The sequence below is a fragment of the Lactococcus formosensis genome (genome assembly GCF_018403745.1).
GTDB classification, from domain to species: domain Bacteria; phylum Bacillota; class Bacilli; order Lactobacillales; family Streptococcaceae; genus Lactococcus; species Lactococcus formosensis.
On the sequence record NZ_BOVP01000008.1, the window covers coordinates 1 to 83,847 of the forward strand.

Here is an 83,847-nt window from a genome sequence, read left to right on the forward strand (position 1 = left end):
GAGATGTGCTCTCTCGCGACAACTATTATATTCTATCAAACTCACTCCCTTCTGTCAAGAATAAACTGTCCTTTTTTGCAAAAAAAATTATCTTTGTTCGGTTTATGCCCTATTTAATGGGCTTTATAGCCTTCCTATTTTTTTGAAATTGACAGTTAATTAAGATAAAACTATAGATATGTAAATAAAAAAATGGCCAAATGACCATTTTTTTTATTTACATATCTACGTTATGATAAACTTTTTGAACATCATCGTCGTCTTCTAAAGCATCCACTAAACCTTCAAAAGTTTCCAAATCTTCACCAGAGAGCTCAACCTCGCTCTGTGCAATCATTTCGAGTTCAGTTGTCGTAAATTCTGTAATCCCTTTTTCTTTGAGAGCAGCAATTGCTTTGTGTAAATCTGTCGGTTCCGTATAAACAATAATTTGTCCTTCTTCCGCAGAAACATCTCGTACATCGATTTCTTGTTCTATCAAATATTCAAAAATCTCATCAGCATCATCACCAGCAAAGACAATCACACCGGTATTATCGAACATATAACCTACAGATCCTTCAGCACCAATATTACCCCCATTTTTATGGAAAATTGTGCGGATATTAGAAATTGTACGGTTTACATTTGAAGTCAACGTCTCACAGATAATCATCGAACCGTTCGGGCCGAATCCTTCATAACGTCCAGAAACGAAAGCTTCTTCTGCTCCACCTTTAGCTTTGTCAATCGCTTTATCAATAACATGCTTTGGAACTTGTGCTTGTTTCGCACGTTCAATAACAAACTTGAGCGCTGTATTCGACTCTGGATCTGGCTCCCCTTGCTTTGCGGCTACATATATTTCAACACCAAATTTTGCATAAACTTTTGATGTAGCTCCGTCTTTAGCTGATTTTTTTGCGGCGATATTGGCCCATTTGCGTCCCATGGGACACCTCCTATTTTCAATTTATTCTTAAATATTATATCACAAAATCAATGGTTTGCGCCCATGGTTCTGTTCTTTAAAATTATCATTTCCTAATTGATAAATATCATCTGACTTTTGCGTAAGTAAATCCCATGACTCTTTTCCAATACGAGTCACAAGCTTATCCTTAACTTTAGCTAGATGAAGTTGCCCCTGCTTGGTAAATCCTAAAACATGAATATTTTGAGGCAGCTGAAAATCACGTGGAATATCCAATAAAATATAGGTTAAAAGCCTCCTCACACGTGCTCTAGTATATCTTTTCGTATGTACTTCCTCTACTAATTCGTCAAAAGTTGTTACTTTCTTAACCGCCGTATTTATCCGACTTTCCAACTCTGGGTTCATTTGAAAAATAGTGCTTAAATCTTGGGAAATTATCTTATATTTAAGCAAAGTGAAATAATTATCCCAAGAAACTCTGGGTTGATGATAGAGTTGCTTCAAATTTTCAGGCACAAAATTAAAAATATCTTGTTGGTCGATATTTGCTCTGATAGCTGTTGCTGAGGCAATTTCACCAGATAAGCTACGAGAATGAAAATCGTTACTACGCTGAATGGCTTGTAGTCTTATATCTTTGCCCGCACTGGCTTTGGCATAAGCAAGAGCAAGGACATGGTTAGGTGTATTTCCATCAAAATGTAAGCCTGAGAATTTCTGCCACATCAACTGAGTTTTTTCGGGATAACTCAATGCATCAGGTAAATCTTTAATGAAGTTCTCCATTTCGGTTGACTTCTCTTCATAAAGATTCACGATTTTTTGATAATCATGGGCAGACTCCGAACCAAAAACAAGTTCACCAATCCCCATTTTATCAAGAATATCCACTGCTGCCTGTGCGAAAAAATCAGCAGCTTGGACAGCTCCCATGACAGGTAGCTCAACTACGATATCTGCACCATTTTTTAGAGCCATTTCCGCTCTTGTCCATTTATCAAAAAGAGCTGGTTCCCCCCTCTGCATAAAATTACCAGACATGGCAACGATTTTTATACCATCGCCTGCCTGATCTAATAAATATTTATGTCCATTGTGAAAAGGGTTGAACTCAGCAACTATTCCTATTATTTTTTGCATACAAAGAACCAACGTAAGCTTTCTTCTTCAGGTTTTTCATCTTCAAAATCAGCATATACTTCTACTTTAGAAAATTTTTGAAGTCTTGTCAAATATTCCTTTATTGGATAGGTTCTCTCTTGATGTACTTCATCTTTACGCACAAATTTTCCATCGGAATCTTTAACAAAGAAAGTCAATTCATGGACGACTGAATGAGGGTAATCCCCTACAAAAGAATCCCAAAGAAAAGCAAAATCTTCGTCGTTTTCGTGATAAGAGTACCCTGGAAAGACCGAATCCACTTGATGCGTTGAATGGACATCAAAGATAAAAACACCTTCCGTATTTAAAGAATTATAAACGCCATCAAAAACGCGTTGGACTTCAGAAGCATTCGACATATAGCAGAGCGAATCCGAATAGCAAGTCACGGCATCAAATGTGGTTTCTCCCGACAATTCACGCATGTCTCCTGCAGCAAAAGTAATCTTTTCCCCCATCTGACGTGCCCGTTTATCCGCAATGGTCAGCATTTCCTCTGACAAATCAACACCGGTCACCTCGTAACCCGCTTGACTAAATCTTATCGAGAGAATCCCTGTACCACATGCCAGTTCCATAATATTTTGGGCTTTTGCTGGGAAATGTCTTTGACTAAAATCAAACCACAGGTCATAGAGCTCTTCATCCATTACAGAGTCATAGACCCGAGCAAATTCCTCATAAGAAGCCGTCATTTATTCAGAAATCCATTCATTAATATCAACAAGTGGTGCATCTGACCAAAGCTTCTCTAAGTTAAAACGCAAGCGTGAATCATGGTCAAAAACATTGACAATCACGTCACCTAAGTCAACTAAAACCCATCCTGTACGTGCATCTCCTTCAATATGACCTGCTGCTTGAACACCAAGCTTATCTGCTTCTTCAGCGACATTATCAACAATCGCATCAATCTGACGTGTATTCATTGCTTCAAGGACGACAAAATAGTCCGCAACGCCTGATACGGCAGCAACATCAAGAGCTACAATATCCAATGCTTTTTTATCATCGGCTGCTTTTACAACTGTTTCGAGTAATTGTTTTGAATTCATTTTATTCCTATTTTCTATTTTATTATTATTTTTTAAGATATTTTATAAATGCATTATATGTTTCGATACTTTGGGGATAAATCTTAACGCGAAGCTCTGCCAGATAGTCAATAAGGCGCATCGTCTCAAAAGCAACAGCCATATTAAGAGAACAATCTGCGATAGCTCGCGCTTCGATAACGCCTGGGAAATCACGCCCTTCTTCAATATAATCTGCAACATAAAGTACTTTAGCTAAGTCAGACATCTCAGGACTTCCTACAGTATGAACCTCGATTGCATGTAGGATTTCGGTATCTTTCAAACCTAAATCTTCTTGCATTTTATAGATGCCCACTGGACCATGCCAAATATTATTGCCCCAGTTTTTCAAGTCATCACCTAGATTATACTTGTCAATCAATTCTAAAAAAACAGGATCAGACATTTCTTTCGCGTAATCATGTAAAAGAGCAGCAAGACTCGCTTTATGCGCATTTACATGGTATTTTTCAGCAAGTATAATTGCTGCTTTTTCCACTCCTAAAATATGTTGGAAACGTTTTTCAGACATTTGAGCTTTTATCTTCACAAGCAGCTCTTCTCTTGACAAGTTTACTTCTGGATAAAAATCAAACATAAAGGCCTTCTTTCTTAATATAGGCAAGTACTTTTGGTGCTAGCAAGAAATTAGGAACAAGGCCTCGGCTAAATTGTTCACGTATCATATTGCCAGAAATATCCATTCCCGGGACATCAACCCACAAAATAGGATAACTTGTCCCCGCGCGGAAACGTGGGCGACGTACGCCGACCAGCTGTACTAATTCTAAAAGTTGCTCAATATTTTTCCAGCTTGGTAAACTATTGATTAAGTCTCCACCAATGATAAAGTAAAAATCCATATCAGGATGTTCCTCCTTGAGGACTTTTAGTGTTTCATATATACCTTCATTTGCTTGGCAGCGGCATTTATTCAATACAAGACCTTCTTTTCCATCCAATGCCAGTTCCAGCATACGTGTAACATGCCCGTCTGTGTTATGTTCTGGAAGAAAAACTACTTGCTCCAAATTCAGCTGCTGACGCACTTGATCAGCTATTGTTAAATGTGCAATGTGTACAGGATTGAAACTTCCCCAAAAAAGGCCGATGGCACGGCGAACACGAGCATTTTCCTCTTGTAGATCCACCTTAGTAAAAGGTGTTAGAAGTTCAAGCGACATAACTTATACCTTTTTTACATCTTCTGAAATTTTACGATTTTCTTTACGGTCACTAACCTTAAATACTACAACATTTCGTCCGATAATTTGGACCACATTAAGCCCCATTTCGTCAATCATCGCTGCGACATCTTTCGCTGTTTCATCTGAATTTTGTAAGATATTGACCTTAATTAATTCACGTGCATCTGCAGCGTGGCGAATACTTGTAAGGATTTCGTTAGACAATCCAGATTTTCCGATTTGGACAATGGGGCGAATATTTACTGCGAGACTTCGTAAGTAACGCTTTTGTTTTCCAGTTAATTCCATTTTATTTCTCTTTTCTAATAATTATCCAGCTTCCACGTCATATTAGGGGCAATAAGCCCCTTAACTTTATAAGCTGTTTCACCTTCGACAACATCGTTGACCATGGCTATTTTTTTCAGTTCCGGCAGTTTATATGCCATCGCATATGGCAAGTCCAACTCAAAGGCGACAAAGAGCTCATGCAATTTTTCTAAGATTGCTGTGCGTAACCATTGGACACCTTCAGCTGACTTAATCGAAAGTTGGACAGCTGGTGCCAAAGTTGGCACAAAATCCTTAGCCATATCCATTTTATTATAGACATTTAATACAGGAATCCCTTGAATATCCATTTCTGCCATCAGTTTCTGGACTGTTTTTTCATGGACTTCATGATGGGGATTGCTCGCATCAATAACATGAATCAGTAAATCAACATGGGTTGACTCTTCCAAAGTCGACTTGAATGCCTTAATCAGTTCCGTCGGCAAATCTTGTATAAAACCAACGGTATCTGTGAGACTGACTGTAAAATCCTCTTTTATTTTCACCAACTTTGTTGTAGCATCCAGTGTAGCAAAAAGCTCATCTTTTTCATATTGCGTTTTTTCAGTTAAAGCATTCATCACACTTGATTTTCCTGCATTGGTATAACCAATCAATCCGATTTTAAAGATTGAACTCTCTTTGCGTTTTTTTCGAATCGTTTCACGTGTTTTTTCAACTTTTTTGAGTTGTTTTTCAATATTCTCAATACGTGTTCGAATATAGCGACGATCGGTTTCAAGTTTACTTTCACCAGGACCTTTGGAACCGATGCCTCCTCCTTGACGGCTGAGCATGATACCTTGCCCAACCAAACGTGGCAACAAATAGCTAAGTTGTGCCTGCTCGACTTGAAGCATCCCTTCATGAGAACGTGCACGTAATGCAAAGATATCCAAAATCAGTTGCATTCGATCAATAACTTTGACTCCTAAAGCTTCTTCCAGATTGATATTTTGGCGTGGTGTCAAGCGGTCATTAAAGATGACTGTGTCTATTTCTCCAACTTCTATCGCCCAACGCATCTGCTCAAGCTTACCAGTTCCAATCAAAAACTTAGTGTCATATTTGTCTCGCTTTTGCGTAAAAGCGTCAATCACAATACCACCTGCTGTTTTTGTTAATTCAGCAAGTTCAAGCATTGAACTCTCAAAGTTTTCGCTGTTTTCAAAGGTTTCGACACCAGCGAGTAAAACTCGTTCTTGTTTTTCTTCTAGATTTATCATACTTATACCAACGCCTTACGAAGGACCACATCTACACCCTCTGGTACCCATGCCGCAACAACACCACGTTCCGCAACACGAATCCATCCTAATCCTGAGAAGACGATGTCTGATTTTTCTTTGACAGAAAATTCTTTACGGATGAGTTTTGGAAAGTCCGAAAGATTTTTCGCACGTGGTGGTTGAAGTAAACCACCCGCATGTTTTTCATAAAACTCAGTAGCACCCTCTAATTTTGTACGATGAATATCTAATTCATTGTCACAAAAAACAGTAAGTCCTTGTTTTTCACCTTGAATATAATCAAAACGCGCAAGACCGCCTAGAAATAATGTTTGTCCAGCATTAAGTTGGTAAGTTTTAGGCTTGATTTCTTTTTTAGGCGAAACGAGTTTCAGGTCTTTCGCTTCAAGATAGTGTGCCATTTGTCCACGATGAATAATCCCTGGTGTATCAATAAGCAAGCTATCATCATCAAGAGGAATCTCAATCTTATCTAAAGTCGTTCCTGGAAAACGACTAGTGGTAATCACATTGTCATCCCCTGTGACAAGTTTGATAATAGCATTGATTAATGTAGATTTACCCACATTCGTTACACCAACTATGTAGACATCACGACCTTTGCGCATCTTCTCAATTTTTTCCATGAGTTCTCGAACATCATCTTGATTTTTAGCTGAGGTGACAAGAACATCAAGGGGACGAAGACCCGCTTTCTTTGATTGCTCCTTGAGCCAAGCGCTCATTTTACCAACTTTCAAAGAATGTGGCAAAATATCTTTCTTGTTGGCTACCAAGAGAAGATCATTGTTTCCTGTGAAACGGTGCAAACTTGGAATTAGAGAGCCATTAAAATCAAAGATGTCAACAACATTCACGATTAAGGCATCATGCTCACCGATTTCACTCAAAAGGCGTAAAAAATCATCGTCTGTCAAACTGACATCAGCGATTTCATTATAATGGCGGAGGCGGAAGCAACGTTGACAGTACAACGCGTCATCTTCTCCTCTTTTCGCTAGCGCTCCTGCAGGCAGGAAACCTAAAGCATTTTTATCTTCTGTTTGAATCAATGCACCACAGCCAATGCAATGCAATTCTTCCATAATATTTTCAGTTTCAGTCATAGGCCTATTATAACATATTTCATACAATAACCATTTGTCCTTTTATTCGAGACTTAAGCTTATTAGGAAAGGCCATTTTAAAATGATATAAAATAAAAAAACGTAAGTTCCCTTACGCTTTTTTATTAACGATAATCTGGTTTTTCTTTGTGATTATTATATACGTTCGCAATACGTTCTGCTGCTCCTGGCTCAACCATCTCTAAAGCGTTTGAAATTTCGTTAAAGGCGCCATCATAGTTGCGTGCACGATCAAAGAGTTGTAAGCTTCGAGCGATGGCTCCAGCAATACGTTCATCACTTGCTTTATAACGATTAGCATATTGCATCAACTGTTCTGCCAGAACGGCATGATCTACTAAATCATCTGTTGCATCCTTCAAGGCTTCCATATCTTGAGTAGATGTGTCAAGTTGATGATTCACTACATCAATATTAATACGTACTTTACCTAACTCTTTAAAGAGGGCTTCTAATCGCTCACTTGTCGCAAAGAAGAGATCTAAATAATCTTTCGGTAATCCTGGAAGGTTACGTTTTTCCACATAACGCTTGATGATGCGTAGCTCTGAGTCAAAGCGATCAGCAGCTTCTTGTGCAACTTTTTCTTGCTCACGTAAATTAGCAAGTCCTTCACTAATGCTGATTTGATTTTTTTCGATATCTTCCAAAGCTTCAATGATTGAATTTACATTTCCACCTAAGGCAGAGTAAGGTTTTTGTTTTTCTTTAACTGCTTCAAGTACACTGTCAACTTCTCCTTCGAGGATATCAAGGTGTTCAGAGTAGCTACGTACAGCTGCTTTTTCATTGTCGGAAAGCAAATATGACTGCATCGTATGGTCGATTTCTAACAAGAGATTTTTGTTGTTTGCACGTGTGTGTTCAATATAGCTTCGGAGAATATTGACGCGTTTTTCTACACTACGGCGTGCTTTATATTCACGCTCAAAAATATCATAAATACCATTAATACGATCATTAATTGAAGAAATACGGGCTTCCGTTGCTTCAAGTTCAAAACTGTCAAGAAGGGCTTTAGCTTCTTCCAAATCATCTTGGATGGCTTTCATTTCATTCTCAAGGTTAACACTTGCAGGAAGTACGTAATCCTCTTCTTCGAACTTATGAACTGTTTCTTCTAACTCTTCGATTTGTTTTGGCAATTCTTTATCGACAACAACAAGCAAGTCTGGGATTTGTTCCGTAATCGCACGCAAAGCAATCGTATGTTCTTCCGCAGTTTCCAACACTTCTGCTGCCTCAATCGGATCCCCTGTTGAGTTAAGCGTAACAAACTGTGAAAATTCCGTTTCTATATTTGCCAAGTGACGGTTAATTTCGTCAATAACTGTACCATATTTTTCTTGGTTGTCAGTGATTTCATCACGGAGTGTTTCATAAAGATCAAGAGATTCTTGAATTTTTGTTGAATTGCGTTTTTCTTGTTCGACCAACTCTGCAACACCTGCACGAATCGCTTCGACTTCAGATTCCATGACTTCGATTTGTGCTTCGCTATCATCGGCAGACTCACGGGCACGGAAAAAATGGAAGGAGTCATTCAATTGCTCAGCTTCAAAAATATGGTTTTCTAAATCAGCAAATGAATCTGATGACAAATCAATCCATTTTTGGTTCCACTCACGGAAAATGGTCTGTGACTGTCCAACGAGATGCATCTTCTTGACGGCATCTAATTCTTCTTGCACAGGTAAATCAAAAAGCAGCTCTTTGCGCTCTTCCAACTCAAGAATACGATTTTCTGTTTTCTTACGCATTACCATTGAAAATACATAGAATCCAACGACAATCACTATGAGAACGCCCAAAAGAATAATTATTGTACTTGACATCTTCTCTCCAAAACTTTAGGTAATTTTATCTTTTTATTTAAACTTATTTTTAAATACAAAGTTTCACTCTTTATTATAGCACATTATATTTGATTTTACATCACTTTTCTACATTTTTTAGATTACATACACTATAAGTTTAAAACCATGAAAAAGAAGCCCTTCACACAAATAGTCATAAAAAAAACAGCTCTATGAACTGTTTTTTTATAATTAAGCAAGACCTGCTGCTTCAGCAACTTCTGCCGCGAAGTTGTTTTCTGCTTTCTCGATACCTTCACCAACTTCGTAACGTGTAAATGCTACAACTTTAGCACCTTTAGACTCAAGGAAAGCTTCTACTGTTTTACTGTCATCCATAACGTAGAGTTGACCAAGAAGTGTATAAGCTTGGTCGACTTTAGTGTTATCGATGATGAATTTCGCAACTTTACCTGGGATGATTTTGCCCAAGATTGCTTCAGGTTTACCTTCAGCCAAAAGTTCTTCCTTCATTTCGGCTTCAGCATTTGCAAGAACTTCTTCAGTCAATTGGCTACGTGAGCCATATGCAAGGTGTGGAAGCATTGGTTTATTTACCAATTTACGGCTTTCGTTATCTTCATCGATTGTGTGGTTTAATTTAGCTAACTCATCATGAACAAACTCAGCATCCAATTCTTTGTAAGAAAGAACAGTTGGGTTCATTGCAGCGATATGCATCGCAACAGCTTTCGCAAGCTCAGCATCTCCACCTTCAACAACTGTAACTACACCAATACGACCTTGATTGTGTTGGTAAACACCAAATGTTTGATCGTCTGTTTTTTCGATAAGTTGGAAACGACGGAATGAAATTTTTTCACCAATTGTTGCTGTAGCTTGTGTGTAAGAATCTTCAAGGCTGATACCTTCTGCAGTTGTCAAAGCCAAAGCTTCTTCATTAGTTGCAGGTTTTTTCTCTGCAATAAGTTCAGCTGTTTCTTTAACGATAGCAACGAATTGTTCATTTTTAGCAACGAAGTCTGTTTCTGAGTTCAATTCGATAAGTGCTGCAGTATTACCACTTACGGCGATACCTGTCAAACCTTCAGCGGCGATACGGTCAGCTTTTTTCTCAGCTTTCGCAATACCTTTTTCACGAAGGAGCTCAGCGGCTGCTTCCATATTTCCATCAGTTTCAACGAGTGCACGTTTGGCATCCATGATACCTGCACCAGTTTTTTCACGCAATTCTTTTACTTGAGCTGCTGTTACTGCCATTGTATAATTCTCCTATTATTATATTTTATAAAAAAACAGGGAGGCGTAGGGCCTCGCCTGTATTATTCATTACAAATTATTTGCCTTCAACGATTTCAGCAAGTTCTTCAAGTGATTCTTCTGAAGCAGCAGTATCTTTAACCGCAAGTTCAGCTTCTACTGAATCTTCGCCTTGACGACCTTCGATGATAGCGTCAGCCATTTTAGCAGTAATCAATTTAACTGCACGGATAGCATCATCGTTTGCTGGGATAATAACGTCGATTGGATCTGGGTCAGCGTTTGTATCAACCATAGCTACAACTGGAATTCCCAATTTTTGAGCTTCTTGGATAGCGATTTGTTCATTGTGTGGATCAACAACGTACATCACATCTGGGATGCGAGGCATGTCAGCGATACCACCGATGAATTTTTCAAGACGTTCGCGTTCTTTGTTCAAAAGTACAACTTCTTTCTTAGGTAAAACTTCGAAAGTTCCGTCTTCTTCCATTTTGTTGATTGATTTAAGGCGTGCCACACGTTTTTGGATAGTATTCCAGTTAGTGAGCATACCACCAAGCCAACGGTGGTTTACATAGTATTGACCAGCACGAAGTGCTTCTTCTTTAACAGCTTCTGAAGCTTGTTTTTTAGTACCAACAAAAAGTACTACAGCACCTTCAGATGAAGCGTTACGTACATAGTTGTAAGCATCGTCAACAAGTTTAACTGTTTTTTGAAGGTCGATAACGTGGATACCATTACGTTCTGTGAAGATGTATGGTTTCATTTTTGGGTTCCAACGACGAGTTTGGTGACCGAAGTGAACACCAGCTTCAAGAAGTTGTTTCATTGAAATAACTGACATATTAATGTCTCCTTTTAAAATAGTTTTTTCCTCTTTCGACTGTCAGCCAATGCCGCTACAACGTGTGCACTACGACACCGTCAAGTCAAAATGTGAAATTATTGCCCATAGACAACACTACTATTATACACTAAACATCCCCTTATTGCAAGAGCTTGTTGCACCATTTTATTGGCTTCTCTACTTTCGCAAATTGCGAGAGATTTAGTTTCCTGAAAACGCTCATTTATGATAAAATAATTATACGAATATTAAATGTTAAAGGAGCCAAGATATGCGTGAAAAAATTCTTGTTGGTGGTTACACTAAGCGTGAATCAAAGGGGATTTACAGTTTTGACTTAGATATTTCAAAGGAAGAACTTTCTAATCTAACAGAAGTTGCTCATGTTCAAAATGCAACTTATTTTGCTTTGGATAAAACAAAACAACATCTTTACACTTGTGCCGCAGATGAAAACGGTGGCGGTATCGCTGCACTCAGCTATAAGAGAGGAAAGACTGAGCTCCTCAATTATGTTACTAGCGTTGGCGCACCGCTTTGCTATGTGGCTGTCGATAATAAGCGTGGCTTTGTTTACGGAGCAAATTATCACTTAGGGGAAATCCGAGTCTATAAAATTCAAAAAGATGGTTCACTTGCCTTAACAGATACTGTAAAGCATGAAGGTGATGGTTCAAAGATCAACCCTGGACAAGAACGCCCACATGTTCATTATGCAGATCTTACACCCGACGGACGGTTGGTTACATGTGATTTGGGTACAGATGAGATTACAGTTTACGATGTGGTTGGCGAAGAGGGCAAGCTTTCTCTCGTAAGTCTCTACCGTATGCCTGCAGGTACTGGGGTACGTCATCTCACTTTCCATCCTAATGGTAAAATCGCTTACGCTATTGGTGAGTTTTCTTCTACTGTAACTGTCCTTAGCTACAATGAAGAAAAAGGCCGCTTTGCTGCACTTGAAACAATTAGTACTCTCCCCGTAGATTTTGAAGGCACAAAGAGCGCAGCTGCTCTCCGTCTTTCTTCCGATGGTGCTTTTCTCTATGCTTCAAACCGCGGTCATAATTCGATCGCCATCTACAGTGTTAGCCCCTTAGGAACAAAAATAACTCTAGAAGATATTGTAAAAACTGAAGGTGAAACACCTCGAGACTTCAATTTCAATAGCACAGAAGATTTTATTATCGTGGCACACCAAGATAGCGATAATATCAGTCTTTTCCGCCGCAATAGGAAAACAGGAATGCTCACACTTAAGCAAAAAGACTTTTATAGCCCTGAGGGCACATGTATTTTACCAACACTTTAATGAAAACCGCCACTCAGGCGGTTTTCTTATCATTAAAATGCGAATAGTATTTCATCAAAAAAGTTTGTGTGATTTTACACAATATTATTTGACAGCACTTTCAAAGTTTGTTAGAATGATAACGTGATAAATTTCACAAAGGAGAAATTTAAATATGTCAAGCAAGAATACGAAAAAAGAACTAACAGCCGATGATAAAGTTGCGCTTGCGAAAAAAGCAGAGCAATATACAGACGGTCTTGTCAAAAAAGCACATCAAGCTGCTTTACAATTTGAAGGCTACACACAAGTGCAAGTAGATAAAATTGTCGCAGCAATGGCTTTAGCAGCAAGTGAACATTCCCTTGAACTCGCGCACGAAGCCCATAATGAAACAGGCCGAGGCATAGTTGAGGATAAGGATACTAAAAATCGCTTTGCTTCAGAATCTGTTTATAACTCAATTAAAAATGACAAAACAGTAGGAGTAATTAGCGAGAACAAAGTTGCTGGTTCAGTAGAAATTGCAGCCCCTTTAGGTGTGCTTGCAGGAATCGTACCAACTACCAACCCTACTTCTACAACAATTTTCAAATCACTCTTAACAGCAAAAACACGAAATGCTATCGTTTTCGCCTTTCACCCTCAAGCTCAAAATTGTTCCTCTCATGCTGCGCGTATTGTCTACGAAGCTGCCTTGAAAGCTGGGGCGCCCGAAAACTTTATCCAATGGGTCGAAGATCCAAGCCTGTACAACACTACTGCACTTATCCAAAACCACGGCATTGCTTCTATCCTAGCTACAGGTGGACCAGGTATGGTTAATGCAGCGCTCAAATCGGGCAATCCTTCACTAGGAGTGGGCGCAGGTAATGGTGCCGTCTTCGTTGATGCTACCGCGAATGTGGATCGTGCAGTTGAAGACCTCCTACTTTCTAAACGGTTTGATAATGGCATGATTTGCGCTACCGAAAACTCTGCCGTAGTTGCTGCAGAAATTTACGATGAATTCCTCGAAAAACTTCAAGCTCACGGTGCTTACAATGTTCCAAAGGAAGATTATCCAGCCATTGAAAAATTTGTTTTCGTTGAGCGTGCCGGTGAAGGCTTCGGAGTAACTGGTCCGGTTGCCGGTCGCCCTGGCCCATGGATTGCTGAACAAGCAGGGGTAAAAGTACCTGAAGGTAAAGATGTCCTTCTCTTTGAATTGGATGAAAAAAACATTGGTGAAGCTCTCTCTTCTGAAAAGCTTAGCCCGCTTTTGTCAATCTACAAATCTACCTCTCGTGAAAATGGTACTACAATCGTTCAAAAACTCTTAGCTTATCAAGGTGCTGGACATAACGCGGCTATCCAGATAGGTGCACAAGACGATCCGTTCGTGAAAGAATATGCTGATGCTATTGGTGCCGCACGTATCTTAGTTAATCAACCAGATTCTATTGGTGGCGTTGGTGACATCTATACTGATGCAATGCGTCCATCACTGACTTTAGGAACTGGTTCATGGGGGAAAAATTCAATCTCACACAATTTGAGTACATATGATCTATTGAATATTAAAACAGTGGCACGTCGTCGTAATCGCCCTCAATGGGTTCGTCTGCCAAAAGAAATTTACTACGAAAACAACTCTATCTCTTATCTACAGGAAATGCCCAATATCGAACGTGCCTTTGTCGTTACAGACCACGGTATGTTACAATTCGGATTTGTCGATCACATGCTTGAGCAATTGGCTGTCCGTGAAACGCAAGTGCAAACTTCAATATATGGTTCTGTAAAACCTGATCCAACGCTTTCACAAGCCATTGAGATTGCACGACAAATGGCAGATTTCAAACCTGATACAGTTATCGCACTCGGCGGTGGTTCTCCGCTTGATGCAGCAAAAATTGGCCGCTTGATTTATGAATACTCTGTCCGTGGAGAGGTTGACCTCGATGATGACGTTGCATTAAAAGCTCTCTTTGAGCAATTGGCGCAAAAATTCATCGATATTCGTAAACGTATCGTCAAATTCCCGCATCAAGATCAAACGCAATTGGTATGTATCCCGACCACTTCTGGTACAGGTTCTGAAGTAACACCCTTTGCTGTTATCACTGATGATGAAACCCATGTTAAATATCCTTTAGCTGATTATCAACTTACACCTCAAGTAGCTATTGTTGACCCTGAGTTTGTTATGACCGTGCCAAAACGTACTGTGGCTTGGTCAGGTATTGATGCCCTCAGTCACGCGCTCGAATCCTATGTTTCAGTCATGGCTTCGGATTATACTAAACCATTATCCCTTCGTGCCATTAAGTTAATTTTTGATAATTTGACAACCTCATACCACTATGATCCGTCTCAACCTTCCAAAGAAGGACAAGTCGCACGCGCAAACATGCATAATGCAGCAACCTTAGCTGGTATGGCCTTTGCTAATGCATTTCTCGGTATTAATCACTCCCTAGCCCACAAAGTGGGTGGTGAGTTTGAATTACCACATGGTTTAGCTATCGCTATCGCTATGCCTCACGTCATTAAATTTAACGCTGTAACAGGAAACGTTAAACGTACACCATACCCACGTTATGAGATTTACCGTGCCCAAGAAGATTACGCTGAAATTGCGCGTTATATTGGTCTTACAGGTAAAGATGATGCGGAACTCGTAGACAAACTTATTAAGGAAATTAAAAAATTGACGGACAGCATCGATATCGACGTCACTCTATCAGGAAATGGTGTTGATAAAAACCACTTGGAGCGTGAACTCGATAAGCTTGCAAACCTTGTTTATGATGATCAATGCACACCTGGCAATCCCCGCCAACCAAGTATTTCTGAGCTTAAAACACTCTTACAAGATCAATATTAAGCATAAAAAAAGCTGTAAATTACAGCTTTTTTTATTTTTCGAGATAATCTATTGCATCTTGAATCGTCTTTACAGGTACGATTTTCATATCTGAATTCAACTTTTTAGCTGCCGCAAGCGCATCCGTGTAGTTATTTGTTGTACCAGAAGCCTTTGTCTGTTCTTCCGTTTCATCTGGGCAAAGGAAAATTTTTGCACCCGCATTACTTGCTGTAGCAACTTTTTTATCGACGCCACCTATTTGCCCGATGCTGCCATCCTCATTGATAGTTCCAGTACCTGCAATTTCGCGTCCTTGACGTAAATCTTTGCCTGTAATTTGGCTATATATTTCCAAGGTAAACATCATACCAGCACTCGGTCCGCCAATACTTCCGGCATCAATTTTAACTTCAGGGTCTGTCACAACTTGTGTGTGGTCTACTAAACCAATACCAATCCCCGTCTTACCATTACTCAGCTTAATATACTTCCCTGTGGCTTCATGATTACTGCCATCTACGCGTGTATAATTGATAGTAACGCTACCCCCAACTTTTTGTTGAGACACATAGTCAATCATTTCAGTTGAAGATTTGAAAGTACGACCATTAACTGCTGTTATCGTATCCGAAAGTTGTAAGTCATTTTTAAATGTCGAATCCTCAGTAATGCTCAAAACATAAACACCTTGATACTTCATCTCATAAGGCTTCCCTGCCAACTTAAAGGCCTGATAAATAGCCGTGTTTTGCGCTGTCTGCATATAGAACTGATTAACCAAATCAAATTGCCGGTTGGTCATCCCGCCTGTCATCTCTTCACTACTCACAACAGTAGCAAAAGAGTTCGACTTGGAATAAAGCATACTTGCTGCATTGGCGCGAACCATTTCAACTGTCGTTAAATAAAAGTTGCCTTTATGCTCATCTTTTTTCCCTGCGACATCAACCATTTGGTTAACTGGAATCGTTCCTCCTGGTTGCTCGATATAGTAAGGTAAGGGGAAGAACAACCCCACTATAACAAGAAGCGGTAGCGCGACGGCAAAGAATAGCTTTAGTTTTTTATGCTTTTTTATTTTTTCATTTTTCATGTGCTTTTTTCTCATTCAGTGCTTCAATAACATTTGCAGGTAACCATTGGCTTAGATCTTGACCAAAATGATAAAGTTCACGCATCCGGGTAGAACTAATATTTTCGAGTTCTGGTTTTGCAGTCAGTAAGATGGTTTCCATCCCCGTCATTTCACGGTTAAAGTAAATCATATTTTTCTCATAGTCTAAATCAGCCGCATTGCGAACTGAGCGTACAAGTGCCGTCACTTCTAATCGCTTCGCAATATTTACTGTTAAATCATTCGCATGTGCAATCACTTCCACATTAGTTAATTGTAAATCTGTTAAGGCTGTTTCGATTAGGGCTACACGCTCTTCTAAACTAAACAAAGGATTTTTAGCTTCATTTTTGAAAATGCCAATATAAAGCTTATCAAAAAGCTTGCTGGCACGTTCAACGATATCAAGATGACCTTTTGTGACTGGGTCAAAAGTGCCCGTAAATAAACCGATTTTATTTTTCATAGATGGTTACCTTTGAAATTCCATATACTTTTTCTTTACTCATAGACAACTGACCAATATGTTCTGGAAGATCTACGTCCTTGTCCGTTTCACAAACAACGATGACATCATCTGCCAACAAGTCTTTTTCCTGCATTTGTTCTAGATTAGCAACAATGCTTTCTTTCGCATAAGGTGGATCTAACAAAACTAAGTTGAACTGTCCCGAAAGATGAGCTAAAGCACGCTCTGCTGGCATTTTAAGAAGTTGAAATTTTTTCTCTTCCTTGGTCATCTTAATATTTTCTGCAATCACCAGCTGCGCTGAACGGTCTTTCTCAACCATCACAGCATTGTCCATCCCACGTGAGACAGCTTCGATAGCAAGTGAGCCTGAACCTGAGAACAAATCCAAGACCCGACCGCCTTCAAAATATGGACCTATCATATTAAAAATCGCGCCCTTGACTTTGTCCGTCGTCGGACGTGTTGTTTTACCTGCTAATGTCTTGAGTGGTCTACCACCATAATTTCCTGCTACAACTCTCATTGCTCTATTATAGCACACTGTGCCTTCTTCGCCCATAAGCATAAAAAAGTCACAGTTCAATGAACTGTGGCTTTTGTTTTTATCTCATTTTTGATTAAAGACGTGCGTTCAATTCGGCACTCAATTCTTCAAATCCTGGTTTACCAAGAAGCGCAAACATGTTACGTTTGTAAGCTTCAACACCTGGTTGGTCAAACGGATTGATACCGTTCAAGTAACCAGAGATTGCGATTGCAAGTTCAAAGAAGTAGATAGTGTAACCTAAAGTGAATTCATCTTGCTCAGGCAAAGTAACGATCATGTTTGGTACGTCACCATCTGTGTGGGCAAGGAGAACACCGTCAGCTGCTTTTTTGTTGACGAAGTCAACATCTTTACCTTGCAAGTAGCCAAGACCATCAAGGTCAGCTTCAAGCTCAGGGATGTTAATATTTTTGCGTGGTTTTTCAACACGGATAGCTGTTTCAAATACAGAACGTGTACCTTCTTGGATAAATTGACCCAATGAGTGCAAATCTGTTGAGAAGTTTGCTGATGTTGGGTAAATACCTTTTTGGTCTTTACCTTCAGATTCGCCAGCCAATTGTTTCCACCATTCTGAGAAGTATTGCAATGATGGCTCATAGTTAATCAAGATTTCTGAAAGTTTGCCTTTGCGGTAAAGGATATTACGAAGTGCTGCATAGGCATAAGCATCATTTTCACGTACATCTGTAGCTGTATATTCTTTACGCGCTGCGTTAGCACCTTCCATAAGGGCTGTGATATCAGCACCTGATGCTGCGATAGGCAAGAGCCCAACAGCCGTCAAAACTGAGAAACGTCCGCCAACTGAGTCTGGAACAACAAAAGTATCCCAGTTGTTTGCATCAGCATTAACTTTAACCGCACCTTTTTCTTTATCTGTTGTTGCATAGATACGTTTATTTGCTTCTTCACGGCCATATTTTTTAACCAAAAGTTCTTCAAAGACACGGAAAGCAATTGCTGGTTCAGTTGTTGTCCCTGATTTAGAAATAACATTAACAGAGAAATCTTTATCTGCAACATATTCTACCAAGTCTGAGAGGTAGCTTGAAGAAATTGAATTTCCTGCATAAAGAATTTGTGGTGCTTTACGTTCTTCTTTTGATTGAAGATTAACAAAGCTATTGTTCAAGAAATCAATTGCAGCGCGGGCACCAAGGTATGAACCACCGATACCGATAACAATAAGAACTTCTGAATCAGATTGAATTTTACTTGCTGCTTTTTGGATACGAGCAAACTCTTCTTTATCATAGTCTTCTGGAAGATCTAACCAACCGATGAAGTCAGAACCCGCACCAGTTCCTTCACGAAGAAGTTTATCTGCGCCGTCAACTTGCCATTGAATTTCGTCAAGTTCTTTATCAGCCACAAATGGTTTCAATTTAGAATAGTCAAATTTAATATGTGCCATCTTATATCTCTCCTTAGAGTTTTTTTCTTTGTTTATTTTATCACTTTTTCACAGCTTTAACAAGAAATGAAAATTTAAGATATTGTAAAGCTATCTATACCAAAAAGAAAAAGTTCCCACAATTAGGAACTTTTCCATGACTCATCGACTATTTTTGTAACTCTTCAATACGGGCTTGAGTGCTCTCAAACTTCTCTTGATAGTCTGCTAGTTTAGCACGTTCTTTATCTACAACTTCTGCTTTGGCATTTGCCACAAATTTTTCATTAGAAAGCTTACGGTTAACCATATCAAGTTCTTTTTGCCATTTGTCTAATTCTTTATTAAGACGAGCGATTTCTTCCTCAATATTAATCAATCCTGCTAATGGAAGGTAGATTTCTGCACCAGTAACTACTGCTGACATGGCTTGTTCTGGCGCTGTTACATCCGCTGCAATAGTTAACTCGCTTGGGTTAGTGAAGCGTTTAATATAAGGTGCCACCTTGTTCAGGAAGGCTTCTTTGTCTGATTTGATCATCATTGGCACGGCCTTTGATAAAGGTGTATTCACTTCTGCACGGATATTACGTACAGCGGTAATGATTTCAATGAGCATGGCAACTCCATCACCTGCTTCTGCATCATCAAATTCCGGACGTACTTCTGGATATTCAGATACCACAATAGATTTGCCTTCAGCTGTTGGAAGTTTTTCAAAGATTTCTTCTGTGAAGAAAGGCATGATTGGGTGCAAGAGACGGAGAACTTGATCAAGGACATGCACAAGCACTGAACGTGTAATGTCTTTTTCTGCTTCATCATCGCCAAACATTACTTCCTTGGTCAACTCAAGATACCAGTTAGCAAACTCATCCCAAATGAAGTTATACAGAATATGACCTGCAACACCAAACTCAAATTTATCCATTTGTTCAGTAACGCGTGCAACTGTATCATTCAAACGTGTGAGAATCCAGCGATCGGTAACATTACCTGCTGTTTTCGCTGCCACTTGGTCAAGATGAGCAGAAATTTCTTCTGATGTGATATCTCCTGCATTCATCAAGATATAGCGTGAAACATTCCATATCTTATTGATGAAATTCCAAGCTGCATCCATTTTGTCGTAGCTGAAACGCACATCTTGCCCTGGAGCTGAACCATTGGACAAGAACCAACGCAAGGCATCGGCACCATATTTTTCAATCACATCCATTGGGTCAATACCATTCCCCAAAGATTTGGACATCTTGCGTCCCTCTTCATCACGAATCAATCCATGGATAAGCACATTATTAAATGGGGCTTTTCCTGTAAATTCAAGGGATTGGAAAATCATACGTGAAACCCAGAAGAAGATAATGTCATAGCCCGTAACCAAGGTCGATGTAGGGAAGTAACGTTGGAAGTCTTCTGCCTTTTCATCCGGCCAGCCCATAGTTGAGAAAGGCCATAAGGCTGAGGAGAACCAAGTGTCAAGTACGTCCTCATCTTGTACCCATCCTTCACCTTCTGGTGCTTCTTCGCCGACATACATTTCGCCAGCTTCGTTGTACCATGCAGGAATTTGATGTCCCCACCAGAGTTGGCGTGAAATAACCCAGTCGTGTACGTTTTCCATCCATTGGAGGAATGTGTCGTTAAAACGTGGAGGATAAAACTCAACCGCATCTTCTGTTTTTTGATTTGCGATTGCATTTTTAGCCAACTCTTCCATCTTAACGAACCATTGTGTCGATAAGCGAGGCTCAACCATTACACCTGTACGCTCTGAGTGCCCAACAGAGTGCATCATCTTCTCAACTTTAACTAAGTTGCCGAGCTCATCCAATTTTTGAATGATGGCTTCGCGGGCTTCAAAGCGATCCATACCATTAAACTCGCCTGTGAGCTCGTTCATTGTACCATCAGCATTCATTACATTAACTTGTGGCAAGTTATGACGTTGACCAACCAAGAAGTCGTTAGGATCATGGGCAGGGGTAATTTTAACCACACCTGTCCCTTTTTCCATATCTGCGTGCTCGTCACCAACAATAGGAATTTCTTTGTTAATGATAGGGAGAATAACACTTTGACCAATGTATTTGGCATAACGTTCATCTGCTGGGTTAACAGCAACAGCGGTGTCTCCAAAGAAAGTTTCTGGACGTGTTGTCGCTACTTCAAGTGCACCTGAACCATCCGCCAAAGGATAAGTTATGTGATAGAAGGCACCTTCGACATCCTTATGGATAACTTCAATATCAGAGAGCGCAGTCATGGCCTTTGGATCCCAGTTAATGATAAACTCACCACGGTAAATCCAGCCCTTTTTGTAAAGTTGAACAAAAACTTTACGGACTGCAGCAGACAAACCTTCGTCTAGAGTAAAACGTTCACGGTTATAATCAACAGAGATACCCATTTTACCCCATTGTTCTTTGATAGTTGAAGCATATTCGTCTTTCCATTCCCAAACCTTGTCTAAGAATTTCTCACGGCCTAAATCATAACGGGAGATACCATCTTCAGCTAAACGCGCTTCCACTTTGGCTTGCGTTGCAATACCTGCGTGATCCATACCTGGCAACCATAGAGTATCAAAACCTTGCATACGTTTTTGACGGATGATAATATCTTGCAAGGTTGTGTCCCAAGCATGTCCCAAGTGGAGCTTACCGGTTACGTTTGGTGGCGGAATAACGATACTGTAGGGTTTTGCTTTTTTGTCACCTGAAGGTGCAAAAACACCTTGTTCGAGCCATTTTTCATAGCGTCCTGCTTCGACTTCAGCAGGGTTAAATTTTGTTGATAATTCTTCTGTCATTTATTTTTCCTTTCGGTATGAAAACAGTTAATAATGTCGAGGGAGAAGTTCAAGAGTATGTCAATAAAAAAATACCGCACCTAAACATCCAAAATAGGACGCTCACGCGCGGTACCACCTAAATTCCTGCTTTTAAAAGCAGACACTTAATTTTATTTAACTGACTTCAATGCAACCTTCACAAGCTTCATCTGAAATCTCACAGCGACCGATTTCTCTCTTAAAGATTAGGCTTGTTACTCCTCATTTAGTGTTTTTATTCTATCAGATTTGTCAGTTTTTTGCAAGGTCGCTCAGCGTTCTTTGATTATTTCTAAGAAATGCTCTAAACCTTCTATTTTTTGCATTTGTCGATTACAGTTCACACTATCAACACAGATATATGTTCCGTTCTTAGTATAGGTACCATCAGAACCTCTTTTAGTGGTGGCTAAAAATTGTGTCACTTGGCTTGTTTTTTGACAAATCGCACAAATATTTTTTATACTTCCTGATGTCGTTCCATAAAAACCCCGTCCGTCACTTGTCACGATATACTTGCGCTGACTGGAAATCTCATTCCAAGCAAAATAGGTGAGTTCTTTCATATCCCAGGATGCTTGCGCTGGAACTTTAAGCTTTTTGACCTTCTTAAAAATCTTTTTAATTTGGCTTTCAGATGGCAAGACAAAAGCTTCAACTAAATCTTTCAAGTAAAGCAATTCGCGTTCTGCTTGCTCCTTGGTTATTTTACTGTCCACAAGTTTCTCTAAAAAGAGACCGACTTCTTTTGCTTTCGAGAGCTCTTCTATTTCAGCTACAGTTTGAGCATAAACTGCTTCTACTGTGGCTTTATCATTAACCGAATGGTAGACATTGATGAGATCAAAGGTAAGATATTTTATTCTGTTGTATTCGTATGCTTTCATTTTTTCTCCTTAACTATCCGCTAAGTGAGAATATTGTTAACTTAGCGGTAAACTTATACGAGAGCAGTTACTCGCACTTGTTTACCAACCATAGGATTTAATTTCATAAAACCCTCCTTACTACTTAAAAAGTTTTGGTACCTAAGTCTGGTACGTCGTGGAAATCTTTACCTGCTTTATAGTTTTCAAATTTCCCTTGAATAAATTGATAGGCATCGAGACGACTTTCATAACGAATAGCTGCTTCTTTTGCTTCAATTTTTTTATCTTCATGCGCAATTTTTTCTGCGGCTTTCATTGCAATTTCTGAAAGTTGAACCTGTTGGTCCACCCACTCACTAAAATCTTTTAAAAATTTTTCTTTATATTCCATTTTTATTCTCTTTTTGGTTTGATTAAATGATAACTGTTCTCAATCATCTGTTTCGCTTGTTTCTCTGAAACGTCACCACCAAAATGAATGTCATTCCAGTGTGTTTTATTCATGTGCCAGGCTGGGCGTATTGAGTCAAAAGATTCACGCAGTTCCTCATTGACTGAAGGTAAACCTTTGACAGCCAAAACAAGCTCGCCTTCACGCTCCGAGATGTAGACAAAAGATTTTTTATTTTTTAGATGCTTCACTACAATCGTCGCTGGCCCTTTTTCCATCTTTGCAAAAGGTGTATCTGCAAAAGTTGGACCAAGCGCTAAGCAAAACGCTAGCCAGTTTTCTTTATTCATCTCATTCTCCTAAAAGGAGTTGATAAGCGAAGCGATCTCCTTCGTAGAAAACCATACCGCGCTTTTCAAAGCCCTCACGTTCAAAGACTGCCTGCATCACTGCATTAGCTGGATGCGTATCCACGCGAAAGTCCTTATATCCGCGTGCTTGCATCAGAGTAAAGATGTTTGAAAAAAGATATTTTGTCAGACCCAGACCACGGTATTGGTCAGACAGTGCTAAACAATGGACAGTGACATAGTCTAAGCTATCATTTAACCACTTGCCATTATAAATTTTCGTATATTGCGTATCTTCGCCAGTAATGATCGCACAAAAGCCTGCAACTTTTTCATCTACAATCAAAACATAACCGACATCTTCCTGAATGAAATTTTCAATATCACTTTGTGCAGGATACTCAGCTTGCCATTGATCACTCCCGGATTTGCCCAGAAATTCTCGCGCTTGAGCAATAATCGGCATAATGGTTATAACATCCGCTTTGGTTGCCTTTCTTAAATAAATCATGCTTTTCCTCTCCGCTCAAACTAAACGCCCTATTTTATTTTCTTTTTCTACGTGGCTTGTCGTATCCTTGCTTGGTTTTTTCTGCACGAAAAGGTGCTGCTAAAGGTTGGGCAAGTTTACGCATTTTTACTACCGCTTCAGTACGTGCTGTATGTGGGAACATATCGACAGATTGGATATATTCGATGCTGTAAAATTGCGAAAGGATTACTAAGTCTTTTGCTAAAGTCGAAACATTACAAGACACATAAACCAGTTTTTCTGGTGTATAAGTGGTGATTGTTTCCAACAAAGCATCATCCAATCCTGTACGCGGTGGATCAACGATAAGGGCTGTGGCTCTATGGCCTGACTTATACCAGTTAGGAATGATACGTTCTGCTTTACCTACTTCATAGTGGCAGTTTTTAAAGCCAAGACGTTTTGCATTGGCTTTAGCATCTGCGATAGATTCTGGCGTAATATCCATTCCGTGGACCGACTTAACTTTCTTAGCCACACCAAAACCGATAGTGCCGACACCGCAGTAGGCATCAATAACACGGTCGTCTTTTTTCGGATTCAACGCGCGTACGGCTTCACCATAGAGCACATTAGCTTGTTCTGAATTGAGTTGATAAAAAGCACGTGGTGACAACTCAAAGTCATAATCCAAAACGCCTTCGGTAATCGTTTCTTTTTCCGCAAAAAGCATCTGTGTACGGTCACCATAAATTTCGCTGGTTTTCTTCGGATGGAAGTTGGCTGATACAGAAACAATCTCTTGGAACTCTTCCGTCAAGTCAGATAAAATATTATCCATCTTCACCAAGTCTTTGCGTTGACGTTTTGAGAGCTCTTCACGTGGTGCAGGCCAAACCTGCCCATCTAAACTGATACGTGCGGATGTCACGAAAATAATTTGGACTTCACCTGTTTTTTGACTGCGTCGCGCAACGATGGTGCGAATCCCCATGACTTTACGCTCATCATACACAGGCAAATTGTATTTTTCAATCAAGCGACAAATACGATTAGCGATATTTTGGATGACTTCGTCTTGCACCAAACAATTTTCTAAATTCACCAAGTGATGTGTGCCTTCTTTGTATAAGCCAGCAATAACATCGCCATTGTTTAGACGGCGCACTTGAAATTGCAACTTATTACGGTAACGCAAAGGATTTTCCATACCAAGTGTTGGTAGAAGTTCGTACTTCTTCCAACCTGTTGGACGGTATTTTTCGAGAGATTGGCGGAGCAAATCACGCTTAAACTCTAATTGTTGCGGATAAGCAAGGTGCATGATATGCGAACCGCTAAGCTCATGGTAAACACGATCTTCGGGTTTGACACGGTATTTTGACTTTTTATTTATCTTGACAACTTTTGCGCGTGAAAAATTACGGGCATTTTCTGTAATCTCTGCCAAAATTTCTTCTGTAGGCAGTGCATAAGGCACAAATACTAAGCGGCCATGGTAAGAGGCGATTCCTTCGCCATTGATACCCATACGCTCAATATTGAGTGGGATTTTTTGTCCAATTTTCAGATTAATCATATCCCAATTTTAACATAATTTCCCTATAATTGGACCACTAAAATCCAAGGATTCTCCTATTTATAAAGAAAAAATACCAGCGTACACACTGGAATTTTTTCTATTCATGTAATTCTATCGGTAATTCATCAGGATCATAGAAGAAAACCATCTTCTTATTGGTAATCTCATCCACGCGCAATTCTTCAACTTTAACCCCTTGATCCGATAAGTAAGCCATATCTGCTTCAATATTATCGGTCTGTATTGCCAAATGACGTAAGCCTTTCGCCTCTGGATACGAGACCCGCTCAGGAGCATCCATTTTGATAAAAAGTTCTATTTCGGTACTGTCATTCATTTGGAGATCGATTTTCACATCCCCTTTATCCAGACGATGGCTTTCTCTGATTACTGGAAATCCCAGAATATCTACATAAAAGTGTCGTGATTCTTCGTAATCACTCCCTATAATAGCAATATGGTGTATACTCTTAAAATTTGGTGTGTACATGTTTCTCTCTCTTATCTTCTCAACCTCAAGCCTTAATCTCATCTTCTTCCAAGATACAAACATCGTCTCCTTGGGCTTTGAGATTGCGTACATGATCTTCACCCCAAGAACATAGGCTATCCAAAATATTATTCAAGCTTTCACCATACGGGCTAAGTGAATACTCTACTTTTGGCGGCACTTGATTGTAAACGGTGCGGACAATGATATTATCCAGCTCTAATTCACGTAATTGTTGTGTAAGCATTTTTTGACTGATCCCTGGAATACTTCGTTTAAGTTCACCTGGGCGGCGTGGTTGGTGTCTCAGATTACACAAAATGATAGATTTCCACTTCCCACCAATAACGTCCATTGTGGCCTCCACACCTATATTATAAGTTTTTTCCAAAAAAAATCTCCTCTCTAAACCCTTTATTTCAAGCAAAACTTACTTTTTTGTATGTATATGACAAAAAAGTAGGTACTATTCAACAAGTTATTTTTATTATATACTATTTTTTGTCAAAAGAAAACCTAAGGAGAAAAGACAATGAAACTTAACAATACAACACATATCCCCGAATTAGGATTAGGCGTTTTCCAAATCTCAAATGAGGAAACTGCCGAAGTCGTAAAAAATGGAATCATCAACGGCTATCGTTTGATCGATACTGCCCAAATTTATGGTAACGAAGAAGGCACAGGACAAGGGATTAAGACTGGCCTTGAAGACACAAATCTTACACGCGAAGATCTCTTCATCACATCAAAACTATGGGGCAGCAACCTTTCTTATGAGGAAACCATTCAAAGCTTTGAAACAAGTTTAGAAAAATTGGGCTTGGATTACCTTGATCTTTATCTTATCCACTGGCCAGGTACTGATTATGGGTTTGAAGCTTCTTGGAAAGCTATGGAAGACCTCTATAAAGATGGACGTATCAAGGCTATCGGTGTAAGTAACTTCCAAAAACATCACTTAGAGCGTCTCTTTACCTATGCACAAATTGTCCCTGCAGTAAATCAAATCGAGCTCCACCCTAAACTTGCTCAAAAAGAACTGCGTCACTTTTTAGAAGCACATGATATTAAAGTACAAGCTTGGTCGCCATTGATGCAAGGACAACTGTTAGACAATGAAACAATTAAAACAATTGCTCAAAAGTACAATAAATCAACAGCACAAGTTATACTTCGTTGGCATTTAGAACAAGGCATCTTGGTTAACGTGAAATCTGTCAAAACAGAACGTATGCGTGCCAACCGTGATGTATTTGATTTCTCTCTGGATCAAGATGACATGAAACTCTTAGATGGTCTTGACGAAAACTTACGTGTAGGACCAGATCCAGAAACATTTAACTTTTAAAAAATAGGAACCCTTATGAAAAAAATTTCACCAAGCCTGACCTTATTGGCTTTAGCCATCAATGCCTTTGCCATAGGCTCAACAGAATTCATCAGTGTTGGTCTTATGCCGATGATTGTGAACACTTTTAATATCAATTTATCTCAAGCAGGCCTCACCGTTTCTTTATACGCTTTAGGCGTAACTCTTGGAGCACCTCTCCTTACGATTGTTACAGGCACATGGAATCGTCGCTCATTAATGTTAGCTATTATGCTTCTCTTTATTAGCGGAAATCTCTTATCCGCTTTTGCTCCAACTTTCCTCCTGCTCTTAGTTGGACGTATTCTAGCAGCGTTAGCACATGGTATCTTTATGTCGGTGTCAACACTTATTGCCGCAAATGTTGTTCGCCCTGAAAAACGTGCTTCTGCTATTGCCTTAATGTTTACTGGGCTTACTGTAGCAACGGTTATTGGCGTTCCTTTAGGAACTTTCATCGGGCAACATTCAACCTGGCATATATCCTTTATCTTTATTGCCGTAATTGGATTGATTGGATTATTAGCGAGCATCTTTTTAATTCCAACAAATCTCCCTATTCCAGGTAAAGTAAACTTAAGTGGCTTTGCAAGAATTTTCCGCAATAAATATATTATGACCTCTTTCTTCATTACTGCTTTTGGTTATGGAGGCACGTTTGCTGCTTATACTTACTTAGCGCCTTTATTAGAAGATACCTTTAATTTCAGCTCAAGTACTGTTGTTGTCGTTCTGGTCGCTTACGGTATAATGGTAGCAATCGGTAATACTATCGGTGGACATTACTCAAATAAAAAGATTTTACCTGTATTACTCAAAATGTTTGGTGCTTTGACTGTAAGTTTGCTTATTCTTTTTGTTGCAGCATCAATGGCATCTCAGTGGCTGGGGTTGCTCGCAACGCTTTTACTCGGTTTATTTGCCTTCATGAACGTCCCTGGTTTACAACTTTATGTCGTGCAGTTGGCTGAAAAATTCACTCCTCAAGATATTACTCTTGTTTCAGCTTTTAATATTTCAGCTTTTAACATCGGTATTACTCTCGGTTCATTTGCCGGTGGCGAGGTAGCGAAAGCAAGTAGTGTTATCTATACACCACTTGCAGGGATTGTTATTGTCCTCCTTGCTATGCTTCTCATTATTGGGGCTCAAAAACAATCCATCGGAATCAGATCTCTCCAAGATTAAAATAAAAAAGCTCCTAGTCTTCTTCTAGAGCTTTTTTATTAAAACTGAAAAAATCTATTTCCCCTTCATCTTGTACTCTGCTATAATAAAGTTATGATAAAAATCAAGGAAATCACAAAACTCAAAAAGCTTTATAAAGTTACGCTGACAGAGTCTTTTTCATATAAGGAATGGGAAGAGGCTAGAGATAAAATCTACGTCTGTGAGGATACAATTGTAAAATATATGCTAACACGAGATAAGGTCCTTCCTACAGATGAACTGGAGCAATTATTAGCTTTTGACAATTTTGCACAAGGTAAATCCTTAGCCCTTTACTTTATTTCCTTCAAAGCTAGGACATCGTCAGAAGTCAAGAAATATCTCTATGACCATAATATTCAGTCGGCTCAAGTAGAAGATATCATTGATAACCTTACTAAAAACGGTCTCCTTAATGACCAAGCTTATATTGAAAGTTATATTCAAGGAAAAGTTCGTACAGCAAGTGCTGGACCTTATCAGATCAAACAAAAACTCCATCTGAAGGGACTAGATTTGCAACTTATTGATGAAGGGATAACCCAAGTTTTCAATGAAGAAAAACAAATTGATGTGGCTGTCACTCTTGCGGAAAAAATAGTCCGGCAAAAAGCAAGCCGCCTCACTCTTCAACAGCTCAAACAAAAAGTCACACAAAGCCTCACTGCTAAGGGATTTTCTTACGCCATTAGTACCATCGCTCTTGAAAGTTTAGAACTTGAAGCGGATGAAGAAAATGAGTTAGAACTCCTTTACACTGAACTCGACAAAAGCGCGCGTAAATACAGTAGAAAATACGAAGGCTATGAGCTTAAGCAACGCATCACCCAAGCCTTAGCCCGTAAAGGTTTTGACTTTAGTGATATTTCTCGCGCAATTCGAGACTATGATTTTGAAGAGGAATAAATCAACTTTCTGTATTAAAAGCATTTCCCATTTTCCACCTCAAAATTGTGTTATGATATAATAAAAGCAAGACTGGAAAGCATATGACACAATCTCTCATCACACGTATCAACTCTTATTACGATAACCTCAGTAAATCTGATCAAGCCATTTCAAATTACTTGATTGAAAATATGGACAGCGCCGCGCGCTTATCCATTCAAGAATTCGCAAAGAACACTAAAGTATCTACTGCAACTATTTCGCGGTTTGCTAAAAAAATCGGCTTTGATTCTTTTCAAGATTTAAAGTTAGCTATCCACAGTACCGAAAAATTTAAATCCGATAACTTTTTCAGCGAACTCTCGCCAGAAGATAGCTATAAAGATATCCTTGCCAAAAATTTTACAAGTAATATTTCTTCTCTCAATGCAACATTGCAGCTGATAGAGAGTGATACTTTGGATAAGGTTATGAATATCCTCTTATCCACCAAAACTTGTGGTTTTTTTGGTCTGGGTGGCTCTAATGCCGTTGCTTTAATTGCTTACCATAAATTTTTGCGTATGCCACTACAAACGGTATATCATCAGGATTTTCACTATCAACAAATGTTAGCCTCCAAACTGACAGAAAAAGACTGTGCTTTCGTTATTTCGCATACCGGTAAAAACAAAGATACGCTGAAAATAGTTGATATTCTGAAGAACAATCACGTTCCTGTGATTGCTATCACCTCATTTGCGAACTCAGCCTTGGTGAAAAAAAGTGATTTGGCACTTATTTCAATATCTGAGGAAATATCTTTTCGACCCGAAGCTGTTGCTTCAACCGTCTCCCAAATTAGCCTTCTAGATGCCATTTTTTTGATGTATGGCATGAAAGCTCAAGATTCGATTGAAGATACTTTGGAAAACATTCGAGAAGTTATCAGCCAAACCCGTTTAAATTAAAATATAAAGTTAATGATAAAGGAGGAGCAAAATGGCATTTACTGAAACAAAAGGACGCTATGCAAGCTATGGAACTGTATCCAGCATTCCTGGTGAAATCATTGACAGTTTTTGGTTCATCATTGACAATCAGCTAAAAGGCGTTATCCCGCTTGAGCCTCTTATCAATTTTGAATTGCTCAACCAAAAAGGACTACTTTCCGTGAAATTTTCACAGCCTCACAATCCTTTAACTGTTACGGTTGATTTCCAATACCCTTTTAATACTTCTTGGCCACGTCATTTCCATGCTGTTGATAATAACGGTAAGGAAACTATCATCTCTTCACAAGAACGTTAAATAAAAGTCTCCAGATAAAATTCTGGAGACTTTTTAAATTTCGTAATAGACAATTTCTGGAGGGACACCAAACCTGATTGGTAAAAAAGTTAGCCCGATACCGGCATTGACAAAAAGTTTTGTGCCGTTGCCTAACGAGTATAAGCCGGAATCATAAGTCTTCGATCCATCATTACGTAAGCGCAAACTACCAAGGCGAATTTGCCCTCCGTGGCTATGACCTGCAATAACTAAATTATATTTTTCAGGAAACTCCACTTGCAAAATCGTATCTGGCTCATGAATCATTAAAATTGAAAAATCGGCTTGCTCAGGAACCATACTAAAATTTGGTTGTCCTTCGCGTAAATCATCAAGTCCCGTTAAGGATACAGCCCCTGACGTAAGCGATTGATTGGTAAGTACAGTAAAACCAGCTTCCCTTAGAAAAGTTTTTATATAGTTCGCATTTCCTTCATCTGAAAAATCATGATTACCCAAAATCGCAAATTTTCCCAAAGGAGCTTTAAGTTCTACTAAAATTTCTTTTACCTTATCGATATCATGCGCTTGTGCCCAATCGACTTTATCAAATAAGTCGCCTGTGAACAAGATCAAATCAGGTTGTGTTTTTTTTATGTGTTTTGAAAATTTTAAAAAACGGCGTGGGTGGGTATGCCAATTAAAATGTGTATCCGTAAAGTGTGCAACTCTCAGCCCGGCTGTGTTTGAAATTGTCACTTGTCGCACACGCATAAAATGTGGTTCAACGAAAATCCCATAAGCCAAAAGGCAAAAAAGTAAAATTATAATCCATGTCATTGCTTTATTTTACCACATTCATTTTTTTTATTCTTCATAAGAATTCCACAAAATAAAAGTAGGGTATATTTCCCTAGCTTTTTATTTACGGTATCCTAACAGATATTTGAGCAACTCCATCAGCTGTAGGCAACCCTGCTTTCCAATAAGTATCCCAGTTTAATCCAACAGGAAGTTGAGATGTACCAGTAATTGTAAAATCAGATGAATCAATATTGCCGTTCAACCATTTAGCTGTCAGTCCTACCCAGTTATTGTCTGTATCATTCCATAACGTCATTCCTTTTTCACTAGTTTGTACGTCTAAAAATTGTGCATTAACGCTGTCTCCTCTAATACGGGCAGAACCTCCGACATTCGCAATCAAGTGATTTCCCCAACTTGTAGCAACATAATTTTTATCAAAGTCTGGCGCGTAAGCTGTTCCAACTAAGCTTCCGTTCACATAAAAGCCTACAGCCTTAGAAGCTTCATAATATGCTATTTCAATCTTCGTCCACTGATTGAGTACGGCAGGCGGTCCATAAGAGGTATAAATATGAGAGCTTCCATTAATATTTTCGCTCATATAAACAGGCTTTCCTGCAGCTGATCCCGCATGGAAACTAGATTCCTTATCTACCTGAACCCCAAAGCTTATCGCATGCTCACCTGTACCATTAAGCGTGAATTTCGCCTGATATCCTGTTCCTGCTCCTGCTAATTTAACATTTCCAGATATAAAAGCTGTTTTAGGACCATTTAAAGGAAGATTCAATGCTGGAGAGCTTCCGTCTTTAGGTAAGGCATACCAAGAAATCCCTTCATATTTCCAACCCCGAGATACTAAAACTTTCTTTTCATAAGTATCCATTGTAGAATGATGGGCACCAATACCTGCAGCAGGATTATAGAGACGATAAACTGGTTTATCTCTATTCGTTGCAGAGTAAAAAGCAATCCCTTCTGCTCGCCAACCATGTTTACTCGTCAGCACTTTTACTTCATAGCTGTCTTTGGTATACAAATGTTCTCCAGATTTAGGATTATATACACGGAAAACAGTATCACCCGATACAGGGGCCGCCCATGCAATCCCTTCATATTTCCAATCTTTTGATAGTTTAGGAAGTCTATTCTTTTCATTTACATCTGCAGTATGCAAATGTTCCATATTACGGGTATTGTAAAGCCGATAAATTGGCTGACTCTGAGGACTATCCGCCATCACACTATCCTTGTTTATCCCCCCCAGAAAGAGAAACAAAGATAAGACGAACCACATCCCTAAAACTATTTTGAAATACTTCCTCACTTTTCTCTTCTACTCCTTAAATTTTTTTCATTCCTATATAAAGCTTAACATAAAGAACTGAGCAAGTAAAATATTCTTGGAAGAACAAAAAAACACCCGAAGGTGCTTAATTATTTCTTAGTTTTCGTCAGAAGCTACGAATGGCAAGAGAGCCATAACACGTGCGCGTTTGATAGCTGTAACCACTTTACGTTGGTTTTTAGCTGAAGTACCAGTTACGCGACGTGGCAAGATTTTACCACGTTCTGAGATAAAACGTTTCAAGAGTTCAGTGTCTTTGTAATCAACAACTTCGATTTTGTTAGCTGCGATAAAGTCAACTTTTTTACGGCGTTTGAAGCCACCACGTTTTTGAAAAGCCATAGTGTGTTTCTCCTTATATTATTGTAAGATGTTGTTGAGTAGAAAAGTCAATACGGATACCGCTTTTATACTCAACGAATAGGGCTCAGATAGACTGCCTTGTACAGCTGCCTTACTTATTAGAATGGAAGATCATCATCTGAGATTTCCATTGGTGAGCCACCAAACGGATCTGCATCACGACCAAAATCAGGTGTTGAATTGCCTGCTGAGCTGTTAGAGCCAGCAAAAGGACGGTTTTGTGATTGTTGTTGCTGTGGTGCAGAATATGAACCAGAGCCACCTTCACGTGCAGCACGACTTTCAAGCATTTGGAAGTTATCAGCCAATACCTCGGTCACGTAAACACGTTGACCTTCTTTGTTCTCATAATTTCGTACTTGAATACTACCTGTTACACCAATCAAGGCACCTTTTTTAGCCCAATTTGCCAAATTTTCAGCAGATTGGCGCCAGATGACACAGTTAATGAAATCAGCTTCACGCTCGCCTTGCGCGTTTTTAAAACGACGGTTAACAGCAATCGTAAATGTAGCAACCGCAGTATTTTGCGGTGTGTATCGCAGTTCAGGGTCACGCACAACGCGTCCAACCAAAACAACATTATTAATCATGATGTTTCTCCTTTAAATTTGTCCAGCTAAACTAGAATTAAGCTTCTACTTTAGTGATCATATGACGAAGAATATCGCCGTTAATCTTAGCAAGACGGTCAAATTCGCTCAAAGCTTCTGAATCAGTAGCAGCTTCAAGAGTTACGATGTGGTAGATACCTTCGCGGAAGTCTTGAATTTCGTAAGCGAGTTTGCGTGTTTCCCAGTCTTTAGACTCAAGATTAGCAGCACCGTTGTCAGTCAAGATACTATCGAAACGTTCAACGAGGGCTTTCTTTGCTTCTTCTTCAATGTTTGGACGAATAATATAAAGAATTTCGTATTTTGTCATTGATTTTTCCTCCTTTTGGACTAATGACACAGGTTGGAGCCTGTGTAAGTTATGAGTTTTACTCACAAGTATATATTCTATCAGATTTAACTACTTTTTGCAAGTTGATTTATCTTGCTTTGTGGTTTTATAAAATAAAAAATAACCCTCTGACTCTGCAGAAGATTTCTCAATGTTTTTATTTACTAAGCTACTACGTCAAGCACATTAGCTGGAATGTAGCGATACTCACCTTCTTTCGATTGATAATAGCCAAGCTTCTTCACTATAAAGTGTAACTTACAACGACTATCAAAGCGCTGATATAAGTGGGAAATCTCCCCTTGCTGGCTACGAGTTACGCATACAATTTTTTCTCCCGCGTAAGTTGGAGATACATATTTTGGGGTAAACGTCATAGAAAACCACCTCCAGATATAGTTGAGATGAAAACGCAATCATCTCTTCTTACATTATAATTCTTTTTAAGCTCTAAAACAAATGTCTAGATTTTCTTAAGGACGATACAAATCATTAAAAACTCTGTGTTTTTAAACATGGAATTGCATAATTATTCATCTCAGCTAGGCTCCTCCTTGACATCCCTCCTAAATTAATCTAAAATATTCATAAATACTTAATAAACGATAGAGGTCGCAACCAATAATAAGCTAAGCAGAGCTAGAGCATGCTGAGAAGTTTAGCCCAGGAGCGGTTGCCGAAAGAAAAGTTATGCTCACTAACTTTTCTTGGTTTAACAGGAAACACCTGTTAAACTGTCGTGATCTAATCCTAGACACGATGCGCTATTCGGATGAAAGATCTTTCTGACGTTTAGCAATCTCTAAGGGATTGCTTTTTGTATTAATATTTATAAATTTAGGAGAGAAGTAATGGATAATACTTCAAATAATGAGGGAACGCCATCCACGCAAGTTAAACGTGGTCTCAAACACCGTCACTTAACAATGATTGCTTTAGGAGGAACGATTGGTACCGGGTTATTTGTTGCATCAGGTGCAACAATTTCTCAAGCTGGACCTCTGGGCGCCTTAGTAGCCTATATCGCTATTGGCCTCATGGTTTTCTTCCTTATGACGTCTTTAGGTGAAATGGCATCTTATCTTCCAGTGTCTGGCTCTTTTGCATCATTTGCCGACCGTTATGTGGATAAAGCTTTTGGTTTCGCGATGGGTTGGAATTATTGGTTTAACTCAGCAATTACTGTGGCGGTTGAGGCTGCTACAGTTGGTGTCATTATGCAATTTTGGTTGCCCCATGTGCCTACATGGATATGGTCAACTATCGTAATTGCGCTTATCCTCTTGGTTAATCTTATTTCAGCTAAGGCTTATGGTGAAGCAGAATTTTGGATGGCGACAATTAAAGTCATCGCTGTTATCGCCTTTATCGTGATTGGTCTCGCAACAATTTTTGGAATTATGAGTTATAAGCCAGATGTGGCACGCAATCTTTCTGCTGGAGGAAATCATGGTTTTGTCGGTGGTATTGGAGGTATGATTGCTGTCTTCATGATTGCAGGCTTCTCTTTCCAAGGTACTGAAATCGTTGGTATTGCAGCCGGTGAATCAGAAAATCCTGAGAAAAATGTTCCCTCAGCGATTAAACAAGTCTTTTGGCGGATTATTATTTTCTATTTCCTCTCAATATTCGTAATCGGTGCCTTGGTTTACTATAAAGACCCAAGTCTTCTCCGTGCAGCAACACAAAGTGATATTACTGTTTCTCCATTTACCTTGGTATTTGAACGTGCTGGCTTAGCTGCTGCTGCATCCGTTATGAATGCGGTCATCTTAACCTCTGTTATTTCATCTGCCAATTCTTGGTTATATGCTGCTTCTCGCATGCTTTTTGGTATGGCAAAAGAGGGGCATGCACCGAAAATCTTCGCTAAAACAAATACAAGCAACGGTGTACCAATTTATGCAATTTTAGCGACTGTTGCCATTGGGCTATTGGCCTTCTTGACAAGTATCTTTGGTACTGAGATTTATTTCTACTTGGTTGCTGCTTCCGGTTTGTCTGGTTTCTTGGCTTGGATTGGAATTGCTATCTGTCATTTCCGCTTCCGCCGTGCTTTTATTAAACAAGGTCATAAACTTTCTGAGTTAGGCTACCATGCCAAATGGTTCCCTATTGGGCCAATCATCGCTCTTATTCTTTCAATCATTATCGTTATCGGGCAAATTACTACCGTAACGATGAATGCGCAAAGCATCATTACGACCTATCTTGCTTTACCTCTCTTCTTGATTTTATATTTCTCTTACAAAATCGTGAAGAAAACAAAACTCATTCCTCTTGAAGAAGTTGATTTAAGCCGTGATATTGATTAAAAAAAAAAACGCCATGAGGCGTTTTTTTAATCGTTTATTACTTTCACTTTTTCTCCAAAAAATTCTTTTGCTTTACTTACAAGAACTTCTTTTTCTTCAGATTCTGGCTCAGATTCGGTATCTTTTGTAACATGTTGTCCTCCTTTTTTGAGGCTTAAAACATACTCTTGACGTAAAGCTTGCCAATCTTGCTCTGCTAAAGCAATAATCTCTGGAGAAAATCCCAATATTGATGACATTAAATTACCAAAAGTTAATTGTAAGTTTTCATTTTCTGTAACGCGCTTTGCTAAATTACCATGAGGAAAAGTAACCACCACAAAATTACTTGAGGCAGCGACAGGTGCTGTATTATTGATTATGGCGCGATCTGAAGGCTTGGTAAAGCTGGAAACTATCTCCGGCCATGCACCAAAAACTGCTTGACGAGCTTCGTTGGTCGCTTCCTTTAGAGCTTTAAAAACTAAATCTTGGTTTACAGTATACTTTTCGGTCACTGCTTTCGTTTTTACTTGTTGCTTGATTTGAACTTCTTGACTGACGGTAGATACTACAGTCTGACTTCCTGTTTCTGCCAGCTTAGCTTTTAGCGCTGCAACTTCTGCTTTTAATGCCTGAAGTTCATCATTTAAACTTTCTGGAACTTCTTTAGCTTCAGCAGAAGGATAAGCCCCTGTATCTACAAGACGCATCGTCATCACATCTGCAGCAATTTTGCTCTGTGTTGTCTCTTTAATAATTTTCAAGGACTCAATTGCAATATTAATCCATTGGTAAAGACGTGGACGTGGGATTTCATTGTTTTCCTTTAAAAGTAAATCGCGGAAATAAGTCAAGAGATCTTCCGTGAAGCGCAACATATTTTTTCCTTCAAGAAAGATTTTCTCTAAGGCATCAAGTGCTGTTGGACCATCTGAAGCTGCCAATGCTGAAACATAAGAGATCAACGCTTCATTAGCAATAGAACCTGTCACCAAGAGAGCATCTTTCTCCGCAAGCTGGCCATCAGAAAAGCTTAAGGCTTGATCCAATAAACTCAGCGCATCACGCATTCCCCCCTCAGCCGATTTTGCAATAACATCAAGTGCCGCATCTTCAAACTCAATCTTCTCGTCAGCTAAAACTTCTGCTAAATGCTGACGAATATCATGCGTTGTAATGGCTTTAAAAGCGAACCTCTGTACACGACTGATAATCGTTGCGGGAATTTTTTGAAGCTCGGTTGTTGCTAAAACAAAGACAACATTATCAGTAGGTTCTTCCAAGGTTTTCAATAAAGCGTTGAATGCTCCCGTTGAAAGCATATGAACCTCATCGATAATATAAACCTTATAAGTTGCGCGACTAGCTGCATAGGTTGATTTATCTCGAATCTCACGAATTTCGTCAACTCCGTTATTTGAAGCAGCATCAAGTTCAATCACATCTTCAAGGCTACCTTGGGTGATAGCCTGACAAATATCACAAGTGTTGCAGGGCTCACCCTCTTTCTGATTAGGACAGTTAATTGCTTTGGCAAAAATTTTTGCCGCGGAAGTTTTTCCTGTCCCACGTGGACCACTAAAAAGATAAGCGTGGGAAATCTGCCCATTAACAATAGCATTCTTTAAGGTTGTAGCCACCACTTCCTGGCCAACCATCTCATCAAATCTTTGACTACGGTATTTTCTATATAAAGCTTGGTAAGCCATTTTTCATTCCTTCTAATAAAGGTCTGGCTCTGCGCCAAGACCGAGCTCTTCATTGATTCGGAAAAGAACATCACGTGCCAGTATGGACTGATCAATATCGGTAGCATTATAATTTTTCATTGCCTTATAAAGAGCCCATACGCGAGCACGGATGACTGTTGCCTTATCAGCTTCAGCGGCAGAGAAAAATATCTTTCTTTGCTTCTCATCAAATATTTCCCATGCGATAGTCAAATCACAAGCAGGATCACCAACTAAGGAAGAGACTGTCTCAGCCACTCCCGAAAATTTATCAGACATTGTCCACACGGTGTCCAAGTTCAAACTTCCATGTAAAACAACTGCAGGCTTTGTCCATGGATTTTTTGAAGCTTTATCCCAGTATAAGCGCAGCCCTTCTATAGGTGCAATTCTTTTCATTTGATCCAACAGTGTCAAAAATTCAGCTTCAATGATCGGCAACATTAAGGGTGGTTCTTCCGCTCCCGTTGCTTCTAATTGGTGCAACTGATACACAAAATTCCCCAAGTCTTGAGCAAATGCTTTAGGCTGAGCCAAAGCATTAAAACCTACAGGTATTGCCTCACGAGTAGCAAATTTATCTGCTATAAAGTTATTTACTGTTTCTTTCATTGTTTACCTCACTCAAAAAAATTTCCAATCCGTCATGTCTGATAAAATCTGGCAGAATTCTTCGAGATATTTTTGATCGACATCATCATAAAAGGAAGTTTCTGAAGCATCCAAATCTAAAACTCCTTTTAATTCACCGTCTTTAATAATCGGTACTACAATTTCTGACAGTGCTCGGCTGTCACAAGAAATATAGTTTTTATGTTCTTTAACATTGTCAACAATCAATGTTTGGCGTTTTTCTGCGGCTTCTCCACATACGCCTGCGCCTAATTTTATTTCGACACAAGAAACACCGCCTTGAAAAGGGCCCAAAATAAGTTGTTCGCCATTGTACAAATAAAATCCTACAAAGACTTGATTAGGTAAGAAGTCATTGAGAAGGGCTGATGCGTTGGAGAGATTTGACAATGTATAGTTTTGTGCTGAAAGTAAACCTTTCAGTTGTAGATTAAGGAGTTCATATCCTTCAATTTTTTCGCTTTTATTCATCTTATAATTATAAACTTAACCCGCAATAGAGTCAATACATGGGGTTAAATTCTCTTTTATTTTCTTTTTGAAATCTCTTTTCCTTTGATTTTCTCTAACTTTTTTATCTAAACATTGTCCTCTATAGGCTTTTGTGTCATAATAAAAATATGACTTTAGAAAAAATTCGTAAAGAAATTGACGCACTCGATGATCACATGATTGACCTATTAATAAGACGCATGACCTTAGTTGAAGAGGTCATCATCGCTAAGGCAGAAGAAAATAGAGATGTCTATGACTCTGGCCGAGAAGCATTTATCCTCGAAAAGATAAAAAAAAGGACCGAGGATCCACAATATACGTCCGCTGTCCAAGCTATCTATAAAGAAATCATGAAACATTCCCGAGAATATCAAGAAAAAAATCGCATTAAATAGCGATTTTTCCTTTCATACTTGAACGCAAGGCCATATATTCTAATTGTGGCAAATCCAAGAGAATAACTTTGCTGCTTTTGATTAAATCCGAGGAAAGCAGTGCATTCAAAAAACCTTTAATTTCTGTCGTTCCTAATTCAAGACACTCTACAAAAATGATATGTTGAGGGGCTTTCATTTGGGCAAGCAACGCCTTAAAATCTTCTTGTTGTAGTGCTGATTCTGGGTCTTGGCGATTAACGACAGTCAAATCTTCCTTCGCAGACAAATATTTGGAAGCAAAGTCCTCAAACAATACACCATCAGAAGCTGATTCCTGCGGTCCAGATACTGCATAGGCTCCTCTCTCCAACATCGCAAGTTTGGCAACCTGTCCATAGTCTATTTTATCTATAATATTTTTTAAATCTTCTTTTATATCCATATCTCTAGTTTAGTCTTTTTAGTATAAAAATTCAAAAAAAGCATCTCAAGGATGCTTCTCGCTTTTAATAAAGTTCTAAATAGTTATCGATTTCCCATTGACTGACAAATTGTGCATAACTCGCCCATTCGATTTTCTTAGCTTCAACAAAGTTAACCAAAACATGTTCACCCAAAGCAGCTGTCACTACTTCATCTTCACGTAATGCTTTCACAGCATTGTGCAAAGTCGAAGGCAAGTCTGTAATACCATGCGCTTTACGCTCACTTTCGGTCATTACATAAATATTCGCTTCAACAGCTTCTGGCGCGGCAATTTTATTTTCAATCCCATCAAGCCCTGATGCAAGGAGAACAGCCATTGTCAAGTAAGGATTGGCTGACGGATCCACTGAGCGAAGTTCCACGCGTGTAGACATTCCACGAGATGCTGGTACGCGAATCAGCGGTGAGCGGTTACGTCCGGCCCAGGCAATGTAAACAGGAGCTTCATATCCAGGTACCAAACGCTTGTAACTGTTGACTGTTGGATTAGTAATAGCTGTGTAGTTATAAGCATGTTGGAGCAAGCCACCAATAAAGTAGTTGGCAGCTTCCGAAAGTCCCATGTCACCCGCTTCATCGTAGAAGGCATTTCGGCCATCTTCTGTAAAGAGCGACATATTACAGTGCATACCAGAACCATTGATACCAAACTTAGGTTTAGCCATAAAGGTTGCGTGTAAACCATGTTTACGTGCGATTGTTTTCACTACAAGTTTAAAGATTTGAATATTATCGCAAGCTTTCAATGCATCTGTATACTTGAAGTCAATCTCATGTTGCCCAACGGCTACTTCATGGTGACTTGCTTCTACTTCAAAACCAAGATCGGTAAGGACATTAACGATTTCGCGACGTGTATTCCCCGCCAAATCAGTTGGTGCAAGATCAAAATATCCACCTTTATCGTTTACTTCCAAGGTTGGTTCTTGATTTTCATCAAGCTTGAAGAGGAAAAACTCAGGCTCTGGACCAAGATTGAATTTTTTGAAGCCTAATTTTTCCATATTTTTCAGATTACGTTTTAATACGCCACGTGGATCTCCTGGGAAAGGTTGACCTTCTGCCGTATACACGTCACAGATTACGCCAGCTACTTTTCCGTATTCGTCTCCCCAAGGGAAGATAATCCATGTGTCCCAATCGGGATAGAGATACATATCTGATTCATTGATACGGACAAAACCTTCAATTGAACTGCCATCAAACATCATCTTGTTGTCAAAAAGTTTGTCTAACTGTTCATCAGTTGCTGGAACTTCTACGTTTTTAAGCGTTCCTAAAATGTCGGTAAACATCAGGCGTAAGAACTTGATATTTTTTTCTTTGACATCACGACGGATGTTTGCTGCTGTGATTCCCATAATACGGCTCCTTTTAAGAATAAACGATGCTTCAATATCTTATATGTAAGTTTTTCTTACATACGCGGCTGATTAAAATGAGTTAATGTTGGATGTCCGAAACGTCCTTGCTGGGCAAATTCACGTTCTAAGGCAAGGTGTACTTCACTAATAGAGAGATTTTTCATTGCTTTCTTCTTCCTTTGAGCATAGATACGCTTAATGTCAGCTATATTATTACCCTCTGAAAGTAAATCAGCAATATCAAAAACAATCTCAATATCGTTAAGAGAATACATCCGGCGATTACCTTCATTACGTTCTGGAAAAAGTAATCCTTGTTCCTCATAATAGCGAATTTGTCTTGCACTCAATCCTGTTAGTTTCATAACAGTACCAATAGGTAGCACTGCTAGGGAGTGTCTCAATTCACGTTCTTTCACCCGTCATCTCCTCAACTTCAACTCTATGGCCATATTATAAACCTAGTTTCATTTCTTGTCAAAGGTTTATGTCACATTATATAACATTAATTGCTGTTATTTTCTAAAATTTTTAAACAGCCTTCTTTTACCAAGCGGTAAGTTTCTTCGAAATCCCCCGTATACCAAGGGTCAGGAACTGATTTATTCAAGAGCATTTTTATTTTATTTTTTTGATCTGCAGGAGCCATTTTTTCTAAATTTTCTTTATTTGATGCATCCATTGCAATAATTTTATCAAAATATTGAAAATCCTCTTGTGAAATCTGTTGACTTCCTTTAGCCGAATCAAATGCAATGCCATGTGCAGTTAAAAGAGAGCGTGTCCCTGGATGGATTGGATTGCCATGTTCCCAACTCGATGTGGCTCTACTTTCCACTTCGAAACTTTTCCCCTCTTTTTCAGCTAAATCCTTCATGACAAACTCAGCCATGGGGCTCCGACAAATATTACCTAAGCAGACGAATACTATTTTTTCCATATCTTCATTATAGCATAGCTATGAGCATAAAAATTACTATATAAGGTAAATTTATTTGAACATGGCCTGAAAGAAAAATAAAAAATACTCCATATAGAGTATTTTTATTTTTCTTGATAAGGATAACCTAGATGTTCATAGGCTTTAGGCGTCGCTTTACGCCCTTGTTTCGTTCTAATGATAAAGCCCTTTTGAATCAGATAAGGTTCATACATATCTTCAACAGTCTCTTGGTCTTCTGCTATATTAACAGCTAATGTCCCTAAACCTACAGGTCCTCCATTATACATTTCAATCATTGTACGTAGAATTTTTTGGTCAATATAGTCAAGACCCGCATTGTCAACATCCAAAATCTGAAGTGCTTTATCTGTGATTTCTTTATCCACACGACCATCACCCATAATTTGCGCAAAATCTCGAACACGCTTCAGTAAGCGATTGGCGATACGCGGTGTACCTCGGCTCCGTAATGCAATCTCAAGTGCACCTTGGTCCACAATCTCTACTTCAAATATATCTGCTGTACGCTTAACAATTTCCTCCAAGTCCCGCTCAGTATAATATTCCATGTGGGCTGAAATTCCAAATCTCGCACGTAGTGGATTTGAAAGCATTCCAGCACGTGTTGTTGCGCCCACTAAAGTAAAGGGCGGCAAGTCCAAGTGCACCGAGCGACTACCATCGCCAGACCCCAGCATGATATCGATATAGAAGTCCTCCATAGCTGAATAAAGAACCTCTTCTACTTGCATAGGCATGCGATGGATTTCATCAATGAAAAGAACATCTCCTGGCTCAAGTTCATTCAAGATAGCAACCAAATCTCCCGGCTTTTCAATTGCTGGACCAGACGTTTGTTTGATGTTTACCCCTAGCTCATTCGAAATAACAAAGGCCATGGTTGTTTTCCCCAAACCAGGAGGACCAAAAAGAAGCACGTGATCCAGCACTTCTTCACGTAGCCTTGCTGCTTTGATAAATATTTCAAGTTGTTCTTTAACCTTGTCTTGACCGATGTATTGATTGAAAAATTGAGGTCGTAAAGACTTTTCAACCATCATTTCATCTTCAAGTGGTGTTGCAGATAAGTTTTCGTTCATTATCTTTATTATAACAAAAATCCGTAGCGTACGGATTTTATTTCATCATTAATTTGAGGGCAGCTTTGATATACTCTTCACTTGTCAATCCAGTTTCAACTTCAAGTTTCTTCTGAATTTTCTTAAGTTCAGTTGCTTTATAGCCTAGGGCTTGCAAAGCTTCAATCGCTTCAATAAGGGCTAGATTTTCATTTTTAGCAGTGGTTTTGACCATTTCAGCTGAAGCTGTAGCATCAAACTTACCAGCTAGATCCAGAACCATCTGCATCGCTGTTTTTTTGCCGACACCTGGGAATTTTGTCAAGTACTTGATATCACTATTGTCAATCGCATGCACAAGACCCACGTTATCATCGGCAGCAATGATTGCTAAGGCAGATTTTGGCCCAATGCCTGATACGCTAATCAAACGTAAAAACAAAGCTTTCTCTGCATCATCCATAAAGCCGTATAAGCTATGTGCATCTTCCCGAATAACTTGATGCACATATATTGTAATCCCTTGATTCATCATATGAGACCAAGCATAGGGGTTTGCCACATTGATGAGATAACCAATATTTGCGACATCAACAACGATATACGTTGGCGTAATTTTAACTAGCTTGCCTTGAAAGTATTCGTACATTATTCCTCATCGCCTTCTGTGTTAATAAAGTCTTGGATAATAAAGCGTGGACGTGCTTTAACTTCAAGGAAAATTTTACCGATATACTCACCAATAATCCCGAGAGCTAAAAGCTGAATCCCACCTAGCCCAATAATGGCAACCATAATTGAAGCCCATCCAGTTGTTGGGAAACCTCCGATGAAATGACGTACTACAACATAAATCCCAGCTACAAAAGCAAGAAGGAACATTATCAATCCAGTCCAAAAAATAAAACGCATCGGTGTTGCTGAAGTGGAAGTGATACCATCAATCGCAAAACTCACCATCTTTTTGAGGGGATACTTGCTTTCCCCTGCAAAGCGTTCCCCACGTTTATAGTAAACATTGGTTGATTTATATCCCACAAGAGGGACCATTCCACGTAAAAAGAGATTTACTTCCTCATACTCAGCCAAACCATTTAAGGCGCGACTGCTCATCAGGCGAAAGTCTGCCGAATTGGGCACAGATTCACTGCCTAATTTCTTCATCAAACCATAAAAAGCCATTGCTGTACGACGTTTAAAGGCCGTATCAGTATCACGATTATCACGTACACCATAAACTACTTCGTAGCCCTTTTCATACTCCTCAAGCATCGCATCAATAGCATTGATATCATCCTGCAAGTCTGCATCCATCGAAATAACAGCATCTGCTAAGTCTTTAACTTGCATCAAACCTGCCAAAAGTGCATTTTGGTGACCTCTGTTACGTGAGAGATTGATACCACTAAACATAGGATTAGCCGCATGTTTTTCTTGAATTTTTTCCCAAGTGCTGTCTCGCGAACCATCATTAACATAAACTACACGGCTTTTTTCATCAATCTTGCCAGCTTTTTTCAAAGCTGCATATTTCTCTTCAAGGCGGCGAGATGTTTCATCAAGTACCAATTCTTCGTTGTAACAAGGGACTACCATGTATAAAGTTGTCATTTTTCTTCTTTTCCTATTTTTTAATTTATATTCTTCCAACTTGCGGCTTTGGAGAGATGAGTTTCTTGACGTCGTCGGAACATTTTTTCTAAATCTCCACCATTAAAATGGACAATCGTCGGACGTCCATGCGCACAAGAGTAAGGATTCTCACAAGTAGCAAGTTCTTTGACTAATGCTCGCGCTGATTCTGCATCAAGGGGATGATTTGCCTTAATTGAGCTCTTACAAGCTACCATTGTCGCCAAGTCGTGTCGATATTTTTTGACCGAGAACTCTTTTGTCAAAAGGATTTCATCAATCATCTCATAAACTGTTTCTTCTAAGTCATTTTCTTGAAGCCAAGTGGGATGTTCTCTCAGAATAAGTTGATTTTCTCCATATTCTTCAAGGAACACCCCCGCCTCTTCCAAAATCGATTTTCGATCTAAAAGCATCAAAAAATCATTCTTTGGAAGACTAAAAATGTATGGAGCCAGCAAAATCTGTTGATCCATGCTGACTTCACCGATTTTATCACGCCAATATTCATATTTTATGCGTTCTTGAGCTGCATGCTGATCGATAATATATAGACCATCCTGCGCTTGACAAAGCAGGTAAGTAGCATGCAGTTGCGCCAGATATTCCAGGTCAGGAAAGGGCTGATTTTCTTCTACTATCTTTGAGCTTCCAATCGGTTGCTTTTCTTCAACCACAACTTCTTCGAAAATAGAGGCTGTGCGGAGTTCTTCTGAAGGTACAACATTCTCCTGAGGTATACTGTACTCCTCATGCACCTGAATTTTATCAACAAAGAAATCCTGACTTACCTTATCATAATAAAGGTTTGTTGATTTGCTCCCACTTGTAACTTCTGGTTGTTCCTCTACTTTCGCGCGCCGGGAATTTAGATTTTCCAATGCATCAGGAATTAAAGTTTGCTCCACAAAAACACTTTGAATTGCCTCCGTAATCAAGCGCATCAGTTCACGCTCTTTTGATAAGCGTACTTCTTGTTTCGTCGGGTGCACATTAACATCGGCTAATTGCGGATCAATCTTAATGGAAAGCACAGCAATAGGGAAACGCCCTACCATCAATCGGTTTCCATAACCTTCGAGGATTGCACGGTTCAACAAGAAATTTTTGATAAAGCGTCCATTTATCATCAAAGTGATGTAATTACGGTTTGCACGTGTTAGCTCAGGTAGACTCACATATCCCGAAAGCGTAAAATCTAAATCTTCCGCTTCTACTTTTAACATTTTTTTAGCAGTCGGAAGGCCATACACACTTGCAATAACTTGCCGTAGGTCACCATTCCCCGCCGTCTTCATCAGCTCCCTACCTTCATTAATCAGTGTAAAAGAAATCTCAGGGTGAGCCATACTTTGACGATTAATGACATCCGTGATATGGCTAAGTTCCGCTTGCAAAGAGCGAATATATTTTAAGCGTGCCGGCGTATTGTAGAAAAGGTTTTGTACAGTAACTTTCGTTCCTTCTCTTTGGGCAATTGCTTCTAATGTGTCCACTTTTCCACCATGACTAATCAAACGCGTGCCTGACTCTTCATCTGTCACACTCGTCTCAATAGAAAATTCACTAACTGAAGCAATCGAAGGCATCGCTTCACCCCGAAAGCCGAGAGTACGGATTTTAAACAAATCCGCTTTGTTTCTTATTTTACTGGTTGCATGCCGCTTCAAAGACTTAGCAACATCTTCTTTTTCAATCCCCGTTCCATTGTCAATCACTTCAATGAGTCGTAAGCCACTCTCTTGAATTTTTACAACGATTCGTGTCGCACCAGCATCAATTGAGTTTTCTACTAATTCTTTTACAACGCTAGCAGGCCGTTCTACCACTTCACCAGCTGCTATCTGATTAGCAAGTGATTCATCAAGTTCGATTATTTTTCCCACTTATTCAGACCTCCGCATCAAGCGACTGTTTCTCTTTTTCATAGTCAGTACTTATTATAGCATATTTTCAAGAGACAAATTTGAAAGCTGAAGAGCTTCTTGACAACAAAGAGAACCTCTCCTGAAATACACCGGAGAGGCCTCTCATATTATCACTTCATCAATCTATTTTAATACTGAAGCTGATCCATGTTACTAAATATAGCTGCACCAAGAATCATAAAGAAAAGTAAAAGCAGTACGATGACTATTGCGCCAATGATAAAAGCAACTAGACCTGCACGATTCCAGCCATCCATAACCTTACGGAACTCTTCTTCATCACGGTAGTGATTGTCTGGATTTTGTAGGGCCCAACGTTCCCCATTGATACCGAAAACAATAGCCCATACAATACCAAAAATCCAGCCAAGCCAGGGAATGAACACCAGTAAACTGAGTAAACCTAAATAAGAACGATTAGCTATACCAAAGAAGACAGGCATAGCCATTGCACCCCAGTTCCATTTTGGATTTATTCCTGATTTGACACGGTTATCTGCCAAAAATGGCTCGTCTGCATAATTATGTTGAGAAACTTTAGGTTCTTCTGTTACCTCTTTTTCAGAAATAAAATCATCATTTATTTCTGAAAAAGGTACTTCAGTCTTTTCTTCCGTTGTAGCTTCTATGACTTCCACTGGCGTATCTTCAGGGCTCTCTGTTTCGGCCACTACAAGAGTTTCTTCTGTTACTTCAGGAGCAATGTCAGCTGCCCCTTCTTCCATATTTTCAACTTCGGGGATTTCCGGTGTTTCTACGATTTTATCTTTATCTTCCGCCATAGACTCTCCTTTTAACACTTCTTTATTTATTCACTTTATTCTAACAATTTTACTATTAAAAACCAAATCTTATAGTCTATCTTTAAGCTCCCACAAAAAGTTTAAAGCTTCACGCGCCGTCATATTATCGACATTCGTTTCTTTTAACATTTCAATCAGCTCTTGATGATTGTCTTCAAATGCAAAAAGACTCAATTGTTCTTTTTCAACTTCAGGTGCCTTACTCATCACCGGCTTATTCTCCAATTTTTGCAGAATAATGTCAGCACGTTCAAGTAATTTTGAGGGCAGTCCTGCAATTTTAGCAACATGAATACCATAGGATTTATCTGCTGGACCTTCCGTAATCTTATGCAAGAAGGTCACATCACCCCCCTTCTCTAAAGTAGCAACGTGTACATTTTCTAGCTCTTCAAGACTGTCTGACAACTCCGTTAACTCATGGTAATGCGTCGCAAAGAGCGTCTTAGCATGGATATTATCATGTATATACTCAATAATCGACTGCGCCAGAGCCATTCCATCATAAGTTGCAGTGCCTCGTCCAAGTTCATCAAAAATAATTAAAGAATGCGACGTAGCATGTTGGATAGCATGATTGGCTTCCATCATCTCAACCATGAAGGTCGACTCACCTGAGATTAAATTATCACTTGCACCAATGCGTGTAAAAATCGCATCAAATATTGGAAGTTCAGCTACCTCAGCTGGTACGAAAGAGCCCAACTGTGCCATAATGACAATCATCGCAAATTGACGCATGTAGGTTGATTTACCAGACATATTTGGCCCTGTGATGAGTTGAATTGCAGTTTGATCTGGTAAATTAATGTCATTTGGTACGTATTCTTGAGCTCCGAGAACACTCTCAACCACAGGATGACGCCCTTTTATAATGTTGACCTTACGCTCAGGAGTAAAAATTGGACGGATATACTGGTATTTTTCAGCAACGGTCGCTAGGCTTTGCAAACAATCAATACTGGCAATTGCTTTTGCTAATTTCTGCAAGCGCGAGATATACTGTTCAGTCTCTGTACGTACTTGCGCAAAAAGATCGTATTCTAAAACACTCGATTTTTCACGCGCTTCAAGCATAATTTCTTCAATTTCAGCCAACTCTTTTGAACCAAAACGTTCAGAATTTTTCAACGTTGCCTTACGATAAAAGTGGTCAGGAACACTGCCAAGCTGACTCTGCGTAATATGGAAATAATAACCGTCTTTGCGGTTAAAATCAATTCTTAATGTCGGGATTCCTGTATTGACTTTTTCTTTCGCTTCCAACTCTGCTATCCATGAGGTACCGTTTGTTAAAGCTTCCCGATATTTATCCAGTTGCTCATTATAACCTGTCTTAATGACTCCTCCTTCAGTAATGACACGCTGGGCTGATTCATCAATTGCTTGGCGTATTAAGCTGATAAGTTCCGGAATTTCATCAAGTTGAGAGATTAAAGGGTCCAGAGCCGCATTGTTCATGGTCAGTAAAACATTTTTAATGCCTGGGACATTAGACAAGGAATTTTCTAACTGTAAATAATCAACGGGAAGAACTTTACCGAAGGACACACGAGAAGCCAGGCGTTCAAGGTCATAAACTCCCTTTAGAGCCTCAATCAAATCTGCACGTTCAAAGAAATTATCCACAAAGAGTTGCACAATATCCGCACGTTTCTTGATTTCACTGGAAGAAATCAACGGACGGTCTACCCAGCTACGGAGTAAACGTGTGCCCATAGCTGTTTTGGTTTCATCAAGCAACCAATAGAGCGTCCCATGTTTTTTTCCTTCTCGCTTATTGGCGGTTAACTCTAGAGAAGACTTCGTTGCAAAGTCCATTTGCAGAAAATCTTTTATTTCATAATGTTCCACTTCCTGCAAGTGACTCAAATCCCTTAATTGGGTGCGATTAACATAGGCTAGGAGTTTTGAAGCTACTTGATTCTCCAAGGAAGAAAGTGTTGATGAAATATCTTCATAATCATATTGTTCTGAAACCATCACATTCAGCTGTTTTTCAAAAACATGTCTATCATCGTCTGATAGCTCATATCCAACAACAATTTCACGTGCTTTTAGGGATGATATCTCACTGAGTGCTGATGAAAAATCAGATAACTGCGTTGCTTTGAATTCGCCTGTCGATAGATCCATATAAGCCAAAGCAAATGTCGCAGCGGATTGATCTAGAGCCACTAAAAAGTTATTCTCCGTTGTTAGGCCCACATCTACAGCTGTACCTGGTGTGATAACTTGAGTGACAGCACGTTTGACGATACCAACAGCTGTTTTAGGATCTTCCATTTGCTCTGCCACAGCAACTTTATGGCCCAGACTTACAAGTTGTTCGATATATTGCTCTGCTGAATGGTGAGGAACACCTGCCATCGGAATCGGATTTTCTGCATTCTTATTGCGCGAAGTCAGAGATAATTCTAAAATTTGGGCTGCATTCACTGCATCTTCATAAAAAAGCTCGTAAAAATCTCCCATGCGAAAGAGCAAAAAAGCATCTGGATAATCAGCTTTGATATCAAGATATTGCTGCATTCCTGGTGAAATTTTTTCAGACATATAATTCTTCTTTCTTTTGAAAATTCTTTGCTTCTATTATAACATACAAAAAGCCAGCTCAACCTTGTAGGTAAAACAAAAAGGACACAAGATCCTTTTCCTATCATCCTTCATGTCCTAAGGCTTCATTAACTTTACTTTCTATCTCACCTGTCACATAGTTCAAAAGAGCATCAACAGGCTGCATTTTTAAAAGATAGTCTTCAACTAAGGGGTCATTTTTTAGAGACTTGTGTATGCTTTGTGCTGCATTGGATGTCTCTTTAAAGGCCTGTATCTTGCCTATTTTTTGATAGAGAACAGCCTCTTTCTGAAGCTCCTTCATTTTACTTTGTTGCTCAAACACTTCTTTTTCTTTTTGTAAGGCATCTTCTGCTTTTTGAAAGGCCTTAACATAATCCAAATCAAGAATATGAGCTATCAATTTTTCTTTACTTGCATTATAAGGCATCTTCAATCTCCAAGGCTAAACTTTCTGCTGTCGCTTCATCCCTGCAGATGAGCAATAAGGTATCTGCACCAGCCAAAGTCCCTAAAATTTCTGGTCGTTGCTCATCATCAAAGGCATTCGCCAAAAGATCTGCCTCTCCTAAGTGTGTATGTACAACTACGTTAACACTAGCTACATCAACTTTCAGTACAAAGTTAGTCAAGTATTGTTGTAACAAAGATTGTGAAGGAGAATTAAGCTCTGTCAAAAAAACATAAAAGCTCTTGCCATCTTCACGTTTTTTGATAATATGCAACTCACGAATATCACGTGACAAACTCGCCTGAGTAATCTTTACCCCTCTAGATTCTAGGACACTCTGAAGTTCTTCCTGTGTCGCAATCTTATTTTCAGAGATAATTTGCTTAATTAAATTTAATCGTTCTTCTCTTTTCATAGTCTCATTATAGCATAAAAATAACAAACAAAATACAGGAATGAAGGCGCATTTATCATTATCTCAACTTATTATTTATACATATTTTCCCTCTTGGGATAAAAATATATGCACCCATCCTCATAAGACCAATGGATAAAGAGACCTCTTCCTTGCTTCAACCATTCCATCTTCTAATCCAAAATGTATAAAAATACAAAATATATCTTTTATTATTTTTTCAGTCCGTAAATTCAACACATCGCACAAAAAAACATCTATGAAAAATAATGCTCTTTATCCTATGAGTTATTTGGCTCACTTCACTCATAAAGCTTAAAATTTAACACAATAAGCACTATACTTTTTTATTTCTATTATGGTATAATTATTCCATGAATGAAAAACTATTAGCAGCAAAATCTTTGTTCGCCGTACTCGATGGTGCGCTTGAACTCGAACAAATCGAAAATTTGCTTGAAAAACCAAAATCATCAGAAATGGGCGACATCGCATTTCCAGCTTTCAGTTTAGCCAAGACTTTGCGCAAAGCCCCACAAATCATCGCTGGTGAAATCGCTGAGAACATTGATGCTACTGGCTTTGATAAAGTAGTTGCTACTGGTCCTTACGTGAATTTCTTCCTTGACAAAAAAGCTGTTGCCACAGCAGTTATCAATGAAGTTATCACTGAAAAAGAAGACTATGGCGACCAAAATATCGGTCATGGTGCTAATGTTCCTATTGACATGTCGGCGCCAAACATCGCCAAGCCTTTTTCTATTGGTCATTTGCGCTCAACAGTCATTGGGGACTCTCTTTCGAAGATTTATGAGAAGATTGGTTACAACACGATCAAAATCAATCACTTGGGAGATTGGGGTAAACAGTTTGGTCTCTTGATCACTGCTTATAAAAAATATGGGGATGAAGCAACAATCACTGCTAACCCAATCGATGAGTTATTGAAGCTCTATGTGCAAATCAATGCCGAAGCTAAAGAAGATCCAGCGGTAGACGAAGAAGGTCGTGCTTGGTTCCTTAAGATGGAACAAGGTGACGAGGAAGCCCTTCGCATCTGGAAATGGTTCTCTGATGTCAGCTTGATTGAATTTAACCGTATTTACGGTAAATTAGGTATTGAGTTTGATCACTTTACAGGTGAATCTTTCTACTCTGATAAGATGGATGCCGTTGTTGAAGACTTAGAATCAAAAGGCTTAATGCACGAATCTAAAGGTGCGATGGTTGTCGACCTCGAAAAGTATAACCTCAATCCTGCTTTGATTAAGAAAACTGATGGTGCAACCTTGTACATCACACGTGACTTGGCAACAGCAATGTACCGTAAAGCAACTTTTGATTTTGTAAAATCACTTTATGTTGTTGGTGGCGAGCAACAAAACCACTTCAAACAATTAAAAGCAGTACTCAAGGAAGCCGGTTATGACTGGTCAGATAACATGACACACGTGTCCTTTGGTATGGTTACGCAAGGCGGGAAAAAATTCTCAACACGTAAAGGTCACGTTGTTAAACTAGAGACAACACTTGACGAAGCGGTAGAACGTGCTCTGAAGCAAATCAACGAGAAAAATCCTGACTTGCCAAACAAAGAGCGTGTCGCACAACAAGTTGGTGTTGGTGCCGTGAAGTTCTACGACTTAAAAACAGACCGTAACAATGGTTATGACTTCAACCTTGAAGAGATGGTCTCATTTGAAGGTGAGACTGGCCCATACGTACAATATGCGTATGCACGTATCCGTTCAATCTTACGTAAAGCAAACTATGTACCGCAACCAGTCAATGTTGAAGAAACACCAGCTGAAGCTTGGGAAATTGTGAAGTTACTCCAAGACTTTGGTAACATTGTTAAACGCGCTGCCGATAAGTATGAGCCTTCTATCATTGCGAAATACTCAATTTCCTTGGCACAAGCTTTTAACAAATATTATGCACATGTACGTATCCTTGAGGACAACGAAGGGCTTCAAGCACGTTTAGCGCTTGCTAATGCAACTTCTCTTGTCTTAAAAGAAGCATTGCGTCTGCTTGGTGTGGAAGCACCAGAGGAAATGTAAGTTTTCAAAGTTACAAAAATAATTTTAAAAATGAGCTGAGGATAGTATCAAAATCCTTTGGCTCATTTTTTTCATAGATGTTAGTGCAAAAAAATTAACCTCCTACAGATGATTGTCATTGAAATGTAAAACATTGAGCTGATTTATTCTTTTTTGATAAAATTAAGCTGGGATTTTTCATAAATACTCAAAAAAATAATCACAAGGAAGTAAGGATGTCTGCAAGTAATCTGGATAAGAACTTTGAGCTCATACCGTCACCTAAAAAACCGAAGGCTAAAGGTTATTGCAAAGGTTCATCGGAGAATCTACAATGAGAAATAAAGCTATGAAAGCTATCAACTGTCAAAATTGTGGGGCTTCTGACTTTATAAACTTAAACGGTAAAACTATTTGCGCCTACTGCCATACTGAATACAGAATATCAAACTCTAAATATCGTCATCGAAAATTTTTCTCGATAACAATAAGTCTTTTTGCTATTGTTATCCTATCATTATTAAAATACGTACAACCGTTCTATCTGCAGCAAGCAAAAGAACCCGCTTCCCCTAGTACTGAAATACAAAACGAAAAATACGAAAATACTCAAAAGAGCGACGAGCTGCCATCAATTCCTCCTCCAGAACAAAAATATAGCTTTGCAGACAAAAAGAAGTTTGCTCACGACAATATTACCAAACTTCAAGGGTGGAATTTGGAAAAATTTAATCAAATCCAAGTCGCCCAAACCCATCTTTCAGAAAACAACAAGCATTTGACATACAGTGAGGGAGATCTTTTTACAACTGTCATCCAGAATGTGGGGAGTCAGCCTACTCATCTCAAAGAAGATATTGATGGCTATTTTAACCCTATTCACGTGGCAACTTGGAGTACAGGAGAGTTACTTGCAGAAGGCTATGTCTCAATCATCATCGTTTACGACGATACTACGAATAATATCATCAGTAAACATTTATCAGGTTCACTCTATGAATAGATAGAAAACGAAGATATAAATAAAATCCACTACAATTTTGTGTGGATTTTATTTATATCTTCTATTTATTCGGTCTCACGCCTTCTGGCCACCAAAGTTTAATCAGCGCTTGGGTACCATCATTTTCATATCCTTCTCCTGCTAAACGATCATAAAGTTTTTTCGCTCCTGCTGTGGCAGGAAGTTCAATCCCCATTTTTTCAGCCTCAACTAAAGCAATTCCTAAATCTTTAATAAAATGTTTAACGAAGAAGCCCGCACTAAAGTCCTCACGTAAAATACGTGGTGCATAATTGGTCATTGACCAAGTAGCAGCCGATCCGCCGCCCACTGTTTGAAGGACTTTTTCTACATCTAAACCAGCTTTATCTGCATAAACCATTAGTTCTGTCATTGCAGTCATCGTTCCCGCAATTGCGATTTGATTCGCCATTTTGGTATGTTGGCCCGCTCCTGCTGCACCTTGACGTGTAATTGTTTTACCTATAGTTTCAAAGTAAGGCAAGAGATGTGCATAGGCTTCTTCCTCACCACCTACCATGATCGTTAAGCTGGCATTCTTCGCCCCAATGTCACCTCCCGATACTGGAGCATCTAAAGCCGAAGCTCCCGCTTCTTTTGCAGCCTGATAGATCTCTTGTGCCAAAGCAGGCTCTGATGTTGTCATATCTACTAGAAACGTACCTTGTACATCTGCCTTAAATACACCTTTTTCGCCGAAATAAATTTCGCGAACATCTTTGGGATAGCCTACAATAGAAAAAACAATATCCGTTACTTCTGCAATTTCTTGCGGTGTCGCGCAGTAAGTTGCTCCACGCGCTACTAAAGAATCAGTTTTTGCTTTTGTTCTATTATAAACATACAGCTCATTGCCTGCATCAAGTAAATGACCTGCCATTGCTGCGCCCATTACTCCTGTACCGATAAATCCGATTTTTGCCATGATTTCTCCTTTATTTGTTCAATCTTCTTTGCCTTGCTACTGTTCGACGTAAGACTTTTATCTTTTGATTACGGTAATCTTCTAACTTATAGCTTTTCAGCAATTTTTCAATCCCAATACGCGTTAAGCCAACTTCCTCTCCTATATTTGCTAATGCGCGGAGGGGGTTTTCATCTATACGCTCCTGTAGTTCTTCTTTTGTCAATCTTCTTGCCATATATTCACCTCTTAAATAAAAAAATCCCGCCTAAGCGAGATTGTAACTAGTTATGGGGGAGAGGGGATTTGAACCCCCACGCCCTTACGAGCACATGCACCTGAAGCATGCGTGTCTGCCATTCCACCACTCCCCCAGCACTACCTATAATACCAGTTTCAATAGTGTTTTGCAAGAAATAGCTTACGCGCCTGTATGCCCTAAAAAGATGGCTAAAATCAGGACTGCAAGTACCAACATTGTAATAATGACGTACATCTTATCGCCCTCTTTTGTGAAGGCAAAAATAGAAGCAACCACACGAAGTACAGGTGTTAAGATTAAAAGAAACAGACCAGTCATAAGCCAAGCGAAGGGTTTAAAAGCGACAAGCCCCTCTGCAATTTCCGACAAGCCTCGAGGATAAGTCGTCCCTAGGTAACCAGAATGCCCCGTGAAAACAAACATCATTAAACCAATAATGATGATTGCCGAACTAATAAATACACCTGTCCTTAAAATTTTTCCTATTCTGAGTTCAATTTCAAGTAATTTTTCTTTTTCTTCTGTCATAAGCCAAGTCCTTTAAGTATCATTTGTAAAGCCATAAGACCAATTACAGGAATAAATATCAAACGAATCGTCCGAGCAGGTAAATGTGGCATAATACGTGAGCCAATGGCTGCCCCCGCTACAATCCCTATCGCTAAAGGGCCTGCTAAGGACGGATTAACATAACCGTTAAAGAAATAAACTGTCGCTGACGCTGCTGCAGTTACGCCAATCATGAGGTTTGAGGTTGCGGTTGACGGTTTTAGTGGCATTTTCATCGTTGTATCCATGGCCAAAACCTTAAACGCCCCCGAACCGATACCTAAAAGCCCAGAAGCTATACCCGCCCCAAACATAATCGTTGCACCAGCTGGAACTTTTTCCACTTGATAATCAACTTCTTTTCCTGTTTGTTTATCAAAGTAAGATGAATTAAGCTTCATCTTTTCTGCCCACTTGTCTGAGGTAACGTTTTGTAAGACTTTTTCACCTTGGTGTAGCTTGCGCCACATATTGTAGGCTTGAAAAATTAATAAACAAGCAAAAAGAATATTTAATACCGCAGCATTAAATAATCCAGCTAAAAATGCTCCTAGTAAGCCACCAATCGTAGTAAATATTTCCAAGAACATGGCAACACGAACATTGACTAGATCATCTTTTAAATAGGAAATGGCGGCACCTGAACTTGTTGCAATAACAGCGACAATACTTGCACCGATTGCATACTTTATATCCACACCAAAAAAAGAGGTAATAATCGGAGTGATAATAATTCCACCACCAAGACCTAAAATGCTTCCTACAATACCGGCAACAACGCCAAGTACAAGCATAGAGAGTGTAAAAGTTAATAAAGACATATCCCTATTCTATCACTTTCATGCGAAAGAATCTCAGTTCAAAGGTGCAAAGATAATTTTGTGATATAATTTTCTTAGTAGTAAATTTTTCTAATACAAGGAAATCATTATGAATCGTAAAGAGCTTGAAGAAAGACTTCAAAAAGAATTAAACTTACCTTTTTATCGTGCTAAAATTGCTGAGCGTAACTACACAGAAGCTGAGTATCAGGATATGAAGACCCAATTAAACAAAGACTATCTAGACTATGTCGATACCTATATCGACTATGCTGAGAATGATGTTTGATAATTAATAGAAAGAAGATATTTATGAGTAAACAAGTACTTTTTACCATGTTTGGTGCAACTGGTGACCTCGCAAAACGAAAACTTTATCCCGCCCTTTTCCAACTTTATAAAAAAGGTGAGATTGCTGAAAATTTTGCAGTGATTGGTACTGCTCGTCGTCCATGGACCGATGAGTATTATCGCCAAATTGTCATCGAATCTTTGTCCGGTTTAAGTAGTAACCAAAAAGAGCTCGACGCATTCTCAAGCCACTTCTACTATCAAAGCCATGATGTAAATGATAGCAGTCACTATCATGCCCTCAAAGAGCTCGGAGATCAGCTCCGAGAAAAGTACGATACTGCCTGCAACCAAGTTTTCTATCTGGCTATGGCACCACAATTTTTCTCAATCATTGCTAACCACCTCAAATCAGAAAAGATTCTGACAGGTAAAGGTTTTGAACGCGTCATTATCGAAAAACCTTTCGGAAGTGATTTAGAAACAGCTAAAGAACTGAATACTGCACTTAAAGATGTCTTTTCGGAAGATCAAACCTTCCGTATCGACCACTATCTCGGAAAAGAAATGATTCAATCCGTTTCAGCTATTCGTTTTGCTAACCAGATGTTTGAATCAATCTGGGACAAAGATCACATCGATAATGTACAGATTACATTTGCTGAAAGTATTGGTGTTGAAGATCGCGGTGGTTATTACGAAACGAGCGGCGCGCTTAAGGATATGATTCAAAATCATGTGCTTCAGGTTTTGGCTTTACTGGCTATGGAAAAGCCTCAAACTTTTACACAAGAAAATATTTTGAAAGAAAAGGTCAAAGCTCTCCACAGCATTCGCAAATATTCCAAACAAGAAGCTCTTGAAGCCTTCATCCCTGGACAATATATTGAAGGTAAAATTGACGGTAAAGAATTTGCGGCATATCGTTCTGAGCCTTCTGTAGCGCCAGATTCTAATACAGAAACTTTTGCTGCTGGGAAATTCCTTATTGATAATGACCGTTGGGACGGCGTACCTTTCTACGTACGTAGTGGAAAACGCCTGACAGAAAAAGGCACACGTATCAATATTGTCTTCAAACAAGATCCTAACAATATTTTTGATACAGCTCTTGGGGAAAACATTCTTACAATTTATATCCAGCCTACTGAAGGTTTCTCGCTTACAATCAACGGTAAAGAAGTCGGCCAGGGCTTCAATATCGCCCCTATCAAATTGGGGTACCGTCATGATGCAGCAATTTTAGGAAATTCTCCTGAAGCTTATGAAAAACTCTTGCTTGATGTCCTGCATGGTGATGGTACCAACTTCTCCCACTGGGAAGAAGTTTCCCGATCTTGGGAACTCATTGACGTCATCCGTCAAGCATGGGATGAAGCCCATCTAGATCTTCCGAAATACCCTGCAGCAAGCATGGGACCACAGGAGGCATTTGATCTTCTCGACAAAGATGGAAAACATTGGATCTGGCAACCCGACCAATGGTATAAAGAGCGTGGTTTAATGTAAATAAAAAAGAAACTTCATTGAGGTTTCTTTTTTTCCACACATTTATTCACAGTTTTCCACATTTTTGTGAATAAGGTGTGCAAAACTGTGGAAAACTTGGGATAAGTAGAAAGATATAGTGGAAAACCTCTGGAAAAGACTGATAAAATAACTCTGCATCAGCAGAGTTACAATCTCGTATTCCATTTTGGATAACCGTATTTTCGAATCAACTTTTTCCACACACGACGCTCACGCCAACGGTTAAACTTGGTACTCCAACCGTCAGACTCCACCAATTGTTTCACGAGAATACTGCGAACACCTGCACGATGAGCTGCTCGAATATCTGTCATTAATTGATCCCCAACCATAATGACATGGTCTGGTTGTTCCCCAAGTTTAACTAAGGCTTTATTTATCCCCCAAGCAAAAGGTTTCATCGCACGTGAAACAAAGTCAACATCAAATTTAGCAACTGCACGTTTGACGCGGTCATGTTTGTTGTTAGACACCACAATAACCTTTATACCATTTGTACGCATAGTTTGTAGCCACTGGTGCAATTCGGGCGTGCCGTCAGGATTATTCCAAGCGATAAGTGTATTGTCTAAGTCCACCATAATTCCCCGGATATCTCGCCTTTTCAAGTTTTCCACATCCAAGTTATACACAGCTTCTAAAAGATAGTCTGGTTTATAATTCACAAGTTTCATAAAAACATTATATCAGATACAACCTCATTTACCTAATTGATAAATAAAAAAAACTGTCTAATGACAGTTTTTTATTTAAATTTATCGAAAAAACCTTTTTTCTGCTCTGAAACATTTTGTCCGCTAGCTTTTGCAAACTCACGCAAAGCATCACGTTGGGCATCATTCAGCTTTTCAGGTGTTACAATATTAATCACAACGTGTTGGTCCCCCTGACCATTGCCACGTAGTTTAGGGGCCCCTTTACCCTTAAGACGGAAGTTGGTTCCTGTTTGTGTACCAGCAGGAATCTTCAACTTCACATTACCATGAACGGTTGGTACTTCAATCTCATCACCTAATGCTGCTTGAACAAAGTTCAATGGCATTTTGTAATAAATTTCACTGCCATCACGTTCAAATTTATCACTCGCAGCTACTTGGAAGCGTACATAGAGATCACCGTAAGGACCTCCGTTTTCCCCAGCATCACCTTGGCCTTGAAGACGCATTTGTTGACCTGATTCTACACCAGCTGGTACTTTTACCTTAACAGTATGAGCCAATTTTTCGTGACCTGTACCATGACATGTTGGACAAGGAGATTTGATTTCTTTACCTGTACCATGACAAACATCACAGACGACATTAGTTGACATACGACCTAACGGGGTATCGCGAATAACTTGGGTTTGACCTCGTCCATGACATTTATGACATGTTTCAGCATGAGTACCAGGCTTAGCGCCTGAACCCGCACAAGTATGACAGAGCTCTTCACGATGGTACTTGATTTCTTTTTCAACACCGAAAATCGCCTCTTCAAATGTCAAATTGATACGATATTGTAGATCATCCCCTTGACGTGGTGCATTCGGATCAGCTTGTCCCCCACCGCCGCCAAAGAAGCTTGAGAAAATATCTTCAAAACCACCAAAGCCGCCTGCACCTTGGAATCCGTCAAAGCCAGAGAAACCACCTTGACCGCCACCAAAGCCACCATTAGCACCTGCGGCACCATATTGATCGTAGCTGGCGCGTTTTTGTTCATCACTTAAAGTTTCATAAGCTTCTTGAACTTCTTTGTACTTGTCTTCTGCACCCGGATCTTTATTAATATCTGGATGATACTTTTTAGACATCTTTCGATAAGCTTTTTTAATTTCGTCTTGGCTGGCATTTTTATCCACACCTAGGCGTTCGTAAAATTCTGTGTTATTCATATGATTTAAACCTTCTTGACATGGAATTTTTTAGAGACTTACTTGGTTTTTCAACCACTTACTCTCTAAAAGTAGACTATATTCACTTCTACCATAATCTATTTTAGCATTTTTTATGACTTTTGGCAAAAAAATTAGCACTCTAATATAAAGAGTGCTAAAATATTGAGATAAAAAATACAAACCGCAGTTTGTATTTAAATGTCATTTAATTATGGACGAATGAAACTTACACCAGCTGTTGAACATTCACGTGTTGTTCCCCAACCGCCGTTGAAGTTTCCTTCAATAACTGTCATTTTTGAACCAGATACAGAAAGAACAACTGCAACGTGTCCTACGCCGCCTGCGCCTTGATTACCTGGTGGGAATACAGCAATTGTACCTGCTGCAGGTCCACTGTTGGCATAAGCCACCCAGTCGCCAGCATTTCCCATGTATGTTGGCATGTTACCACCAAAGTAGTCCCAGACAAATGCAGTACATTGACCAGCTGGATAAGGGTTAGTACCACTGTGTCCTGGATTTACTGGTTCTACTGGTTTAACTGGACCTGGATCCGGAATTGGATCTGGATCTGGTTTAGAAGAATTACCATTGCCGCCTGTATTATTTCCAGTCGATGGTGTAGAAGAATTGCTATTATTAGCAGCTGGAGCTGTATTAGAAGCTACAGGTGCTGCTGCTACAGCTTTTTCCTGTTGAGCTACTACAGACTTCGCTGCTGCCGCTTTTTCTGCTGCTGCTGCTTTTTCTGCTGCTTTTTGAGCTGCTGCTTTTTGGCTTAATAAATCTTGCTTTTTACCTTCTGCAGTAGTTACTGTAGCCTGGTAGTCTAACTGAGCAACTTTGAGAGCAGCTTCTTGTGTCGCCAACTCATTAGCTTGCGCATCTAACTCTTGTTGGAGTTTTGTTGCTTCAGCATATTTCTTTTGGTTATCAGCTAACTTCGTTTGAATAGCTTTTTGATCAGCTTGTTGTTGCTCAATCATTGACTTGTTAGCGCCAGCAACAGTTGCCATTGCTGTCATTTTTTGAATCGCATCTGTTAAAGATTTTGAGTCCAGTACAGCAGACATATAGTTTGTTGCTGAACCATCGGTTTGTGCACTACGTGCTTGAGCTTCAAGAGCAGTATTGCGTTCCTTGATACTCTCACTCAACTTTTGAATCTGTTGTGATTGTTCTTTTTGTTGAGCCATCAACTCATTAACTTTTTTAGTCATTGATGTTTGCTTTGATTTTAAAGTGCTTACTTGTGATTGAATTGAATCAACTTGTGCTTGCGCTTTAGCAGCTTCACTTTTTGCATTAGCGATTTTTGAATCTTGTTGTGCAATTTTTGAATCTGTTGAATCAGCCTTTACGGCAGCAAAAGGTGCGCCAGCCGTAAGCACGACTGTCGAAAGCATCAATGCTGTAATAAGTTTTTTCTTCATAAAATTTTAAATTTGCCTCCCTAGGTTAGTTCGGTGAATATAGTATATTGTATCATGTGCCTACACCCATTTTGTAACAAATCAATTACAGTTACGTTTAAGTTTGTTGCCGCAGGTTTCTGTTTTTTATCAATGCACAAAAAAACAAGCAATATTTCGATTACTTGTTTTAAATTATTTCTTAGGGACGGATGAAACTTACACCTGCAGCTGAAACTTCACGAGTTGTGCGAATACCGAGGCCTCCACCATTAGGACCTGAGAAGTTTGTTTCTGAGACAGTAAGTTTATTACCATTAACAGCTGTGACTACGGCAACGTGTCCTACGCCACCAGCACCTTGGTTTCCTGGAGGGAATACAGCAATCGTACCAACTGCTGGTCCACTATTAGCATAGACTACCCAGTCACCTGCGTTACCGGCATAAGTAGGGATACTTCCACCAAAGTAGTCCCAAACACCCCAAGTACATTGTCCCCATGGATAAGGGTTGCTCAAGCTTGATCCTGGAGTACTTGTTGAACCTGAACCGCCAGATACATTATTATTGTTAGAATTATTTGATCCTGTATCTGGGACGTTATTTGTATTTGAGTTTGAACTTGAGCCAGTATTCGTATTTGTTGTAGTATTGTTATTTGATACTGGTTTACTTTCTTCTACAGCTGGTGTCGATACTGCTGGTGCAGTGGCCGCTGGAGTTGTCTCAACTGGGGCAGTAACAACTGGTACTGTTTCTGTACTTGCAGCTGTTTTATTTTCGCTCTTAGTTGCTGCTGCTTGTTCTGCTTGGGCTTTCTGAGCGGCTTGGGCAGCTTGCTCTGCTTTAGCTTGTTGAGCTTCTACTGCTGCTGCTTGTTTAGCTGCTGCTTCTTGGGCAGCGACAGCTGCTGCTTTTTGGTCAATCAAACTTTGTTTTTTGCTTTCAGAGTTAGCAATTGTCGTTTGGTAATTCAATTGAGCAACTTTGAGGGCGGCTTCTTGGCTTGCCAACTCGTTACTTTGTGCTTCTAACTCTTGTTGAAGTTTTGTAGCTTTAGCGTATTTTGCTTCATTATCTTTCAACTTAGCTTGAATAGCTTTTTCATCTTCTTGTTGTTTTTCAAGCATGGCTTTGTTGGCACCAGAAACGGTTGCCATCGCTGTCATTTTTTGAATTGCATCAGTCAAAGATTTTGAATCCAAGATAGTAGACATATAGTCTGTCGCTGAACCATTTGTTTGAGCGCTGCGTGCTTGTGCTTCAAGTGCTGTATTACGTTCTTTGATGTCTTTGTGCAAGCGAGCAATCTCTGCAGATTGTTCTTTTTGCTCCTTCATCAATTTATTTACTTCATTTGCTGTTGAAGTTTTTTTAGATTGTAAGCTATCTACTTGTGATTGAATCGCATCTACTTTTGCTTGTGCTTCTGCAGAAGAACTCTTAGCAGCGCTGATTGCTGCATCTTGTTTTGCGATTTGATCGTCTGTGCTGTCGGCTTTTACCGATCCAAGGCTTGCCCCCGATGATAAAATGACCGTCGACAACATTAGTGCTGTGATAAGTTTCTTTTTCATAGTTTTCTTTTCTTCCCGTTTTCTATAATTTATAAATATAACGCCAAGATAGTCCCAAGTATAACACTCTTTTATAACTTAATCAAGACGATTTAATTTCTTTAGAAATACTTTTTTTACCTTTTGATTACAAAAAGATGTTCACCGGAGGCGATACATCTTTTCTAAAGGCCATTGTAGTAGGAGTGCAAAGACAATATTTAGGGCTAATGTTGGTGCAAGCTGTCTCACAATAAATGAGACAAAATTAACATTGACAACACCAACCAAGTTAACTATAAGCGTACTTAAAATTTGGAATGCAAAAACAATGATAATCACTGTAAATAGACGTGTCCAGCGGTTAGTAAAAACGACAGACTGGATTTGATAGACAAAAAGTGCAATAAGGGGTAAGATCAAACTTGCAATACCAAATATTCCTAAAAAATAACTGTCATATATAATTCCCAAAAGAACACCCACGATAAGGACATAGCTATGACGATGCTGCGTCACAGTATACACCATAAAAATGAGCAGCAGATGACTTACAGGCATGATATTTCCACCAGACAAAGCCGTGAAAAAATGCGTCAATTGTCCATCAAGCAAAAGAAGGAAAAAAAGAAATAAGGGGCTAAAAAATTGGAAGCTAAAACGACTCATATTTAGTTTCCTCCAATCATGCCTTGAATTGCAAAGACAAACCGGATATCATACAGATTGCTAGCAGGTTTCACATATACCTTACGATTCAATCCTTGATCTGTTTCTTTAACTTCAATGACTGTTCCAATCAAGAGACCCCGAGGTGAATCTCCTCCAAGACCACTAGTGACAACTTGGCTGCCCTTTTCGATATTTCCTTCCCCTACTAAAGAAGTGACAACATAAGCATCTTGATCATCATCATAGCTTGTAAGAAGAGCATTCACTGGATCACTTGGACTGCCAAGGCGAACGGGGATTTTCGCATCAATACCTTTATCAGAACTCAATAAGGAAACCTTAGAAGAGTTTTCATTTACCTGACTTACACGTCCAATAACCCCTCCATTAGCCATCACAAGTTGGCGATTTTTGATGCCTTGTTTGCTACCGCTATCAATCACGAGCGTATCTGACCAGCTGGCTGGATTACGTGTAATTACATTGGCAGAAATACTCTTATAGTCTGTTAATGTTTCCTGAAGTTTCAACGCTTCTTTTAATTCTTTATTTTCGACTTCTAAACTCTCTTGGTTATTTTTTGAATTACTTAAGTCCGCCACCTTTGTTTTCAGCGACTGATTTTGTTTGTATGTATCAAAAAGATTGCCCACTTGATTGGCTTTGTCTTGAACAAAGCGGATTGGTGCACCAATGATTCTATCTATGGTTCCTGTACCATCATTAATAATTTGTGTCATCGTTGATGGATTTTTATTATTTTTAAAATTATCAGCCGAGATGAAGATTGCTGTAAATGCTGAAATAACAATAATTAAGGCGATAATAATCATTTTACTAAGATTGAATTTTTTCACTGTTCATATTTCCCTTCGCAAGAGCTTTGTTTAGCCTCTTTATTTTATCAAAATTGTCAACTTTTTGATAGAATATAATTAAATTTTCTTCTATAAATTATATCGGAGGGCCATAAATATGACACAAAAAGAAATTCCAGTCTTCGGTGAAAAAATTGCCGGAGTCGACTACCAATACCGCTATGGAGTCTATGGTATTGTTTCACGTGAAAACAAGAGCCAAATCTGTCTTGTGCAAGCACCAAACGGGGCCTTTTTTCTCCCTGGTGGAGAAATTGAAGCAGATGAAAATCATGCTCGCGCTTTAGAAAGAGAACTTCTGGAAGAGTTAGGTGCGACTGCGACTTTAGGACGTTATTTCGGACAGGCCGACGAATATTTTTATAGCTCACATCGGGATAAATATTTTTGCAATCCTGCTTATATCTACGAGACTCTGGAAGCTCATTTTGATCAGGCTCCTCTTGAGGATTTCAATAAAATTTTCTGGTTTGACGTTCCGACTGCTTTGGTTAAACTCAAGCGTGGTTCTCATAAGTGGGGCGTAGAACAATGGCTTAAGAACTAATAAAAAGAAGGAGCACGCTCCTTCTTTTTATTTTTCTATAAGTTTAACCCCACCTTGTCCTGCAACAATAACTTTTTTGACCATATTATTAAACAGTCCATGCTCGACAACTCCCACTGTTAAATCCAGCTCTTCAGCCAGCTTTTCTGGCTCAGTAATCTTCTCGATATGCAAATCAATAATATAATGTTGCATATCCGTTATGAGCTTGTCTTGGGCATTCATCCGCCATGTTGGTGCATAACCAGCCGCTGCAAATTTTCGGAACAACTGCTCCGAGCCGTAAGGGATAACTTCGACAGGAACTTTAAAACTGCCAAGATTTTCTGAAAGTTTACTTTCATCAACAATCCAAATATAATCTTTAGAATATGTTGCAACGATTTTTTCCATCAGCAAGGCCGCACCACCACCTTTAATACCATTAAGGGCTGTATCAATTTCATCTGCACCGTCTACCGTCAAATCAACATAATCCACTTCATCAATTGACTTTAAAGGGATATTAAGACTTGCAGCTTGCTGACTGGTTACATTTGACGTCGTTACTCCAACAATATCTAAACCTTCTTCTTTAACACGGCGCCCCAATTCTTCCACAAAGAAAGCTGCCGTCGAGCCTGTTCCCAAACCAACAATCATACCAGACTTCACGTACTCAGCTGCTTTTATACCTACTTGTTTTTTTAAATTTTCCATTTTAAAATCCCTTCAAATACTCTTCTCAATCATTATAACAAAAAAGCGAAAATATCTCGCATTTTATTTGAATATCTAAGTTTTTCTTAAACCTTTCAAAACCGCTTCTTTTTCAAATTGGATACTTATACTTTTTACAGAAACTACTTCTTCCATAGCTACTCCTTGAGTTTTAAAATTTCCTCTTCTGTGAGTGGGCGATATGTTCCCAAGGCTAATGCTTTATCCAGTGTTAAACTTCCCATACGCAGTCGTTTGAGATAAGTTACCTTCATACCTACAGCCTCGAACATTCGCTTAACCTGATGAAATTTACCTTCATGAATAATAAGGCGGATTTCACTTTTATTCTCCTCAGATTTTTCAATAAAAAGTTGACCTGGTTTGACGTTTTCTCCAGATTTTAAGGTTAAACCTGCTGCAAACTCGTGAACAGTCTCTTGTGTAACCTTGCCTTGGATTTGAGCAAAGTACTCTTTTTCCACATGTTTCTTAGGGCTCAGGAGATTATGACTCAGTGGTCCATCATTTGTCAGTAAAAGAAGGCCCTCTGTATCTTTATCCAAGCGCCCTACTGGGAAAAGATCTTCTCGAAAATCTTGAGTCTTTAATAATTCGACAACTGTTTTGTCCTTATTATCTTTCGTCGCCGAAACAACACCAGCAGGTTTATTAAGGAGGTAATAATAAAACTCTTGGTAAACTAGGGGGCGCCCATCATAGTTTACACCGTCTTTACCTGGCTCAACATGTAGTTTGCCATCTCTCACCTTCTGATCATTCACTGTCACTTTTCCTGTCTTAAGAATCACCTTAACCTCTTTACGTGATCCGAGCCCGGCTTCCGCCAAATATTTATCCAATCTCATACTCTTATTTTACTAGAATTTTGCTTAATATGGATAATATAAACCTTTAGCAGGAGTTGACGAATCTTTATTTTTATCACGACTTGTTATATAATAGGGCATACTGAAATTAGTAATTAGGATAAAAATATGATAACAAAAGAATTTGATACTATAGCAGCCATTTCCACACCTTTAGGTGAAGGTGCAATTGCTATCGTCCGATTGTCTGGTAGCGATGCTGTCTCAATCGCTAAAAAAGTCTTTCAAGGGAAAGATCTCGATAAAGTTGCTTCACACACCATCAACTATGGTCATATCTTTGACAAGGACCGTCTTGTTGATGAAGTTATGCTCTCTGTTATGAAAGCTCCAAAAACCTTTACGCGTGAAGATCTTGTGGAAATTAATACACATGGCGGAATTGCTGTCACCCAAGAGATTTTACAACTCCTGCTACGCTCTGGCGCACGTCTCGCTGAACCGGGGGAATTTACTAAACGTGCATTTTTAAATGGGCGTATTGACTTAGCGCAAGCTGAATCCGTAATGGATTTGATTCGCGCTAAAACAGATCAAGCAGCTAATATTGCTGTAAAACAGCTTGATGGAAGCCTCTCTAACTTGATTAACAACATTCGTCAAGAAATTTTAGAATCACTCGCGCAAGTTGAAGTCAATATTGATTATCCCGAATATGATGACGTTGAAACGATGACAAGTCAAATGCTTCTGGAAAAAACTGCCCATTTTGAGCAGCTTCTGGAAACACTTCTTGCCACAGCTAAACGCGGTAAGATTCTCCGTGAAGGTTTGAGAACAGCAATTATTGGCCGGCCAAATGTTGGTAAATCAAGTTTGCTCAATCAACTTTTACGTGAGGAAAAAGCCATTGTTACCGACATAGCGGGAACAACACGTGATGTTATCACAGAGTTTGCCAATATTGGTGGTGTGCCCCTTGAGTTAATTGATACTGCTGGCATACGAGAAACTGAGGATGTCGTCGAAAAGATTGGTGTTGAGCGTAGTCAAAAAGCCCTAGAAGAAGCCGACTTGGTCTTGCTTGTGCTTGATGCTTCGTCACCTTTAACTCCCAAAGATGTGGAATTGTTGGAAATGTCATCTGCAACAAATCGTATTGTCTTACTAAATAAAACCGATCTACCAGAACAAATTGAGCTTGAAAAACTCCCTGAAGATTTTATCAGAATTTCTGCCTTAAAAAATGAAAATCTTGATGCTGTCGAAAAACAAATACGTGCTCTCTTTTTCTCTGGGGAAATTGAAGCAAAAGATGCAACAACTCTTTCTAATGCACGACATATTGGCCTGGTCGAACAAGCTTTAGATGCTTTGAAAGAAGCAAACCGAGGTTTGGCGATGGGACTTCCTGTGGATCTCATTCAAGTGGATGTCACGCGCTGTTGGCAATTGCTTGGCGAAATAACTGGGGAAGCTGCACCAGATGAACTGATTACCCAGCTTTTCAGCCAGTTCTGCTTAGGGAAATAAAAAACATAAACGGAAGATACTCCGCTTATGTTTTTTATTTACTGCCAGCCCATGAATAGAGCCAGAAGAATAGATGCTGATCCGATAAATGAAAGAAAACACAAGGCAAAACCAAAAGTGAAGACACTTGTGCCATCGCCTTCATAAGATCTTCTTGTCCGCCTTCCTTTATAGGCAAACATACTGCTTAAGGAAAGCAGAGTGAAAATAAGCTGTAAGGGAAGAAACCGCCATTCAACAGAAAAGTTCAGCAAAGAAAGTCCACCCCCTAGAAATGCTAAGAGAAGTCCCATTTTATCATCCTTTCTTGAATTCATAATTGAAACGTTAATCAAAACCACTGTCAACATCCAAGTCTGCAAGCATCATCTGATATTCTGGGCGGTCAGGTGTTTTAAAAACTTCCTGAGCTTCTTGACGCGCCACTTCTAAAATATTGTAGTCATTCACTATATCAGCTGCTAGAAATTCTGGTAAACCTGATTGACGTACGCCAAATATTTCTCCGGATCCGCGCATCTTCAGGTCTTCTTCAGCTAAACGGAAACCATTCTGCGTTTGACACATTATCTTCATCCGGTTTTTACCTGATTCTGTCTTGGGATTGGCAACGAGAATCGTATAGGACTTCTTACTCCCCCGTCCTACACGGCCTCTTAACTGATGCAACTGAGAGAGACCAAAACGATCCGCATCCATAATCACCATAATCGTTGCATTTGGCACATCCACACCAACTTCAATAACCGTTGTGGAAACCAGAACCGACAAATCCCCTGCTTTAAAGGTCTGCATGATCTGGTCTTTTTCTTCATTTTTCATTTTCCCGTGCAGTAAACCTATGCCTGTTTCTTCGCCAAAGTATTGATTTAGTTCTTCATAAAGAGCTACAGCATTCTTTAAATCTAAAGCTTCTGATTCTTCAATAAGTGGTGAAATAAAATAGACTTGTGCCTGCTGCTCCAGTTCTTCTTTTATCCATTTCAAGACCTCTGGAAGTTGCTCGTGTTTTACCCATCTGGTCGTAATCGGTTGCCGCCCTTTAGGTAATTCGTCGATAATGGAGACATCCATATCACCAAAAGCTGTGATCGCCAAGGTCCGAGGAATTGGTGTCGCAGTCATCATAAGTACATCAGGATTTTGCCCCTTTTCGCGTAAGACTTTCCGTTGGTTAACCCCAAAGCGATGTTGTTCATCGGTAATGACCAGCCCCAAATCATAAAAATCAACCCCTTCCTGAATCAAAGCGTGCGTTCCCACAACCATTTGGGACTGACCATTTGCTAAACTTTCTAGTATCCCTCTTCGCTCCGCAACTTTTAATCCCGAAACAAGAAGACTAATTTTTAGTTCAGGAAAAAGATTTTGTAAGTTCGCAAAATGTTGTCGCGCTAAAATTTCAGTCGGAACCATTATAGCAGCTTGAAGCCCAGATAAGACTGCTGCATACATTGCTAAACTGGCAACGACTGTTTTACCTGAACCGACATCACCTTGTAAAAGACGGTTCATATGGTAAGCTGAAGACATATCTGCTAAAATTTCGTCTAAGGATTTTTGTTGGGCTCCTGTCAGTTCAAAAGGAAGATTTTTAATTTTTTCTTCCATCAACCGCTGGTCAAAAATAACCCTTCGTCCAAAGCGTTGTGCTTTCTCTTTATGTTTCAAAGCCTGCAACTTCAGTTGAAAGTAAAAGAGTTCTTCAAACTTCACGCGCCTTAAAGCTTGCTTGTGCATCTCCATATCATCTGGAAAATGCATGGCACGTACCGCTTCCTGCCGGGGCATCAAGCGGTACTTTTTCAATAAATAATCTGGCAGATTCTCCTTTAATTCCGATAAAAGCCCACTCTCAAAAGCCATTTGAATTGTTTTCACCAAGCTGGATTGCTTCATCCCTGCGGTAAGATGATACACGGGGGAGAAGCCATCTTCTGCTTGGGTTAATATTTTCATCCCCAGAAGTTGTTGTTTTTTTTGTTCCCATTTGCCATAGATTGCGACCTCTTTTCCAACCTCAATCTTATCCGCTAAATAAGGTTGATTAAAAAAGCTCACAGCAACTACAGCTTCACCTTGTTTGAGTTTAAAAGTGAGCCTGTTACGTTTAAAACCATAATATTGGACATTGGCAGGTGTTACCACTTCGCCAATAACTGTTGCTTTTTCTCCATCTACTAATTCAAAAATGGAACGTCCAGCAAAATCTTCATAACGGAAAGGAAAATAAAGCAATAAATCCTGTATTGTGGAAATGCCAAGCTTTTGATAATTTTCAAAAGATTTAGGTCCGACACCTTTCAGGTATTGTATACTGTCTGTTAGTTTCATAAGTTCATTATAGCAGAAAAGCCGTTTCACTGCCTTTTCCTTTCTTTATTCTAAAAAAAAGACCAAGCGGTCTTTTTTTACTTATGCTTTCTTAACGACAGAACCTTTCAATCCAATAGCTCCAAATCCGTCAATTTTCGAATCAATATAGTGTTCATTTTTTCCAAATTCATTGATACGGATATTTTTCACTTTCGTACCTTTTTTAATGGGTTTTGGCATTCCTTTGACGGGAAGATCTTGAATGATAATCACAGCATCTCCATCAGCTAAAGGTTGTCCGACACTATCAATCACAACAAATTTGTCTGCTTCTAGATCTGCTTGTGTAAATTCGTTACCACATTCTGAGCAGCCAAATGTTGTATCTGAGAGTTCATAAGTATATTCACTTGAACAAGTTGGGCATTTAGGTGTGTCCATTTTTTCTCCAATTCATTTTTATTATTTTTAATTATCAATAATCTGCATGAACTCTAGATTCAATCCATCTTTTGAGAATATCAAAAGACTTAAATGCAGGGATAAAAAAAACAGAGGAGCTAAGCTTCTCTGTTTCTAACGTTAAATAACAGAATTATTTAGCGATTTTAGCGAAGTATTCAAGTGTACGAACGAGGTTAGATGTGTAAGACATTTCGTTATCGTACCAAGCAACTGTTTTAACCAATTGAACGCCGTCAGCTGTAGTAACTTCAGTTTGAGTAGCGTCAAAGAGTGAAGAGTTAGAGATACCTACGATATCAGATGAAACGATTTCATCTTCGTTGTAACCGTAGGATTCGTTAGATGCTGCTTTCATAGCTGCATTTACTTCTTCAACAGTAACTTCTTTATCAAGAACTGATACAAGTTCTGTCAATGAACCAGTTGGAACTGGTACACGTTGTGCGTGACCTTGAAGTTTACCATTCAATTCTGGCAATACAAGACCGATAGCTTTAGCAGCACCTGTTGAGTTAGGTACGATGTTTTCAGCTGCAGCACGTGCACGACGGAAGTCACCACCACGGTGTGGGCCATCAAGAGTCATTTGGTCACCAGTGTAACCGTGGATAGTTGTCATTGTACCAACTTTAAGACCGAAGTTTTTGTTCAAAGCATCAGCCATTGGTGCGAGACAGTTAGTAGTACATGATGCACCAGAGATAACTGTTTCTTCACCAGTCAAGATTTCGTGGTTAGTGTTGAAAACGATAGTTTTAACATCGTTTCCGCCAGGTGCTGTGATAACAACTTTTTTAGCACCGTTAGCGTGCAAGTGTTGTTCAGCTTTTTCTTTAGTTGCGAAGAAACCAGTTGCTTCAAGAACGATTTCTGCACCATCTTCAGCCCAGTTGATGTTAGCTGGGTTAGCTTCTGCAGTAACTTTTACGAATTTACCGTTAACTTCGAAACCACCATCTTTAACTTCAACTTCACCGTCGAAACGACCTTGAGTTGTGTCATATTTCAACAAGTGTGCAAGCATTGCTGGATCTGTAAGGTCGTTGATTGCTACTACTTCAACACCTTCAACGTTTTGAATACGACGGAAAGCAAGACGACCGATACGTCCGAAACCGTTAATACCAACTTTAACTACCATGAGTAAGTCTCCTTATAGGTTTAAAATTTTGTTTATAGAGAAAATCTCTATCACTAAGTTAATCATTTAACTTACTCTTACATTTTAACACTTTTTTGAGATTTTGCAAACATAAAAGCCGGAAAATAGGCACAACCGTGGGAACGGAGAGGAAAACGTTTACATTTGTCTACTTCATAATATTTCTAATAAAAAAATAACAGTATTATCACTGTTATTTTTTTCCGAAAAGTTTCGCAAAGAAACCTTTTTCTGATTCAGCTTTCATCTCAAGTAAAAACTGATTATTGTCACTCAAAGATTTTTCCATCAATTCTTGCTGACGATTGATTTGCTTATCTTTTTCTGCAATCTGTGCATCCTTAGCCATCAATTGTTGGTTGAGACGGTCAATTTCTGCATTCTTATCTTTCATCAGATTTGAAACCAACTCAAAAACAGCTGTGTCCGTTGGCGATGTTGAAAGTTCTTGTGTCGCATCTTTATCATCAACAACTTCCGCCTGCGCTGTCACAACTTTGCCATAAAGACGTTCAAGTTCATGAATACCGCCTTCATTAATTACAGTAACATTTTTTTCATTTTTCTCTACATATTGCTCGTCTAGCTGCTTGATACGTTTATTCATCGCTTGGCGAGTCACACCAAAAAGTTCTGCAAGTTCACTTACTGTTTTCGTTTCCATATCTACCATAATACCACATTTTTAGCTATTTATACAGCTTTTTCTGAATGCTAAATTGTTTTGTAATAAATGATAAAAATATTATAATTCTATTATAAAACTTTTTATAAATTGAAGAAAAATAGGGCAGAGGATTTATGGATTATAAGAAAACTAATATAAAAAAGATTAAAGAGTATTATAAAACGAGTATTTCAGAGGGTTTAAGTAAAGAACAGGTTACTCTTCATCGGAAAAAATACGGCAGTAATGTTTTTCAAGAAGTTAAAGAGAAAAGTATCTTTGAAAAACTTTTGAAACATCTACTTGAGGTAATAAATCTCGTTTTAATCATTGTTTCGGTTCCAGCTTTTTACTTATCGATAGATACAGGAAATTTTACAAAGCCAATCGTCATTCTATTAATCGTTATTATCAATATCATCGTCGCCCATATGCAAGAAGAGCGTGCTGAAACAGCTCTATCCGCCCTCAAAAAATTATCAGCGCCGAATTCTATTGTTATACGTGAAGGAAGGTTAAATACCATTCCTTCTGAAGAATTGGTTGTGGGCGATTTACTTCAGCTAAGTGCTGGTGAACAGGTTGGTGCTGATGTTCGCCTTCTTTCAGCAAATAGCTTGCAGGTTGATGAATCCTCACTAACAGGGGAATCTGAACCAATAGAAAAAGATGCTTCACGTGAAATCCACGAAGATGTGCCTTTGGGAGACCAAGTGAACATGGTTTTCTCGGGAACAAATGTGCTTAATGGTACAGCTAAGGGGATTGTTGTGGCTACAGGAATGAAAAGTCAGATGGGACAAATTGCCCAACTTTTAGAAGACCAGATTAAAGGGAAAACACCTTTACAAAAACGTATTGATTCTCTCGCGAAGCGCCTTGCTGCGATTGCTTTTGGTGCAGGTGCGATTATCTTTATCGTTAACGTATTACACGGTGGTATTCCTTTTAGTGAGAACATGATGACGGCTGTTATTCTTGGTATTGCAGCTGTTCCTGAAACTCTACCTGTCATTGTCACTTTATCACTCGTTTATGGTGTAGAGAACATGGCATATAAAAAAGCCATTATTCGTAATATCCCTGCTGTTGAAACTCTCGGGAATGCTTCTGTCATAGCTTCTGATAAAACGGGAACACTTACTCAAAACCAGATGACTATTCAACGACTTTGGGTACAGGGAGAAAATATTTGGCATAAAGACCAACTTTCAGATAAAGAAAAAGATTTAATTTACATGTTCGGTTTAGTTTCCAATGCAACAGCCGTAGAAGACGAGGGGAATTGGGTCACACACGGCGATCCAACAGAGACAGCCATCATCAACTTCCTTATCGCACATAATTCTTATCAACCTGATAAAAATCCCCCGCGGCTCTTAGAACTTCCTTTTGATTCGACCAGAAAAAAAATGACGGTTGTTGTACCTAACGAAAGCGGGGGCTACCTCGTTATTACAAAAGGGGCCTTTGATCGGCTTGTCCCGGCTCACTTTAGCGAAGCACATAATATTCACGACTCCTTTGCAGAAAATGCCTTGCGTGTCCTCGCTCTCGCCTACAAAGTAATCGATGAAATTCCAGAAAATCATCAATTACTGGAAGAAGACCAAACATTCTTAGGAATTATTGGAATGATTGATCCTCCAAGACCTGAAAGTAAACACGCTGTGGCTGAAGCTCGAACTGCTGGAATTATTCCTGTAATGATTACAGGGGATCACGCCTTAACTGCTAAAGCTATCGCCCAGGAACTTGATATTTATCGTGAAGGAGACTTAGTCGTAGACGGCATTACGTTGGCAAACATGACCGATGAGGAGCTCAAGGAAAAGATTGAAAAAATTTCAGTCTATGCACGTGTCTCGCCTGAAGACAAGCTCCGGATTGTGAAAGCATGGCAGGATAAAAAACATATTGTTGCCATGACTGGGGACGGCGTCAATGATGCTCCCTCACTACGCGCAGCAGATGTCGGAACCGCAATGGGAATCGCCGGAACAGAAGTAGCCAAAAATGCCTCTGACATCATCTTAGCCGACGATAACTTTGCGACCATTGTTAGTGCAATTGCTGAAGGGCGTCGGGTTTACATTAATATTAAAAGAACTATTTATTATCTTCTTTCTGCCAATGTTGCTGAAATACTCATTATGTTATTTGGGGCTATTATTGGTTGGGGTCTGCCACTTACAGGTATGCAGCTTCTCTATATCAATGTTCTCGCAGATGGTATTCCTGGATTTGGCTTAAGCCGAGAAACCTCTGATAAGTATATTATGAAAAAACCACCGATCGATGTAAACGAAAGTCTCTTCTCTAGAGGTGTTTCACAACGTATTCTCACATCCTCTACAACCTTTATCATTATTTCTCTTATCGGCTTCTATATTGGAAGATTTGTAGAGATAGAGGGAACTACTCCAAGTATGCAAGTCGGACAATCCATGACATTTCTCGTTCTTGCCCTTGCTTCAACCTATCATATCTTTAATGCACGAAGTAATGATTCCATATTTAAAGATGGTTTGTATTCAAATAAAACAATCTTCTGGACAACAATCATATCTTTAATTATAACCTTTGTGTTCACACTCACACCATTACGATTATTCATTGATGTTGTGCCTCTAACAGCGACACACTGGTTTATCGCAATCCTCCTCTCACTCTTGATTTTTGTCGTAATAGAACTTGAAAAGTTATTGATCAAGAAAACCAACAAAACATTCCTTGCCTAAATTTATTACCCCACTTTTACTTTTTGTGAAGGTGGTTTTTACATTTAAGCAAAAAAAAAGATCTAAGAATACTTAGATCTTTTATTCTATGCCGAAGGCCTACGTTTTTTCAGCTTTTATAATTATCAATTCATTATTTTAGCTATTATTAAGCCTTTTAAATTTTATGTACCTTATAGGTTTATTCAAAATTGGATACAAATCAGGTAACAACTTATAATAAATTAAAACCATTATATGTTTCAAAGCCAAGAAGATATACGGCTAAATCCATTGAAATATCTTTACTATTAGAAATTTCATTCAACTCCTTCATCACTGTATCTTCAGGAGTAGACACTTCTTCATTTTCCATAGTAACTTTGTGTATAATATCTGGTAAAATCATACACAATTTATAAAAAGCATCTGGCTCACCTGTAACAAGCTCATAAAACTTATCCATAGAAACTCTGCGAATAAGTTTATGCCCCATTTTTTGACCATCAACTTTAGGTTCCCATTTTATATTTTGAGACCTTTTAGCAATCACTTCCACCAAGAGAGTAGCACTATCGTCATCCCCCAAAATCTGATTTTGCATTTTTATAAAAGTATTTCTTGCAGAAGATGAATTCATTGTATTATGTTTATTTTTCATTTCAACATAAACTGTATGGACAATGTTACCATCAACAGATATACCTGCATCATCTTTAAAGATTACATCCCATCCCTCCTTAGGAACAGTACACCCATTAAAATAACTAAAAATATTTTGATGAAAATATCCTATTGCATTATTATTTGATTTATCACGTTGGCGAAAAATCTCGTTATCAATAATACCCGGCCAAGTTGTATGATAAACATTTTTATCAAATATCAACTTGACTGGATCTATGATATTTTTATTCATTCGCTTTAAATCAAAAGACTTTAAATTATTCCCATACTTTTTTATAGTCTGTTTTACATGGTTGGTTAAATCTTCTTCAGAAATAAAATCTAAATTATACATTGTTAATCCTCAAATTGGTTTAAATAGTCAACTACTGCCTTACCTACATACTCAGCAAGATTAACAGGTACAGCATTACCTATTTGTTTATAAATTGCACCTGTTCCTCCAGAGAAATTCCATTCGTCAGGAAAACTTTGAATTCTTGCATACTCTCTTGTAGTAAAAGGTCTTGTATCATCGGGATGAGCCCGTTCAGTTTGCTTTTGGCTTGGTGAAGTAGTTAATGTCAGACTTGGTTCATCCCAGCTTAGACGTCTAGCCATTCCTCTTTTGCCACCTCCAGAAAACCAACTTGCACCCATATAATCTTTTGCAACTTGCTCTGGCAAGTCTACCCAAGAGCCTCCTGGTGGTACAAGCTTCATTACCTGTTTTTTCTTTTCTGAATATTCCGTTCCTGCACTCTCAGGAACATCCTTTAAAACATCACGTAATACTGGCTTATATTCTTGAGCCTTGGGATAAGCAAATGGCTTCTTTTCCTTATCTATAAGATCCTGCCTTATCCCAATAATCACGATACGCTCCCTCTTCTGAGCAACATCATAGTTCCAGGCGTTTAAAACATTCCAGCAAACTTTGTAACCATTAGACTCGAATACCTCTATCATAGTTTCTAGTGTCCGTCCTTCATCATGGTTAACAAGTCCTTTAACATTTTCAGCAATAAATATTTTAGGTTTTAATTCTGAAAGAATCTTACTATATGGATAAAACAATGTTCCACGTGTATCTGCTAAACCCTCTCTTTTTCCAGCATAACTGAATGATTGGCAAGGATACCCTCCACTTAAAATATCTACCTCAGTATCATCAATATATTGTTGAATTCCTTGGTCAGCCACTAAAGAAATATCGTTTTCAATAACATTCCATTCAGGACGATTGTCTCTCAAAGTTTGAGCTGCATTTTTATCTAACTCCAACGCTCCTACTGAAGTCAATCCTGCCTTTTCTAATCCTAAAGCTAAGCCACCAGCCCCAGCAAAAGTTTCTAGTACCTTATATTTTTTCTTTGGAGTAACAGATTTTACATCTCTAAAGTTTTCTAACTTATAGTCAAATCTATTAATCTTTTTAATTTTTATTTTATCTGACATTTTGTAACCTTTTCTTATATATCTATGTTGAAAAAGAATAGAACTATATGCTAAATTCCTATTCTTTTTTATATTTGAATCTATCTTCACTTTTGAAATTATACTGAGAGTAAAATAGTAATAGTTATTTCAAGTTCATTAGATATTACATGAACCTCATTTTATACTATCCTAAATTCCAATAAAAGTATGACTAAAATCCGTGTAGATGAAGAACTTGTTCTGAAATCGGAGACGGATTCTAACTAACAACATTATTTTTGTTGTTAGTTTTTATTTTCAAGATTTTCTTCAATAACTCTTTTTATTTCTTTTTGCTGGTATAAATCGTCATTAATTTTTATTTTTTCAGCATTCTCTGGTTTATCGTAATATTCTTGTTCTAGAGCAGCAATAATTTCTGGAGCTTTATTCCCAAAAATCTGTAACAATAACTTTCTTGTTTCTTCTTTTGGTAATCCTGGTTTAATTAGCTTTACAGTTGCTCTTGCTACAGTTGCTGCCCATGGACTAACTTTTACTTCTTTTTCTTCTCTCCCTAAGAGATAATCTGTAGTTACATCAAAGTAATCTGCTAGTTCAATAAGTCTTTGCCCACTTGGGTCTTTACTTTTATAATTATATAGAGTATTAGTGGGATAATCTAAGTCTTTTTCAATTTGTTTAAAAGAAACACCCTTATCTTTAGCGAGTTCTTGTAGTTTCTGATAAAAGTTCATAAAATTACACACCTTCTACTTGACATTTACTAATCAAAAGATTAATATTAATTTATAGATTAATAATTAATCTTTTGATTATTTATAAAATCTATCTTCCCATATTATAGCATAAAGGAGGTTTCACTGAATAAAAAATCTCTTTCCACGACCAAGGAGAAAGAGACTTATAAAAATAACTAAAACAATTATAACAAATTCTAGAAGGGACTTAAAGTCATGCAAGAAACTAAAGTTGAATTAGATGACCTAAGAAAAGGTCTTGGGATTATCGCAAACGTAATGTTACTCGGTAGACTTCTACCAACGGATTGTGAGGAAGTAACAAGTGAACAAATGGTCGTGAATTACAAGGACCTTTGTGAAATGACTGAAACTTATACTCAAAAGCTTATTGATGATACAGATGAAATTGAAGTTAATTGGCGAGCAGACAATGTTGATGCACAACAATATAGAAAAATTCAGTCTATAAGTAAAGTAGGATGAACTATAAAGAATTAGCTGTTAAGCTTAATCGGCCTTATAATACCATTCGTAAATGGAGAGGAGAAATTGAAAAAATCTCTGGTCATAATTTTAAGCGCATTAAAGTTAAGAATGGCAGGGCGAGAAAAAATCGGACAACCTATGATTTTTCAAAAGACGACTTACAGGACTTCTTAGAACTTGAAAAATTATTGTCAGACGGTAAAAGCAAAGAATATGCTATTTCTGAAATATGGGGTAATCTTGCTGAAGAAAAACGTGCCGAACAAGACGATAGATTATCAAGATTAACACGTAATTTCAACATTGCAAAAGGAAAAATTAAGAATTTGGAAGATAAAAACCAAATCTTACAGAGAAATATTACTACTCTGCATAATCAAGTAATGGCTCTAACGGAACGAGTTGAAGCACTCGAAAATAAAGGCTTAAAAAATATATTCAAAAAACAATAATGGAGGTGCTAAAATGGCACAAATCACAATCAATGTAAATAAAATCGCAGACGACATCGTCAAACAAATTCAAAAAGCTCAAGAACTATATGTAAATGCAGACCCAGTAGAACGTACAAAATGGAATCCAGATAAAAAAGTAAATGAACCAAATGGTTGGAGAACTGAAGTTCAAATTATGGAACCAGGTTCCGACTTCTTACGTCAAACTTTCTTTATTAATTCAACTGAAAAGCCAAAAGTTGCCATGAATGACAAAGTTTCTGTTGAGATTACAAACCACGGGGCAATTACAGACCGTAAAGGTATTATGCTTTGGTACAATGGAACACTTAGAAAGCTAGGCTAATTCTTGTCAGTGGGCGACATCTTAGACAAAAGGGAGCGTTGCCCTAAAGGCATTAAGCTCCCTTTTGTCGTTAAGAGATAAGGCGACCACGACCGACGAGGATTTGACTAGAAAAATGAGAAAAAGAAAGTATGTTTTACAAAAAGTATACTGTGCAAGTGCAATAATAAAATGTACTTTGTAATATTACGGGTACTCGAAAACTCCGTCCTAGAGTACCCGAAGGGATTGCGAAGCTAAAAAGAAAAATTAATGTAATATTGCACAGGGTATAATTTTGTGCAAAATGAAAATCCATGAAAATGAATATTATGAATTGAATAGACAATTAAGAAAGGAGGTTATTATGTGGCACAGGCGAGAAGATTTAGAACTTATAATATAACTTTGAATTATGATTATGAAGTTCATGACGAAAAAGGAAATGTAACATCAGACATGACCCCAAAACAATGGAAAGACAAAATAGACAATACTATTAAGCAAAATATTTCTGATAAAGATTGGTGTGCTTATGCTTTTCATGATAAAGATATATTAGCAGATGGTCTACCTAAACCCTTACACGTTCACATTCTTGTAAGTTTTGAAAACGGAAAAACCCAAACAGCTGTGATGAAAATATTCAATGTTTCACGACCTGATAATTGCAAACATACAAATACAATAGCTGGTTCCGCTCGATATTTAAGTCATAGAACAGAACAAGCTATGATAGATGGTAAGTATCCTTATGAAGTATCTGCAGTAAATACTATTAATTGTAATTATCTTGAATTGATAAAAGGCAAAGAAAAAGTAAATGTGCAAAAAAACATAGATGAATTTGTAGCCGATATTTCCGAACAAATTATGAATGGGGAGTTATATTTACCTAAAATTCGAGACTTATTTTTTAAAGAATTTGATCGAGCTTTAGCTGATAAGCTTTATAAAAGATACCGTAGAGAATTTGAAAAAGACTTCCAAGAATACTTACAGCATAAAGGCGAAGAATATAAGGTTAATGGGAGAAATTTATCAACAGTATATATTTGGGGAGTAAGTGAAGGTGGAAAAAGCCACTTGGCTAAAAGAATGGGATTATTACTCACGGATAGATTACACTTGATACCTGCTTCTGGTAAAAATAAAACCTTCGACCCCTCAGGCTTATATCAAGGAGAGGAAGTTTCTATATTTAATGAAATTTCTGGTAAAGAGTTCAATAATAAAGAATTTCTAGGACTTGCAGACCCTAAAAATTATAGTCCGATTAACTCACGTGGTAAGGATAAGCATTGGCTGGCAAGGTATCTCTTCTTAACGAGTACGGATAGTAGAGAAACATTTATTAATAATCTAATGCCAAAATTTGAACAGACAGAGAGCTTTGAGAATAGGCAGATAAAAAGACATGAGATAGCACGACGTGTCCCTTATGAAATACGTTGCGTTTCCCTAGGATATATGAGAACTCAGTTTTATTTAGGGATATACGATAGCAAAAATCAAGAGATGTTTTCTATAGGTTCTGTGATTTGTGAAAAAATAGATGATGATGACACAATGAAAAAAGCTGCATTAGAAATTTTACAAAAATTTGGATTGAAGAAAAAAGAAATCGAGGACAAAAATGAATAAAGAAAAATTTGATAAAAACAAAGTTTTAACCCTTGCGGATTGTTTATTTATTAAGAATGGGTGGGTATCTATGCCTTTAGAAATAGCAGAGAATATTGCGGATGAGGCTATAAATAAAGGGTATATTCATGTCTGGCAACATTTAGAATTAAATAAAGAAGTTTTCGGAAACTGGCTAGATGATACATGCGGTGGAAATGCTGGAAAAATTCAAGTTATTGACGCTTTTGACTTTTTAGAAAAAATGGCTAAATTTTCTAAAGAGAAAACTTGGGGGAAATGTGAAAATCAAGTCGTGAAGAGTAAAAACGGCGATATAAAAGCTATCTTATAGTAAAGTGGAAAGGGAAAACACATGAATATTATTACAAAAGATGAGATTATCGAACAAACAGGAATGACAAAATCAGTTGCTTCTCGTATTATTAGAGAGGGTAAACAAATCATGGTAAAAAAAGGATATCCTTTTTACGACAACAAAAGGTTAAACTTTTGTCCTGTAACAGTAGTAAATGAGATGCTTGGTTTAGATTTAAAAGGAAGTGATTATAATGCCCTTAAGAGTGTATCCTAGAGGTAAAAAATGGTATTACAACCTTAAAGATAAAGGAAAATATATAACTGGAAAAGGTGGTTTTGTTACTAAACAAGAGGCAGAAATAGCTGGAAAAAAAGCAGAACTTGATTTCCTTAAAGGAAGAAAATTTGATAATTCTTCTACCCTCTATGATTTATATATGGTATGGTATAATTTAGAAATTTTACCATCAAATAAATCTGATCAGACAAAAAAGAAGTATCTACAATTCTCCAAAAAAATTGAAACATTCTTTAACGATATGATTGCTAGTAAAATAAAACATAGCCAATATCAAAAAATAATGAATGAGATAGGATTAGGCATAGGTCAAGATTACTTATCAAGATTAAATTCTTGTATTAGAGAGACTATTCAACTTGCAAAACGAGATGACTTAAATATAAACGACTTTACAAAGGGAATCAAACTACATGCAAAAATAGAACCTAAAAAGATAGAAGAAAAGTATATCAGTAGTTTAGAAGACTATCAACAAATTATAAAATATCTGAAAAGTATACTAGACTATCCAGAAAGTATAATGCCCTACTTAATATTTATCTTGTTCAAAACTGGTCTGCGTGTTGGTGAAGCATTAGCTCTAACTTGGGAAGACATAGATTTTAAACAAAACCTAATTAAAACCCATAAGAGAATTGATAGTGCTAGGCATACGGATGCAGGTAAACCTAAAACTCCTTATTCTGTTCGTGAAATTCCAGTAAGTCGAGATGTAATTGATATTCTAAAAGAGCTTTTACAACAGCAAAAGAACTATCATATAGTTCAACTCTCACAAGGTCTCATATTCTTTGATAGAAGGCACGGTTTACCAACAAATAATGGTATTAACAAGGCACTAAAGAAATACCTCAATGAATTAAATATAAGCCCCTCAATAGTAGCTACTGGATGTCGTCATACCTATGCATGTGTGCTACTGGCAAAAAAAGTAGATATTGCGGTTGTTGCAAAAAACATGGGGCATAAAAATATACAGCGTATTATAGATACTTATGGTCATGTTCTTAAAGAATTGCATGAAGAAGAGAATGAACAAATAAGAAAAGTGCTTCAAGATTTCTAACTCATGGATACAAATCGGATACAAAAGCAAAAAAAAACAGCTACCTATAAGGAACAAGCTGTTTTTTGATATGCCGAAGGCCGGGGTCGAACCGGCACTCCCGTGAAGGAACCAGATTTTGAGTCTGGCGCGTCTGCCTATTCCGCCACTTCGGCAACAGACTATTTTCTCAAATAAATATTTGAACTGGGGTAGCTGGATTCGAACCAACGCATGAGGGAGTCAAAGTCCCTTGCCTTACCGCTTGGCTATACCCCATTAAAAGGGCGGATGACGGGAATCGAACCCGCGAGTGCCAGCGCCACAAGCTGGTGTGTTAACCACTTCACCACATCCGCCATAATACAAACACGGGCAGCAGGAATTGAACCCACACCAAAGGTTTTGGAGACCTTTGTACTACCTTTATACTATGCCCGTAAAACTATGGAAGGGGAGGGATTCGAACCCCCGAACCCGAAGGAGCGGATTTACAGTCCGCCGCGTTTAGCCTCTTCGCTACCCTTCCGATATTTAATTGTCATTGAATATATTATAACATATTCAATGGGAGTTAACGGGATCGAACCGCTGACCCTCTGCTTGTAAGGCAGATGCTCTCCCAGCTGAGCTAAACTCCCAAT

At 38.7% G+C, this 83,847-nt stretch carries 88 protein-coding genes, 7 tRNA genes, 1 riboswitch and 1 other annotated feature; of the genes, 23 read left to right on the top strand and 72 right to left on the bottom strand.

Annotation, left to right across the window (positions count from 1 at the left end; translation table 11 throughout):
* Window positions 1–217: 217 nt before the first annotated feature.
* The 12 genes from KJS37_RS08725 to rpsB all read right to left on the bottom strand — a co-directional run bounded on the left by KJS37_RS08725 (window position 218) and on the right by rpsB (window position 10,980).
* On the bottom strand, window positions 218–931 hold the full coding sequence (locus tag KJS37_RS08725) for a YebC/PmpR family DNA-binding transcriptional regulator (protein ID WP_017369493.1): 714 nt from the start codon (window positions 929–931) through the stop codon (window positions 218–220).
* A gap of 39 nt (window positions 932–970) precedes the next feature.
* Window positions 971–2,056 carry a nucleotidyltransferase gene (locus KJS37_RS08730; RefSeq protein ID WP_213496922.1) on the bottom strand — a complete coding sequence of 362 codons (1,086 nt, stop codon included), beginning with the start codon at window positions 2,054–2,056 and terminating at the stop codon, window positions 971–973.
* Entirely contained in the window at window positions 2,044–2,775 is a 732-nt protein-coding gene (locus KJS37_RS08735) for a class I SAM-dependent DNA methyltransferase (RefSeq protein WP_213496924.1), read from the bottom strand. Before KJS37_RS08735 ends, KJS37_RS08730 begins: the two co-directional genes overlap by 13 nt.
* Window positions 2,776–3,135 (bottom strand): ribosome silencing factor, encoded by a 360-nt coding sequence (gene rsfS / locus KJS37_RS08740; protein ID WP_003133173.1) that lies wholly within the window; start codon window positions 3,133–3,135, stop codon window positions 2,776–2,778.
* 25 nt (window positions 3,136–3,160) lie between these two features.
* On the bottom strand, window positions 3,161–3,754 hold the full coding sequence (yqeK, locus tag KJS37_RS08745) for a bis(5'-nucleosyl)-tetraphosphatase (symmetrical) YqeK (protein WP_213496926.1): 594 nt from the start codon (window positions 3,752–3,754) through the stop codon (window positions 3,161–3,163).
* Window positions 3,747–4,340 carry a nicotinate-nicotinamide nucleotide adenylyltransferase gene (locus KJS37_RS08750; RefSeq protein WP_213496928.1) on the bottom strand — a complete coding sequence of 198 codons (594 nt, stop codon included), beginning with the start codon at window positions 4,338–4,340 and terminating at the stop codon, window positions 3,747–3,749. Before KJS37_RS08750 ends, yqeK begins: the two co-directional genes overlap by 8 nt.
* A 3-nt stretch (window positions 4,341–4,343) precedes the next feature.
* Entirely contained in the window at window positions 4,344–4,652 is a 309-nt protein-coding gene (gene yhbY / locus KJS37_RS08755) for a ribosome assembly RNA-binding protein YhbY (RefSeq protein ID WP_017369498.1), read from the bottom strand.
* Window positions 4,653–4,666: 14 nt separating this feature from the next.
* Window positions 4,667–5,902 (bottom strand): GTPase HflX, encoded by a 1,236-nt coding sequence (gene hflX / locus KJS37_RS08760; RefSeq protein WP_165714021.1) that lies wholly within the window; start codon window positions 5,900–5,902, stop codon window positions 4,667–4,669.
* A 2-nt stretch (window positions 5,903–5,904) separates the two neighbouring features.
* Entirely contained in the window at window positions 5,905–7,011 is a 1,107-nt protein-coding gene (yqeH, locus tag KJS37_RS08765; RefSeq protein WP_213497015.1) for a ribosome biogenesis GTPase YqeH, read from the bottom strand.
* A 146-nt stretch (window positions 7,012–7,157) separates the two neighbouring features.
* Window positions 7,158–8,888, bottom strand: a complete 1,731-nt coding sequence (ezrA, locus tag KJS37_RS08770; protein ID WP_017369501.1) for a septation ring formation regulator EzrA — start codon at window positions 8,886–8,888, stop codon at window positions 7,158–7,160.
* A 213-nt stretch (window positions 8,889–9,101) separates the two neighbouring features.
* Window positions 9,102–10,130: a translation elongation factor Ts gene (gene tsf / locus KJS37_RS08775; protein WP_017369502.1), complete on the bottom strand. Its 1,029-nt coding sequence runs from the start codon at window positions 10,128–10,130 to the stop codon at window positions 9,102–9,104.
* Window positions 10,131–10,206: 76 nt separating this feature from the next.
* Window positions 10,207–10,980 (bottom strand): 30S ribosomal protein S2, encoded by a 774-nt coding sequence (gene rpsB, locus KJS37_RS08780; RefSeq protein WP_003133158.1) that lies wholly within the window; start codon window positions 10,978–10,980, stop codon window positions 10,207–10,209.
* 274 nt (window positions 10,981–11,254) lie between these two features.
* Between rpsB and KJS37_RS08785 the strand changes: the two genes are divergently transcribed.
* Both KJS37_RS08785 and adhE read left to right on the top strand, forming a co-directional pair.
* The gene (locus KJS37_RS08785) at window positions 11,255–12,295 is read left to right on the top strand and encodes a lactonase family protein (protein WP_213496930.1); all 1,041 of its coding nucleotides are present in this window, start codon (window positions 11,255–11,257) and stop codon (window positions 12,293–12,295) included.
* Window positions 12,296–12,449: 154 nt separating this feature from the next.
* Complete coding sequence (adhE, locus tag KJS37_RS08790; protein ID WP_213496932.1) at window positions 12,450–15,143, top strand: bifunctional acetaldehyde-CoA/alcohol dehydrogenase; 2,694 nt, start codon at window positions 12,450–12,452, stop codon at window positions 15,141–15,143.
* Window positions 15,144–15,174: 31 nt separating this feature from the next.
* Here adhE and KJS37_RS08795 read toward each other — a convergent pair whose 3' ends face one another.
* From KJS37_RS08795 to KJS37_RS08850, 12 genes are all read right to left on the bottom strand, one after another.
* On the bottom strand, window positions 15,175–16,218 hold the full coding sequence (locus tag KJS37_RS08795) for a SepM family pheromone-processing serine protease (protein ID WP_213496934.1): 1,044 nt from the start codon (window positions 16,216–16,218) through the stop codon (window positions 15,175–15,177).
* On the bottom strand, window positions 16,208–16,705 hold the full coding sequence (gene coaD, locus KJS37_RS08800; RefSeq protein ID WP_165714786.1) for a pantetheine-phosphate adenylyltransferase: 498 nt from the start codon (window positions 16,703–16,705) through the stop codon (window positions 16,208–16,210). The genes KJS37_RS08795 and coaD overlap by 11 nt, the downstream gene beginning before the upstream one ends.
* The gene (gene rsmD / locus KJS37_RS08805) at window positions 16,695–17,234 is read right to left on the bottom strand and encodes a 16S rRNA (guanine(966)-N(2))-methyltransferase RsmD (protein ID WP_213496936.1); all 540 of its coding nucleotides are present in this window, start codon (window positions 17,232–17,234) and stop codon (window positions 16,695–16,697) included. The genes coaD and rsmD overlap by 11 nt, the downstream gene beginning before the upstream one ends.
* A 94-nt stretch (window positions 17,235–17,328) precedes the next feature.
* On the bottom strand, window positions 17,329–18,675 hold the full coding sequence (locus KJS37_RS08810; RefSeq protein WP_003133148.1) for a glucose-6-phosphate isomerase: 1,347 nt from the start codon (window positions 18,673–18,675) through the stop codon (window positions 17,329–17,331).
* A gap of 148 nt (window positions 18,676–18,823) precedes the next feature.
* Window positions 18,824–21,466, bottom strand: coding sequence for a valine--tRNA ligase (locus tag KJS37_RS08815; RefSeq protein WP_213496938.1), 2,643 nt, complete (start codon window positions 21,464–21,466; stop codon window positions 18,824–18,826).
* Window positions 21,467–21,557: 91 nt separating this feature from the next.
* Window positions 21,558–21,726: a binding site (T-box leader), on the bottom strand.
* Between the two features lie 33 nt (window positions 21,727–21,759).
* The gene (locus tag KJS37_RS08820) at window positions 21,760–22,374 is read right to left on the bottom strand and encodes a FusB/FusC family EF-G-binding protein (RefSeq protein ID WP_213496940.1); all 615 of its coding nucleotides are present in this window, start codon (window positions 22,372–22,374) and stop codon (window positions 21,760–21,762) included.
* Window positions 22,375–22,498: 124 nt separating this feature from the next.
* Window positions 22,499–22,747: a DUF1912 family protein gene (locus tag KJS37_RS08825; protein ID WP_003133144.1), complete on the bottom strand. Its 249-nt coding sequence runs from the start codon at window positions 22,745–22,747 to the stop codon at window positions 22,499–22,501.
* A gap of 2 nt (window positions 22,748–22,749) precedes the next feature.
* Window positions 22,750–23,097: an MmcQ/YjbR family DNA-binding protein gene (locus KJS37_RS08830; protein ID WP_165712276.1), complete on the bottom strand. Its 348-nt coding sequence runs from the start codon at window positions 23,095–23,097 to the stop codon at window positions 22,750–22,752.
* Between the two features lies 1 nt (window position 23,098).
* Complete coding sequence (locus KJS37_RS08835) at window positions 23,099–23,608, bottom strand: GNAT family N-acetyltransferase (protein WP_213496942.1); 510 nt, start codon at window positions 23,606–23,608, stop codon at window positions 23,099–23,101.
* A gap of 34 nt (window positions 23,609–23,642) precedes the next feature.
* Window positions 23,643–25,148, bottom strand: coding sequence for a 23S rRNA (uracil(1939)-C(5))-methyltransferase RlmD (gene rlmD, locus KJS37_RS08840; RefSeq protein ID WP_213496944.1), 1,506 nt, complete (start codon window positions 25,146–25,148; stop codon window positions 23,643–23,645).
* A 100-nt stretch (window positions 25,149–25,248) separates the two neighbouring features.
* Window positions 25,249–25,641 (bottom strand): SMU1112c/YaeR family gloxylase I-like metalloprotein, encoded by a 393-nt coding sequence (gloA2, locus tag KJS37_RS08845; protein WP_165714008.1) that lies wholly within the window; start codon window positions 25,639–25,641, stop codon window positions 25,249–25,251.
* A gap of 25 nt (window positions 25,642–25,666) precedes the next feature.
* Window positions 25,667–26,032, bottom strand: a complete 366-nt coding sequence (locus KJS37_RS08850) for a winged helix-turn-helix transcriptional regulator (RefSeq protein WP_096368950.1) — start codon at window positions 26,030–26,032, stop codon at window positions 25,667–25,669.
* A gap of 141 nt (window positions 26,033–26,173) precedes the next feature.
* On the opposite strand from KJS37_RS08850, the gene KJS37_RS08855 reads away from it, so the two are divergent.
* From KJS37_RS08855 to KJS37_RS08875, 5 genes are all read left to right on the top strand, one after another.
* Window positions 26,174–26,992 carry an aldo/keto reductase gene (locus KJS37_RS08855; protein WP_213496946.1) on the top strand — a complete coding sequence of 273 codons (819 nt, stop codon included), beginning with the start codon at window positions 26,174–26,176 and terminating at the stop codon, window positions 26,990–26,992.
* A gap of 15 nt (window positions 26,993–27,007) precedes the next feature.
* Window positions 27,008–28,201: an MFS transporter gene (locus tag KJS37_RS08860; protein ID WP_213496948.1), complete on the top strand. Its 1,194-nt coding sequence runs from the start codon at window positions 27,008–27,010 to the stop codon at window positions 28,199–28,201.
* 93 nt (window positions 28,202–28,294) lie between these two features.
* Window positions 28,295–29,128 carry a recombination regulator RecX gene (gene recX / locus KJS37_RS08865; protein WP_213496950.1) on the top strand — a complete coding sequence of 278 codons (834 nt, stop codon included), beginning with the start codon at window positions 28,295–28,297 and terminating at the stop codon, window positions 29,126–29,128.
* 83 nt (window positions 29,129–29,211) lie between these two features.
* Window positions 29,212–30,060, top strand: coding sequence for a MurR/RpiR family transcriptional regulator (locus KJS37_RS08870; protein WP_017369518.1), 849 nt, complete (start codon window positions 29,212–29,214; stop codon window positions 30,058–30,060).
* Window positions 30,061–30,091: 31 nt separating this feature from the next.
* Window positions 30,092–30,400 carry a DUF960 domain-containing protein gene (locus KJS37_RS08875; RefSeq protein ID WP_096368946.1) on the top strand — a complete coding sequence of 103 codons (309 nt, stop codon included), beginning with the start codon at window positions 30,092–30,094 and terminating at the stop codon, window positions 30,398–30,400.
* A gap of 33 nt (window positions 30,401–30,433) precedes the next feature.
* Here the strand turns inward: KJS37_RS08875 and KJS37_RS08880 are convergent, their stop codons facing one another.
* From KJS37_RS08880 to KJS37_RS08905, 6 genes are all read right to left on the bottom strand, one after another.
* Window positions 30,434–31,201: a metallophosphoesterase gene (locus KJS37_RS08880; protein ID WP_213496953.1), complete on the bottom strand. Its 768-nt coding sequence runs from the start codon at window positions 31,199–31,201 to the stop codon at window positions 30,434–30,436.
* An 85-nt stretch (window positions 31,202–31,286) separates the two neighbouring features.
* Complete coding sequence (locus KJS37_RS08885) at window positions 31,287–32,495, bottom strand: hypothetical protein (RefSeq protein WP_213496955.1); 1,209 nt, start codon at window positions 32,493–32,495, stop codon at window positions 31,287–31,289.
* Window positions 32,496–32,612: 117 nt separating this feature from the next.
* Entirely contained in the window at window positions 32,613–32,858 is a 246-nt protein-coding gene (rpsR, locus tag KJS37_RS08890; RefSeq protein ID WP_003133134.1) for a 30S ribosomal protein S18, read from the bottom strand.
* Between the two features lie 119 nt (window positions 32,859–32,977).
* Window positions 32,978–33,472, bottom strand: coding sequence for a single-stranded DNA-binding protein (ssb, locus tag KJS37_RS08895; RefSeq protein ID WP_017369521.1), 495 nt, complete (start codon window positions 33,470–33,472; stop codon window positions 32,978–32,980).
* 37 nt (window positions 33,473–33,509) lie between these two features.
* On the bottom strand, window positions 33,510–33,803 hold the full coding sequence (rpsF, locus tag KJS37_RS08900; RefSeq protein WP_003133129.1) for a 30S ribosomal protein S6: 294 nt from the start codon (window positions 33,801–33,803) through the stop codon (window positions 33,510–33,512).
* Between the two features lie 185 nt (window positions 33,804–33,988).
* On the bottom strand, window positions 33,989–34,201 hold the full coding sequence (locus KJS37_RS08905; RefSeq protein WP_016171080.1) for a hypothetical protein: 213 nt from the start codon (window positions 34,199–34,201) through the stop codon (window positions 33,989–33,991).
* 221 nt (window positions 34,202–34,422) lie between these two features.
* Window positions 34,423–34,599, top strand: a riboswitch (Lysine riboswitch).
* Between the two features lie 76 nt (window positions 34,600–34,675).
* Between KJS37_RS08905 and KJS37_RS08910 the strand changes: the two genes are divergently transcribed.
* Window positions 34,676–36,139 carry an amino acid permease gene (locus KJS37_RS08910; protein WP_096368944.1) on the top strand — a complete coding sequence of 488 codons (1,464 nt, stop codon included), beginning with the start codon at window positions 34,676–34,678 and terminating at the stop codon, window positions 36,137–36,139.
* Window positions 36,140–36,165: 26 nt separating this feature from the next.
* Here KJS37_RS08910 and dnaX read toward each other — a convergent pair whose 3' ends face one another.
* Genes dnaX through msrC form a run of 3 tightly spaced genes read right to left on the bottom strand, consistent with a single transcriptional unit; the run spans window position 36,166 to window position 38,955 of the window.
* A complete protein-coding gene (dnaX, locus tag KJS37_RS08915; RefSeq protein ID WP_213496957.1) occupies window positions 36,166–37,830 on the bottom strand; it encodes a DNA polymerase III subunit gamma/tau in 1,665 nt (554 codons plus the stop codon).
* Window positions 37,831–37,842: 12 nt separating this feature from the next.
* A complete protein-coding gene (locus tag KJS37_RS08920) occupies window positions 37,843–38,463 on the bottom strand; it encodes a protein kinase family protein (RefSeq protein WP_213496959.1) in 621 nt (206 codons plus the stop codon).
* Between the two features lie 12 nt (window positions 38,464–38,475).
* Complete coding sequence (msrC, locus tag KJS37_RS08925) at window positions 38,476–38,955, bottom strand: free L-methionine (R)-S-oxide reductase MsrC (protein ID WP_096368941.1); 480 nt, start codon at window positions 38,953–38,955, stop codon at window positions 38,476–38,478.
* A gap of 149 nt (window positions 38,956–39,104) precedes the next feature.
* Here msrC and KJS37_RS08930 point away from each other — a divergent pair, with 149 nt between their 5' ends.
* Entirely contained in the window at window positions 39,105–39,374 is a 270-nt protein-coding gene (locus KJS37_RS08930) for a chorismate mutase (protein ID WP_213496961.1), read from the top strand.
* Here KJS37_RS08930 and KJS37_RS08935 read toward each other — a convergent pair.
* From KJS37_RS08935 to argR, 12 genes are all read right to left on the bottom strand, one after another.
* Window positions 39,367–39,798, bottom strand: a complete 432-nt coding sequence (locus KJS37_RS08935) for a hypothetical protein (protein WP_213496963.1) — start codon at window positions 39,796–39,798, stop codon at window positions 39,367–39,369. The genes KJS37_RS08930 and KJS37_RS08935 overlap by 8 nt on opposite strands.
* Window positions 39,799–39,862: 64 nt before the next feature.
* Window positions 39,863–41,203: a type I glutamate--ammonia ligase gene (glnA, locus tag KJS37_RS08940; RefSeq protein WP_017369528.1), complete on the bottom strand. Its 1,341-nt coding sequence runs from the start codon at window positions 41,201–41,203 to the stop codon at window positions 39,863–39,865.
* A 56-nt stretch (window positions 41,204–41,259) separates the two neighbouring features.
* A complete protein-coding gene (locus tag KJS37_RS08945) occupies window positions 41,260–41,625 on the bottom strand; it encodes a MerR family transcriptional regulator (RefSeq protein WP_213496965.1) in 366 nt (121 codons plus the stop codon).
* A gap of 86 nt (window positions 41,626–41,711) precedes the next feature.
* A complete protein-coding gene (locus tag KJS37_RS08950) occupies window positions 41,712–42,146 on the bottom strand; it encodes a low molecular weight protein-tyrosine-phosphatase (protein ID WP_017369530.1) in 435 nt (144 codons plus the stop codon).
* A gap of 104 nt (window positions 42,147–42,250) precedes the next feature.
* Window positions 42,251–43,249 (bottom strand): Holliday junction branch migration DNA helicase RuvB, encoded by a 999-nt coding sequence (gene ruvB, locus KJS37_RS08955; RefSeq protein WP_017369531.1) that lies wholly within the window; start codon window positions 43,247–43,249, stop codon window positions 42,251–42,253.
* A gap of 37 nt (window positions 43,250–43,286) precedes the next feature.
* On the bottom strand, window positions 43,287–43,877 hold the full coding sequence (gene ruvA / locus KJS37_RS08960; RefSeq protein WP_213496967.1) for a Holliday junction branch migration protein RuvA: 591 nt from the start codon (window positions 43,875–43,877) through the stop codon (window positions 43,287–43,289).
* Entirely contained in the window at window positions 43,877–44,839 is a 963-nt protein-coding gene (locus tag KJS37_RS08965) for a glycosyltransferase family 2 protein (protein ID WP_213496969.1), read from the bottom strand. The genes ruvA and KJS37_RS08965 overlap by 1 nt, the downstream gene beginning before the upstream one ends.
* A 20-nt stretch (window positions 44,840–44,859) precedes the next feature.
* Window positions 44,860–46,746: a DNA mismatch repair endonuclease MutL gene (mutL, locus tag KJS37_RS08970; protein ID WP_213496971.1), complete on the bottom strand. Its 1,887-nt coding sequence runs from the start codon at window positions 46,744–46,746 to the stop codon at window positions 44,860–44,862.
* A 170-nt stretch (window positions 46,747–46,916) separates the two neighbouring features.
* On the bottom strand, window positions 46,917–47,570 hold the full coding sequence (locus KJS37_RS08975) for a hypothetical protein (RefSeq protein ID WP_213496973.1): 654 nt from the start codon (window positions 47,568–47,570) through the stop codon (window positions 46,917–46,919).
* A 69-nt stretch (window positions 47,571–47,639) separates the two neighbouring features.
* Entirely contained in the window at window positions 47,640–50,147 is a 2,508-nt protein-coding gene (mutS, locus tag KJS37_RS08980) for a DNA mismatch repair protein MutS (RefSeq protein ID WP_213496975.1), read from the bottom strand.
* 103 nt (window positions 50,148–50,250) lie between these two features.
* Window positions 50,251–50,598 (bottom strand): YlbF family regulator, encoded by a 348-nt coding sequence (locus tag KJS37_RS08985; protein ID WP_213496977.1) that lies wholly within the window; start codon window positions 50,596–50,598, stop codon window positions 50,251–50,253.
* Window positions 50,588–51,034 carry an arginine repressor gene (argR, locus tag KJS37_RS08990; RefSeq protein WP_017369538.1) on the bottom strand — a complete coding sequence of 149 codons (447 nt, stop codon included), beginning with the start codon at window positions 51,032–51,034 and terminating at the stop codon, window positions 50,588–50,590. The genes KJS37_RS08985 and argR overlap by 11 nt, the downstream gene beginning before the upstream one ends.
* A gap of 374 nt (window positions 51,035–51,408) precedes the next feature.
* On the opposite strand from argR, the gene argS reads away from it, so the two are divergent.
* Together argS and KJS37_RS09000 are read left to right on the top strand one after the other, a co-directional pair.
* Entirely contained in the window at window positions 51,409–53,097 is a 1,689-nt protein-coding gene (gene argS, locus KJS37_RS08995; protein ID WP_165712317.1) for an arginine--tRNA ligase, read from the top strand.
* Window positions 53,098–53,410: 313 nt separating this feature from the next.
* A complete protein-coding gene (locus KJS37_RS09000; RefSeq protein ID WP_213496979.1) occupies window positions 53,411–54,079 on the top strand; it encodes a TFIIB-type zinc finger domain-containing protein in 669 nt (222 codons plus the stop codon).
* 61 nt (window positions 54,080–54,140) lie between these two features.
* On the opposite strand, the gene KJS37_RS09005 is transcribed toward KJS37_RS09000, so the two are convergent.
* The 5 genes from KJS37_RS09005 to KJS37_RS09025 form a co-directional block, all read right to left on the bottom strand.
* Window positions 54,141–55,025, bottom strand: coding sequence for an NAD(P)-dependent oxidoreductase (locus KJS37_RS09005; protein ID WP_213496981.1), 885 nt, complete (start codon window positions 55,023–55,025; stop codon window positions 54,141–54,143).
* Window positions 55,026–55,035: 10 nt separating this feature from the next.
* Window positions 55,036–55,242 carry a hypothetical protein gene (locus KJS37_RS09010; protein ID WP_213496983.1) on the bottom strand — a complete coding sequence of 69 codons (207 nt, stop codon included), beginning with the start codon at window positions 55,240–55,242 and terminating at the stop codon, window positions 55,036–55,038.
* A 53-nt stretch (window positions 55,243–55,295) separates the two neighbouring features.
* Window positions 55,296–55,378, bottom strand: a tRNA-Leu gene (locus KJS37_RS09015).
* A 47-nt stretch (window positions 55,379–55,425) separates the two neighbouring features.
* Window positions 55,426–55,794, bottom strand: coding sequence for a DUF1634 domain-containing protein (locus KJS37_RS09020; protein WP_213496985.1), 369 nt, complete (start codon window positions 55,792–55,794; stop codon window positions 55,426–55,428).
* Entirely contained in the window at window positions 55,791–56,636 is an 846-nt protein-coding gene (locus tag KJS37_RS09025; RefSeq protein ID WP_213496987.1) for a sulfite exporter TauE/SafE family protein, read from the bottom strand. The genes KJS37_RS09020 and KJS37_RS09025 overlap by 4 nt, the downstream gene beginning before the upstream one ends.
* Window positions 56,637–56,745: 109 nt before the next feature.
* Here KJS37_RS09025 and KJS37_RS09030 point away from each other — a divergent pair, with 109 nt between their 5' ends.
* Complete coding sequence (locus KJS37_RS09030) at window positions 56,746–56,925, top strand: hypothetical protein (RefSeq protein WP_165712325.1); 180 nt, start codon at window positions 56,746–56,748, stop codon at window positions 56,923–56,925.
* 23 nt (window positions 56,926–56,948) lie between these two features.
* A complete protein-coding gene (zwf, locus tag KJS37_RS09035; RefSeq protein ID WP_213496989.1) occupies window positions 56,949–58,436 on the top strand; it encodes a glucose-6-phosphate dehydrogenase in 1,488 nt (495 codons plus the stop codon).
* 167 nt (window positions 58,437–58,603) lie between these two features.
* Here the strand turns inward: zwf and KJS37_RS09040 are convergent, their stop codons facing one another.
* From KJS37_RS09040 to mreC, 6 genes are all read right to left on the bottom strand, one after another.
* Complete coding sequence (locus KJS37_RS09040) at window positions 58,604–59,131, bottom strand: YqeG family HAD IIIA-type phosphatase (protein ID WP_096368923.1); 528 nt, start codon at window positions 59,129–59,131, stop codon at window positions 58,604–58,606.
* Between the two features lie 71 nt (window positions 59,132–59,202).
* The gene (gene dnaJ / locus KJS37_RS09045) at window positions 59,203–60,333 is read right to left on the bottom strand and encodes a molecular chaperone DnaJ (protein ID WP_017369549.1); all 1,131 of its coding nucleotides are present in this window, start codon (window positions 60,331–60,333) and stop codon (window positions 59,203–59,205) included.
* A 212-nt stretch (window positions 60,334–60,545) separates the two neighbouring features.
* Complete coding sequence (locus KJS37_RS09050; protein ID WP_165713978.1) at window positions 60,546–61,772, bottom strand: coiled-coil domain-containing protein; 1,227 nt, start codon at window positions 61,770–61,772, stop codon at window positions 60,546–60,548.
* Between the two features lie 181 nt (window positions 61,773–61,953).
* Window positions 61,954–63,330 carry a CHAP domain-containing protein gene (locus tag KJS37_RS09055; protein ID WP_017369551.1) on the bottom strand — a complete coding sequence of 459 codons (1,377 nt, stop codon included), beginning with the start codon at window positions 63,328–63,330 and terminating at the stop codon, window positions 61,954–61,956.
* 141 nt (window positions 63,331–63,471) lie between these two features.
* A complete protein-coding gene (gene mreD / locus KJS37_RS09060) occupies window positions 63,472–63,978 on the bottom strand; it encodes a rod shape-determining protein MreD (protein WP_165712332.1) in 507 nt (168 codons plus the stop codon).
* Window positions 63,979–63,980: 2 nt separating this feature from the next.
* Window positions 63,981–64,838: a rod shape-determining protein MreC gene (gene mreC / locus KJS37_RS09065; protein ID WP_213496991.1), complete on the bottom strand. Its 858-nt coding sequence runs from the start codon at window positions 64,836–64,838 to the stop codon at window positions 63,981–63,983.
* Between the two features lie 118 nt (window positions 64,839–64,956).
* Between mreC and KJS37_RS09070 the strand changes: the two genes are divergently transcribed.
* Window positions 64,957–65,406 (top strand): NUDIX domain-containing protein, encoded by a 450-nt coding sequence (locus KJS37_RS09070; RefSeq protein WP_213496993.1) that lies wholly within the window; start codon window positions 64,957–64,959, stop codon window positions 65,404–65,406.
* Window positions 65,407–65,433: 27 nt separating this feature from the next.
* On the opposite strand, the gene rpiA is transcribed toward KJS37_RS09070, so the two are convergent.
* Both rpiA and KJS37_RS09080 read right to left on the bottom strand, forming a co-directional pair.
* Window positions 65,434–66,105 (bottom strand): ribose-5-phosphate isomerase RpiA, encoded by a 672-nt coding sequence (gene rpiA / locus KJS37_RS09075; protein WP_061414897.1) that lies wholly within the window; start codon window positions 66,103–66,105, stop codon window positions 65,434–65,436.
* 158 nt (window positions 66,106–66,263) lie between these two features.
* Window positions 66,264–66,974 (bottom strand): pseudouridine synthase, encoded by a 711-nt coding sequence (locus KJS37_RS09080; protein ID WP_213496995.1) that lies wholly within the window; start codon window positions 66,972–66,974, stop codon window positions 66,264–66,266.
* Between the two features lie 129 nt (window positions 66,975–67,103).
* Between KJS37_RS09080 and mnmE the strand changes: the two genes are divergently transcribed.
* A complete protein-coding gene (gene mnmE, locus KJS37_RS09085; RefSeq protein WP_213496997.1) occupies window positions 67,104–68,468 on the top strand; it encodes a tRNA uridine-5-carboxymethylaminomethyl(34) synthesis GTPase MnmE in 1,365 nt (454 codons plus the stop codon).
* A gap of 38 nt (window positions 68,469–68,506) precedes the next feature.
* On the opposite strand, the gene KJS37_RS09090 is transcribed toward mnmE, so the two are convergent.
* From KJS37_RS09090 to KJS37_RS09110, 5 genes are all read right to left on the bottom strand, one after another.
* Complete coding sequence (locus KJS37_RS09090; protein WP_213497017.1) at window positions 68,507–68,761, bottom strand: hypothetical protein; 255 nt, start codon at window positions 68,759–68,761, stop codon at window positions 68,507–68,509.
* Window positions 68,762–68,795: 34 nt separating this feature from the next.
* Window positions 68,796–70,802 carry an ATP-dependent DNA helicase RecG gene (gene recG / locus KJS37_RS09095; protein ID WP_213496999.1) on the bottom strand — a complete coding sequence of 669 codons (2,007 nt, stop codon included), beginning with the start codon at window positions 70,800–70,802 and terminating at the stop codon, window positions 68,796–68,798.
* Window positions 70,803–70,883: 81 nt separating this feature from the next.
* Window positions 70,884–71,225: a zinc ribbon domain-containing protein YjdM gene (locus KJS37_RS09100; protein ID WP_213497000.1), complete on the bottom strand. Its 342-nt coding sequence runs from the start codon at window positions 71,223–71,225 to the stop codon at window positions 70,884–70,886.
* Window positions 71,226–71,379: 154 nt separating this feature from the next.
* Entirely contained in the window at window positions 71,380–72,390 is a 1,011-nt protein-coding gene (gap, locus tag KJS37_RS09105; RefSeq protein WP_003133076.1) for a type I glyceraldehyde-3-phosphate dehydrogenase, read from the bottom strand.
* 214 nt (window positions 72,391–72,604) lie between these two features.
* Entirely contained in the window at window positions 72,605–73,084 is a 480-nt protein-coding gene (locus tag KJS37_RS09110; protein WP_017369561.1) for a DUF536 domain-containing protein, read from the bottom strand.
* 128 nt (window positions 73,085–73,212) lie between these two features.
* Here KJS37_RS09110 and KJS37_RS09115 point away from each other — a divergent pair, with 128 nt between their 5' ends.
* Entirely contained in the window at window positions 73,213–75,819 is a 2,607-nt protein-coding gene (locus KJS37_RS09115; RefSeq protein ID WP_213497002.1) for a cation-translocating P-type ATPase, read from the top strand.
* A 214-nt stretch (window positions 75,820–76,033) separates the two neighbouring features.
* Here KJS37_RS09115 and KJS37_RS09120 read toward each other — a convergent pair whose 3' ends face one another.
* The 3 genes from KJS37_RS09120 to KJS37_RS09130 form a co-directional block, all read right to left on the bottom strand.
* Window positions 76,034–76,819 carry an Eco47II family restriction endonuclease gene (locus tag KJS37_RS09120; protein WP_213497004.1) on the bottom strand — a complete coding sequence of 262 codons (786 nt, stop codon included), beginning with the start codon at window positions 76,817–76,819 and terminating at the stop codon, window positions 76,034–76,036.
* 2 nt (window positions 76,820–76,821) lie between these two features.
* Window positions 76,822–77,922, bottom strand: coding sequence for a DNA cytosine methyltransferase (locus tag KJS37_RS09125; RefSeq protein ID WP_213497006.1), 1,101 nt, complete (start codon window positions 77,920–77,922; stop codon window positions 76,822–76,824).
* Between the two features lie 266 nt (window positions 77,923–78,188).
* Complete coding sequence (locus KJS37_RS09130) at window positions 78,189–78,641, bottom strand: helix-turn-helix domain-containing protein (protein ID WP_213497008.1); 453 nt, start codon at window positions 78,639–78,641, stop codon at window positions 78,189–78,191.
* 219 nt (window positions 78,642–78,860) lie between these two features.
* On the opposite strand from KJS37_RS09130, the gene KJS37_RS09135 reads away from it, so the two are divergent.
* The 7 genes from KJS37_RS09135 to KJS37_RS09165 all read left to right on the top strand — a co-directional run bounded on the left by KJS37_RS09135 (window position 78,861) and on the right by KJS37_RS09165 (window position 83,224).
* On the top strand, window positions 78,861–79,130 hold the full coding sequence (locus tag KJS37_RS09135) for a hypothetical protein (protein WP_195917436.1): 270 nt from the start codon (window positions 78,861–78,863) through the stop codon (window positions 79,128–79,130).
* Window positions 79,127–79,585, top strand: a complete 459-nt coding sequence (locus tag KJS37_RS09140; RefSeq protein ID WP_213497010.1) for a hypothetical protein — start codon at window positions 79,127–79,129, stop codon at window positions 79,583–79,585. The genes KJS37_RS09135 and KJS37_RS09140 overlap by 4 nt, the downstream gene beginning before the upstream one ends.
* Before the next feature lie 13 nt (window positions 79,586–79,598).
* Complete coding sequence (locus KJS37_RS09145; protein ID WP_195917434.1) at window positions 79,599–79,934, top strand: hypothetical protein; 336 nt, start codon at window positions 79,599–79,601, stop codon at window positions 79,932–79,934.
* 348 nt (window positions 79,935–80,282) lie between these two features.
* Window positions 80,283–81,557 (top strand): Rep family protein, encoded by a 1,275-nt coding sequence (locus KJS37_RS09150; protein ID WP_213497012.1) that lies wholly within the window; start codon window positions 80,283–80,285, stop codon window positions 81,555–81,557.
* Entirely contained in the window at window positions 81,550–81,891 is a 342-nt protein-coding gene (locus KJS37_RS09155) for a hypothetical protein (RefSeq protein ID WP_213497014.1), read from the top strand. Before KJS37_RS09150 ends, KJS37_RS09155 begins: the two co-directional genes overlap by 8 nt.
* 21 nt (window positions 81,892–81,912) lie before the next feature.
* Complete coding sequence (locus tag KJS37_RS09160; RefSeq protein ID WP_195917431.1) at window positions 81,913–82,131, top strand: DUF3173 family protein; 219 nt, start codon at window positions 81,913–81,915, stop codon at window positions 82,129–82,131.
* Window positions 82,109–83,224, top strand: coding sequence for a site-specific integrase (locus KJS37_RS09165; protein ID WP_244851388.1), 1,116 nt, complete (start codon window positions 82,109–82,111; stop codon window positions 83,222–83,224). The genes KJS37_RS09160 and KJS37_RS09165 overlap by 23 nt, the downstream gene beginning before the upstream one ends.
* A gap of 71 nt (window positions 83,225–83,295) precedes the next feature.
* On the opposite strand, the gene KJS37_RS09170 is transcribed toward KJS37_RS09165, so the two are convergent.
* The 6 genes from KJS37_RS09170 to KJS37_RS09195 all read right to left on the bottom strand — a co-directional run bounded on the left by KJS37_RS09170 (window position 83,296) and on the right by KJS37_RS09195 (window position 83,844).
* Window positions 83,296–83,379 (bottom strand) — tRNA-Leu (locus KJS37_RS09170).
* Window positions 83,380–83,410: 31 nt separating this feature from the next.
* Window positions 83,411–83,482, bottom strand: a tRNA-Gln gene (locus tag KJS37_RS09175).
* Between the two features lie 7 nt (window positions 83,483–83,489).
* A tRNA-His gene (locus KJS37_RS09180) sits at window positions 83,490–83,562 on the bottom strand.
* A gap of 11 nt (window positions 83,563–83,573) precedes the next feature.
* A tRNA-Trp gene (locus KJS37_RS09185) sits at window positions 83,574–83,644 on the bottom strand.
* Between the two features lie 7 nt (window positions 83,645–83,651).
* Window positions 83,652–83,732, bottom strand: a tRNA-Tyr gene (locus KJS37_RS09190).
* 39 nt (window positions 83,733–83,771) lie between these two features.
* A tRNA-Val gene (locus tag KJS37_RS09195) sits at window positions 83,772–83,844 on the bottom strand.
* Window positions 83,845–83,847: the final 3 nt, after the last annotated feature.

Coding starts and splice junctions, on each gene's coding strand:
- KJS37_RS08725 (WP_017369493.1), bottom strand. CDS start 931: ATGGGACGCAAATGGGCCAATATCGCCGCAAAAAAATCAGCTAAAGAC.
- KJS37_RS08730 (WP_213496922.1), bottom strand. CDS start 2,056: ATGCAAAAAATAATAGGAATAGTTGCTGAGTTCAACCCTTTTCACAAT.
- KJS37_RS08735 (WP_213496924.1), bottom strand. CDS start 2,775: ATGACGGCTTCTTATGAGGAATTTGCTCGGGTCTATGACTCTGTAATG.
- rsfS (WP_003133173.1), bottom strand. CDS start 3,135: ATGAATTCAAAACAATTACTCGAAACAGTTGTAAAAGCAGCCGATGAT.
- yqeK (WP_213496926.1), bottom strand. CDS start 3,754: ATGTTTGATTTTTATCCAGAAGTAAACTTGTCAAGAGAAGAGCTGCTT.
- KJS37_RS08750 (WP_213496928.1), bottom strand. CDS start 4,340: ATGTCGCTTGAACTTCTAACACCTTTTACTAAGGTGGATCTACAAGAG.
- yhbY (WP_017369498.1), bottom strand. CDS start 4,652: ATGGAATTAACTGGAAAACAAAAGCGTTACTTACGAAGTCTCGCAGTA.
- hflX (WP_165714021.1), bottom strand. CDS start 5,902: ATGATAAATCTAGAAGAAAAACAAGAACGAGTTTTACTCGCTGGTGTC.
- yqeH (WP_213497015.1), bottom strand. CDS start 7,011: ATGGAAGAATTGCATTGCATTGGCTGTGGTGCATTGATTCAAACAGAA.
- ezrA (WP_017369501.1), bottom strand. CDS start 8,888: ATGTCAAGTACAATAATTATTCTTTTGGGCGTTCTCATAGTGATTGTC.
- tsf (WP_017369502.1), bottom strand. CDS start 10,130: ATGGCAGTAACAGCAGCTCAAGTAAAAGAATTGCGTGAAAAAACTGGT.
- rpsB (WP_003133158.1), bottom strand. CDS start 10,980: ATGTCAGTTATTTCAATGAAACAACTTCTTGAAGCTGGTGTTCACTTC.
- KJS37_RS08785 (WP_213496930.1), top strand. CDS start 11,255: ATGCGTGAAAAAATTCTTGTTGGTGGTTACACTAAGCGTGAATCAAAG.
- adhE (WP_213496932.1), top strand. CDS start 12,450: ATGTCAAGCAAGAATACGAAAAAAGAACTAACAGCCGATGATAAAGTT.
- KJS37_RS08795 (WP_213496934.1), bottom strand. CDS start 16,218: ATGAAAAATGAAAAAATAAAAAAGCATAAAAAACTAAAGCTATTCTTT.
- coaD (WP_165714786.1), bottom strand. CDS start 16,705: ATGAAAAATAAAATCGGTTTATTTACGGGCACTTTTGACCCAGTCACA.
- rsmD (WP_213496936.1), bottom strand. CDS start 17,234: ATGAGAGTTGTAGCAGGAAATTATGGTGGTAGACCACTCAAGACATTA.
- KJS37_RS08810 (WP_003133148.1), bottom strand. CDS start 18,675: ATGGCACATATTAAATTTGACTATTCTAAATTGAAACCATTTGTGGCT.
- KJS37_RS08815 (WP_213496938.1), bottom strand. CDS start 21,466: ATGACAGAAGAATTATCAACAAAATTTAACCCTGCTGAAGTCGAAGCA.
- KJS37_RS08820 (WP_213496940.1), bottom strand. CDS start 22,374: ATGAAAGCATACGAATACAACAGAATAAAATATCTTACCTTTGATCTC.
- KJS37_RS08825 (WP_003133144.1), bottom strand. CDS start 22,747: ATGGAATATAAAGAAAAATTTTTAAAAGATTTTAGTGAGTGGGTGGAC.
- KJS37_RS08830 (WP_165712276.1), bottom strand. CDS start 23,097: ATGAATAAAGAAAACTGGCTAGCGTTTTGCTTAGCGCTTGGTCCAACT.
- KJS37_RS08835 (WP_213496942.1), bottom strand. CDS start 23,608: ATGATTTATTTAAGAAAGGCAACCAAAGCGGATGTTATAACCATTATG.
- rlmD (WP_213496944.1), bottom strand. CDS start 25,148: ATGATTAATCTGAAAATTGGACAAAAAATCCCACTCAATATTGAGCGT.
- gloA2 (WP_165714008.1), bottom strand. CDS start 25,641: ATGTACACACCAAATTTTAAGAGTATACACCATATTGCTATTATAGGG.
- KJS37_RS08855 (WP_213496946.1), top strand. CDS start 26,174: ATGAAACTTAACAATACAACACATATCCCCGAATTAGGATTAGGCGTT.
- KJS37_RS08860 (WP_213496948.1), top strand. CDS start 27,008: ATGAAAAAAATTTCACCAAGCCTGACCTTATTGGCTTTAGCCATCAAT.
- recX (WP_213496950.1), top strand. CDS start 28,295: ATGATAAAAATCAAGGAAATCACAAAACTCAAAAAGCTTTATAAAGTT.
- KJS37_RS08870 (WP_017369518.1), top strand. CDS start 29,212: ATGACACAATCTCTCATCACACGTATCAACTCTTATTACGATAACCTC.
- KJS37_RS08875 (WP_096368946.1), top strand. CDS start 30,092: ATGGCATTTACTGAAACAAAAGGACGCTATGCAAGCTATGGAACTGTA.
- KJS37_RS08880 (WP_213496953.1), bottom strand. CDS start 31,201: ATGACATGGATTATAATTTTACTTTTTTGCCTTTTGGCTTATGGGATT.
- rpsR (WP_003133134.1), bottom strand. CDS start 32,858: ATGGCTTTTCAAAAACGTGGTGGCTTCAAACGCCGTAAAAAAGTTGAC.
- ssb (WP_017369521.1), bottom strand. CDS start 33,472: ATGATTAATAATGTTGTTTTGGTTGGACGCGTTGTGCGTGACCCTGAA.
- rpsF (WP_003133129.1), bottom strand. CDS start 33,803: ATGACAAAATACGAAATTCTTTATATTATTCGTCCAAACATTGAAGAA.
- KJS37_RS08905 (WP_016171080.1), bottom strand. CDS start 34,201: ATGACGTTTACCCCAAAATATGTATCTCCAACTTACGCGGGAGAAAAA.
- KJS37_RS08910 (WP_096368944.1), top strand. CDS start 34,676: ATGGATAATACTTCAAATAATGAGGGAACGCCATCCACGCAAGTTAAA.
- dnaX (WP_213496957.1), bottom strand. CDS start 37,830: ATGGCTTACCAAGCTTTATATAGAAAATACCGTAGTCAAAGATTTGAT.
- KJS37_RS08920 (WP_213496959.1), bottom strand. CDS start 38,463: ATGAAAGAAACAGTAAATAACTTTATAGCAGATAAATTTGCTACTCGT.
- msrC (WP_096368941.1), bottom strand. CDS start 38,955: ATGAATAAAAGCGAAAAAATTGAAGGATATGAACTCCTTAATCTACAA.
- KJS37_RS08930 (WP_213496961.1), top strand. CDS start 39,105: ATGACTTTAGAAAAAATTCGTAAAGAAATTGACGCACTCGATGATCAC.
- KJS37_RS08935 (WP_213496963.1), bottom strand. CDS start 39,798: ATGGATATAAAAGAAGATTTAAAAAATATTATAGATAAAATAGACTAT.
- glnA (WP_017369528.1), bottom strand. CDS start 41,203: ATGGGAATCACAGCAGCAAACATCCGTCGTGATGTCAAAGAAAAAAAT.
- KJS37_RS08950 (WP_017369530.1), bottom strand. CDS start 42,146: ATGGAAAAAATAGTATTCGTCTGCTTAGGTAATATTTGTCGGAGCCCC.
- ruvB (WP_017369531.1), bottom strand. CDS start 43,249: ATGAACGAAAACTTATCTGCAACACCACTTGAAGATGAAATGATGGTT.
- ruvA (WP_213496967.1), bottom strand. CDS start 43,877: ATGTACGAATACTTTCAAGGCAAGCTAGTTAAAATTACGCCAACGTAT.
- KJS37_RS08965 (WP_213496969.1), bottom strand. CDS start 44,839: ATGACAACTTTATACATGGTAGTCCCTTGTTACAACGAAGAATTGGTA.
- KJS37_RS08975 (WP_213496973.1), bottom strand. CDS start 47,570: ATGGCGGAAGATAAAGATAAAATCGTAGAAACACCGGAAATCCCCGAA.
- mutS (WP_213496975.1), bottom strand. CDS start 50,147: ATGTCTGAAAAAATTTCACCAGGAATGCAGCAATATCTTGATATCAAA.
- KJS37_RS08985 (WP_213496977.1), bottom strand. CDS start 50,598: ATGCCTTATAATGCAAGTAAAGAAAAATTGATAGCTCATATTCTTGAT.
- argR (WP_017369538.1), bottom strand. CDS start 51,034: ATGAAAAGAGAAGAACGATTAAATTTAATTAAGCAAATTATCTCTGAA.
- argS (WP_165712317.1), top strand. CDS start 51,409: ATGAATGAAAAACTATTAGCAGCAAAATCTTTGTTCGCCGTACTCGAT.
- KJS37_RS09000 (WP_213496979.1), top strand. CDS start 53,411: ATGAGAAATAAAGCTATGAAAGCTATCAACTGTCAAAATTGTGGGGCT.
- KJS37_RS09005 (WP_213496981.1), bottom strand. CDS start 55,025: ATGGCAAAAATCGGATTTATCGGTACAGGAGTAATGGGCGCAGCAATG.
- KJS37_RS09010 (WP_213496983.1), bottom strand. CDS start 55,242: ATGGCAAGAAGATTGACAAAAGAAGAACTACAGGAGCGTATAGATGAA.
- KJS37_RS09020 (WP_213496985.1), bottom strand. CDS start 55,794: ATGACAGAAGAAAAAGAAAAATTACTTGAAATTGAACTCAGAATAGGA.
- KJS37_RS09025 (WP_213496987.1), bottom strand. CDS start 56,636: ATGTCTTTATTAACTTTTACACTCTCTATGCTTGTACTTGGCGTTGTT.
- KJS37_RS09030 (WP_165712325.1), top strand. CDS start 56,746: ATGAATCGTAAAGAGCTTGAAGAAAGACTTCAAAAAGAATTAAACTTA.
- zwf (WP_213496989.1), top strand. CDS start 56,949: ATGAGTAAACAAGTACTTTTTACCATGTTTGGTGCAACTGGTGACCTC.
- KJS37_RS09040 (WP_096368923.1), bottom strand. CDS start 59,131: ATGAAACTTGTGAATTATAAACCAGACTATCTTTTAGAAGCTGTGTAT.
- dnaJ (WP_017369549.1), bottom strand. CDS start 60,333: ATGAATAACACAGAATTTTACGAACGCCTAGGTGTGGATAAAAATGCC.
- KJS37_RS09050 (WP_165713978.1), bottom strand. CDS start 61,772: ATGAAGAAAAAACTTATTACAGCATTGATGCTTTCGACAGTCGTGCTT.
- KJS37_RS09055 (WP_017369551.1), bottom strand. CDS start 63,330: ATGAAAAAGAAACTTATCACAGCACTAATGTTGTCGACGGTCATTTTA.
- mreD (WP_165712332.1), bottom strand. CDS start 63,978: ATGAGTCGTTTTAGCTTCCAATTTTTTAGCCCCTTATTTCTTTTTTTC.
- KJS37_RS09070 (WP_213496993.1), top strand. CDS start 64,957: ATGACACAAAAAGAAATTCCAGTCTTCGGTGAAAAAATTGCCGGAGTC.
- rpiA (WP_061414897.1), bottom strand. CDS start 66,105: ATGGAAAATTTAAAAAAACAAGTAGGTATAAAAGCAGCTGAGTACGTG.
- KJS37_RS09080 (WP_213496995.1), bottom strand. CDS start 66,974: ATGAGATTGGATAAATATTTGGCGGAAGCCGGGCTCGGATCACGTAAA.
- mnmE (WP_213496997.1), top strand. CDS start 67,104: ATGATAACAAAAGAATTTGATACTATAGCAGCCATTTCCACACCTTTA.
- KJS37_RS09090 (WP_213497017.1), bottom strand. CDS start 68,761: ATGGGACTTCTCTTAGCATTTCTAGGGGGTGGACTTTCTTTGCTGAAC.
- recG (WP_213496999.1), bottom strand. CDS start 70,802: ATGAAACTAACAGACAGTATACAATACCTGAAAGGTGTCGGACCTAAA.
- KJS37_RS09100 (WP_213497000.1), bottom strand. CDS start 71,225: ATGGACACACCTAAATGCCCAACTTGTTCAAGTGAATATACTTATGAA.
- gap (WP_003133076.1), bottom strand. CDS start 72,390: ATGGTAGTTAAAGTTGGTATTAACGGTTTCGGACGTATCGGTCGTCTT.
- KJS37_RS09110 (WP_017369561.1), bottom strand. CDS start 73,084: ATGGTAGATATGGAAACGAAAACAGTAAGTGAACTTGCAGAACTTTTT.
- KJS37_RS09115 (WP_213497002.1), top strand. CDS start 73,213: ATGGATTATAAGAAAACTAATATAAAAAAGATTAAAGAGTATTATAAA.
- KJS37_RS09120 (WP_213497004.1), bottom strand. CDS start 76,819: ATGTATAATTTAGATTTTATTTCTGAAGAAGATTTAACCAACCATGTA.
- KJS37_RS09125 (WP_213497006.1), bottom strand. CDS start 77,922: ATGTCAGATAAAATAAAAATTAAAAAGATTAATAGATTTGACTATAAG.
- KJS37_RS09130 (WP_213497008.1), bottom strand. CDS start 78,641: ATGAACTTTTATCAGAAACTACAAGAACTCGCTAAAGATAAGGGTGTT.
- KJS37_RS09135 (WP_195917436.1), top strand. CDS start 78,861: ATGCAAGAAACTAAAGTTGAATTAGATGACCTAAGAAAAGGTCTTGGG.
- KJS37_RS09140 (WP_213497010.1), top strand. CDS start 79,127: ATGAACTATAAAGAATTAGCTGTTAAGCTTAATCGGCCTTATAATACC.
- KJS37_RS09145 (WP_195917434.1), top strand. CDS start 79,599: ATGGCACAAATCACAATCAATGTAAATAAAATCGCAGACGACATCGTC.
- KJS37_RS09155 (WP_213497014.1), top strand. CDS start 81,550: ATGAATAAAGAAAAATTTGATAAAAACAAAGTTTTAACCCTTGCGGAT.
- KJS37_RS09160 (WP_195917431.1), top strand. CDS start 81,913: ATGAATATTATTACAAAAGATGAGATTATCGAACAAACAGGAATGACA.
- KJS37_RS09165 (WP_244851388.1), top strand. CDS start 82,109: ATGCCCTTAAGAGTGTATCCTAGAGGTAAAAAATGGTATTACAACCTT.